113 protein-coding genes, 3 pseudogenes and 1 riboswitch (2 of these 117 running past the window's edge) are annotated in these 114,718 nt (G+C 53.5%); of the genes and pseudogenes, 48 read left to right on the top strand and 68 right to left on the bottom strand.

What is annotated here, in order from left to right; all coding sequences use genetic code 11:
- Positions 1–584, top strand: partial view of an accessory Sec system translocase SecA2 gene (gene secA2 / locus PSTEL_RS12440; protein WP_038695716.1) — the final stretch only. Its footprint begins 1,693 nt before the window's first position; only the last 584 of its 2,277 coding nucleotides appear in the window; the start codon falls outside the window, past its left edge; it ends in the stop codon at positions 582–584.
- A gap of 57 nt (positions 585–641) precedes the next feature.
- On the opposite strand, the gene PSTEL_RS12435 is transcribed toward secA2, so the two are convergent.
- Genes PSTEL_RS12435 through PSTEL_RS12420 form a run of 4 tightly spaced genes read right to left on the bottom strand, consistent with a single transcriptional unit; the run spans position 642 to position 3,395 of the window.
- Positions 642–1,409: an ABC transporter permease gene (locus tag PSTEL_RS12435; RefSeq protein WP_038695714.1), complete on the bottom strand. Its 768-nt coding sequence runs from the start codon at positions 1,407–1,409 to the stop codon at positions 642–644.
- Complete coding sequence (locus PSTEL_RS12430; protein ID WP_038695712.1) at positions 1,410–2,171, bottom strand: ABC transporter ATP-binding protein; 762 nt, start codon at positions 2,169–2,171, stop codon at positions 1,410–1,412.
- Between the two features lie 14 nt (positions 2,172–2,185).
- A complete protein-coding gene (locus tag PSTEL_RS12425; RefSeq protein WP_038695710.1) occupies positions 2,186–3,052 on the bottom strand; it encodes a pentapeptide repeat-containing protein in 867 nt (288 codons plus the stop codon).
- A gap of 13 nt (positions 3,053–3,065) precedes the next feature.
- A complete protein-coding gene (locus tag PSTEL_RS12420; protein ID WP_038695708.1) occupies positions 3,066–3,395 on the bottom strand; it encodes a PadR family transcriptional regulator in 330 nt (109 codons plus the stop codon).
- Positions 3,396–3,587: 192 nt separating this feature from the next.
- On the opposite strand from PSTEL_RS12420, the gene PSTEL_RS12415 reads away from it, so the two are divergent.
- Entirely contained in the window at positions 3,588–4,277 is a 690-nt protein-coding gene (locus PSTEL_RS12415; RefSeq protein WP_038695706.1) for a metal-dependent hydrolase, read from the top strand.
- Positions 4,278–4,494: 217 nt separating this feature from the next.
- Entirely contained in the window at positions 4,495–5,709 is a 1,215-nt protein-coding gene (locus tag PSTEL_RS12410; RefSeq protein ID WP_038695704.1) for a macrolide family glycosyltransferase, read from the top strand.
- Between the two features lie 153 nt (positions 5,710–5,862).
- Here PSTEL_RS12410 and PSTEL_RS12405 read toward each other — a convergent pair whose 3' ends face one another.
- Positions 5,863–6,744 carry a LysR family transcriptional regulator gene (locus tag PSTEL_RS12405; RefSeq protein ID WP_038695702.1) on the bottom strand — a complete coding sequence of 294 codons (882 nt, stop codon included), beginning with the start codon at positions 6,742–6,744 and terminating at the stop codon, positions 5,863–5,865.
- Between the two features lie 195 nt (positions 6,745–6,939).
- Positions 6,940–7,734: pseudogene (locus tag PSTEL_RS12400) on the bottom strand (RNA-guided endonuclease TnpB family protein); the annotation flags it as partial.
- Between the two features lie 22 nt (positions 7,735–7,756).
- Here PSTEL_RS12400 and PSTEL_RS12395 point away from each other — a divergent pair.
- Entirely contained in the window at positions 7,757–8,341 is a 585-nt protein-coding gene (locus PSTEL_RS12395) for an MFS transporter (RefSeq protein WP_052098407.1), read from the top strand.
- A gap of 237 nt (positions 8,342–8,578) precedes the next feature.
- Here the strand turns inward: PSTEL_RS12395 and PSTEL_RS12390 are convergent, their stop codons facing one another.
- Positions 8,579–10,168 (bottom strand): ABC transporter substrate-binding protein, encoded by a 1,590-nt coding sequence (locus PSTEL_RS12390; protein WP_038695700.1) that lies wholly within the window; start codon positions 10,166–10,168, stop codon positions 8,579–8,581.
- A gap of 303 nt (positions 10,169–10,471) precedes the next feature.
- Here PSTEL_RS12390 and PSTEL_RS26265 point away from each other — a divergent pair, with 303 nt between their 5' ends.
- Both PSTEL_RS26265 and PSTEL_RS12375 read left to right on the top strand, forming a co-directional pair.
- On the top strand, positions 10,472–10,834 hold the full coding sequence (locus PSTEL_RS26265) for a hypothetical protein (RefSeq protein ID WP_052098406.1): 363 nt from the start codon (positions 10,472–10,474) through the stop codon (positions 10,832–10,834).
- Positions 10,835–10,997: 163 nt separating this feature from the next.
- The gene (locus PSTEL_RS12375; protein WP_038695698.1) at positions 10,998–11,222 is read left to right on the top strand and encodes a sensor histidine kinase; all 225 of its coding nucleotides are present in this window, start codon (positions 10,998–11,000) and stop codon (positions 11,220–11,222) included.
- Positions 11,223–11,465: 243 nt separating this feature from the next.
- On the opposite strand, the gene PSTEL_RS12370 is transcribed toward PSTEL_RS12375, so the two are convergent.
- From PSTEL_RS12370 to PSTEL_RS12345, 6 genes are all read right to left on the bottom strand, one after another.
- Entirely contained in the window at positions 11,466–14,858 is a 3,393-nt protein-coding gene (locus tag PSTEL_RS12370) for a GH36-type glycosyl hydrolase domain-containing protein (RefSeq protein WP_038695696.1), read from the bottom strand.
- 41 nt (positions 14,859–14,899) lie between these two features.
- Complete coding sequence (gene bglX, locus PSTEL_RS12365; RefSeq protein WP_038695694.1) at positions 14,900–17,089, bottom strand: beta-glucosidase BglX; 2,190 nt, start codon at positions 17,087–17,089, stop codon at positions 14,900–14,902.
- 266 nt (positions 17,090–17,355) lie between these two features.
- Positions 17,356–18,369 (bottom strand): LacI family DNA-binding transcriptional regulator, encoded by a 1,014-nt coding sequence (locus tag PSTEL_RS12360; protein WP_038695691.1) that lies wholly within the window; start codon positions 18,367–18,369, stop codon positions 17,356–17,358.
- A gap of 42 nt (positions 18,370–18,411) precedes the next feature.
- Positions 18,412–19,230: a carbohydrate ABC transporter permease gene (locus tag PSTEL_RS12355; protein ID WP_038695689.1), complete on the bottom strand. Its 819-nt coding sequence runs from the start codon at positions 19,228–19,230 to the stop codon at positions 18,412–18,414.
- Positions 19,231–19,396: 166 nt separating this feature from the next.
- Positions 19,397–20,296 carry a carbohydrate ABC transporter permease gene (locus PSTEL_RS12350; RefSeq protein WP_038695687.1) on the bottom strand — a complete coding sequence of 300 codons (900 nt, stop codon included), beginning with the start codon at positions 20,294–20,296 and terminating at the stop codon, positions 19,397–19,399.
- Positions 20,297–20,408: 112 nt separating this feature from the next.
- Positions 20,409–21,653 (bottom strand): sugar ABC transporter substrate-binding protein, encoded by a 1,245-nt coding sequence (locus tag PSTEL_RS12345; protein ID WP_038695685.1) that lies wholly within the window; start codon positions 21,651–21,653, stop codon positions 20,409–20,411.
- Positions 21,654–22,115: 462 nt separating this feature from the next.
- Between PSTEL_RS12345 and PSTEL_RS12340 the strand changes: the two genes are divergently transcribed.
- The 6 genes from PSTEL_RS12340 (at position 22,116) to PSTEL_RS26260 (ending at position 29,243) form a co-directional block, all read left to right on the top strand.
- A complete protein-coding gene (locus tag PSTEL_RS12340; protein ID WP_038695683.1) occupies positions 22,116–22,646 on the top strand; it encodes a YfiT family bacillithiol transferase in 531 nt (176 codons plus the stop codon).
- Between the two features lie 149 nt (positions 22,647–22,795).
- Complete coding sequence (locus PSTEL_RS12335) at positions 22,796–24,481, top strand: helix-turn-helix domain-containing protein (protein WP_038695681.1); 1,686 nt, start codon at positions 22,796–22,798, stop codon at positions 24,479–24,481.
- Positions 24,482–24,522: 41 nt separating this feature from the next.
- On the top strand, positions 24,523–25,548 hold the full coding sequence (locus PSTEL_RS12330) for an ABC transporter substrate-binding protein (RefSeq protein ID WP_038695679.1): 1,026 nt from the start codon (positions 24,523–24,525) through the stop codon (positions 25,546–25,548).
- A 6-nt stretch (positions 25,549–25,554) separates the two neighbouring features.
- Positions 25,555–26,571: a FecCD family ABC transporter permease gene (locus tag PSTEL_RS12325; protein ID WP_038695677.1), complete on the top strand. Its 1,017-nt coding sequence runs from the start codon at positions 25,555–25,557 to the stop codon at positions 26,569–26,571.
- The gene (locus PSTEL_RS12320; protein WP_038695675.1) at positions 26,564–27,592 is read left to right on the top strand and encodes a FecCD family ABC transporter permease; all 1,029 of its coding nucleotides are present in this window, start codon (positions 26,564–26,566) and stop codon (positions 27,590–27,592) included. Before PSTEL_RS12325 ends, PSTEL_RS12320 begins: the two co-directional genes overlap by 8 nt.
- Before the next feature lie 25 nt (positions 27,593–27,617).
- Positions 27,618–29,243 carry an alpha/beta hydrolase gene (locus PSTEL_RS26260; RefSeq protein ID WP_052098405.1) on the top strand — a complete coding sequence of 542 codons (1,626 nt, stop codon included), beginning with the start codon at positions 27,618–27,620 and terminating at the stop codon, positions 29,241–29,243.
- Between the two features lie 226 nt (positions 29,244–29,469).
- Here the strand turns inward: PSTEL_RS26260 and PSTEL_RS12305 are convergent, their stop codons facing one another.
- The 3 genes from PSTEL_RS12305 to PSTEL_RS12295 are packed head-to-tail and all read right to left on the bottom strand — an operon-like array spanning position 29,470 to position 32,479.
- Entirely contained in the window at positions 29,470–30,477 is a 1,008-nt protein-coding gene (locus PSTEL_RS12305; RefSeq protein WP_038695673.1) for a FecCD family ABC transporter permease, read from the bottom strand.
- Positions 30,474–31,484: a FecCD family ABC transporter permease gene (locus PSTEL_RS12300; RefSeq protein WP_038700771.1), complete on the bottom strand. Its 1,011-nt coding sequence runs from the start codon at positions 31,482–31,484 to the stop codon at positions 30,474–30,476. Before PSTEL_RS12300 ends, PSTEL_RS12305 begins: the two co-directional genes overlap by 4 nt.
- 5 nt (positions 31,485–31,489) lie before the next feature.
- Positions 31,490–32,479: an iron-hydroxamate ABC transporter substrate-binding protein gene (locus tag PSTEL_RS12295; protein WP_038695671.1), complete on the bottom strand. Its 990-nt coding sequence runs from the start codon at positions 32,477–32,479 to the stop codon at positions 31,490–31,492.
- 204 nt (positions 32,480–32,683) lie between these two features.
- Between PSTEL_RS12295 and PSTEL_RS12290 the strand changes: the two genes are divergently transcribed.
- Positions 32,684–33,112, top strand: a complete 429-nt coding sequence (locus PSTEL_RS12290; RefSeq protein WP_084065009.1) for a GNAT family N-acetyltransferase — start codon at positions 32,684–32,686, stop codon at positions 33,110–33,112.
- A gap of 16 nt (positions 33,113–33,128) precedes the next feature.
- Here PSTEL_RS12290 and PSTEL_RS12285 read toward each other — a convergent pair whose 3' ends face one another.
- The 5 genes from PSTEL_RS12285 to PSTEL_RS12265 all read right to left on the bottom strand — a co-directional run bounded on the left by PSTEL_RS12285 (position 33,129) and on the right by PSTEL_RS12265 (position 37,552).
- Complete coding sequence (locus PSTEL_RS12285; RefSeq protein ID WP_038695670.1) at positions 33,129–34,268, bottom strand: glycosyltransferase family 2 protein; 1,140 nt, start codon at positions 34,266–34,268, stop codon at positions 33,129–33,131.
- A gap of 83 nt (positions 34,269–34,351) precedes the next feature.
- Positions 34,352–34,984: a TetR/AcrR family transcriptional regulator gene (locus PSTEL_RS12280; protein ID WP_038695668.1), complete on the bottom strand. Its 633-nt coding sequence runs from the start codon at positions 34,982–34,984 to the stop codon at positions 34,352–34,354.
- Between the two features lie 128 nt (positions 34,985–35,112).
- Positions 35,113–36,312 (bottom strand): ABC transporter substrate-binding protein, encoded by a 1,200-nt coding sequence (locus PSTEL_RS12275; protein WP_169744572.1) that lies wholly within the window; start codon positions 36,310–36,312, stop codon positions 35,113–35,115.
- Positions 36,313–36,410: 98 nt separating this feature from the next.
- Positions 36,411–36,950 carry an HXXEE domain-containing protein gene (locus tag PSTEL_RS12270; RefSeq protein WP_038695666.1) on the bottom strand — a complete coding sequence of 180 codons (540 nt, stop codon included), beginning with the start codon at positions 36,948–36,950 and terminating at the stop codon, positions 36,411–36,413.
- A gap of 32 nt (positions 36,951–36,982) precedes the next feature.
- Positions 36,983–37,552, bottom strand: coding sequence for a TetR/AcrR family transcriptional regulator (locus tag PSTEL_RS12265; protein WP_038695664.1), 570 nt, complete (start codon positions 37,550–37,552; stop codon positions 36,983–36,985).
- 221 nt (positions 37,553–37,773) lie between these two features.
- Between PSTEL_RS12265 and PSTEL_RS28455 the strand changes: the two genes are divergently transcribed.
- Positions 37,774–38,349: a serine hydrolase domain-containing protein gene (locus tag PSTEL_RS28455; protein ID WP_052098402.1), complete on the top strand. Its 576-nt coding sequence runs from the start codon at positions 37,774–37,776 to the stop codon at positions 38,347–38,349.
- Positions 38,298–38,882, top strand: coding sequence for a hypothetical protein (locus tag PSTEL_RS28450; RefSeq protein ID WP_245625150.1), 585 nt, complete (start codon positions 38,298–38,300; stop codon positions 38,880–38,882). The genes PSTEL_RS28455 and PSTEL_RS28450 overlap by 52 nt, the downstream gene beginning before the upstream one ends.
- Positions 38,883–38,945: 63 nt before the next feature.
- Here PSTEL_RS28450 and PSTEL_RS12255 read toward each other — a convergent pair whose 3' ends face one another.
- Positions 38,946–40,178: an aminopeptidase gene (locus tag PSTEL_RS12255; protein ID WP_038695662.1), complete on the bottom strand. Its 1,233-nt coding sequence runs from the start codon at positions 40,176–40,178 to the stop codon at positions 38,946–38,948.
- An 89-nt stretch (positions 40,179–40,267) separates the two neighbouring features.
- Positions 40,268–41,026, bottom strand: coding sequence for an exodeoxyribonuclease III (locus PSTEL_RS12250; protein WP_038695660.1), 759 nt, complete (start codon positions 41,024–41,026; stop codon positions 40,268–40,270).
- A 132-nt stretch (positions 41,027–41,158) separates the two neighbouring features.
- On the opposite strand from PSTEL_RS12250, the gene PSTEL_RS12245 reads away from it, so the two are divergent.
- Complete coding sequence (locus PSTEL_RS12245) at positions 41,159–41,836, top strand: DNA alkylation repair protein (RefSeq protein WP_038695658.1); 678 nt, start codon at positions 41,159–41,161, stop codon at positions 41,834–41,836.
- A 168-nt stretch (positions 41,837–42,004) separates the two neighbouring features.
- Here the strand turns inward: PSTEL_RS12245 and PSTEL_RS27630 are convergent, their stop codons facing one another.
- A complete protein-coding gene (locus PSTEL_RS27630) occupies positions 42,005–42,205 on the bottom strand; it encodes a hypothetical protein (RefSeq protein WP_156995860.1) in 201 nt (66 codons plus the stop codon).
- Here PSTEL_RS27630 and PSTEL_RS28945 point away from each other — a divergent pair.
- Positions 42,198–42,776 (top strand): annotated as a pseudogene (locus PSTEL_RS28945) (transposase); the annotation flags it as partial. The gene PSTEL_RS27630 and the pseudogene PSTEL_RS28945 overlap by 8 nt on opposite strands.
- A 33-nt stretch (positions 42,777–42,809) precedes the next feature.
- Here PSTEL_RS28945 and abnB read toward each other — a convergent pair.
- The 3 genes from abnB to PSTEL_RS12225 form a co-directional block, all read right to left on the bottom strand.
- Positions 42,810–44,270, bottom strand: coding sequence for an arabinan endo-1,5-alpha-L-arabinosidase AbnB (gene abnB / locus PSTEL_RS12235; RefSeq protein WP_038695656.1), 1,461 nt, complete (start codon positions 44,268–44,270; stop codon positions 42,810–42,812).
- A gap of 122 nt (positions 44,271–44,392) precedes the next feature.
- Positions 44,393–44,911: a spermidine/spermine N(1)-acetyltransferase gene (paiA, locus tag PSTEL_RS12230; RefSeq protein WP_038695654.1), complete on the bottom strand. Its 519-nt coding sequence runs from the start codon at positions 44,909–44,911 to the stop codon at positions 44,393–44,395.
- A 25-nt stretch (positions 44,912–44,936) separates the two neighbouring features.
- Positions 44,937–45,389, bottom strand: a complete 453-nt coding sequence (locus tag PSTEL_RS12225; protein ID WP_038695652.1) for a MarR family winged helix-turn-helix transcriptional regulator — start codon at positions 45,387–45,389, stop codon at positions 44,937–44,939.
- Between the two features lie 273 nt (positions 45,390–45,662).
- On the opposite strand from PSTEL_RS12225, the gene PSTEL_RS12220 reads away from it, so the two are divergent.
- Positions 45,663–46,049, top strand: coding sequence for a hypothetical protein (locus PSTEL_RS12220; RefSeq protein WP_245625146.1), 387 nt, complete (start codon positions 45,663–45,665; stop codon positions 46,047–46,049).
- Between the two features lie 139 nt (positions 46,050–46,188).
- Here the strand turns inward: PSTEL_RS12220 and PSTEL_RS12215 are convergent, their stop codons facing one another.
- The 4 genes from PSTEL_RS12215 to PSTEL_RS12200 all read right to left on the bottom strand — a co-directional run bounded on the left by PSTEL_RS12215 (position 46,189) and on the right by PSTEL_RS12200 (position 50,180).
- On the bottom strand, positions 46,189–47,199 hold the full coding sequence (locus PSTEL_RS12215) for a phosphotransferase family protein (protein ID WP_245625145.1): 1,011 nt from the start codon (positions 47,197–47,199) through the stop codon (positions 46,189–46,191).
- Between the two features lie 122 nt (positions 47,200–47,321).
- A complete protein-coding gene (locus tag PSTEL_RS12210; protein WP_038695648.1) occupies positions 47,322–48,290 on the bottom strand; it encodes a sugar phosphate isomerase/epimerase family protein in 969 nt (322 codons plus the stop codon).
- Positions 48,291–48,325: 35 nt separating this feature from the next.
- Positions 48,326–49,420, bottom strand: coding sequence for a Gfo/Idh/MocA family protein (locus PSTEL_RS12205; protein ID WP_038695646.1), 1,095 nt, complete (start codon positions 49,418–49,420; stop codon positions 48,326–48,328).
- Positions 49,413–50,180 (bottom strand): sugar phosphate isomerase/epimerase family protein, encoded by a 768-nt coding sequence (locus PSTEL_RS12200; RefSeq protein ID WP_038695644.1) that lies wholly within the window; start codon positions 50,178–50,180, stop codon positions 49,413–49,415. Before PSTEL_RS12200 ends, PSTEL_RS12205 begins: the two co-directional genes overlap by 8 nt.
- Before the next feature lie 260 nt (positions 50,181–50,440).
- On the opposite strand from PSTEL_RS12200, the gene PSTEL_RS12195 reads away from it, so the two are divergent.
- The gene (locus tag PSTEL_RS12195) at positions 50,441–51,274 is read left to right on the top strand and encodes an AraC family transcriptional regulator (protein WP_038695642.1); all 834 of its coding nucleotides are present in this window, start codon (positions 50,441–50,443) and stop codon (positions 51,272–51,274) included.
- Between the two features lie 54 nt (positions 51,275–51,328).
- Here PSTEL_RS12195 and PSTEL_RS12190 read toward each other — a convergent pair whose 3' ends face one another.
- The gene (locus tag PSTEL_RS12190; protein WP_038695640.1) at positions 51,329–51,733 is read right to left on the bottom strand and encodes a hypothetical protein; all 405 of its coding nucleotides are present in this window, start codon (positions 51,731–51,733) and stop codon (positions 51,329–51,331) included.
- 237 nt (positions 51,734–51,970) lie between these two features.
- Between PSTEL_RS12190 and PSTEL_RS12185 the strand changes: the two genes are divergently transcribed.
- Entirely contained in the window at positions 51,971–52,669 is a 699-nt protein-coding gene (locus PSTEL_RS12185) for a TIGR00266 family protein (protein WP_245625144.1), read from the top strand.
- A 125-nt stretch (positions 52,670–52,794) separates the two neighbouring features.
- On the opposite strand, the gene PSTEL_RS12180 is transcribed toward PSTEL_RS12185, so the two are convergent.
- On the bottom strand, positions 52,795–53,268 hold the full coding sequence (locus tag PSTEL_RS12180; protein WP_038695638.1) for a Fur family transcriptional regulator: 474 nt from the start codon (positions 53,266–53,268) through the stop codon (positions 52,795–52,797).
- A 260-nt stretch (positions 53,269–53,528) separates the two neighbouring features.
- Between PSTEL_RS12180 and PSTEL_RS12175 the strand changes: the two genes are divergently transcribed.
- The 7 genes from PSTEL_RS12175 to thiM all read left to right on the top strand — a co-directional run bounded on the left by PSTEL_RS12175 (position 53,529) and on the right by thiM (position 60,040).
- Positions 53,529–54,398 (top strand): AraC family transcriptional regulator, encoded by an 870-nt coding sequence (locus PSTEL_RS12175; RefSeq protein WP_038695636.1) that lies wholly within the window; start codon positions 53,529–53,531, stop codon positions 54,396–54,398.
- 72 nt (positions 54,399–54,470) lie between these two features.
- Positions 54,471–55,049 carry a hypothetical protein gene (locus tag PSTEL_RS12170; protein ID WP_052098399.1) on the top strand — a complete coding sequence of 193 codons (579 nt, stop codon included), beginning with the start codon at positions 54,471–54,473 and terminating at the stop codon, positions 55,047–55,049.
- A gap of 488 nt (positions 55,050–55,537) precedes the next feature.
- Complete coding sequence (locus PSTEL_RS12165; RefSeq protein ID WP_038695634.1) at positions 55,538–56,200, top strand: S-layer homology domain-containing protein; 663 nt, start codon at positions 55,538–55,540, stop codon at positions 56,198–56,200.
- 186 nt (positions 56,201–56,386) lie between these two features.
- Positions 56,387–56,492: riboswitch (TPP riboswitch) on the top strand.
- A 140-nt stretch (positions 56,493–56,632) separates the two neighbouring features.
- Positions 56,633–57,394, top strand: coding sequence for an ABC transporter ATP-binding protein (locus PSTEL_RS12160; RefSeq protein ID WP_038695632.1), 762 nt, complete (start codon positions 56,633–56,635; stop codon positions 57,392–57,394).
- Positions 57,375–58,151, top strand: a complete 777-nt coding sequence (locus tag PSTEL_RS12155) for an ABC transporter permease (RefSeq protein WP_038695630.1) — start codon at positions 57,375–57,377, stop codon at positions 58,149–58,151. Before PSTEL_RS12160 ends, PSTEL_RS12155 begins: the two co-directional genes overlap by 20 nt.
- Positions 58,148–59,230, top strand: coding sequence for an ABC transporter substrate-binding protein (locus PSTEL_RS28095; protein WP_052098398.1), 1,083 nt, complete (start codon positions 58,148–58,150; stop codon positions 59,228–59,230). Before PSTEL_RS12155 ends, PSTEL_RS28095 begins: the two co-directional genes overlap by 4 nt.
- Positions 59,231–59,248: 18 nt before the next feature.
- Entirely contained in the window at positions 59,249–60,040 is a 792-nt protein-coding gene (gene thiM / locus PSTEL_RS28090; RefSeq protein WP_038695628.1) for a hydroxyethylthiazole kinase, read from the top strand.
- Between the two features lie 49 nt (positions 60,041–60,089).
- Here the strand turns inward: thiM and PSTEL_RS12140 are convergent, their stop codons facing one another.
- Entirely contained in the window at positions 60,090–60,632 is a 543-nt protein-coding gene (locus tag PSTEL_RS12140; RefSeq protein ID WP_156995859.1) for a DUF3888 domain-containing protein, read from the bottom strand.
- A gap of 88 nt (positions 60,633–60,720) precedes the next feature.
- Between PSTEL_RS12140 and thiD the strand changes: the two genes are divergently transcribed.
- The 4 genes from thiD (at position 60,721) to PSTEL_RS12120 (ending at position 64,863) form a co-directional block, all read left to right on the top strand.
- Positions 60,721–61,548: a bifunctional hydroxymethylpyrimidine kinase/phosphomethylpyrimidine kinase gene (thiD, locus tag PSTEL_RS12135; RefSeq protein WP_038695624.1), complete on the top strand. Its 828-nt coding sequence runs from the start codon at positions 60,721–60,723 to the stop codon at positions 61,546–61,548.
- A complete protein-coding gene (gene thiE, locus PSTEL_RS12130) occupies positions 61,541–62,215 on the top strand; it encodes a thiamine phosphate synthase (RefSeq protein ID WP_052098397.1) in 675 nt (224 codons plus the stop codon). The genes thiD and thiE overlap by 8 nt, the downstream gene beginning before the upstream one ends.
- Before the next feature lie 163 nt (positions 62,216–62,378).
- Positions 62,379–63,317, top strand: a complete 939-nt coding sequence (locus PSTEL_RS12125; protein WP_038695622.1) for a copper amine oxidase N-terminal domain-containing protein — start codon at positions 62,379–62,381, stop codon at positions 63,315–63,317.
- Positions 63,318–63,510: 193 nt separating this feature from the next.
- On the top strand, positions 63,511–64,863 hold the full coding sequence (locus tag PSTEL_RS12120) for a DUF2252 domain-containing protein (RefSeq protein ID WP_038695620.1): 1,353 nt from the start codon (positions 63,511–63,513) through the stop codon (positions 64,861–64,863).
- A gap of 31 nt (positions 64,864–64,894) precedes the next feature.
- Here the strand turns inward: PSTEL_RS12120 and psiE are convergent, their stop codons facing one another.
- Entirely contained in the window at positions 64,895–65,302 is a 408-nt protein-coding gene (gene psiE, locus PSTEL_RS12115; protein WP_038695618.1) for a phosphate-starvation-inducible protein PsiE, read from the bottom strand.
- 125 nt (positions 65,303–65,427) lie between these two features.
- Here psiE and PSTEL_RS12110 point away from each other — a divergent pair, with 125 nt between their 5' ends.
- Entirely contained in the window at positions 65,428–65,637 is a 210-nt protein-coding gene (locus tag PSTEL_RS12110) for a hypothetical protein (protein ID WP_038695616.1), read from the top strand.
- 166 nt (positions 65,638–65,803) lie between these two features.
- Here the strand turns inward: PSTEL_RS12110 and PSTEL_RS27940 are convergent, their stop codons facing one another.
- A complete protein-coding gene (locus PSTEL_RS27940) occupies positions 65,804–65,974 on the bottom strand; it encodes a hypothetical protein (protein ID WP_169744571.1) in 171 nt (56 codons plus the stop codon).
- 349 nt (positions 65,975–66,323) lie between these two features.
- Here PSTEL_RS27940 and PSTEL_RS12105 point away from each other — a divergent pair, with 349 nt between their 5' ends.
- Positions 66,324–66,995: a tetratricopeptide repeat protein gene (locus PSTEL_RS12105; protein ID WP_038695614.1), complete on the top strand. Its 672-nt coding sequence runs from the start codon at positions 66,324–66,326 to the stop codon at positions 66,993–66,995.
- A 188-nt stretch (positions 66,996–67,183) separates the two neighbouring features.
- On the opposite strand, the gene PSTEL_RS12100 is transcribed toward PSTEL_RS12105, so the two are convergent.
- The 5 genes from PSTEL_RS12100 to rpiA all read right to left on the bottom strand — a co-directional run bounded on the left by PSTEL_RS12100 (position 67,184) and on the right by rpiA (position 72,665).
- On the bottom strand, positions 67,184–70,345 hold the full coding sequence (locus tag PSTEL_RS12100) for an MMPL family transporter (RefSeq protein ID WP_038695612.1): 3,162 nt from the start codon (positions 70,343–70,345) through the stop codon (positions 67,184–67,186).
- Positions 70,342–70,794, bottom strand: a complete 453-nt coding sequence (locus PSTEL_RS12095; protein WP_038695610.1) for a MarR family winged helix-turn-helix transcriptional regulator — start codon at positions 70,792–70,794, stop codon at positions 70,342–70,344. The genes PSTEL_RS12100 and PSTEL_RS12095 overlap by 4 nt, the downstream gene beginning before the upstream one ends.
- 256 nt (positions 70,795–71,050) lie before the next feature.
- On the bottom strand, positions 71,051–71,476 hold the full coding sequence (locus tag PSTEL_RS12090; RefSeq protein WP_342666572.1) for a GNAT family N-acetyltransferase: 426 nt from the start codon (positions 71,474–71,476) through the stop codon (positions 71,051–71,053).
- A 20-nt stretch (positions 71,477–71,496) separates the two neighbouring features.
- Entirely contained in the window at positions 71,497–71,988 is a 492-nt protein-coding gene (locus PSTEL_RS12085) for a VanZ family protein (protein ID WP_245625143.1), read from the bottom strand.
- On the bottom strand, positions 71,985–72,665 hold the full coding sequence (gene rpiA, locus PSTEL_RS12080) for a ribose-5-phosphate isomerase RpiA (protein WP_038695606.1): 681 nt from the start codon (positions 72,663–72,665) through the stop codon (positions 71,985–71,987). The genes PSTEL_RS12085 and rpiA overlap by 4 nt, the downstream gene beginning before the upstream one ends.
- 77 nt (positions 72,666–72,742) lie before the next feature.
- On the opposite strand from rpiA, the gene PSTEL_RS12075 reads away from it, so the two are divergent.
- From PSTEL_RS12075 to PSTEL_RS12065, 3 genes are all read left to right on the top strand, one after another.
- Positions 72,743–72,940: a hypothetical protein gene (locus PSTEL_RS12075; RefSeq protein ID WP_038695604.1), complete on the top strand. Its 198-nt coding sequence runs from the start codon at positions 72,743–72,745 to the stop codon at positions 72,938–72,940.
- A gap of 235 nt (positions 72,941–73,175) precedes the next feature.
- Positions 73,176–73,835: a fructose-6-phosphate aldolase gene (gene fsa, locus PSTEL_RS12070; protein WP_038695602.1), complete on the top strand. Its 660-nt coding sequence runs from the start codon at positions 73,176–73,178 to the stop codon at positions 73,833–73,835.
- 208 nt (positions 73,836–74,043) lie between these two features.
- Positions 74,044–74,487: a MarR family winged helix-turn-helix transcriptional regulator gene (locus PSTEL_RS12065; RefSeq protein WP_038695600.1), complete on the top strand. Its 444-nt coding sequence runs from the start codon at positions 74,044–74,046 to the stop codon at positions 74,485–74,487.
- Here PSTEL_RS12065 and PSTEL_RS12060 read toward each other — a convergent pair.
- The 5 genes and pseudogenes from PSTEL_RS12060 to PSTEL_RS12040 all read right to left on the bottom strand — a co-directional run bounded on the left by PSTEL_RS12060 (position 74,484) and on the right by PSTEL_RS12040 (position 81,280).
- Positions 74,484–75,323 carry an MFS transporter gene (locus PSTEL_RS12060; protein ID WP_425415278.1) on the bottom strand — a complete coding sequence of 280 codons (840 nt, stop codon included), beginning with the start codon at positions 75,321–75,323 and terminating at the stop codon, positions 74,484–74,486. The two genes, PSTEL_RS12065 and PSTEL_RS12060, sit on opposite strands and share 4 nt — an antisense overlap.
- Positions 75,324–75,452: 129 nt before the next feature.
- Positions 75,453–76,904, bottom strand: a complete 1,452-nt coding sequence (locus PSTEL_RS12055) for an IS1182 family transposase (protein ID WP_038692958.1) — start codon at positions 76,902–76,904, stop codon at positions 75,453–75,455.
- 108 nt (positions 76,905–77,012) lie between these two features.
- Positions 77,013–77,486, bottom strand: a pseudogene (locus PSTEL_RS12050) (MFS transporter); the annotation flags it as partial.
- 186 nt (positions 77,487–77,672) lie between these two features.
- Positions 77,673–80,039 (bottom strand): RNA polymerase recycling motor HelD, encoded by a 2,367-nt coding sequence (gene helD / locus PSTEL_RS12045; protein ID WP_425415267.1) that lies wholly within the window; start codon positions 80,037–80,039, stop codon positions 77,673–77,675.
- Between the two features lie 200 nt (positions 80,040–80,239).
- A complete protein-coding gene (locus tag PSTEL_RS12040) occupies positions 80,240–81,280 on the bottom strand; it encodes an FUSC family protein (protein WP_038695598.1) in 1,041 nt (346 codons plus the stop codon).
- Between the two features lie 134 nt (positions 81,281–81,414).
- Here PSTEL_RS12040 and PSTEL_RS26250 point away from each other — a divergent pair, with 134 nt between their 5' ends.
- Complete coding sequence (locus tag PSTEL_RS26250; protein ID WP_052098394.1) at positions 81,415–81,909, top strand: hypothetical protein; 495 nt, start codon at positions 81,415–81,417, stop codon at positions 81,907–81,909.
- Positions 81,910–82,002: 93 nt separating this feature from the next.
- Here PSTEL_RS26250 and PSTEL_RS12030 read toward each other — a convergent pair whose 3' ends face one another.
- On the bottom strand, positions 82,003–82,623 hold the full coding sequence (locus tag PSTEL_RS12030) for a phosphatase PAP2 family protein (RefSeq protein WP_245625142.1): 621 nt from the start codon (positions 82,621–82,623) through the stop codon (positions 82,003–82,005).
- A gap of 155 nt (positions 82,624–82,778) precedes the next feature.
- Between PSTEL_RS12030 and PSTEL_RS12025 the strand changes: the two genes are divergently transcribed.
- Positions 82,779–83,000 (top strand): RNA chaperone Hfq, encoded by a 222-nt coding sequence (locus PSTEL_RS12025; RefSeq protein ID WP_084065424.1) that lies wholly within the window; start codon positions 82,779–82,781, stop codon positions 82,998–83,000.
- 24 nt (positions 83,001–83,024) lie between these two features.
- Here PSTEL_RS12025 and PSTEL_RS12020 read toward each other — a convergent pair whose 3' ends face one another.
- Entirely contained in the window at positions 83,025–84,128 is a 1,104-nt protein-coding gene (locus PSTEL_RS12020; protein ID WP_038695594.1) for a lactonase family protein, read from the bottom strand.
- Between the two features lie 207 nt (positions 84,129–84,335).
- Here PSTEL_RS12020 and PSTEL_RS12015 point away from each other — a divergent pair, with 207 nt between their 5' ends.
- The 5 genes from PSTEL_RS12015 (at position 84,336) to PSTEL_RS11995 (ending at position 89,900) form a co-directional block, all read left to right on the top strand.
- Entirely contained in the window at positions 84,336–84,674 is a 339-nt protein-coding gene (locus PSTEL_RS12015; protein WP_038695592.1) for a hypothetical protein, read from the top strand.
- Between the two features lie 195 nt (positions 84,675–84,869).
- The gene (locus PSTEL_RS12010; RefSeq protein WP_084064998.1) at positions 84,870–85,964 is read left to right on the top strand and encodes a peptidylprolyl isomerase; all 1,095 of its coding nucleotides are present in this window, start codon (positions 84,870–84,872) and stop codon (positions 85,962–85,964) included.
- Positions 85,965–86,322: 358 nt separating this feature from the next.
- On the top strand, positions 86,323–87,681 hold the full coding sequence (locus tag PSTEL_RS12005; RefSeq protein WP_245625141.1) for a spore germination protein: 1,359 nt from the start codon (positions 86,323–86,325) through the stop codon (positions 87,679–87,681).
- Positions 87,671–88,879 carry a Ger(x)C family spore germination protein gene (locus PSTEL_RS12000; protein WP_245625140.1) on the top strand — a complete coding sequence of 403 codons (1,209 nt, stop codon included), beginning with the start codon at positions 87,671–87,673 and terminating at the stop codon, positions 88,877–88,879. Before PSTEL_RS12005 ends, PSTEL_RS12000 begins: the two co-directional genes overlap by 11 nt.
- Before the next feature lie 28 nt (positions 88,880–88,907).
- Positions 88,908–89,900: a GerAB/ArcD/ProY family transporter gene (locus PSTEL_RS11995; RefSeq protein WP_245625139.1), complete on the top strand. Its 993-nt coding sequence runs from the start codon at positions 88,908–88,910 to the stop codon at positions 89,898–89,900.
- 111 nt (positions 89,901–90,011) lie between these two features.
- Here the strand turns inward: PSTEL_RS11995 and PSTEL_RS11990 are convergent, their stop codons facing one another.
- From PSTEL_RS11990 to PSTEL_RS11950, 9 genes are all read right to left on the bottom strand, one after another.
- Positions 90,012–90,224, bottom strand: a complete 213-nt coding sequence (locus tag PSTEL_RS11990) for a YczF family membrane protein (protein WP_038695590.1) — start codon at positions 90,222–90,224, stop codon at positions 90,012–90,014.
- A gap of 158 nt (positions 90,225–90,382) precedes the next feature.
- Complete coding sequence (locus tag PSTEL_RS11985; RefSeq protein ID WP_038695588.1) at positions 90,383–90,982, bottom strand: nitroreductase family protein; 600 nt, start codon at positions 90,980–90,982, stop codon at positions 90,383–90,385.
- 167 nt (positions 90,983–91,149) lie between these two features.
- Positions 91,150–92,664: a copper amine oxidase N-terminal domain-containing protein gene (locus PSTEL_RS11980; protein ID WP_038695586.1), complete on the bottom strand. Its 1,515-nt coding sequence runs from the start codon at positions 92,662–92,664 to the stop codon at positions 91,150–91,152.
- A 152-nt stretch (positions 92,665–92,816) separates the two neighbouring features.
- On the bottom strand, positions 92,817–93,467 hold the full coding sequence (locus tag PSTEL_RS11975) for a TraX family protein (RefSeq protein ID WP_038695584.1): 651 nt from the start codon (positions 93,465–93,467) through the stop codon (positions 92,817–92,819).
- Between the two features lie 206 nt (positions 93,468–93,673).
- Positions 93,674–94,663, bottom strand: a complete 990-nt coding sequence (locus PSTEL_RS11970; RefSeq protein WP_038695582.1) for an aldose 1-epimerase — start codon at positions 94,661–94,663, stop codon at positions 93,674–93,676.
- 117 nt (positions 94,664–94,780) lie between these two features.
- Positions 94,781–95,503: an MgtC/SapB family protein gene (locus PSTEL_RS11965; RefSeq protein ID WP_038695580.1), complete on the bottom strand. Its 723-nt coding sequence runs from the start codon at positions 95,501–95,503 to the stop codon at positions 94,781–94,783.
- 432 nt (positions 95,504–95,935) lie between these two features.
- Positions 95,936–96,730 (bottom strand): ABC transporter ATP-binding protein, encoded by a 795-nt coding sequence (locus PSTEL_RS11960; RefSeq protein WP_038700740.1) that lies wholly within the window; start codon positions 96,728–96,730, stop codon positions 95,936–95,938.
- Positions 96,714–97,643, bottom strand: a complete 930-nt coding sequence (locus PSTEL_RS11955; protein ID WP_038695578.1) for an ABC transporter permease — start codon at positions 97,641–97,643, stop codon at positions 96,714–96,716. The genes PSTEL_RS11960 and PSTEL_RS11955 overlap by 17 nt, the downstream gene beginning before the upstream one ends.
- Before the next feature lie 66 nt (positions 97,644–97,709).
- Complete coding sequence (locus tag PSTEL_RS11950) at positions 97,710–98,777, bottom strand: ABC transporter substrate-binding protein (RefSeq protein WP_038695576.1); 1,068 nt, start codon at positions 98,775–98,777, stop codon at positions 97,710–97,712.
- A gap of 265 nt (positions 98,778–99,042) precedes the next feature.
- Between PSTEL_RS11950 and PSTEL_RS11945 the strand changes: the two genes are divergently transcribed.
- From PSTEL_RS11945 to PSTEL_RS11930, 4 genes are all read left to right on the top strand, one after another.
- Positions 99,043–100,074 carry a C40 family peptidase gene (locus PSTEL_RS11945; RefSeq protein WP_038695575.1) on the top strand — a complete coding sequence of 344 codons (1,032 nt, stop codon included), beginning with the start codon at positions 99,043–99,045 and terminating at the stop codon, positions 100,072–100,074.
- A gap of 77 nt (positions 100,075–100,151) precedes the next feature.
- Complete coding sequence (locus tag PSTEL_RS11940; protein ID WP_038695573.1) at positions 100,152–100,532, top strand: hypothetical protein; 381 nt, start codon at positions 100,152–100,154, stop codon at positions 100,530–100,532.
- Positions 100,533–100,590: 58 nt separating this feature from the next.
- Positions 100,591–101,085: a cation:proton antiporter regulatory subunit gene (locus PSTEL_RS11935; RefSeq protein WP_038695571.1), complete on the top strand. Its 495-nt coding sequence runs from the start codon at positions 100,591–100,593 to the stop codon at positions 101,083–101,085.
- Positions 101,086–101,088: 3 nt separating this feature from the next.
- A complete protein-coding gene (locus PSTEL_RS11930; RefSeq protein ID WP_038695569.1) occupies positions 101,089–102,333 on the top strand; it encodes a cation:proton antiporter in 1,245 nt (414 codons plus the stop codon).
- 266 nt (positions 102,334–102,599) lie between these two features.
- Here the strand turns inward: PSTEL_RS11930 and PSTEL_RS28150 are convergent, their stop codons facing one another.
- The 6 genes from PSTEL_RS28150 to PSTEL_RS11905 form a co-directional block, all read right to left on the bottom strand.
- A complete protein-coding gene (locus tag PSTEL_RS28150; protein WP_218917583.1) occupies positions 102,600–102,767 on the bottom strand; it encodes a hypothetical protein in 168 nt (55 codons plus the stop codon).
- Between the two features lie 5 nt (positions 102,768–102,772).
- On the bottom strand, positions 102,773–103,951 hold the full coding sequence (gene ltrA / locus PSTEL_RS11925) for a group II intron reverse transcriptase/maturase (protein WP_218917582.1): 1,179 nt from the start codon (positions 103,949–103,951) through the stop codon (positions 102,773–102,775).
- A 507-nt stretch (positions 103,952–104,458) separates the two neighbouring features.
- Positions 104,459–104,746 carry a stage VI sporulation protein F gene (locus PSTEL_RS11920; RefSeq protein ID WP_038695567.1) on the bottom strand — a complete coding sequence of 96 codons (288 nt, stop codon included), beginning with the start codon at positions 104,744–104,746 and terminating at the stop codon, positions 104,459–104,461.
- 63 nt (positions 104,747–104,809) lie between these two features.
- Positions 104,810–106,861, bottom strand: coding sequence for an ATP-dependent DNA helicase RecG (gene recG / locus PSTEL_RS11915; protein ID WP_038695565.1), 2,052 nt, complete (start codon positions 106,859–106,861; stop codon positions 104,810–104,812).
- Positions 106,862–106,882: 21 nt separating this feature from the next.
- Positions 106,883–107,743 (bottom strand): DegV family protein, encoded by an 861-nt coding sequence (locus PSTEL_RS11910; RefSeq protein ID WP_038695562.1) that lies wholly within the window; start codon positions 107,741–107,743, stop codon positions 106,883–106,885.
- A gap of 33 nt (positions 107,744–107,776) precedes the next feature.
- On the bottom strand, positions 107,777–109,558 hold the full coding sequence (locus PSTEL_RS11905) for a DAK2 domain-containing protein (protein WP_038695560.1): 1,782 nt from the start codon (positions 109,556–109,558) through the stop codon (positions 107,777–107,779).
- A gap of 191 nt (positions 109,559–109,749) precedes the next feature.
- Here PSTEL_RS11905 and rpmB point away from each other — a divergent pair, with 191 nt between their 5' ends.
- Positions 109,750–109,938, top strand: a complete 189-nt coding sequence (rpmB, locus tag PSTEL_RS11900) for a 50S ribosomal protein L28 (protein ID WP_038695558.1) — start codon at positions 109,750–109,752, stop codon at positions 109,936–109,938.
- A 195-nt stretch (positions 109,939–110,133) separates the two neighbouring features.
- Here the strand turns inward: rpmB and spoVM are convergent, their stop codons facing one another.
- The 5 genes from spoVM to PSTEL_RS11875 all read right to left on the bottom strand — a co-directional run.
- Entirely contained in the window at positions 110,134–110,214 is an 81-nt protein-coding gene (gene spoVM / locus PSTEL_RS11895; protein ID WP_019424875.1) for a stage V sporulation protein SpoVM, read from the bottom strand.
- Positions 110,215–110,351: 137 nt separating this feature from the next.
- Positions 110,352–111,011: a ribulose-phosphate 3-epimerase gene (rpe, locus tag PSTEL_RS11890; protein ID WP_038695555.1), complete on the bottom strand. Its 660-nt coding sequence runs from the start codon at positions 111,009–111,011 to the stop codon at positions 110,352–110,354.
- A 5-nt stretch (positions 111,012–111,016) separates the two neighbouring features.
- Positions 111,017–111,922, bottom strand: a complete 906-nt coding sequence (gene rsgA, locus PSTEL_RS11885; RefSeq protein WP_038695553.1) for a ribosome small subunit-dependent GTPase A — start codon at positions 111,920–111,922, stop codon at positions 111,017–111,019.
- Positions 111,923–111,976: 54 nt separating this feature from the next.
- Entirely contained in the window at positions 111,977–114,175 is a 2,199-nt protein-coding gene (gene pknB, locus PSTEL_RS11880; RefSeq protein WP_038695551.1) for a Stk1 family PASTA domain-containing Ser/Thr kinase, read from the bottom strand.
- Positions 114,172–114,718 carry the 3' portion of a Stp1/IreP family PP2C-type Ser/Thr phosphatase gene (locus PSTEL_RS11875; RefSeq protein WP_038695549.1) on the bottom strand. The gene runs 230 nt beyond the window's last position, so 547 of the gene's 777 nt are visible here — the last part of the coding sequence; its start codon lies beyond the right edge, outside the window — the gene reads right to left on this strand; its stop codon occupies positions 114,172–114,174. Before PSTEL_RS11875 ends, pknB begins: the two co-directional genes overlap by 4 nt.

Genomic DNA, 114,718 nt, shown 5'->3' with positions numbered 1-114,718 from the left:
GCGCTCCCAGGCAGGATGAAGCCTTGGAAGAGCCGGTGCTCCGCAGCAAAATCGAGCATATTCAGCGCGTTATTATGGGCCAGAACTTCGAGATCACACAGGAACTGAACGGTTATTCGGATATGGTGGAGGATCAGAGGCGAATTCTATACGAGGAGCGGCTCGGAATTTTAAAAGGCGAGCAGCCGATGAGCCCTGCGGAGCAGCGGGTACGGCTTTTTTATATCGACGAGTTCTGGGCTGACCACCTGGCATACGTTTCTTACCTTCGAGAAGGCATCCACTTGGAGAGTCTTGCCAGCCGCAATCCGATCGACGAATTTCATACGCTAATCACCGATGCATATGACCAACTTCCGGATAAAGTAAATAATGAGTCGGTGAATATGCTTGCAAGGCTCGGAGGCTCGAATGATCCGGCAAAGTGGGAAAGCTTCGGTCTGAAGAGCCCTTCTTCCACCCGGACTTATATTATCAGCGATCAATATCTCCAGAATAAGCGCAGCTCATGGACCGGAACGACCGTATTTGCTTATTGGCTTCGCAAGATAGCAAGGCCAATATTCAAGCTGTCAAAATATTGATGCAGCGCATTGGTAATTGGACGATACAGATTCCAGAATTATTTGGTTGAGGATATTTCACACCCGCTTTTTATACACCCTCATTGCAAAGAAATAGGCTACAAGCGTAATCCCAACGCACCATGCAAGTGCGGCCCAAATCTCATTGCCTACCGGCTGGCCTGACAGCAGCGAACGGATGGCTTCTACTATCGAGGTCACCGGCTGGTTATCAGCAAACGCGCGAACGACTGGCGGCATCGACTCGGTTGGCACGAACGCCGAACTGATAAACGGCAGGAAGATAATCGGGTAGGAAAAGGCGCTTGCGCCATCGACCGATTTTGCAGACAGTCCGGCAATCGCCGCGACCCAAGTCAATGCCAGCGTGAACAGGAAGAGTATGCCGGCTACCGCAAGCCAGGGCAGTATCCCCGCCGGTGAACGAAAGCCCATAACGAGCGCTACGAGAATGATAACGGCGACCGACATGGCGTTGGATAGAAGCGAGGTGAGCACATGCCCCCACAGCAAGGTGGAACGTGAAATCGGCATGGTGTGAAACCGCTCGAATATGCCCCGCTGCACATCGGTGAATAGTCGAAAAGCTGTATAGGATATCCCGCTGGCAATCGCAATCAGCAGTATGCCGGGCAACAGGTAATTCACATAATTATCTGTTCCGGTCTGAATGGCGCCGCCGAACACGTAAACGAACAGCAGCATAAACGCGATTGGCATGATGGTAACCGTGATGATGGTGTCCATACTGCGGGTAATATGGCGCATGGAGCGCCCAAGCATAACACCCATATCGCTGAAAAAATGGTTTTTGGCCGCCTCCATTTACATGGCCTCCTTTTTACCGACGATCGCGAGGAAAATCTCCTCTAATGTCGGCTGTTTTTCTACATACTCCACCTTTGCGGAGGGGAACAGCTTCTTCAGCTCGGCGAGCGTACCGCTGGCGATAATCCTGCCCTCGTGCAAAATGGCAATCCGGTCGGCAAGCTGCTCGGCCTCTTCCAAATACTGCGTGGTCAGGAATACCGTCGTGCCGCCGTCGGCAAGCTCCTTGACAATCTTCCAAACCTCGATGCGCGCCTCGGGGTCAAGCCCGGTTGTCGGCTCGTCGAGAAAGACGATCTGCGGTTTTCCTACAAGACTCAAAGCGATGTCGAGCCTACGGCGCATGCCACCCGAATAAGTAGATACCCTGCGGTCGGCGGCATCTGTCAGGCCGAAGCGGGTTAGCAGATCGTCTGCAGCCTGACGCGGATTATTGAGGTATCGCAGCTTGGCGATCATGATCAGATTTTCTCGTCCGGTCAAAATTTCGTCCACGGCGGCAAATTGCCCGGTCAGACTGATCGCCCGCCGCACATTTTCGGGCTTAGATGCAACGTCGAATCCATTTACAGTGACGGTTCCGCTGTCTTTTTTGAGCAGCGTGGTTAGGATCTTGATGACAGTTGTCTTGCCCGCCCCATTGGAGCCGAGCAGCGCGAAAATACTGCCCTTTTCCACCTCGAAATCTACGCCCTTCAGAACTTGCAGCTGCTTGTAGGACTTTTGCAATCCAATCACTTGAATTGAATGATTTGACATAACTCCCCACCTCCTTATCGAACAATAACCTTGGACAAATCGGCCCCCAAGCCTTTAAGCGAAGCATAGGTCAGCTTATCCATGACCGCGCCGTCGAAGCAGATGGTTTTGATGGCACGGTAATATTTCTTGGACAAAGTAAAGCCGGAAATGAACGAGACATTTTGGAGTATCGCGCCTTTAAACGAAACTTCGTTCAGCGCCGACTTGTCAAAATTAACGCCGATGAAGGTCTGCCCGTCAAAACGCTGCCCTCGCAGATCACCATATTTGAAGTACACTCCGTCAAAAATACATCTGTCAAAGATTGTTTTTCTAAGATCAGTCATAGTTAACTTGACGTCTGTTAGCTTGACATCTATGAATTTGGCTCCGTCCAGACCCGATTTGCTGATGTTGGTACGTACAAGGATGGACTTATAGAAGCTCGAATCCGTAAGGTCATTGGTAGATAGGCTGCAGTCAGTCAGATTGGCATGGTCAAAAATGGCTTCCCGCATAACGCTGCTCGTAAACAAGCTGCCCGTCAAGTCAGCACCCGCAAAGTCGGAGCCCCGTAACGCACTCGCTGCAAATTTGGCTTGATGCGCGATAACGCCCGCAAAGTCGCTCTTTGTCAGGTCGCTTGCGCTTAAGTTGGTCACCACCTGCCGTTCCAGCGAGCGGGAGAGATTAGCCACCTCTTGTACCGTTTGCTCAATGTCGCCGATGCTGTCAATGGTCATCTCAAAGGCTGTCTCATCGTCCTTGCCTTCGGCTTTGAGCTCGCGGTACCGCTCCTGCAAGTCGGAGAGCAGGTCAGACTTTAATTCGGTGACGCTCTTTACCCCATCGTACGGTGCGAACACGCCGTTCAAATAGCCCTTCAATCTCTCAGTCATAGCCCAATTCTCCTTATAATAAGTTTTCAAGCACGCGCTTTGCGTACTCCCAGTTGCTTTTGTTGCGGGCGTAAGTTGCTCTGCCCTTCTCGGTAATCCTGAAATATTTTCGCCGTCCACCCTGAGATTCGTCACCCCAATACCACTCGATATCGCCATCCACCTCAAGGCGCCGGACACTGGAGTACATTGTGGCTTCCTTTAATTCATACTCACCGCCAGAGCGCTCGGCTATCAGCTTGACAATCTCATAACCGTAGCAGTCAGCTTCGGATAAGAGCCGCAAAATCATCGTATCGGTATGTCCGCGCAGCAGGTCGGAAGTAATTTTGTTCCCACTCATCTAATCACCCCGCATTTGTATAGTACAACACACTACTATGTCTGTCAAGGTAGTATTACCAATGAAATACTTTGATTGAAAATATGATATGAATGCATAGCGTTATGCGGAATGGCAACGGCAACTCTATAATTAATACCGAAGGGTCCTGCAGGACCAGCTATTACCAACCCAAAGGAGGCGGTTTCGCATATGGAACTGATTTATCACGGCCATTCCACAATCCAAATAATCACCAATGGAAAATCACTGATTATTGATCCTTTTCTTAGCGGAAACAAGCTAGCAACTGTCAAACCCGAAGAAATCAAAACGGATGCCGTTCTGCTGACCCATGCGCATGCCGATCATATTCTGGATGCCGCTCCCATTTCCAAGGCTAACGATGCGCCTGTCATCGCCAACCCCGAATTAGCGACTTATTTGTCCTGGAAAGGTGTTCGAACAGTGGGCATGAATATTGGCGGCACGTATGACCTCGGATTTGCCACCGCCAAGATGGTCCATGCTTCTCACAGCTCCGGCATCATTGTCGAAGAACAGCAGAGCATTCTGTACGGCGGTATGCCTGCCGGGTTCATTATCCAAGCGGAAGGGCTAACTGTTCTGCATGCCGGTGACACCGGCCTGTTCGGCGATATGAAGATGATCGGGGAACGGCATTCGATTGATGTCGCGTTCATTCCAATCGGGGATCACTTCACGATGGGACCGGAGGACGCGCTGCAAGCAGCCGTGTGGTACAACGCCAAGCTCATCGTGCCGATTCATTACGACACCTTTCCTCCGATCAGACAGGATGCCAATCAATTTGTTGCCCAATTGGAAGCAAGCGGCTTAAACGGCAAGGTGCTGCACCCCGGAGAGAGTCTTTCACTCTAACAAGAAGTAGAGTCTTGCGCTTTGCCTCTGAACAGGATAAGGCCGGCAGCCCCTCAATGAAGAGCGGTTGTCGGTCTTTTTCCGATCAATTGAAAATGGATTGTAAATCATCATTTTCTTCATTGTACAAACCATCATCAGGACGTATAATTAATTCCATTGATTCCATTAAAAGTTATTTTGATGCATCAAAATCTCTCAAGAGAGGATGAAAGAGATGTCAAATGTACTTTTTTTGAGTGTGCCTGCTCACGGCCATGTCAACCCGACGCTGGGACTGGTTCATGAATTGACCAAGAGAGGGGAGCGCATAACCTACTTTTGCTCAGAAGATTTCAGGGAGAAGATCGAGCGTTCCGGAGCGGAGTTTATCAGCTACAAAAATTTACCCGATTCCGCGAAGGGAAATGCCCCGGACCCCCAAGGCAACCTGGCCAGCATGCTGTTCGACCGGATTGATGGTATCCTGAAACGAAGCGACAGCATGATCTCTGATGTGCTGGATCAGATCAAGGATCGGACTTTTGACTATGTGATCTACACCTCTATGTATCCGCTTGGCAATATCATCGCCCAAATTCTAAAGCTGCCTTCCATTGCTTCATTCGCCGTGTTCGCTACTCCCAAAGAGCTGATGGAGAAACATCATCATTCCTTCAACCCCGAGGACCTCCGCAATCATCCGGTCCATACGACTCTCAAAGAGACACGCGAGCATATCAAACGCCAATACAACGCCGAACTGCCTGAAGATCTCATGCAGCTCTTCTTTATCAAGGGCGATTTGAATATTGCCTATACCTCCAAGTACTTTGTTTCACACGCGGAGTATTACGACGACAGCTTTATTTTTATCGGACCGCCTATCTATGACCGCAAGGAGAATCTGGAATTTCCGTTTGAACGTCTGAAAGGCAGAAAAGTGATCTACATTTCACTCGGAACTGTATTCAACTCCGATCTGAAGCTGTACGAGATTTTCTTCAAAAGCTTCGGAGATACCGACGCGGTGGTGGTCCTTACAGCCTACAAAGTCGATCTGTCCAGCCTTACGATTCCGGATAATTTTATCGTCCGCAGCTTCGTCCCGCAGTCGGAAATTTTGCGATACACCGATGTTGCCGTCACGCATGCCGGAATGAACAGTACCAGTGACCTGCTGTATGCCCAGATCCCGTTTGTCGCCATTCCGATCAGCGCGGATCAGCCTTATATGGCGGGCAGAGCCGAGGAGCTTGGAGCCGCCATCGCGCTCGACAAAGATACATTGACCCCTGAGTTGTTAAAAGATGCGGTCGACAAGGTGTCCAGTGATCCCGGATATGCGGAGAATCTCAAAAAAATCAGCGATTCGTTCAAAGCGGCGGGCGGTTATCCCAAGGCAGCGGATGCCATTTTCAGACTTGTTGATAAACAACAGCTTCAAAAATGATCTCCTAAGCTCGGTTACCGCTTTACCGCTCATCATGTAAGTGAACCCCTTTGAATACAAAAACCGCAGGGATGGTCGCTTGATTCAAAGCTTCCACTCTGCGGGTCAACATTACGGCATCCTGTCATCAGACTGCCCCATAATGCAATAGCCTCATTCATTCGAATATTCATTCAGCACATATTGCTTGAACCGCTCCGCCGCAGGCGAAAGAAAGCGTCCCTCCATCCAGGCGATCCCGATTTCCCTTCGGCACGGCTGATCTTCGATAGATAGCCAGCTTATCTCCTCCTGATCCAACCCGATATATTGCGGCAGCACTGCCACCCCAAGGCCCGATGCGACCAGTCCGGCAATTGTGTGGACATCCTCTCCCTCAAACACAGTGGGCGGCGATATGCCGGCCTCTTGCAGCAGATGATCGGTGATAACGCGCAGCCCGTAGCCCGCTTTGAACGAGATCATTGGTTCAGCGGCGATTTCTTTCAGAGCCGTCCGTGAACGGTCTCCAAGACGATGACTGGCGGGAACTGCAAGGAACAGTTCTTCCGACCACAAGTGAGCCCAGCCAATATGCAGGCCGGTGTCCTGCGGGGAAGCCAGACACAAATCAACATCTCCGCTATTCAGCAGCTCCAGCAGATGATGTGTGGCGCTCTGATGAAGCTGAAAGCGCGTGTGGGGATACACTCTGCGGAAGCCGCCGATCATTTCCGGGATATGATGAATCCCGAGCGTATGCAAAAACCCTAGCGAGATTTCTCCCTGTCCGGGATTCAGCAGATCGTCAATCTCACGCCTCGCGTTCCGGTACTCCTCCAGAATGACCTGAGCATGACTCAGAAAAATACGGCCATACCGGTTAAGGCGGATCGAACGCCCCTCCCGTTCAAACAGCGGAACTCCCAGTTCCGTCTCAAGCCTGGCGATGGAGCGGCTTAAAGCCGGCTGTGAAACATTCAACGCCTGCGCAGCATGCGTCATATGCTGCAGGCGGGCGGTTGACTCAAAATATTCAAGCTGCTGCCATTCCAATTTACGTTTCCCCCTAAACCAATTCATTACATAGCGTATATGAAAATGATGTAATTAATGCATTTTACATCTTGCTTTTTTCTATTTTATACTTGCAATGGCTCTTTTGAAAGAAAATTAACAGTTGAACGCTCCCCCACTTAGCTAACACTTGAAGTGGGCGATTCTTGGGTAATCCCTTCTACTGAGGGGAATTCATATCGATATTTTCTCACGAAATATCGTATACCAATCGATCCCTGCGGTTCCCGCAGGGCATGTCCATTCTCGCACAGACAATTTCTTTGCTTCGGGGTCGATCGTGCCGCATACATGACACCTTTGGCTCGTTGGAGCGAATGTATCCGCTACCTTCACCGTTCGTCCATACCATTCCGCTTTATACGCAAGCTGACGGGCAAATTCACCCCACGACGCATCGGCGATGGATTTGGCCAGCCGGTGATTTTTGAGCATGTTCGCCACTCTCAGATTTTCGATGCTGATCGTTTGATTTTCACGAATCAGCTTCGTGGTGAGTTGATGCAAAAAATCATGGCGGCTGCCCACAATCTTCTCATGGATTTGGGCAACCTTCTGTTTGGCTTTCTGCCAATTGGAGCCCCCTTGGTTACGGCGAGCCATGCGGCGTTGCCAAAATGCAAGTTTTTGTTCATATTTGCGAAACACTTTAGGATTGGCAACCCGCCTCCCATCCGAGCAGACCGCTAATTCCTTGAGTCCAAGGTCAATGCCGATCTCCTGATCGGTCTGTGGCGGAGGGTTCATTTCCACTTCGCAGAGGATGGATACAAAATACTTGCCTGCCGCATTTCGCCGCAGGGTAGCCGAAAGAATGCGACCTTCACACGCTCTGGAGTTGGCAAAGCGAAGCCAGCCAAGCTTCGGAAGCTTCAGTCGGTTTCCGTTCATCGCAATGTTGTCATTGGTGTATTTGGTGGTGTAGCTTTGAACAGGATGCTTTCGGCTTTTGAAGCGTGGAGCCTGATTTGGTTACCGGTGGGGAACAGGGATGCTTAACAACCTGCACCAAAAGCGGCTGTTTCTTCTTTTTCTTACCGGGTTCCTGTTTATGGGCGTGTACATTATGATTCTGGATTACATCGGTTACCCGCTCACAAGCAGTCCTTACAATTTAAGCCAAACCCTGTTCGGCTTCCTGTTCGTCGTCAATCTGCTGGGGACATGGAGCTCCATGTGGTTCGGCAAGCTGGCAGACCGGCATCCCCGCTCGCATGTCATCGCAGTGGCAATTACGATTTTTGCGATGAGAGCCCTTCTTACGCTCGTTCCTAATCTTGCTGTCAAAATACTGGGTGTCGCTCTCGTCGCATTCGGCTTTTTCGCGGGACATTCCGTTGCAAGCGGATGGGTTGGACTAATTGCGTCTTCCGAGCATAAAGCGAAGGCGTCCTCCCTCTATCTTCTGTTCTATTACGGAGGTTCCAGCCTGATCGGCTGGTCCGGCGGGCTGTTCCTCCGCCACTACGGCTGGAATGGCATAATCGGCTTTGGTGTTCTGCTTCTTGCAGCAGCGGCGCTGTTCACTTCAATTGTAGGCAGCACCGCTCCCCTGCGGCATGCCCAGGCCAAGTAAGGATGGAAAACTCAACTTCTACCGATCTGTCATGTATTGGCTAAGAACCGGAATAACCGATCTTAAGCTCAATGATTCTGTGAAGTCCGGTTATACGCTGCAAAAAACGTCAGCTTCCCTATAGAGCGGGAAGCTGACGTTTTTGTAATAGTGTTCAGCAGATTATGGCCGGTCGAGGTATGCGTCCGCTTCTGCGAGGGTTTCGCAGTAATCGACACTGTCTAAGCCCAAGCAATATTATTTTGCCGATTTGGCCAGGAATTCGTCAATCTGGCGCTGAACCTCAGCGATGATTGCATCAATTCCGGCTGCCTTCACCTGCTTCTGGAGCTCAGCCAGCCCCTTGTCTACATCCTTCATCATGCCGTACTCCAGCGGAATGCCGTAGCGGAGCATCACATTGCCGACATTCGCAACCTCTGTTTTCACCTTGCTGTTATCGAACACAAAGGTTTCCAACTGATAATGGTATACCTCACCCTCCCATTTATCGGTCAGCGCATTGGCCTCATCAGAGAAGGAAGCGTTCTCACGATTCAGCGGCGAATTGAAGCCCCAGTTGGAGAATCCGGTGAAGTTGGCGTTCTTCTCTGCATTCGTGTACTTGTCATCCCCGACCGGATTATAATGCGTTCCGGAGATACCGTTCATGATCAGGTCATGCAGTTCTTTGTCATTCTGGAGCAGATCGATCATCATCAATGCCCGCTCGGGATTCTTGGAGGTTGCATGAATGGCGATCCCGTTCTGGGTGGTGACGGCTACCGACTTCTTCTTGTCCGGCGTAACGTCGGCCAGCGCCAATTCATATGGCGAGTTCTTCTCCCGCATATCGGTCATCAACGAGCCAAGTGTACCCAAGTTGTGCGTGATCGACGCCGTCTTGCCTTCCTTGAGCTCCTGCTGGTGATCCAGCTTGCTGTTCAGCGAGCTCTTCGACCAGGCGTTGTGGTCAGCGAGATCTTTATAGTAGTAGACCAGTTCCTTGAATTCCGGCGTTTCGTATACGTTGAATACTTTGCCTGTAGGATCGTCCAGCTTGAAGGCAACGGGCAGATCAAAGTCGAGCATATTCCATTCATTCTGCTGCTTCAGCAGCACACGGTCCAGATTGTGGAACTTCCAATCGCCAGTCTCCGGCGTGAACGGCATGACGCCCTTCTCCTTCTCGGCGATCGTCTTGAGATAGTTCGCATATGCTTCCGGACTGTTAATCTCCGGCAGGTTGTATTTCTTTCGAAGATCCTCCCGGTACAGAATCAGCTTCTCAACCGTTTCTCCCCGGTTCTGCGGCACCATGTAGAGCTTGCCATTCACCTTCGCCTGATCCCAGTTCACCTGAGGCATCGCCTTCCAAGTCTGGGGCGCATACTTTTGCAGCATGTCATCGGTCAGCTCCAGGAAGCCGCCTTTGAGCGCCTGATCGTTGTAACCTGCCCAGTTCGCAGCGTAGATGAGGTCAAAATCTTCGTTGGCCGCGAGTTTAAGCGGATATTTCTGCGCCCAGTCCGACCAGTCCAGGAACTCGCCTTCCACTGTCGCATTGATCTTCTCTTTCAGCTTCTTGTTGATCTCCCCAAATACTGTATCGTAGTCGACCGGCTTCGGCCCCACGAAGATCATTTTCAGCGTAACCGCCTGTGATGTATCCACCTTGCCGGAATCTCCCGCTGCCTGCGTACCGCTGCCTGCCGTCTGTGTCGCAGCTGCCGAGCTTTGCGGTTCTGCCGCGTTCGATCCGGCATTGCCGTTATTGTTGCCGCCGCATGCACTGAGCATCGACAGCATCAGAATACCGGATAGCAGTGTCAACCCTCTTTTATTCATCTGAACTCCCCCATCGGTTAGATGTAATCGCTTACAAGGCTAGTATATAGAAAAAAGATGGCTCTCCGGGATAGAGGCGGGCAACGATTATGCATACTTTTACAACGACTTTTATAACAAGCATCCTCTGTATAGGTCAGCCAGCTGAAAAATACCCTGACTCATTTCGTTCCAATTCAAAGCTTGATCCTATCACCCGAAGTCACCTTGCAAGAAACATATACTCTTCACATACTTGTCCCACAGAATTGCCGGATTTGGTTGTTAAGCTAAGATCAAATCCAATCAAGAGGTGATATTGAAATGAACAAATGGACAAAACAAGCGGCAGCCCTGCTGACCGCCATCAGTGTACTGGGAGCAGGTACAAGCGCTTTTGCCGCGGCTCCGGTTAAGACTGCTGCTCCGGTAGTCAAAGCGGCAGCCCCGCTCAAGACGGTAGTACAGGTCGCTGCGCCGGCTGTTAAGAAGGAAGCCAAGGCTTCGGTGAAAAAAGTTGCCGTGAAGAAAGCTGCGGTCAAGAAGACGGCAATCAAAAAAACCGCAGCCTCCGCAGTCAAGAAGACAGCTAAGCCAGCACTCAAACCGGCCGCCAAGTCTCCAGCCAAAGGAAAGACAGTCCTTAAAGCATCTCCTAAAAAGCCGGTAGTAGTAATTAAAAAGTAGAGCTGGCCACACTTAACCGAATCTGCATTGCCTGACGGGAGATCCAATGGACTCCCGTCTCTTCTTCTCATATAGTTAGTTAAGAAGGTTGAGCGGCTGGAATATATTCACAGGAAGGTGTTCGCAGGCAGCCGCTCGCAGATTGTTTTAGGAGAGAAGCCGAATGAGCAAGATCGTAGTCGTGGACGACGACGGGCCGGGTATTGCCGAAGATAAACGAACCGAGGTGTTCGGGCGCTTTGTCACCGGAGCCAACGGGGTCACAGGTCTGGGCCTTGCCATCAGCAGGCAGATCGCGATTCGCCTCGGAGCAGAACTCTCCTATTCGGATTCACCGCTCGGAGGAGCAAGATTCAGCCTGACCTGTCGAAACAGCAAAACCTTGTAAGCTTGGCATCACCATTGAAAAAGAAGCTTGTCCAAGCGCTCTCACCCGCTCTATCCCCTATCACAACAAACCGGACTTGAATTCAAGAGCCGTATTAATTACGGTTCCCGTTCTCCAAGTCCGGTTCCTGTTGGTGCTGAGTGCACGTACTATTCAGCGAGACCACGGTATTTTTTCAAAACATATCCCGGCAGTTGTTCTCGCTTCAACGCTCCACCGGCAATATAGACAATACCTTAAGTGTTACATCTCAATGATCACTTCAAAACTGCTCTCGTTCCCGCTCCGGCATGACTCCAGCTCATCACGTTTGATTTTCAGCCCTCCGGTACGGTACGGATTAGCGATCCGCTCACCGGTCAGCATCCGTCCGTTCACCGTCAACGACCGGATGCTGCCGGTAGAGATGCGGTAGGTGAATGAAGCCGGCAAGCCCCCGATTGTAAAATGCAAGGTCATCCCGTCAAGCTCGTCCGGAAGGACTGGGTCGATGACGAGATTCCCTCCCTCCTCGCGAATGCCGAGCACATTGCAGATCAGCTGATGCATATAGATTCCGGGGCCGCTGGAGTAGATGCGCCAGCCGCCTTTCACCGGAACCGAACCGGTGCGCAGCTCGCCGAACCGTCTCTGCGCCTCGTAGCGATCGGAGAACTTCCCGTCAGAGCTGCTGAAATACGCATTGCTCTGCCGGAGCTCCGCGTTCGGCACCACTTCGCGGATGCCGACCGGATTGATCGCGGCGAGTCCACTCCATACCTGGTCACGTTTGCCGATCTTCGCCATTGATTCAACGAACCGGATATGGGCGTGCACATACTGCAGTCCGATCTCACGGCCGAAGTTTGCGGCCTGCTCGGCCCGTTTAAAATGCGTACTGACACCGCCCTCGTAGGAAGCCGGTCGATTCATAAGCCGCACGCCGTCCGGACACAGGAACTGCTCCGTGATCAGCTTGTATTGGGCCTCCATCCGCTCCGGCGGCAGCAGCTCGCCGATCATGCTCCGGGTCATCGGCAGCAGCCGGTACTGAATGCCGGTCTCCCGGTCTTCCGGGTGCAGCATAAGCTTCGGCGCCCCCGGATCTTCGAAGTACAGAAATCCCGGAATGACATCCGTTCCAAGCATGTACCGGTTGAAGTCCCGCTTAATCCCCTCCGCCATCTCCAGCAATTCGGCGGACCAGTCCGTTTCAACAGTCTTCAGCACACGGGAGAGGCCCAGCACCGTCTGATAGGTCAGTGCAACGGTCCAGCTGCTGACCATGTACTGCTTCAGCTGCGCATTGGCCGGCTGGAGCGTATCATCCCAGTCTCCGTCACCGTATGAGGACAGATACGTATCATGCAGAAAATGCGAGACGATATAATGAAGCTCTTTTTTGGCGTGATCGCGGATCGTGGCGGCAGATTCCGTGAAGGAGAAGCCTTCTTTTACCGTGTAAGGCACTTGTTCGTCCAGTACCGAGTAGTCCGATGTCGCGCGCAGGTAGTCTCCCAGCACTTTGAGCGGCCAGACTATGATGTCTCCGTGGCTGTCCTCCTGCTGGATTGCGCTGTACTTGTCGAACATGAACCACTGGGGCCAGCTGCCGTCATCCTCATACTGGTGTGCGAAGACCGTCCGTATAATCTCCCGCACCTGCTCGTATTTTTGCATGGACAGGAAATATTCGACCGGCCCCTGGCACACATCTCTCGTCCCCCAAGCGGCCCCGCCATACTGCTCCAGACCGTGAGGCACCGAATAGTGCACCAGCATATTATGCGTATACCACCACGCCAGGGCGTTCACCTTGAACAATCTCTCTTCTTCTCCACCGGGGGAGGTCAGCTTGAACCCGTTCATTAATCCTGCGAAAAAGCGCCGGTAGTTCTCCGTCTCCCTGGAAGCCGTTGTCTGTACCGGAGTGCGCGTTCCGCCTTCAAGCAATCCCTGCAGAGTCAGCGTCCATTCGGTGGAAGCCGCCAGTTCCAGCACGACAAGGGAAGATTCGTCCACACCCGGACCTTGTGCCAGACATGAACCGTCATGCACCGAATAATCCGCACCGTCAACCGATATCGTATAAGCCAGCTTCGGATAGATTTGGCTGCTCGTGCTTCCTTCGGAAGCGTTGAAGGTCAGGATGCGACCCTTATCATCCCGTTCCATACGGAACGGAACCTCGTACTCCGCAACATGCATCGTAATCTGGCTGCTGATGAGGAACCGGTATGATCGTCCGCTGGCTGCGGACAGATGCAGCTTGAGTTCCGGCGAATCGGCTACTGAATAATTCGTAATGACAAAGGTCTCATCATGCGTCTTGTAGTGCCAGCGCGCATAATTGAAGCCCATCTCAAAGAGCGAAGGCATGGTCAGCAGCCGGAATTTTCCGTTAAGCTCTACATAGATACGCTGCCCGGATGTCTTCTGGACATTGAGCGCATTTCGCATATTGGACATCATTTTGTTGAAATTGGTATTCCCCACCACCACCTGCGAGTTAAAGACCCCGTACATGTACGAGGTTGTGGTCAAAACCTCGGGATTTAGAGTGGCATTGCTGCCACTCATCAGGATCGTTCCGTGAGGCCGTTCCACCTGGAGCTCCTTGCTCTTCAGAACGACATGCTCATACGTTTCCGTGAAAAAAGACAGCAGTTCCTCGTCCCGCAGCTCTTCCTGAGCCCGATTCGGGTAGAGCGTGTCGAGTTCCTCCCGGGTCAGCGGAAGCGTCTGCACCGGCTCCCCGATGGTTTCAGCCGGAGTGACAGGTTCCAGCCATTTCCCCTGCTCCGCTTGCTCTGCCGAAATCCGGACTACGCCCAGCGCCTGGTTTAGCCGGTCTTCGAATTCAAGCCGGGTAACCGCTTCAGGATGATCTCCTTCAAACAAGCCATAGAAGGTAAAGCTGGCGGGCTCTTGAGCGAGCCGGACCGTCTCCGACTGCAGCGCTGTATAGGCGAACTCATATTGATAGACCTCGCTCGGCAGCGTTTTGCGGGCAAGCGCCTCCGGCCGGTCGGTTTCTTTATAGGACAGCCCGTAGAACTGAAAGCCGTCGGTGGAGTATCCCGAAGCTCCGTCCAACAAACCCTGCTGTAGATATGGAAAAGCGCCATTCTGCGGCTGGTTCTGCCGGGAACATACGACATACCCTTTCTCCGCATCGTTAAAAACCCGGTGATCGATATATTGCGACAAGTAGGCTTCGTTGCTGCGGACGGCGCCCGGCCCGGCGATCCCCACATCCTGGGCATAGATCACATCGGCGGTCTCTCCCGCCCCCGTAACCTTCACCTCCCAGAACCAGACGCCTTGTTCCGTCATAGTGAAGACGACCTGATATTTAACAGAGTCTTCTTTAATCTCTGAATGAGACACCGGCAGGGCTCCTTCCCATACGAGCGACTCGCCATCCTGCCGGAAACGGCTGGACGACTTCACGCCAAGCAGCGGATAAGCTACAATCTCCTCCTCCCCATGAATTCGAAGATACAGATTGCCAGCCATACCGTCCACGGCGTTCGTCAGCAGCTGATTGATCATAATGCCGCCGCCAAGCGCCTGATACAGATCACCGCTCTTTAGAAAGGTAAAGGCGAGTCCGCCTTTTTGCAGCGTTATATGGTTGTCTGCTCCAGTTGCCATTTCTCTCACATCCCCTTATTATCTATAAGTTCGCTTCCTTCTCACACTTGCGCTAACAGGTGAAATGCCGCTTCCAGCGTGTTTCGGCTGTCAGGGCCGACATAGATGCGAAATTCTCCCGGATCGCTTCCGATTGAAAGATCGCTGTGATGATACCGGAGCTGGCTTTCGGACAGTGTGAAGCTGATTTCCCGGCTCTCGCCTGCTTGAAGCTCGATCCGGATGAAGTCTTTAAGCTCCTTCACGGGCCGGACAACTTCGCCAGACACGTCGCGAACATACAGCTGAACCGTCTCGGTTCCGGCCACAGCGCCCTTATTCGTAACGGTGGCGCGGATTTCAAGCGGGCTATCCGGAGACATCGTATCTGCCATAAGCTTTAGTCCATCGTAAGCAAATTCCGTATAGGAGAGTCCGAAGCCGAAAGGCAGCAGCGGCTCATTGGGAATGTCAAGATACTGCGATATATACCGGTTGTCCGTCGGCTCCGCCGGTTTCGGACGGCCGGTATTGAAGTGATTGTAATAGACCGGAATTTGTCCCGTTGTATAAGGGAAAGACATGCTAAGCTTACCGGAAGGGTTCACATTCCCGTATAGCAGATTGGCGAGAGCCGCTCCGCCCTGGCTTCCCGGGAACCACGCCTCCAGCACCGCGTCGGCGATATCGTACACGCCATGAAGATCCAGCGGACGTCCGTTGAACAGCACGGCTGCCATCGGCTTGCCCAGCTCCTTCAGCCGACCGATCAGCTTAAGCTGTGCCTCGGGCAGCCGAATGTCGCTGCGGCTTCCTGCCTCGCCGCTCATTTCCGATTCCTCGCCGAGCGCCAGCACGAGCACATCCGCATCCTCCGCGATTCGTACCGCGTCTGCGAGCTGTTCCTCCGAGATATTGTGGATTCCGCAGCCCTGCGCAGCGGTAACCAGTTCCGGCGATTCGCTTGTCGCTTGCATCGCGGCTGCGAGCTTGACTGCCGTTTCCTTGGAGCCCTGCCACGACCAGAAGCCCAGAATATCCCCGCTGTCGCCAAAAGGTCCGATCAGCGCTACCTTCTGTTTCTTGCCAAGCGGCAGAACACCGTTGTTCTTCAGAAGTACACAGGATTCCTCGGCCAGGCGCCGCGACACTTCCATATGCTCTTCGCAGCAGATGATGGCCTCCTCTTTCGCGGGATCAGCACCCCGGTAAGGGTTCTCGAACAGTCCGAGCTTGTCCTTCAGACAGAGGATGCGCAGCACCGCTTCATCAATCAGCGCCTCATCCACAAGTCCCTCTCTGACCAGCCCCGGAAGATGATGCACATAGCATGGAGTCATCATTTCGATGTCCACTCCGCTCTGGATTGCCTTGAACGCCGCATCCCGGTCGTCCTCGGCCGCGCCGTGGGCGATCATCTCGCGAATCGCAGCCCAGTCGGAGATCAGAACCCCGTCAAAGCCCCATTCCTCGCGCAGTATGCCGCGCATCAGCTTGCGGCTGCCGCTGGCCGGAATGCCGTCAACCGTGTTGAAGGAGGTCATCACCATTTCGCAGCCGGCGTCAATCGCCGCTTTGTAGGAGGGAAGGTAATACTCGCGAAGCTGCCGCTCCGACAGATCGACCGTGTTATAGTCCCGTCCACCCTCGGCAAGTCCGTATGCGGCGAAATGCTTAACGCATGAAGCGACCCGCTCCATGTCGTTCTTCAAATCCCCGCCCTGAAAGCCATCAACAAAAGCGCGGGCGAATACGGAATTCAGATAAGGGTCTTCGCCCGTGCTTTCCATGACGCGCCCCCATCTCGGGTCCCGGACGAGATCGACCATCGGCGCGAACGTGACATGCACGCCCGATACGGCGGCTTCGCGCGCGGCGGCCTGTGCGCTCCGCTTGGCCAGCTCCGGATTCCAGGAGCATCCGATGGCCAGCGGAATCGGGTAGATCGTCTTGAATCCATGGACGATATCCGCCATGAACAGAAGCGGGATGCCGTGCTTATCCTGTGCAAGATGAGCTTGCTGCACCGCGATAACCTTCTCCGCGCCGGACAGGCCCAGTGCTGAACCGGCCAGGCGGGCCGTCTCTGGACCGATGCCGAGCTCCTCCATCGGCCCTGTGATCTCTCCGTCATCCGCTCCCTCGAAGAAGGGAGCCGCCAGCTGCAACAGCTGGCCAATCTTGTCTTCCAGCGTCATATTTTTCACATATTTCTCATACAGCTCATGCTTCCTTTGCAGGTCATGGGTCATCCGGAATCCCTCCATCCTTCGAATCGTTTCAAGTCTATAAATCCTTATTTTTCAAGTATTATTTCAAATTATATATGCCATTTAGTGAATCGTTTTTATTCATATATACAGATAAGCAGCATCCTGAATCCCCGCCTTGTCATGTTCACCATCTTGCTTAGGCCCGGGCAGAACAACTAACCATCTCCCGAGCCGCGCGGACCCGAATTTCTTTCTCAGATGCGCCTGTTCTTACGAAGACTGTGAAATCCGGATACCCGCAATCTCTACGCTTCCCCTGTCACGCCATTCCTGACCTTTAATACGGATTGCCGTTCCACCAGTCCGATTCTCAGTGAATAAGAAGCCTCCACCTGATCGCCGTTCAGCATCTGGAACAGCAGATGCCCGGCCAGTGAACCGGATTCGTTCATCGGCTGGCGGATCGTCGTCAGCGGCGGCTGGATATATTCAGCCAGTTGAATATCGTCGAACCCGATCAGGGACACTTCACCCGGCACTGAAACGCCCGCTTCCTCGAACGCTTTCAGTCCTCCGACCGCCATTTCATCATTGGCGTAAAAGACGGCGGAAGGCAGCTCGCCCTGCATAATCATCATCTTGGTCGCTTTATATCCGCCTTCGCGGATGAAGCTTCCGCTCAGCTTCCATTTCGCTTTCTCCTCAAGTCCTTCCTCGCGCATCGCCCGAAGAAAGCCTTCGTAACGGAGCGCATTGTCATAGGAGTTGGCAGGACCGCTGATATAGGCGATAGAGCGGTGTCCCTGGTCGATCAAATAGCGGGTCGCGCGGTATCCGCCCTCCTCACCGTCGACCAGAACATTAACAAGGCCATCTCCGGTTATAGGGCGGTCCATCACCACAATGGGGAACCGTTCCCCGGCGGCGGCGCGAAGAATATCATCCGTTATGTTATGGGCCAGTACGATCGCGCCGTCCACTCTTTTTTCCAGCAGAAACCGTACAGCCGTCGAATCCTCGCCTCCCATGGAGCTGCAGGCGATCAGATCATAGCCGTTGGACAGCGCCACATCCTGAATGCTTCGAATCAGCTCCGAATAGAAAGGGCCCGAGAGATCGGTGAGGATCAGCGCTATCGTATTGGTCCGGCTCTTTTTCAAATCCATGGCAAATCCGTTCTTCCGGTAGTTCAGCTGCCGGGCCGCCTCCAGTACCTTCTCTCTTGTCTTCGTGCTGACCTTGCTGTCGCCGCTTAGCGCGTACGAAGCGGTTGAAAGCGCCACCCCCGCAAGCTTCGCCACATCCTTGATCGTAGCCATACCTCTTCAATCCTTCCCCAGTCTACTTCTAGCTCTCTATTGTTATTTTATCCCTGAGATCGTATATCCTTCTATAATATGCTTCTGGAAGAAAATAAAAATGATGATGATCGGTACAACCATGAACGCCGCGCCCGCCATTTGCAGCCCGAACTCGGTGCCGTACTGCCCTTTAAGCAGCGACAGGCCGACGGATAGCGTGTACAGCCGCTCATCGTTGGCGATAATCAGCGGCCACAGGAAGCTGTTCCAGGCGCCGATAAAGGTCAGGATACCCTGAACCGCGAACACCGGCTTCACCACGGGCACAATCAGCTGGAAGAAGATTCGCAGCTCGCCTGCGCCGTCCAGTCTAGCCGCCTCCAGCAGATCAATGGGGATCGTGGACATGAACTGGCGAAACAGGAAGATACCGAAGGCCCCGACCAGACCGGGCAGCACAATGCCGGCCATCGTGTTGACGAGATTCAGCTTGTTGATAATGAGATAGGTCGGAATCATGGTGACCTGTCCCGGAATCATCATCGTCGCCAGGATTAGATAATAGAATTTGTTCTTGCCTGGAAAATCAAATTTGGCAAAGGCGTAACCCGCCATCGCATTCAGGAACATCCCTGCAAAAGAGAACAGCACGATAACGAGCGTATTCTCCAGATAGGTCAGAAACTCCAGCTTGATGAACAGATTGCGGTAATTATCGAAGGTCGGATGATGAGGTATGATTGTAGGCGGAATAATCGTAAATTCATTTTCCGGCTTGAATGACGAACCGATCATCCAGATGAACGGCACCATCATCAGCACTCCGCCAATGACGAGCAGCAGCACCATAAAGCTTTTTTCCAAACGTTTGACAGCCATCTTTCATCCCTCCTAAGCAGCCAGGCGCGGCTCTCGCCAAGGTCTGGTACGCCTGCAACACTAAATCAGCAAAATTTACTCGGCACTCTTCGCGCCGTAAAGTTATTGAATCCGGTGCTTGAATCCAGTGCTTGAATCTGATGCGATACTTCTGGCCCGAAGTCTCCTAATACTCGACCTCTTGCTTCTGGATTTTGAACTGGGCCAGTGTGGCCAGAATAATAATGATGAACAGCACGAACGAGCCTGCAGCGGCATAGCCGAAATTGCTGAGCTGGAAGCCGTTGTTGTAAATAAAGAGCGCCATCGACATCGTCGCATTCAGCGGTCCGCCCTTCGTCATTACGAGCGGCTCCTCGAAGAACTGAATCCAGCCGATCAGCGTTGTGATGACGACAAAGAAGGTAGCGAAACCGAGCAGAGGAATCGTGATGTAGCGCAGCTTCCGCCAGCCGGTGGCCCCGTCGATTTCAGCGGCTTCATAGTAAGAACGGGGAATCCCCTGAAGCGCCGCCAGGAAAATAATCATATTCAGCCCGATCGCCTTCCAGAAAGCCAGGAGGATGAGCGACAATTTGGCAAGCGTCGGGTCCTGGAGCCACTGCTGGGCCGGCAGCCCGAACCAGGAGAGAATGTAGTTGAACAGCCCGTAGGTGCCGTTATAGAGATAACCCCATACCACCGCAACAGCGACAATATTGGTGATAGATGGCATATAGTAGACGACCCGAAAACTTTTGAACAGCCAGCTCGTCCCGTAATTCAGCAGCAGTGCAATGCCCAAAGCGGCGGCGACAACAAGCGGCACGCCGATAAAGACATAGAATGCGGTATTATAAATCGACTTCAGGAATACGGGGTCCTTGAACAAATTGATATAGTTGGATAATCCGACCCCTTTGATATTGGAGTAATCGGCCAATCCCATCAGGTCCATATTCGTGAAGCTGATGACAAGGGCAATTACAATCGGAATAATCGAAAATACAGTCAGAAGCACAACCGCCGGCGCGATAAACAGATACGGGTATTTGTGCTTATTCCATTGACTCGCCAAATGCTTCACAGTCCTTCACTCCTTTGCCTGTCTTTCATCACCTAGCATCCAATGAGTAATAGTGCCGCCGGACTCCCTTCTTGCCGAAGAGGGCCCGGCGGCTTCGCCATGGACGGAAGACTTATTTATTGCCCAGCAGATCATTCGCTTTAGCGTTCAGCTTGTCGAGCTCTGTCTGGGTATCCGCTCCCCCGACCGTAATCTGTTCGAAGGCAGCGAGGAACGCCTGGGAGATGGCATCCCACTCCTTGACCGTCGGAGCCGGCTTCGTGTTCTCCAGCTGCTTGCCGAAAGCCGCGATCATCGGGTCCTTGAGCGCCTCGTTGCTGTAGGCCGCTTTGAGAGCCGGCATGGAGTTCGAGGTCTCAAAGAACTTCAACTGTGCCTCTTGCGTGGACATGAAGGAGATGAACTTGGCCGCCTCGTCCGGATTTTTGCTGTAGCTGAAGATCGAAAGGTCCGAGCCGCCGATCGAAGATGTATTGGTCTTCTTGGCAGGCAGCGTCGTGACGGTCCACTTGCCGTCGATTTCCGGCGCCTTCTCCTTCACGGTACTGATCATCCAAGGTCCGCTGATGAACATCGGAATCGTGCCGTCCTTAAAGCCGGCCACCGTGTCCATATCCGTTCCCTTGGGCGACAGCCCTTCATCGTAGAAGCTCTTCAAATAATTGATGGCTTCTACATAAGCCGGCTGGTTGAACTGGGCCTGCCGGTTGCTGTCGATAACATCGCTGCCGTTCTGCCAGGCGAAGATTGCCGCATAGATCGGGTCCTTGGCTTCAATCGGCATCGCATAATGGCCCGGGCCGCCCTTGGCAACAAGCTTCTTGGCTGCATCCTTCAGTTCATCCCATGTCTTCGGTCCTTCCGGATAACCGACCTCGCTAAGCAAATCTGAACGATAGAACAAAGCGCGTGTCTCTACATACCATGGGATGCCGACGGTTTTGCCCTCGTATTGGGTCGTCTTATTGGCGCCGTCAAAAAAGTTCTCGGGCTTCAGGTTGGCGTCCTTCTCCACATACGGCGTCAGATCCTTCAGCGCTCCGGCGGCCGCAAATTCCGGAATCCAGGTAGTGCCCATCTGAATGACATCCGGGCCACTCTTGGAGGCTACAGCGGTCAGCAGCTTGTCATGGGCGCTGTCCCACGGAATGGCCTGTACCTCCACCTTCACTCCCGGATTCTTCTCCTCGTACATTTTCGCAATCGGCTCAACCGTAGCGGATTCCCCCATGAACCATACCTTTAACGTTTTGTTTCCGCTGTCCGAAGCCGCATTATTTCCGCTCCCGCAGCCCGCCATAATCGCTGAAAATGCCGTCATAGCAGCCACTGTGAGCAATCCTGTTCTCTTCTTCATCCGATTCACCCCATTTGTAGTATGAGCCAAACTGTTTCCCCCTAAAATAAAGCACTTACATCGAAACGTTTCGATTTATTTCGAAAAAAAATCTACGCCTTACTGCCTTGCATTTGCCTTTCCCTTCCTTGCGTTTGCCTTTTCGGCATACTGTTTCAGCCGAAAGCGACAAACCCCAAAGGGTTTTTAGGTATTGCTAGCGGTTTCACACTTCATTTTCTCAGAATAGATGAATGACACAAGAAATCTCTAAGTATTGGTAATCGAATCGTTTCGATGTCCTTATTATAAAACCTCTTGATAGCGATTTCAAGTCTTGGCTCCAAAAAAAATCATGCATCTCTTTCAGGCCCATGCCATATGGCTGGCCTTCAACAAAACGGATGGAGGAACCGGTACTTAGAAGGTAGAATGAATTAGAGAAGATGGATTAGCGAAGATGAATAAAGAGGTGAATTGTTAATGGATACTTTGTCATTCCCCCTTGGTCCTTTCACGCCTGAGGATTGCCCGACCCCGGACACCCGTGCGGCATGTATAGCGGATATTGCAAGCCTTCCCGCCGATCTGCGGGCTTCGCTGACTAGCTTGACTGATGAGCAGCTGCTGGTTCCATATCGTCCAGGCGGCTGGACGGTCAAGCAGGTTGTCCATCATATGGCCGATAATGATATGAACGCTTATATCCGGTTCAAACGAGGGCTGACCGAGGAAGCCCCGATCGCCGGTTCATACAGGCAGGATGTATGGGCAGAGCTTGCCGACTACCGCGACACCAGGATCGACACTTCGCTGCTGCTGATGGAAGCGCTGCATGAACGTTTTGTGATCCTGCTCCGCTCCCTGGCTCCGGCCGATTTTGCCCGGCCGGTTACCAGCCCTACTCACGGCGATATGACGCTGGAGATCACCATGCAGCGTTATGCCTGGCATAACCGCCACCATCTCGCCCAGATCCAATCCTTGAAAGACCGGATGGGCTGGATAATCTGACCGTTTATCGAGCAGCACCGGATTTTGCTTAATTGCAAGGCCGGTCCTGCTCATTTTTTTTGAAAAATTGAAATAATTAAATCGGCGCTGCATCAGTTTTCCCGGTATAATGATAATGATTATCATTTGCATAGAGAGGATGCTGAATTATGACCCCGATGCCTCCCCTTCTCCCGCCGGATGCGGGACGATGGACACTACATCTGCACAGCGCCGAGCTTCAGCGGGTTAAGCCGTCAACCGGTATGACTCAGCTTATGTCTCTCCATACAACACTTATCGTTCTGCTCGAAGGACACTGCCTTCTTACCAGAGGTACGACCATTTCTCGCATGACCGAAGATACTGTCTATGTCTGTGCTCCCGGCAGCACGTATGAATTCAAGACAAGAGGCGGCTCCCCCCTGGTGGCGCTTATCCGGCTGTCCCAGTATGAGCCGAATGGGTACGAGGGCAGTCTGAAAGCCTCTGACTCATCACTTCTGCTTCCGCTGCTGGGTGAATCGGCCGTGCTTCCGCCCGGTGCAGCCGGAGACCGCTGCCGTTCGATATGCGCTCATTATCAATCACCTGATCCGATCCTTGCGCTGCGCGCGCAGGCCGACGCTCTGGAGCTGGTGCTGGAAGCAGCCTCCTCACCCTGCAAGAGCGAGTCGGACGGGCTTGAGCAGGCGAGAAGGCAACTCGAAGAGTATCCCGAACAACCGCTGTCAACCGAGAAGCTGGCTAGAGCGGCCGGTTTAAGTTCCCGCCATTTTGCCGAGTTATTCAAGCAGTCTTATGGCAAGAGCCCCCTTGAGTACATCACCAATGTCCGGCTGGAAAAAGCGAAGAAGCTGATGCTCTCCTCCGGACGCAGGCTGAAGGATATAGCGCACGAAATCGGCTACGAGGATGAATTCTATTTCAGCCGGGTATTCAAGAAAGAGTACGGCTTCTCCCCTTCGCATTACATAAGCCGTCGCAAGCGGATCATCGCGGCGTACGGATCAGCTGATACGCTGGGCTACCTGCTGCCCTTTGACCTGCTGCCCCATATCGCTCCGATGCACCCTAAATGGACCGGGTATTATTTGACCCGTTACGGCGCAGACATCCCTTACCATCTGGAGTACGGCCTGGCGGAGCATAATCGGGAGCTCCGGCTGTCCCAGCTGGCTGAGACGAAGCCTGAGCTGATTGTGTGCCCGCCAAGCATCAACGGTGAGGAATTTGAGCAGGTGTCCGCCGTTGCCTCCGCCTTCACGCTTCCGCCCGAATCGCCCGGCTCATGGAGAACAGGCCTTCGTCAGCTTGCTATGCGGATGGGCATGGAGAAGGAAGCGGAAGCCTGGATGACAAGGTTTGACCGGGAGACCGGAACTGCCCGCCGCAAGCTGGCCGGCTTCGGCAAAGCGCCATCCATTCTGTTTGTCCGCATGGCAGGATGCGCTCTGTACGGGCTCGGCTCGCCAGGCATTCTCGATTTCGTGTATCACGAGCTCGGAATCGCCAGACCGGACGGAGCCCCGCCGGATGCCCATCCGAATTACCCCGTAAGGCTGCAAGCCTTCGATGCGGACGATGTGGATTATGTCTGCCTGCTCATCCGGCAGGATTCCGCAACACTGGAATATTGGCGGAAGCTGACCCGCTCCTCGCGATGGCATTCACTCTCTGCAGTGAAGGAAGGCCGTGTACATTTTCTGTCGTCCAGTCCATGGAGAGAGTATTCGCCGATTGGACTTGAACGAATACGGGAGGAGCTGGCAGCGGAGTTCGCGGAAAATAATCCATGCCAAATCCGCGCTTTATCTATGGAGAAAGATTGGAACCGGACCTATCCTAGTTATTGAGAATTGTTCTCATTAAATAAATAGGGAGGTCATTCAAGATTATGAGAAAATTATTTACCGGACTGCTACTAGCCACCGTGGTTGCTGTATTAGCGGCCTGCGGCAACAACGCAACGGACAACTCGGCATCGGGCAAGGTAAGCCCCTCCGCTTCGGTTCAATCCGCCGCACCTGCTGCATCTTCTACCACAACTCCGAGCGCGGCTCCGAGCAATGCTGTGGCAGCAACAAAGACCATCAAATATTTGGATGCTGAATATACGGTGCCTGCAACTGCCGAGCGCATCGTCATTACGGGCGCTATGGAAGCAATGGAAGATTCCGTCCTTCTCGACATTCATCCGGTAGGAGCCATCGCCGTTTCGGGCAAATTCCCCGAGATGTTCTCCGCCATAACAGACAAGGCTGAATCGATCGGTGAGAAGACAGAGCCGAACTTCGAGAAAATCCTGTCGCTGAAGCCGGATGTCATTCTGGGGTCGACTAAATTCGATCCAGCGGTCCTGGAGAAGCTTCAACAGATCGCTACGACAATTCCATACTCCCATGTCGCTACGAATTGGGATGCCAACTTGACCCTGCTCGGCGAGCTGACCGGCAAACAGGAGCAGGCTGCGAAGCTGATCGAGCAATACAAAACAGATCTGGCAGCTGTCAAAGAGTCGGCGGTCGCCGGACTGAAAGATAAAAAGGTATTGCTGGTTCGCATCCGCGAAGGCGCAATGTTCATTTACGGCAAGGACCTGTATTTCAATCCTTCGCTGTACACCGATCTCGGTCTTGCACTTCCGGATGCCATCGCCGCCGCCAAGAAGCAGGAGCAGCTCTCGATCGAACAGTTCGCCCAGATCAATCCCGATGTCGTGTTTATCCAGTTCTCTGAGGACGAGAACTCCAAGGCGACTGGCGCGCTGGACGAGCTACAGAAGAATCCGATCTTCCAGAGTGTCTCGGCCGCCAAGAACGGCAAGGTCTTTGTGAATATCGTCGATCCGCTGGCACAGGGAGGAACGGCCTACAGCAAGATCCAGTTCCTGAGAGCCTTCCTGACCGCCGTGGAATCCTAATCCGCCATGGAACTTGGCATTCGCTCCAACAGGCTGCCGGCTGCTATCTTCGCGATAGCGCCGGCAGCCGCCGTATTGACGGTTGTCCTCTCCATAATTTACGGCGCGGCGGATATTAGCGCCGCCGAGGTCTGGCAGGCAGTGTTTGCCTTTGATCAAGGCAATATCAACCATCAGATCATTATTCATTCTCGGCTCCCGAGGGCCTGCGGCGCGCTGCTGATCGGCGCCTGCCTCGCCGTCTCGGGAGCCGTCATGCAGGGCATTACCCGAAATGACCTTGCCTCCCCTTCCCTGTTGGGTGTATCGGACGGCTCGGTCTTCGCTGTAACCTTCTGCATGATTTATTTCCCTCAAATTTCCGGCGGCAGTCTCGTGCTGGTCTCCATGATCGGCTCCCTGCTTGGAGCACTGCTGGTCTTCGGCCTAGCCCGGCTTATACCCGGAGCGGAATCGCCTGTCACGCTGGCCATACTGGGTACGCTTATCGGCATGTTCCTGAATGGTGTATCGGATGCCGCCGCGATGTACTATCATATTCCGCAGCGTATCAGCTTCTGGTACAACGCCCGTCTGAACCAGATCGACCCGACTCTTCTTCTGCTCTGCCTGCCCTTCGCGCTTGCCGGGCTGGTCCTTGTTCTCATGCAGGCCAAATCCGTATCGGCACTCTCGCTAGGCGAAGAAATCTCATCGGGGCTTGGTCAACGGGTACGGCTTGTCAAAGGACTTGCGATGATATCCGTCGCGCTGCTGACCGGGATTTCGGTAGCGCTCGCCGGCAAAATCGCATTCATCGGCCTCATCATACCGCATATTGCGAAGAAGCTGGGCGGGGCCGATTACAGGATGGCCATTCCGCTATCCGGTGTGCTTGGCGGATTGTTTCTGGCAGTCTGCGATTTGATTTCGAGACTGATCAATCACCCTTTTGAAACGCCTGTCGGTGTTGTGACCGCGATGTTCGGCGTCCCGTTCTTCCTCTACTTGATCCGGCGAAAAGGGGGCGGTCGCCGTGGGTAGCTCATCATTGCCGCGCTATTCGATAGTTATATTCGGGTGCAGCCTGTTCATAGTTCTGTTTATCATCCTCGGCCTTACCATGGGCGAAATGGGCTTGTCCCTGCGCGAGGTGCTGAACTCGCTGCTGCGGCTCTCGGCGCATCGGGAGAATGATCTGGTGATCTTTCAATTCCGGCTTCCGCGGATTGCGCTTGGCGCCCTTCTCGGCTTCGGACTCGGACTGACGGGATCAGCCGTTCAGAGCCTTACCCGCAACGGGCTTGCCGATCCCGGTATTCTCGGCATTAATGCGGGAGCCGGCATGTTCGTCGTTATCTTCATGCTGTTGCTGAAGGACCTGCTCCCTCCTTCGGGAACGGCCCAAGTGATGCTGATGCCGCTGTTCGGCATGACCGGAGGACTGCTTGCCTCCGCATTGATCTTCCTCCTGTCCCGTGACCGGGATGGGATTAATCCGCAGAAATTGCTGCTTGTCGGAATCGCCGTCTCCTCAGGGTTCTCCGCCGTAACGCTGTATGCCTCGCTTAAAATGAACCCGAATGATTTCGAACGGGCCGCAGCCTGGCTGTCCGGCAATCTGAATTCGGCCAACTGGCTCTTCGTGGCATCCGTGCTTCCATGGACCCTGCTGCTGACGCCGCTGCTTCTGTCCAAGACCCGAACACTGGACCTGTTCCGGATGGGAGACAGCAGCGTTGTCAGCCTCGGCGTACCGGTCCGCCGGGAACGTGGCCTGCTCCTGCTCGCAAGCGTAGGCCTCGTCTCCTCCGGGGTGGCGGTCGCCGGCAGCATCGGCTTCGTAGGCTTAATCGCGCCGCATATGGCGGTCCGGCTGACCGGACTAACGCACCGAAGATCGCTTCTGGTCAGCGGTTTGCTGGGCGCAGCGCTCGTTCTCGCCGGAGATTTTATCGGCAGGACAATCTTCTCCCCGGCCCAACTGCCGGTCGGCATCGTGCTGTCTGTAATCGGCGCTCCCTACTTTGTCTGGCTGCTGGCATCAAGACGCCGGCGGACATAACTCAGCTCAAGAAAGGACGATTATTGTGTTGGCGGAACTTACCCATTCCATCGAAATCGGCGGCAGACGGCTTACGATATGGCTGCCGCCCTCCTATCCCCGTTCCAACAAGCGCTATCCTGCCGTATACATTCACGATGGCGGCCAGCTCATGCTAAGCAGCTGCAATTTCGTACAGATGCTGTTCAGGGAAGGCAGGCTGGAGGAACTGATTTTGGTCGGGATATCAACGGCCTGCCGGACCGATGACTACTCGCCCTGGCCCGCCGAAGCGCTGAAGGAAGGCCGTCCCTCCTTTGGCGGTCATGGCCCGGCATACGTCGATGAAATCGCCGACCGGATCAAGCCCTATGTGGACGCCCATTACCGGACTGCCCCCGAACCGGAGCACACGGGAATGATCGGCGGATCGCTTGGCGGACTTGTTACTGCGCTGGCCGCCTACCGGCGTCCCGACACCTTCCGGAGATTCGGAATGCTCTCCCCTTCCTTCTGGTTCGAAGGCTTCCGGACATTTGCGGAGCAGTCGCCGCTTCCCTCGCAGGATATCCGGTTGTATATCTCGGCAGGCAGCCTTGAAGGCATCTATAAAGAAGGCATACAGAAGCATGCCTTGAGCAGTATTCGGGACACGGCTGACCGATGGCGCCGCCAGGCGCTCCATTCCGGCCAGCTAAAGCTTCATATAGAAGATGAGGCGACGCATGATCTGGTGTTCATGGCCCGGCAGTTTCCGGAGGCGCTCCGCGAGCTGTATCCTGCTGCCGCCCTACTGGAAGAACCGTTACAGGTACGCAGCAGCGAATTTCAGGATCAGAATGCCGATTCATCCAGGCACCATCAGCGGTATGCCGTGCCGAGGACCGAGGTCTTTGATTTCAGCTCGGCAATCACTGGCCGCAAATACCGTATCTCCGTCTATCCGCCTTCCATGCCGCCTCCTGAAGAAGGCTTTCCCGTTCTTTATACGGTTGACATGAATGCCTATTTCGGATCAATAGCCGAAGCCATGACGCTTCAGACAAGGCATCCCAAGGGACTGAAGCCCGCCATGATCGTCGGCATCGGCTATCCATCGGATGAACCGTTCGTAATGGACCGGCGTTTTCTCGACTTAACCATACCCGCCAATCCGGAAGATCTAAGGCCGGATGGCACTCCCTGGCCTGCCAATGGGGAAGCGGAAACATTCCTGGATTTTTTCGAGAATGAAATAATGCCTATGATCTCCCGGAGGTATCCGGCCGGCAGCGGCAAGCGTTCCCTGTTCGGTCACTCGCTCGGAGGCTTCTTCTGTCTATACACGCTGATGACAAGACCTTATCTGTTTCAAACCTATATTGCGGGAAGCCCGTCAATCTGGTGGAAAGACCATGTTCTGTTTAGTATGCTGGAGGATTGGAAATGCGCCGAGAATCGCCCGTCGGCATATCCGGCTCCGTCGGTCCTTATCGCTATCGGCTCACTGGAGAAGGGCATGATGCTGCAGGATGCACAGCAGATATATGAACAAATAAAATTGCTGGAGGGCCGGGAGCTGGACCGGGTGTCCTATCACCTTTTTGCGGAAGAAGGACATGTTTCGGTGCTCCACCCGCTGATCAGCCGGATGCTGCTGTTCATATCGGGGAACGCCCAAAGGATAACGTGAATGGGCGTACCTGAATAAGTAAGTACACTGAACAACTATGTACACTGAATAACAGTCCGTAGCTGCACATATTCGAAAACATTCAAGCACTCGCCAATCCCTATGTTCTACTAACTCTGTCCACTCAAAAAGGAGGTTGTCCCGGTCCGTCATGTTATGACTTCCGGTGACAACCTCCATTATTTTTGCAGCGAATTGAAGCCTAATTGTATTTCCAATGTACGGATTATTTCTTCAGCAGCAGATAAGCGAAATAAGGTGCACCGATCAGCGCGGCTATGACCCCGGCCGGGATACCGTCGGGTCCCGCGATGTTGTGGCCGATCAGGTCGGCGACAATCAGCAGCCAGCTTCCTAGCAGGAGTGAGATCGGAACATACAGCTGATGCCTTGGGCCTACGAGCGACTTCGCAATATGCGGAGCCATCAGGCCGATAAAGGCGATGCCCCCTGTTACCGAAACGGCCGACGAGGCAAGCGCTACTGCAGCGATCATCAGCAGCAGCCGTTCGCGCTGCATCCGGACGCCGATCCCCACCGTTACATGCTCGCTGAGCGACAGCAGATTAAGCACATTGGACTTGTACAGAACGAACGGAACCAGCAGGATCAGCCAAGGCAGCAGTGCATAGATGTAAGGCCAGTCGGTGCCCCAAATATTGCCCGCCAGCCATTTGGCGATAAAGTCGAATTTCTGGCGGTCGGTCGACGAGATCACAATGATCATAAGGCCGGATAGCGCCATGGAAAAGCCCGTCCCGGTCAGTACCAGCTTGAGCGGCTGCAGCCCCTCGGTCTTACTGTACGCGAATAAGTAGATGAGCACCGCGGCGAGAAATCCGCCGGCAAATCCGACCAGCGGCAGCATATAGGCAAAGGAAACCGCGTCTACCGGAACATACAGAAAGAATACAGCGACCGCCACTCCCGCTCCGGAGTTGATCCCCACAATGCCAGGATCGGCGAGATCGTTGCGTGTTACGGCCTGAAGAATGGAGCCGGAAAGAGCAAGAGCCATTCCCGAGAGCATCGTCACGATCATGCGGGGCAGCCGGACGGAGAAGAGCACGAATTCGTCCTTAAACGAACCGTGTCCCAGAAGAGTCGGAATAATCCGGTCGTAAGACACGGAGGAACTGCCGATGCCCATTCCGACAATCAGCGTTCCGATCAGCAGGAAGATCAGCGAAGCGACGATCGTTCTCTGTCTGGCCAATAGTTCGTTTCGGATCATGACAGTGATTTCCCTCCTTTTCTGACGATAATCAGAAAGAACGGAAGGCCCAGCAGAGCGATAATGGCTGCAACCGGCGTTTCATACGGAGCGTTGATCATGCGGCCGACTGTGTCGGCAAGCAGCATGAAAGCAGCGCCGCATACCGCCGACAGCGGCAAAATGTTCCGGTAATCCGTTCCCGCGAACATTCGCACAATATGCGGAATCATCAGGCCCATAAAGGCCATATTTCCTACCAGAGCGACGGACGATCCCGAGAGGATCACGACCATCACGAAGAGTATAACTTTGACCTGTCCGGTTCGAAGACCGAGACCGACGGCTGTCGAATCATTAAGGCTGAGAATGGTCAAAGGCCTGGCGAAGCCGATCGCGATAATAATGCCGATCACGACGAATGGCAGAATGCTGCGGACCTGATCCCATGACGTACCGACCAGTCCGGCGGCCGTCCACATGGAGACATCCTTGGACAGCTTGAAATACAGCGCCACACCTTCAGCCACCGCTGTCAGCAGTGCGGAGACCGCCGCCCCCGCCAACACGAGCTGTATGGAGGACAATCCGCTTTTGGATGCCGCGCCGAGTCCGAATACCATCAGCGCACCAACCGCAGCTCCGACAAAGCAGGCCAGCATAATGCCGGAATAAGTCAGCGAAGGAATAAAAGCCAGGGCGCAAGCAAGCGCTGCATTGCCCCCGGAGGTGATGCCCAGCAGTCCGGGATCAGCCAGCGGATTGCGCGTCAGCCCCTGCATGATCGCCCCTGATACGGCCAGTGCCGCGCCTACGAGAAGGCCTGCCGCTATACGCGGCAGGCGAATTTCCCGTATCAGACCGATATTATCTCCGGATGCGTTAGTGAACAGCGCCTGCCATGCCTCATGCAGCGTCGTCGACTTGGCCCCAACCACAAGCGATACCGCAAAGGCCAGGATGAGTACGAGAAGCGCGGCTGCAAGCTTTCCCCAGGAGAATCCTGTTTGTATGGACACTTTTTTCATCGGAATCACTTGCCCAGGAACATCTTGATGAAGAAATCCAGCTGGTAATCAAGCGTCAGCGGATCATTGAAGTAGAAGCTCTTGGCATCGACCTCATATACCTGGTTGTTCTTGACGGCCGGGATGTTCTTGTACGTTTCGGTCTGCTGGAAGGCGTTATCCATATCAGAGCTCTTGCTGAAAATAACATAATCGCCCATATATTCAGGAAGCACTTCAAGAGACACAGCGTACCAACCGTCCTTGGCAACTGCATCCTTCACTTTTACCGGCATGTTCAGCTTCATGCCCTGATACAGTATTTCCGTGCCACGGCCCCAGTGATCGCCGAAGAGATAAAATTGCTTGGCGTCATTCTCCATAACGGAGATGGTCTTGTCGCCGATCTTCGCCCGGATTTCCTCTCCCGCTGTCGCCATCCGCGCTTTGAAGTCATCGACCCAAACTTGAGCCTCTTTCTCCTTGTTCAGCAGCTTGCCGATTTCGATATGCTGGGTCAAGTAATCGACTTTAGCGTACGTATAGACAACTGTCGGGGCGATCTGCTTGAGCTTGTCCAGATTCTTCACGCTGTCGTAAGCGATAATGAGATCCGGCTTCAGCTCGATGATCTTCTCCAGATCCTCTTCGGATACGGCCTCGACGTCCTTCAGCTTATCCGCAAAATTCGGGTTGTTCTTGCTCCAGGAATCAACGCCGACCAGGTTGACGCCAAGCGCCAGCACATTGCCCGTGAAGCCGGACAGTACCACGACGCGCTGCGGATTCACCGGAACTTCTACCGGACCTGCATCCGATTGGTATGTAAATGTCCCTGTGCTTCCTTCTGGGGCAATTGTGCTTTCGGCCGAAGCTGCCGGCGCTGATGCAGTCGGGCTGGCTGGACTTGGGCTTGTGCTTGCCGAAGAGCCTCCGGCATTATTTGTGCCATTATTTCCACAAGCAGTAACCACCGCCATCATCAGAATGAATACCGGAATCCACAACTTCTTCATTTCCTTATCCCCCTATCAAGCTCTTGTATGTATTAGTGATAATGATTATCACTTTCAATGATTAAAACTTTAAATTGTCCTGTGCAATCTGTCAATGCCATAAAGGAAATTTTTTGTACAGCGGGCGAAATGTCCATCTCCGCACTGTATGAATTCGGGAATTCAGGATATGATTGAGGTCGGAAAACCAGTTATTAGGGGGTTATGATGAACAATTTAACGATCAGAGAAGCCGACGGGAGCGACCTTGATCTGCTCGCAGAAATGAACAGACAACTTATTGCGGACGAACAGCATGACAATTCCATGAATATCGGACAACTGAAGGAGCGTATGCAGCGGTTCATCGAAACCGACTACACCGCCTATTTATTTCTCTTCGAGGGGGAAATAACAGGATATTCGCTGATCAGGCATCACTCCAATCCGCTGTACATCAGACATTACTTCATCCGCCGGGAATACCGCCGCCAAGGACTTGGAAGAGAAGCCTTCCTCGTCCTGACGGGTCATCTGCAGACGGATAAACTTGATGTTGAAGCGATGTTCTGGAACGAGCGTGCCTTGAGTTTCTGGAGATCGCTCGGCTTTAAGGAGAGAAGCGTATATTTTCGTTCCAGTCCGAATCCGTAATCCGATATCCCAACGGTCAGGACTTCAAATTGTTCAAATTATAGGTCGTGCCGCGCCAGGTCATGCCGCCGTTCACTTTCGCCCGGTAAGCGCCTCTTACTCCACCGGCAATCAGGCAGAGGCCGATTAACGGATGCGCCAGACCGTACCATGCGCCGCCCCCGGCATGCCGAGAATACCGGAAATACAGCCAGAATACCGACAAAAGGCTGAGGCCGCACACCACTCTTGCGCCTATCGGACCCAAGAAGAGACCGGCCCAGGGATACAGCATGGTCAGCATGCAGGCCACAGTGGTCATCACAGCTTTACCCGGCGTGAACAAGGACTTCTCCACGCTTCCGATCAACTGGCGGAGACTTTCATACCAATTCCAGACCGCGATCATGCCGCTGCCGTACATAACGTTCTGGCGCAGCCCGAACTTCTTGACTCTTTTGGCAAGCTCGTTGTCGTCTGTAGTCACGTACGCGAAAGCGGCGTGTGTTCCAATCGCCTCATAAGCGCTTCGGCGCAGCAGGTTGAATGCCCCTACTCCGAGCGTCTGAGGCGCTTTCGGGTCCTTAGCCTTCCACAGCATCCCGAACGATGAAGCGCTGGAGAAGATGTACGCTCCGTACCACTTGGAGAAAAGATGGCTGCCCTTGAAATCGGGAATCAGCGACAGATGGTCAACTTCTTCCTTTCGGCAGGATGTCTCGGCCTTGGCGAGGCATTCCGGATGAAACAGGATGTCCCCGTCCGTGAACAGCAGCCATTCCCCTTTTGCCAATTTGACTCCTTCATGGAGCGCATGGCTTTTGCCCATCCAGCCTTCCGGCAGTTCCGTGATCTGGAAGCCCGTCACCTGCGGAAATTCTGCCTCCATCCGCTTTATAATTTCGCCCGTCCCATCGGAGGATCGGTCATCGACGACGATAATCTCAAACCGTTCATAGCTCTGGGCCGCCAGAGAACGGATGCAGCGTTCCAGTGCTTTTTGCTCATTCCGGGCCGCGATTACAACCGAGATCAAGGGCCGGATATCTTTCGGCTCCGGTTCCGGCTTCGTTTCGGCCAAACGGCCGATTTTACTGCCTTTTAAGCCGTAAATCGCTGCAGCCCAGCCCCACATCAGCAAGTTGATCCCGCCGAGAATCCAATACAGCACATTCATTTGTCAACATCTCCCGAATAATTTGTACGATCGTTCTAATCTTGGCAAAAAGAAAACGGCTATCAAACAGCCGATTTCTCCTGTTAAACTTGGGGTCCCGCTTCCGGCGCACGATCGTCATCATGCCCCGGTGCGGCCACCGCCTGGATGAACATTTTCGCTGTCTCCCTGTACAAGCTCCGCAGCAACTTATGGTCCAGTGTATTCACGAATACATTAAGACCGCCAAGCCAGGCGCCGAGCAGCATGCTCAGACGATCCGGATCGTCCTTGCTGAACAGGCCCGCGTCCATTCCCTCCGCGATAATACTCCGATACGCTGCGACCGGCGTGGCCGCAAGTCCGTACAGCGCCTGTAACGTTAAGGGCTGGACATCTGGATGCGCGGCAAGCTCCTGCCCCGCCTTCAGCAGATCCTGCTGGTAGTTGTCCATGACAAAGTCGGCAATGGCGTACACCTTGTCGACCGCCGTTCTGCACGCCCCGGCCCGTTCCGCCCAGCGTTCTCCCCAGCTTCGTATCGTCTGCTGCGCGAGCGCGACGAACAGCTCCTCCTTGCTCTTGAAGTGATAATAAATATGTCCCTTGCTGTGACCCGCCGCCTTGGAAATATCACTGATGGAAGTCGCATTGTACCCCTTCCGGGAGAACAGCGCTTCGGCTTCGCGGAGCACGTCCCGGCGTACCTGTTCACTGTCGTAAGATCTTTTGTTCATAACCCTTCACTGTTTCCTTCACAGAATAGAACGCTCGTACTAAACCGATCTTACAAGAATTTTTCTTCGTTGACAAGCGCAATTTCAGGTTCCAAGCGCATTTCAGGTTCATATCGGATAGATGCGTTTTATTGGATCACCGACTCCGGCTTGCTCTTCCAATTGTGCCGGAATACCGAATGCACATGCTCTTTCAGCTTCTGGAGATCGACCGACCGCAAATATTCCCAGCCAAGCCATTTCATCCGCGCGCCCGATGGCAAACCGTTGTCCACCTCCGCATTCAGTGAAGCGAACGAACAGGCCGCTACCTCCCGGCCAAGCCGGGGACCTGTTATATAATTCGCAATAGGAGCAAGATCGTCATAACGATCCCGGCGGACCAGCATGAACAGCGGGTTGGACAGCGCGCCGTCTTCCGGCCAGATAACGGATACGCGATCCGGACGAGGACATACCTTTGCGAACGCCCAAGGCAGCACATAAATCGCCGCGCCCTCGCCGGATGGGCTGCCGGCCGCTTTTGCCATTTTCGAGCCGTGCCAGCCGTCTTTGATCGTTACACCCAGCCGCTCTACACCCTTATCACCATGCTCCTTGTAGATATGCATCAGCAGCATCTCTGAAATTTTCTCCGAGGACCCGACTACAATGACATTATTCTCATATACCGGGTTCATCAGATCAGCCCATTCTCTGGGCCGAGGCAGCGAGCCGATCCGGGTCTCGTCAACCATCATCACATACGGATAGACGCCGTAGAGCGTATACGCCCCATAAGGGTCGATAAGTTCGGAAGGAAGTCCGGCATTCAGCGGCATGTCCACCGATCGAAACAGCCCGCGGCTCAGCAGATTGTCTCTGAATTCCGCCCGGAAATAGTCAGCAATCCCGCATCCCGTTACGATGCCCGGAAACTTGGAAATATCGCTCGTCTGCCATGCGTTCCGGTAGGGGTTCCCGCCTCCGCAGTTTCTCGGCAAATAACAGTTGAACATTTCCCCGGTCTCTTCCCGGTAATCCGTCATCCAGTCGTCGAAGCAGGCTTGAAACCGCTGGCGCATCAAACAAATTGACATTCCGAGAAGATCAAGCTCGCCAGGCTGCGGCAGGAGCCCCTCGTCCTCCCCCTCGTTCAACAGCGACAGCAGCGTGTCCGCCGGCTTGCTCTCGCTCTTCAGCATCCGGTTCAGATACGCGTCCCCGCCATAGCGGTCTATCAATTGCTCCGTTCCTGCCGCACCGAAATAATCGGACAGAACTTCCGCCTTGTGCGGGTAATCCCGCAGCACCTCGCCAAGCTTCAAGTACGTTCGTATCGATCCCAACTTGATTCCTCCCTCTGCCTCATTGTCCTCCTTCTGCGGTGACTGTTCTTGTTTCATCCGATTTTCTTAAATTTTTTCGAAAAAGGGAGTGATGAATATCACTGGAAGTAGGCTTTAGCCCTTCCTTTGAGCAGCAGGACAAGCAGCGGCGGCCCGGCTAGCAGGAGCAGCAGCACACCTCCTCCAATATCACCCCAATCTGCTGTCCCAGAGGAGATCAGACGGTAGAACGCATAGAGCGAATAAGGCAGCACAATCAGAATCGACGTCCAGACGCCGGGCGTGTACATTTTGAGATAGAGAGCTTGAAAAATATGCGTGAACGCATGCAGAAAGAACAGAGACAGCGCTGCGAGAAAAGGAAGATAGAACGAGAAGAACGCCGCCATTCCCGTGAACACCACGATAAACCCGTACACATACAGCACATCGAGGGCAAACCGCCGTGTGCCGCAGAACATGGAAGCATGCAGAGCCTTCCGGGCAAAAGGCGGCAGCGCGCCCAGCACCTTCTCACGGTTGCGCCCAGCCCAATCTTCCACAGTCAGAATTTCTTCGAAATCATGAAACATGAACAGCACGGGGAACAGCCACAGCAGACTGGGCCACTCCACCACTGAATCAAGTCCATGCAGCATAACGCCACCTCCAGCAAAATAATAGGCACAGCCTATTTCAAAATCCCGCGCAAAAACAGCCTTGCCGCCTGATTACCCAGTTCTTCGACGCTTCTCTCTCCATTCATCAGATAACGGTACGCCAAATATTCCACGGCGGCGACGAGCGATTCCGCAGCCAGCCCTGGCTCGATCTCCGGACTTACGACACCCCGGGACTGGTTCAGCCGGAGATTGTCCGCAACTCCCCGGGCAAGCTCCAGCCGTATCCGTTCGCCGGCAGCTCCTTGAAGCGCGATTCTGGTCAGATTCAGATTCTCTCCCAGCAGCTTGAACATGGCAATCAGCGAATGTGTTGCAAAAGCCTCCAGCTTGCCGTCCGGCTGTCTCCCGGCTTCTTCCCCCGCGTTGCCGAGCTCCCTGATCCGATCCTCGAAGCGCCGCAGCAGCTCATTCATCAGCTCTTCCTTGCTCGGAAAATATAGATAAAACGAAGCCTGTGTCAATCCGGCGCCCGCGACGATCTGACTGACTGTCGTTCCGTGATAACCTTGTGCCGCAAACCGTTCTTCCGCTGACGCCAGAAGCCGAGCACGAGTAGTTTCTCCTTTGACTCCCGCCATTCTTCCTAACCTCCCTAAGATCGAAAAATATAACTGATTAGTTAGTTATTTTCTAATTATAACTATTTTGCTGACAAATTGAAGCCTTTATTCTGTGTGTTAAGGAAAAAAAAGCATAGGAAGTTCTGGCGGTAGCGTTTACAATATTATGGAAAGATATGCCTACACTCTCATCAACAGGGCTAACAAGTCATATCAACGGGGACGAGCGCCTGTCATCCATGACTATCCGTCATCTGCTTGCGATGTCCAGTGGACATGCCAGTGAAACTTTGGTCTCGGTCAATCGCGACAATCGGAGAAGCTGGTCGGAGATTTTCTTCTCCGAGCCGCTAGTGTACGAGCCGGGTAGCCAATTTGTCTACAACAGCGGTGCAACCTACATGCTGTCGGCCATTCTTCAGAAGGTTACAGGCATAACGCTGCTGGATTATTTGCGGCCTCGCCTCTTTGATCCGCTCGGGATCGTGAACCCGGTCTGGGAGACATGTCCCGACGGGATTAGCGCAGGCGGCTGGGGATTGTATTTGCGGACGGAGGATATTGCGAAATTCGGGCAGCTGCTGCTACAGGAAGGCGTCTGGAAAGGGACAAGACTTCTGGATTCCAGCTGGGTGCAAGAAGCCACATCCAAGCAGATCTCAAACGGTGATGCAGAAGACAGTGAATGGTCGCAAGGCTATGGCTACCAGTTCTGGCGCTGCAAACATGGTGCGTACCGCGCTGATGGCGCGTTCGGGCAGCTGTGCGTGGTGATGCGGGAACAGGTGCGATATTCGCCGCAACGGCAGGTGTAGATGATATTCAGGCTGTGCTGAACACGTTGTGGAAGCATACCCTCCCGGCCTTCTCCGCATCCCCTTTGCCTGCCGATCCGGCAAGCGAAGACTTCCTGAAGAGAAGACTCGGTGAGCTGTCCATCCAGCCGCCCGGTTCTCTGCCCGCCTCCGGCCGGGAGAGTGAAATATCCGGCAGAAGGCTGGTCCTTAAGCCTAACAATGCCGGACTGGAGTCGCTAGCCCTTCAGTTCCGGGATGATGCTGTGGAGATGTCTGTGAGCTATGCGGGCCAGCCTGTGTCTGCGCTTCTCGGAAGACAGCGCTGGCAGGATGGCGAGACCGTGTTCGAAGGAAACTCAAATGTCCGTGTATCATCCGCCTTCGGCTGGGACGGACGGGATCGTCTTGAACTTGCTGTTCGCGTCATCGAGTCGCCGACCTGCATCACGATTGCCCTTGTCCTTGACAAGGACTTATGCACACTGCACTACAGAGAACACCCGACCTTTGAGAATACCGGGACTACCGTGATCGAAGGAAACTGGGAATAAGCTTCCGGCTATTGCGATAAGACAAGAGGCAAGCGACTCAGCATTCGATGCCGCAGCGCTTGACTAAGCCCAATTCCCCTTGCGGAATACCGGTTCCAGCGTGCCGTCCGGAAGCTCGCCGTCAATATCCAGCTCGGCCGAGCCAATCATGAAATCGACGTGGGTTAAGCTGACGTTCGCACCTGCCTGGAGCAGTTCCTCACGGCTTAGCTTCGTTCCGCCTTCAATGTTGACGGGATAGGCACTGCCAAGCGCGAAATGGCAGGATGCATTCTCGTCGATACCTGTGTTGTAGAAGATGCGGTTCAGCCGGGAAATCGGCGAATCATGCGGCACAAGCGCCATCTCGCCAAGGTAGGATGCGCCTTCGTCCGTCTCCAGCAGCGTCGCCAGATGCTCGCGTCCTTCTGCGGCGTCGAACGCTGTGACCTTGCCGTTCGTGAAGGTCAGCTTGATGCCGTCAACCAGCCGTCCGTTCAGATTGAGCGGCATCGTGCTGCTGACCGTCCCGTTCACGCGGGCCCGGTGAGGCATCGTGTACACTTCCTCCGTCGGCATATTGGCGACGAAGTACACGCCCTGCCCGTTCTCGCCGCCGGCAGCACGCCACAGATGCCCTTCGGGCAGCCCGACCTTAAGGTCCGTTCCGGGCGCCCGGTAATGCAGGCTGCGATAGCGCTTCGCGTTCAGCCGGTCCTGGCTCTTCTTAAGCTCGGCGATATGCTCCCGCCAAGCCTCCACCGGGTCGCGCTTCTCATCGACCCGGTTCATGAGGAAGATCGCCTCCCACATGGCGGTGATCCGCTGCTCTTCGGGCAGGTCGGCGAATACTTTGGCCGCCCACGCCCGGGTGGGCGCCTTGATCAGCGACCAGCTGATCTTGTTATTCCGCGTATAGGCGGAATACTTCTGGTTCGCGACCGCCGCAGCCTTGACTGCGGTCGCGACAGCGCCGGCGTCGACACCGCTCAGGAGCTCGGGGTCCGGCACCTTGATGCGCAGGATGGCTCCGCCTTCCTCCGCGAATTTCTCCATCATATCCGAGTGCCACTGCGGATAGTAGCTGAACGAATCCGCAGGCGCGTGCTCATAGCGGATACGGGTTACCGCTTCATCGTCCCAATCCACCATGACGTATTTGGCGCCCGCGTCATACGCCTTGGCGACGATGAGCCGTGTAAGCTCGGCCGTCTCAAGCGGCGCGTTCACGATCAGCACCTGGCCGGGCTGAACATTCACTCCGACCTTGATGACAAGCTGGGCGTATTTGTCCAGAAGTTGTTCGAAAGATTTCATATGTGCAAGCCTCCGATGAAAGTTAAAAATGTACAGCGCATTATTCCATTTTATCACAAAAATCCATTACAAAACCGCAATACACAATCTTACACCCCATCAAGCTCCATCACAACCGGACAGTGGTCGCTGCCCATAACGGCGCATTCGATGCCCGCTTCCTTTACGGAGCTTGCCAGCCTGGAGGACACGAGAAAATAGTCGATCCGCCAGCCCACATTCCGTTCCCTGACCTTCGGCATATAGGACCACCAGGAATATATATCGGTCTTGTCCGGGTACAGGTAGCGGAATGTATCGACGAAACCGGCTTCCAGCAGCTCGGTCATTTTGCCCCGCTCCTCATTCGTGAAGCCCGAATTGCCCATATTTGCCTTGGCGTTCTTCAGATCGATTTCACGATGCGCCACATTGAGATCCCCGCATACAACTACGGGCTTGTCCCGGTCGAGCTTCTTGAGATATTCCCGGAACCGGTCCTCCCACTCCATCCGGTAAGCCAGCCGCGAAAGATCGCGGCGCGCGTTCGGAGTATACACATTGATTAGATAAAAGTTCTCATATTCGAGCGTCAGCACTCTGCCTTCCGTGTCATCCTCACCATCAAGTCCGCGTGTGACGGACAATGGTTCGGTTTTGGTGAAGACAGCGGTCCCCGAATATCCTTTCTTCTCGGCGTAATTCCAGTATTGAAGGTATTTGCCGTCATGGTCCAAGGCGATCTGGCCCTCCTGCAGCTTGGTCTCCTGCACGCAGAATATATCAGCGTCCGCCTCGCCAAAATAATCGTTAAATCCTTTATTCACACATGCTCTCAGTCCATTGACGTTCCAGGATATCAGCTTCATTCTTTCATCTCCTCTTCCGTTTGCCTATGTATTATCAATTTGGCTATGCTTCAGTCTGTGATTTTTATGGAACGGCAGTTCGCCTTTTTCATGATACAATAAATTTATCCTGCTGTGAAAGAAAGGAATACAATGATGAACGGACCTTTAGACCTGCTGATTAATCAGCTGGAACAAATGCGGCAGCCCGGGGAGGCCGCTGCCATGAGCGCTTACCAGCGCAATCAATTTCCATTCCTAGGCGTCCGGACGCCCGAGCGAAGGCTTGTCCTGAAGCAGTTTCTTACTGGGCATCCGGCGGACAAGTCGTGGGTTCCCCTGTTGTGGGAGCTCCCGGAGCGCGAGTATCACTATTGCGGCGTGGACATTTTGCTTGCCTTAAAAAAGAAGCTCACCCCTGCGGACGTTCCCCTCATCGAAAGCTGCATTACCCGGCACTCCTGGTGGGATACCGTCGACCTCCTCGCCTCGGGCGCTGCCGCTGCGCTGCTGCGTAATTATCCGGAACTGCAGGATGAATGCGGCAACAAATGGATTGCGTCCGAGAATATGTGGCTCAACCGGACCGCCATTCTGTTTCAGCTGCACTATAAGGATGCGACGGATGAATACCGGCTGTACCGGTACATCCGGATGCATGCCGGTTCGAAGGAGTTCTTCATCCAGAAGGCGATCGGCTGGGCGCTCCGGGAATACTCCAAGTTCAATCCGGCTTCTGTGGAGGCGTTCATTGATAAGGAGGAGCTGATGCCGCTGAGCCGGCGGGAAGGGCTGAAATGGCTGCAGCGGCAATCTGGAGAATCTTCGTAGATTTTAAGCATTTGCATCCATTCATGGAGCGATCTTGAATTAAAAAGGGGCTGTCCCATAAGCCATGAATTGGCTGCTTGGGACGCCCCTTGGTTTTGGAGTAAGATCTACTTGGGCACTTAGCGAGGACGCTCCACGAACGGACCGTTGTTCCAATCGCTGTTGTGTTCAGATTTTTTTCATTCCCCTTAGCGGTGAAAATCCGGACACAAAGGCGACCGCTTTCGCTTTTCCGCGGGTCGTTCCGTCCTCTCCGCTGTTTAAGCGGGTAAAGTTATTAAATTCCTCTCTTAAATCACGAAGAAACCACCCTTTTGGTAAAATGGAAGTACCACCAACCATCCCTAAAGGAGCGATTTCTTTGTACATTCAATATACACTGGACCAACTTTACCTGCCAATGGATTTAGAAGAAGATATCCCAGAACACCACCTCATTCGTGTCGTGAACTCAGCCGTAAATCGGCTGGACGACACCATCTTTGACGCTGCCTATCCCGGCGGTGGCCGTGATAGCTATCACCCTAAAATGCTGACCAAGGTCATCATCTACGCTTACACACAGCGCATCTATTCTTCCAGGCAAATCGCGAAAGCCATTCGGGAGAACATCCCCTTCAGGTAGCTGGCCGGTCGACAGCGACCGGGCTTTCGGACCCTTAACCGCTTCCGCTCCCAGCGAATGAGGGATGTCCTCGAAACCGTATTTACCGCTGTCCTTCAATTTTTAGCGGACGAAAAATAGGTGTCTCTGGAGCACAACTTCGTAGATGGTACCAAGATCGAGGCCAACGCCAATCGGTATACCTTTGTTTGGGGCAAGGCCGTGAGTAAGCACAAGACGAAGCTGCAAGAGAAGGTACATGCCCTGTTTGCCACCATTGAGGCCGCAGAGCACCAAGAAGAACAGGAGTGTCAGAGCAAGGACCTTGCCGAACTCGTCTGATTTGGGGTTCCATTTCGGATGGACTCCCTACTTCACATGGCTGCCCCAAATGGACACTCCTTCTTCCGACTGGACGGTGAACGTCATCACATGGCTCTGTGTCCCTTCGTCCCACTGGCGGAGAAATACGCCGTCGTATTTGGTTCCATCAATGGTGATGACAGCATTATGACCATCCTTAAGGCTCCATGTACCACTGACGGCGCCGGTTACGGTGCCATCTTTCTTCAGCTCGATGATTTCGGATTCTACCGTCTCTGCCGAGATGACCTTGCCGTGATTGATCATTGTGTAGGACCCTGCCGCATCCTCTTCCGTATAATCGCCGATCGTCTCGCCTGCATACCGGTGAGGTGCGACGACGGGCCAGCCCTTGTCGTTCATGAACATTTGATGGACGCGCACCTCATGCTCTTCTCCTCTGCCCGGAAAACGGGTATGGAAGATCAAATAGTATTTGCCGGTATCTTCATCATAATAAGCGGAATTGTGTCCGGGCGAGACATAGCCTTCGCTTGACATCCCCGTCTCACCATCTGCTGGCTGGAACTCAAAATTGCCCATCAGCTTCACACCGTACGGCGCATAGGCCGGATCATCAAACAGCACGCCAGGGGTCCCCTGCGCGTTGATCATATCCTGTCCTTGGGCATCGGTAAACGGACCGTCCGGCGATTTCGAGCGGGCAACACGGATATTGTAACCCCCGTCCGCCGTCAATCCTCCAAAAGACAGAAACAGGTAGTAATAGTCCGTCTCCGGGCTGTACAGCATGTACGAGCCTTCAATGCGGGCATGGTAGCCTCCGAGCACTTTTTTACCATAACCTTGGCTCTTCAGCGGTTTTCCCGTCTCGGGATCAAGCTTCAGCACAAAGATTCCGCCGGAATACGAGCCATAGACCATCCACAGCTCTCCGTTCTTATCGAACAAAACATCCGGGTCCACCACATTCGGCTGCTCATTCGCGTTATACACCGTTCCGTCATCGGAAACCCCGTCCATACCCGATTTGAGAATAATGCCTTTGTTCTTGTAAGGGCCTTCAATGTTGTCCGCAACGGCTATGCCCATAGCCGACAGCGGGGAGTCTCCCCGGCAGGCGTTATAGTACATATAGAATTTGCCGTCCGCCAGCTGAATAACATCCGGCGCCCACAGCGTGTCCGACTGCGCCCAACCCAACGTCTCGGACAGTTCTGTCGTCACATTCGGAATAAGCGGGTTGCCGTCCGCCACACCATCCGAAATTTGCGTCCAGGACATCAGATCCTTCGACTTGGCCGATGCAAGATGGGAGCCGAATACGTAATACGTATCCTTGACCTTGATGACGGACGGATCATGTACGGAAACATCGGCGAAGACCGGAGCCGCCCCTGACCCTTCGCCCCCTCCTTTATCGGCCTGCTCCGCAGGTGAGCTGCAAGCGCTCAGCAAGCCCGCCGTCACTACTAACGAAAAGCCCAGTTTCTTCAATGTTATCATCCCCCTATGTATACCCTTTCATTTTGAATCGGGGAAGGATTTGTGTCAATGATTATTTTATATTTATTTGTTTCTTTTCATAAACTATTGAAGTTAAAGGAAAAGATCATTTCAGCGAATTGCTATCTCAGTGTTTTAGTCATTATGTAGTCGAATTGCTCCTCATCCCCCATATAGAACGAGTGAACTCCCGTCTGCACAAAACCCAGTTTTGTATAAAACTCAATTGCATTCGCGTTTTTCTCCCAAACTCCTAGCCAGACCAGCTGTTTGTTCTGACTAATGGCTACTTCCATTGCTGTGTTAAATAAGTATTTTCCAAGCCCTTTTCTTTGATATTGGGATCGCACATAAATTCTCTCAATCTCGAGCAATTCAGTGCCCATTTGTTCAGATTGAGCATCATTCATATTCACCTTTAAATACCCAGCAATTTCCTCATTAAAAAAGATGAAGTAAAACTCCGAATAAGCATTGGACAATTCCTTCTCCAACTGCTTGAAGTTAAATGTTTTTTCCAAATAGGCATTCATATTTTCTGGTGAATTCTGATCTTTAAAAGTATCGCTGAATGTTTCAATACTGATCTCCTGGAGTATCCGTAAATCCTCAAGGCTGCACTTCTTTTGTTTTACAGTCATTTTGATTAAGCTCCTTTATTTACAATTAATAATTTCTCTTGTTCCCCTTTTTCACAAATTCCCAGTCAATTTCTATATTTTTTCTAACTCTTTGAAGAAGTTGAAAAAGGGTTTCTGCCTCGTTCTCAGATAACCCCGCTAAAGCGACTTTATCCGAATGATCATGTTCTCTTTTTATAAATGAAAACGCAATTCCCCCTTTTTCTGTCGGGAATAGTTTTTTTATTTTTTTGTTTTGCTCATCATTCTTCTTTTCAATAAAATCATTCGCTTCAAGCTTTTGAACTGCACGAGCTGCGGTTGTTCGGTCTACTTTAATCATTTCAGCTAGCTTTTCTTGAATAATCCCAGGATTTTCAACGATTCGCACGAGATACAAATACTGTCCTTTTGTAAGGTCAAACTCCTTGAATTCAATATTGCTTATCGAATCTAATGCCCTTGCAATCATACCGATTTCTCTCAGAATTTCCTTCATATCTGCAACTCCGCTAATTATGTTTTTAAAAGTGGCAAAAAAATCGTATACCATTTTTGTTGTATTTGCAACATTAATTCGTGCACTTCTCAGAGCACCCTGTCCATTAGCCCCTTTGAAACTACTACTTATGAACCATTTTCCTATAATTATGATATTTATGTGAGTCTATAGAACTATCGATTGACAAGTGCTATAATTTGGTAGAAATTTGAGAATAAGAGGGGACGAGAAATGAAAGGTAAAATTTCAAAAACCGTACTTCTGCTTGTGATGGCATTAGTCTTGCTTACGCAGCCTGTTGCGGCGGCGGGCAAGACGGTCAAAGTCAAAGTAACTTTTGTCAGCGCAACCCTTGTAGAGAACAACCATGTGGGCAACGAATGGTGGTGGGGCGGATATGTGAACGGGAAGGAGCTTGAAGAGGGTTCATCTGTCACTTTGGACGTAAGCTCAGCCGGTACGATCAAGCTCCAGGCCGAAGCTCAGGAACTGGATAAAATACCGGAAGAAGGCTCGAAGTCCGCAACTGTCAAAGTCTCCTCCATCACCTCCGCCGTAACCAAATCGCTCAATGTGACGGTAGTGGAGAACCGTGGAAGATACTCGGGAAATACAGCAACCTGGAAGTTTGAGTTCAAGGTCGAGAAAGTGAAATAACCGAAACGTGAAATAATCGGGCAAAATGAAACAACCAGCTCCTTGCGGGCTGGTTGTTCTCATGACAATTATAAGGCTTCTGAATTCATGCACCGTTCCTATGCTATCCGGCGGTGGAGATCCATATCTCCCGCTGACATCAGCGTCCGGAGAAGCGTTGCCAGCCCTCCCTAATCTGATTATGCGCCCACTTCAGATGCTCCTCGCTGGTGTACTTTCGGGAGAAGCACTCCACGAAATAGATGAGATCCAGGTACAGATCGTACAGCTTCTTGCGCTGCAGCTCGTTCGGACTGTCGCAAAAGCTGCCATATCCCTCATAGAATGCATCGTTGCCTTCAACCCGGCGCAGCTGCTCCTCCGCAATATAGCGGAAATGGAACTCCATCAGCGGATCGCCCCAGAGCGCACGCTCCCAGTCGATCAGTGCGGTTATCTTCCCGTCTTCGACGAACACATTGCCCTCCCAGAGATCCCAATGGACGAGCCTTGGTTCCTTCACCTCATCGAGGGCCGGCAGCACCTCTTCGATTCCTCTCTCCACCTCACTGCGCCCGATCGGCATAGGCGCCTTAAGCCGGACGGCATCGTCCAGCACATCGCCGATCATGCCGGCAAAGGCTTCTCGCCACGTTCCGGGGTTTCGACCGAGGGGATCGTTGTACAGACCGAACCGGCTGCCCACAACATCATTGATTTGCCGGTTGTAACGGCCCAGCTGTCGTTCGACGGCTGCCCGTTCTTCCGGAGACATCCCCTCGCGGATCTCGTTGAAGGGAATCCCGCGCACCTTATCCATGAAGAAATAATTGTTGGCTACAATCCTGCGGCCAGCGTTGTAAGCATAAACCTCAGGCACAGGCGCAAGCCCTTTCTCCCTGGCAAGCTTAAGCGCTTCCACTTCCGTCCGCATAATGTCCCGTTCATACGTCATTGTCTCTGCATCGTCAGAAGGCGATATTTTTAGGATAGTCTCTCGACCGTCTGTAAGCACAACCTTGTATGCAGCGTTAAAATAACCGCCGGTAAGCTCCTCGATTTCAGCCGCTCCACTGCCCGCCCCAAATGCGTCTGCCGCCAGCTCCCGGATCTGTTCCTCGCTAAGCTTCGATTTCGTCATGCTCTCCATCGTTCCACCTGCCATTTTCATTGTTCTGCGAGTACATATCCCCGCTGAGTATACTGCCAATAGTTACGTATCTCTTGAAAAAAGGCAAGCCCCATTTTACCGGGACCTGCCTTGTGCTCGATCTGAAGGGATTCACGCCAAATTTACAGCCACCACATTTGTCCAAGACTCTCTTGAATCAACACCTGATTCAGGTTGTCGACCGCCTTGGTGAAGCCTTCGTTGATCGACATCAGGCCATCTTCATGCTCGATGCTGACGACATAGTCATAGCCGACCAGCCGCAAGGCGCTGATAATGTCCGACCAGGTCTTCATATCATGACCGTAGCCTACGGTCCGGAACTGCCAGGCGCGGTCCAGCATGTTATCATAGGTCTGCATATCCGTCAGGCCGTAGCGGTTCACGTTAACCGGATCAATCACCGTATCCTTCGCGTGGAAATGGTGGATCGCATTCTCCCGGCCCAGAATTTGGACCGCCTGCACCGGATCGATGCCCTGCCACCACATATGGCTCGGATCGAGGTTGGCGCCGATGACTTCGCCGGCGGCTTCACGCAGCCGCAGCAGCGTTGCCGGGGTGTGCACCGAGAATCCGCCGTGAAGCTCAAGGCCGATCTTGATGCCATGCTCCTTCGCGAAGGCTCCCGTTTCGGTCCAATAAGGGATAATTTTATTCTCCCACTGCCATTTCAACACTTCCTGGTAGTCATTCGGCCAGGGTGCGACAGGCCAGTTCGGATACTTGGCGTCTTCATGATCGCCGGGGCATCCCGAGAAGGTGTTAACAACAGGAACCTCCAGCTTCTCCGCGAGCTTGACCGTGTTGACGAAATCCTCGTGGTCTTTGCGGGCCAGCTCCTTTTGCGGATGAAGCGGGTTGCCGTGACAGCTGAGCGCGCTGATGATCAGGCCTCTTGATTCAACGGTATGTTTAAATGCCTTCAGGGCACTTTCGTCTTCCAGAAGCTGCTGCGGATCGCAGTGGCTCTTGCCGGGATTGCCGCCGGTTCCGATTTCGACCGCTTTGACTCCTTTTTCCGCTACATAGTCGAGCGCTTCCTCCAGCTTGCGACCGCCGAACAGCACTAAAAATACGCCGAGTTTCATAGATTCTTCTTCTCCTCTCCGATTAACGCATGATTTCAGTTATTTGAGCCGTCAAAATAAACCGTCCGGCCTGTACGCGCCGATTCATATATGGCTTCCAGAATTTCAGTGACCACAAGTGCCTGCTCTGGCTTCACCAGCGGCTCCTTATCTTCCAGGACAGCCTCCAGCCACAAGCGGGCTTCGCGGTCAGCATCGGTTTCCGCCTCTCCCGAATAGAAGGCGACTCCGCCGGCAGCAAGATCAATATTCGTCTCATACAGACGGCTGTAGCGCTCGCCGTTAATGCGGAGACCGTCCTTCATATCGGCTCCCGCTTCGGTTCCGCACAGAAGCGTCTTCGCTTCGCCGAACTCGGCGACGTTAAGCGCCCAGCTGGACTCCAGCGAAATCGTCGCGCCGTTCTCCATCGTGATGAAGCCGAAGGCGGAATCCTCCACCTTGAACTGCTCGGTGTCCCACGGTCCCCACGCGTTGGCCGCGTTCTCTCTCTTGCCGAGCTTGTGGAACACGGAGCCCGTTACACTGCGCGGTTTGTAATTGTCCATCAGCCATAGCGTCAAATCGAGGGCATGGGTGCCGATATCGATGAGAGGGCCGCCGCCCTGCTTCTCTTCGTCCAGGAACACGCCCCAGGTCGGAACAGCGCGGCGTCGGAGCGCGATCGCACGGGCGTAATAAATGTCGCCCAGATCGCCGTTCTGACACATTTGCTTCAAATATTGGCTGTCGTCGCGGAACCGGTTCTGATAGGCAATGGACAGCTTCTTGCCTGTGCGCTTGGCTGCTTCCAGCATTTCGCGGGCTTGCGCCGCCGTCTTCGCCATCGGCTTCTCGCACAGGACATGGCAATCCGCTTCCAGCGCGGCGACTGTAATTACCGAGTGGCTGTCGTTCGGCGTGCATACATGCACAACGTCGATGCCGCCGTCGGCAAGCAGCTTTTTGTAATCACTGTAGACCTTGGCGCCTTCGACTCCGTACTTTTCAGCCGCTTCTTGCGCGCGTTCTTCGATAATGTCGCAGAAAGCAACGAGTTCAGCTGCTTTTTGCTTGGACAGACTCGGCAGATGCTTGTTGTTGGCGATACCGCCGCAGCCGATAATTGCGATTTTGAGTGTCTTAGCCATGAATAGTGCCTCCTTGGATATAATGTTGTTTCAACCATTTCATACTGTCTGCAATGCTCTCAAGCGGGTCTCTCGCGCATTCATCCTGCTCGACGATCGCCCACTCCGTTCCGGCTTGTTCCGATGCGGTGATAATACTCTTCAGATCCACTACGCCTTCGCCAAGCACGACAGTCTCCGCAGAGCCATCCTCCCGGGTCTTCATATCTTTGAGATGAATCAGCGGCGTCCGGCCGGCATAACGCCCGAGATATTCTACAGGATCATAGCCTCCGTAATACACCCAGCAAGTATCCATCTCCACCTGAAGAAGCTCCGCAGGAACGGTTCCGTACATGAAGTCGAATGCAGGCTGGCCATCTTTCTTCTCGGTCAGTTCAAAATCGTGGTTGTGATACAGAAGTACGGCTCCCTTATCCGCGCATTGCTTGCCCAGCTTCTTCAGATTGTCTGTCACCGCATCCCAGTCCGCACGTTGCTCTTCGGACAGATAAGGAACGATCACATTCCGGCTGCCGATACTGAGCAGGTAATCGATCTCGGCTTCGCCGTTCTCTAGCAACTCCGTGTAGGGACGGTGCGCGCCGATGGCAACAAGCCCGGTTTCATCTAGCAGCGCCTTGACCTGCTCGGCCGTACGGTCAAAGTAATGAAAGAATTCGACACCCTCGTATCCGAGCTCCGCGACCTTGCGGATGGTGCCTTCGAAGTCTTTGGCCAGTTCTTCTCTAACGGTATAGAGCTGCAGTCCGATCTTCATCTTGTCTCCTCCTGAATAATAAATGGATAACCTGAACAAAAGGAATGATCCTCAAGCCTTCCCCGCTCCGGTATCTTGACGGTTCAAATTAACGAAAAGCTATTTTTCGCTGATTCTTGACGGTTTTCTCTTGTTTTCTTCCTTTTAACTCCCTCAAGAACTACTATTATGTTAAGCTGAAAGCGTATATAATAAAATGAATAATATGATTTAAACATGAACAATCTGCTTGTTATTTCTACGTGATATGGAGGAAGAACATGCCCAAGAATACGCCTTGCACCGTCCTGAGCGCCGGATTTACGCATCACCGCAAGCCTTTCCAAATGCCAAGAGCCGAGGGCTTTCCCCATTACCTCCTGCGCCTGCAGACAGAGGGCAAGTGCAGTGCGCTGGTGGACGGAGCCATCGCTCCCATGGAGCCCGGTTCGCTGCTGCTGATCGCACCGGGCGTTCCCTATCATCTGATTATCGACAAGGAGAGCTTCCCTCATGGAGAACCCCGTGTGGAGAGTGTGGATTATCATATTTTCTGCGAAGGCGTCTGGCTTGATGAATGGTGGAACAGCCGTCCCCGGTCCACCCTTATGAATATACCGCACAGCGAAGGGTTTCTCGGCCTGTTCCGCCAGCTGATTCTGGAGCAGCGCCGTCTGTCCGATTACTCACCGGATATCTCCAGCTGTTACTTGCAGATCTTGTGCATGGAAATTGACCGGATGACCGTCGATCGGCCCAACGCCTCTCCGAGACGATATTTGGCCTTCCGGATGAAGCAGTTCGTCGAAGAGCATGCCGCGCTGCCCTTTCGACTTCAAGAGGTTGCCGCGCATGCTGAAATCTCCGTCTCCCGGGCTGTTCATCTGTTCAAGGAGAGCTTCGGCATGTCGATTGTCCAATATGTCAATGAGGTCCGGCTCGATATGGCCCGGGAGCGGATTATCTACAGCCCGATGCCGCTAGAGCATATTGCCGAGACTTGTGGTTTTGCAAATTATACCTACTTCCACCGGCAGTTCCGCAAAAGGTTCGGCATGTCCCCGAAGCAATTCCGCGCGCACAGCCGGGAGAAAGATGCGCCGGCGCTCGTCTAGCATGGCAAAAGCGGATACCCTACCTACAGGGCATCCGCTTCTTGAATATGCTCATTATTTCGCAGCTTCTTTTATCGACAGCAGCTTGCGAACACGCACGACGTCGTCTCCTTTTACCCGCTGCTCCGTATAGATGAACATGACCCTGGACCCTTCCTCAAGGCTGTCCAGACGAGGCTCCAACGCCTCAGTGAACTGAAGATCAACCGGCTCGCCATAGACGGAAATTTCGACCGTATGGCCGTCAGCAAGCCCTTCGTAAATTCCGTAACTCTGCTTCTTCACAGCTGGAGTCAGTCCGCCTGCGGCAGACTTCTCATACCCGGGCACATGAATGGGGCTCGGCTCTGCAAAGACCGAAAGTCCTCCGATAGACAGCATTAGCGCCGTCACAACGGCGATTGCCGCGGTAAAGATGACAGCCGGGAGCTTGCCACGGCCGTGCTGATGAATGTTCATGGTGTCGCACCTCACTTCTTGGAATTGTTATAACCTGATAGCGATAGTGAAGGCTTCTCCTATGTACTCTTTTTATAACCGGATATTCCTTCAAATAAACGCTTGAGGTGTGACCCGGAAATCCGAACCCCAGCCGTTCGCTATCAGCCGGTTTGGGTTTTGCCGCCTTCCATACTATACTTATTTCCAAGTCTATTAATTATTCTCTTTCTTTCAACAAGAATACGAGAAGGTCTTATGGAGGGATTGCTGTTGAGATACGATATTTTGTACGAGGGTGCTTTTGCCATGCTGAAGGTGCATTTGGAGTCGGGAGAAAGCGTCAAAGCCGAAATGGGCGCGATGGTTGCGATGTCTCCAAATGTCGAGCTGCGGGGTACGGTAGACGGGGGCATTATGAGAGGGCTTGGCCGGATGCTGAGCGGCGAGAAGTTCTTCTTTCAGGAGCTGACCGCTGTAAGGGGACAAAGCGAGGTGCTGCTCTCGCCGGGGTCGATGGGAGACATTCAGGCGATTGAGCTGGACGGCTCTTACCGGCTGTATGTCCAGAAGGACGGGTTTCTGGCGGGCACTCAAGGTATTCAGGTCAATACCAAGATGCAGAATCTGGCGCGCGGCCTGTTCTCGGGCGAAGGCTTCTTCATTGTGGAGATCAGCGGCAGAGGGACTGTCTTCCTCTCCTCGTTCGGCGCGATTCATGCCGTCAATCTCGGCCCCGGCGAAGAGATGATCATCGACAACGGTCACCTGGTCGCTTGGCCGGATTACATGAATTACAAGATTGAAAAAGCGGCCTCCGGCTGGCTGTCCAGCTTGACAAGCGGCGAGGCGCTCGTCTGCCGCTTCCGGGGCGAAGGCGTCGTGCTCATTCAGAGCCGGAATCCGGGCAGCTTCGGAAGCTGGATACGGTCTTTTGTGCCGAACAGCCGGGGTTAGGGAATTTAGGAATCTTGAATTTTGATATCTTGAACTTTGATATACTTGGCAAGTCAAAAAAGGAGCGTTAACCGGCTAACCGGAGCGCTCCTTTCCTGTATGCGTTATGTTAGGCTGCCTGACGGTTATACCGCCGCCATGGTGCTCTTCTCCTTCTTGCAGCCTGTGCCCGAGCAGACCCGGTACGTGCCCTTGAAGTCCAGCCGGTGATCGGTAACGGTGAACCCGTATTCCTTCATCAGCTTGCTCTCAAGCTCCGCGAGCCAGTCATCCTTGATTTCAGCCACCTTGCCGCAAGACTGGCAGATCAGGTGATGATGCATATGATCATGCCCTTCTGTGCGCAGATCGTATCTGGAGACGCCGTCTCCAAAATTCATTTTTTCCACAATATGAAGCTCGCAGAGCAGTTCCAGCGTCCGGTATACCGTCGCCAGCCCGAGCTGCGGATATTTGCCTTTAACGAGCATATAAACTTCTTCCACGCTCAGATGATCCCGTTCATTCTCAAGCAGCACCTTGGCGATTGCTTCGCGCTGTGAAGTCAGTTTATAGTTGTGAGCGGCAAATTGCTGGGCGATTTTGTCCATTGCGTCCATGAGAATCTCTCCCTTCCCGGTTGTTTAAGACATGCTGATCCTGTCTTGGATTGCCTGTCCTGACCGATAGAGTATGCCGACTGTCGATTTATAGATTAGCTAAATTAGAATTATTATAATAAGCATATCAAAAGAGCCACAAAAAGGAAAGAGAAACCGGCGAACCGAGACAATTGCGCATCAGAAATCAAAACATGAAAAGATCGCTCGATTATACTTGACTCATCTCAGGCGGAGCTGTCCGCAGAAAGGAAGATCCCATGAACGCATACCGACAAATCCAGAACGCCGTTGACCTCATCGAACATCATCTTCAGCAAGAACTAGGAATTCGTGAAATCGCGGCAGCCGCCGGATATTCATCGTTTCATTTTCAGCGTATGTTCCAGGCAATATCGGGCTTCAGTGTGCAGGAATACATACGCAAACGCAGATTAACCGAAGCGGGCAGGCTGCTGCTCGACTCGGAGGAGGGCATTCTGCCGATTGCGCTGAACGCCGGATATCAATCCCAGGAAGCCTTCACCCGTGCTTTTGAAAGCTATACCGGAACAACACCCGGGAAGTTCCGCCAGAACTCCGCCGCCTTCAGCGGGCTTGAGCCGATCTCATTCATCGGTCTGGAGCATAGAACTCCAAGCGATGCCGGTGTAAGCCGTCCGGATATTGTCCGGCTGGAACGCCGGTTTGTAATCGGTTATGAATATCCCACGCATCTGAACGACGGGCAGCATTACCGGGAGATTCCCGGCTTTTATGATGATTTTGGCCGGAACGGGCGTTTTAGTCTGATTCCGGGCCGTCTCGCGCCTGACATGGCTTACGGTGTAGCTTGCGGATTCAAGGATGACGGCGGCTTCTCCTTTGTCGTGGGCGAGCTATGTGACGAATCGGCTGTTCCTCCGGGGGATGGCTACGTGAAGATTGAACTGCCAGCCGGGACTTATGCGGAATTCAAAGCCTTTGGTCACGCCGATCTCGTTGAACGGACCCGAAACTTCATCTATAGCTGCTGGCTGCCGGGCTCCAATTATACTCGCGGGGACGGACCTGATTTTGAAATTACGGATGTTATGCATTCCGTATATCCGGACCGGATGAGAATCCGCATATTCATCCCCCTTCTGTGAGCGTATGCCCACACGGCCGCCGGGCTAATTCATATACTTATAGAAAGGCAGTGTAATAAGGAGGAATACCGGATGCAACGGCAACGGGCAACCAAGGAGTTCAAGGCGCTGGTAACGGCGGAGATGCTGTCTCGCGTCGCAACTGGCATGGCGCCGCTGTACCAGGCCATCGCCGCCAGCCGCAGCTTTGCCGAGAGCTGGACCCGCTCCATCGTCACTGCGGATCTGGATCTTATGGGAGAGCTGCTAAGGCTGTCCGCTCCTCTGGCGGCCCGGCAGGGATATGGAACGAACGGCATCGGCTATTTTGTGGACTTCGACTTCCCGCGCTCCAAGAGCGTCTATTCGAACGGCACGACCATCCCGCCCGGCTTGGTCCAGTTCACCTTCAGCACTGCGATTAGCCGGCGGATCGCGAGAGCCGTCCTTCCGTTCTATCACGAGCTGTCGGTCAACCGGAATTTTGCTGCTGCCGTTGCTCTCGGCATCCGCCGTGGCGACCGGCGAGCAGTCGATCACATGGTCAGAAGCCTTGTCCGCACTTCCGCGCTTAGAGCTGTAACAATTGAGGAATCGGGCATTGCCATGAAGTTCAAATATCCCGGCTCGCCTTACCCCTATCGGAATTTGTTGTTCCGAGGGATTAATTAGTTACTGTGACCGAATCTCCGGGGTCCGATTGGATCGAGGGTTGCAAGGATTAGGGATCGCGGCTGAGACAATCCAATTTGCCCAATGCATGCTTCGGATCGCCAGATCCGGAGCATTTTAGCGTGAAATGCCGAAATGGAATGATGCGAATGTGGAGTCTTAACGATCATTAACAGCGCTTTTTTTTCCACTGAATATTAAATCTTCACCTCCCTGATATTTGCCCTACATAACTATAGCCTCCTCAATAAGATGTTGGGAACTCACATCATTATGGGGAGGTTTCAGCGAATGAAGAAGAAGCGTCAGACAGTTAAGAAGAAATCGGTTAGCTAAACCGCGGCACAAAGACATGTACATGAATTCGAAGGCAGTACTGCACCGTCAAATCCGCCGCGTGGACGAACCAGCAACATTTTCCACTGCACTTCCGTTTAGATAGTGATGGCGGCCCGCAAGGCCGTACTCTACTGGAGGTGCAGACAATAATGATATCGACCAAACATGTACTCGCGGCACTCGCGATCAGCTCACTGATTACCGCTTCAACCGGAGCTTCGGGCTTCGCTGCCGGAAGTCAATTCACCGATCTGGGATCAATGAAGGACAAGGATAAAATTGAGAGCCTGCATGAAAGAGGCTTCGTTCAAGGCCTGACGGCTTCAGAGTTCAAACCGGAGCAGGCGTTGACGGCTGCCGAAGGCGTCCAGCTGATTTCGGGCGGCTTCCAGCTCAGTCTGGCAGCCATTGATTTCGTGAAGGCGCCGGAGGCCAGCGACCATTTCGCCAAGGTGCCGGACAACGCCTGGTATGCCCAGGCTTTTATCAACGCCTTCTATAATCATGTCGACCTGCCGTCCGATCTCGATCCCAAGGCGCCTTTGACCAAGGAGCAGTTCACCTTCTACCTGATCCAGGGCATGGAGCAAGCCGGCGGACTTCCGATGATCAATATCAAACCTGCGGCTATTTCCGATGAGGACCAGCTCACTCCTTCCTACCAGGGCGCAGTCCAGCGCTCGCTGACCTACAAAGTCAACACGCTGAATGCAGACGAAGCTTTCCATCCCAAGGACAAGATCACCCGTGCGGAAGCGGCTGTTATGCTGTACAACGCGCTGGAGTATTTGCAAGAGCATAAGGCGAAGTAATGCCGATGGTATCAATAAGACTATGCACCTAACTAAGGATAAAATGTGATTTTGCTCCATATTTTGAGAAGCCGATTCTCCGTGCGAATGCACGGGGGGCGGCTGTTTGGTTATATTGAAATCCTTCATTGAGACCCAGGCATGAGGTATGTTATAGTTAAACACAATCACAACCGAATAATGACCGCATTTCACTAGGGGAGTCAATTGGACTGAGACGAAAGCCCGCGCTTTTAGACCCTTGGAACCTGATCTGGATTATACCAGCGGAGGGAAGTGAACGTCAGGACCTTACATTTCAAGCCATGCAGACACCTGCAATCATCGGCATAAACTTGTTAAAGACCCGTTCATTTCCTTCCGGAAATGGACGGGTCTTTGTTTCTTTAAGAGTAACAGGTTGGCATAAACCGGAAAGGAGCGAAACGCATTATGGACGAACTTCTGGCGCTGAACCGGTTGAGCTTCGCCTTTCCCGGGCAGCCGCCGCTCTTCTCGGAGCTGTCGCTGACCGTCCGGCGCGGCGAATTCGTCAGCATTGTCGGAGCCAGCGGCTGCGGCAAAAGCACGCTGTTCAAAATCATCGCCGGTCTTGTCCAGCAGACCGGGGGCAGCATCCGGCTGCAGGGCTTGGCTCCCGAGACAGGCCGTCTCGGCAAGACCGCTTACATGCCCCAGCAGGATCTGCTGCTGCCCTGGCGCACGGTGCAGGACAACTGCCTGCTGCCGCTGGAAATCAAGGGCAAGGCGGATGCTGCCGCCACAGCGCATGTGCGGGACATGCTGCAGCGCTTCGGCCTTGCCGAAAGCGAGAAGGCATATCCGCATGAGCTGTCCGGCGGCATGCGCCAGCGCGCGGCCTTCCTTCGCACCCTCCTGTGCGAAGGGGAACTGCTCCTGCTCGACGAGCCATTCGGCGCGCTCGACGCCATTACCAAGCGGGACATGCACCGCTGGCTGCTGGAGCTGTGGGACGGACTCGGACGGTCCGCCCTCTTCATTACACATGATCTGGAGGAAGCTCTGCTCCTCAGCGACCGGGTGCTGCTGATGCCGAAGGGTAGCAGCGGCCCGCTTCAAGAGCTTGTGGTCGGGCTGCCAAGGCCGCGCAGCTTGCAGTCGAATTATGAGCCCGGCTTCGTTGCCATGAGAGCCGAACTGGAACGGAGGCTGTATGAATCCCGCCTCGCTTAGCAAAATCTTGTCCCGCTACGGCCTGTTCCTGCTTCTGCTTCTCCTGATTGCGGCTCTCTGGGAAGGAGCCGTACGCACCGGCCATGTACCGCCGTTCATCCTGCCCGCGCCAAGCTCCATCATGGCCGCACTTCTGGACAACGCCGGACTGCTGCTCCGCACGCATCTTCCCGCGACGCTGGCGGAGACACTGACCGGCTGCCTGCTGTCCATCCTGGTCGGCATCCTGCTCGGAACAGCCATGCATCTCTCCGGCACGGTGGAAAAAGCGCTGTATCCGTTCATCGTCATCAGCCAGACGATTCCGCTGATCGCGCTGTCGCCGCTCTTCATCATGTGGTTCGGCTACTCGATGTGGAGCAAGGTCGCGGTCGTCTTCCTGACAGCCTTCTTCCCTATCGTCGTTGGCGTATACGATGGGCTGCGGCGCAGCGACGGGGGCTATCGCGACCTGCTGCTCACGATGGGCGCGAGCCGCCGCCAACTGCTGCTGAAGGTTGGCATTCCGCTGGCGCTGCCCTCCTTCTTCTCCGGACTTCGTCTGTGCGTTGTCTACTGTGTCATCGGCGCAACCATCGGCGAATGGCTCGGAGGCACCGTGGGGCTCGGCTACTACAGCCGCCGAATGGCAGGCAGCCTGCACAGCGCCGAAATGTTCGCCGCCATCTTCCTGCTGTCGGCGATGGGCCTTCTACTCTTTCTTGCCGTCCGTCTGCTCGAATTTCTAATCTTAAAGAAAAGAGGATCACAGCAATGAACCCTGTAACCCGATCTCTTCCATCCAAAACCTTGTCGCATATTAGGCGCATGGCGCTTCTTCCGGCGCTGTCCCTACTTCTGCTGACAGCCGCCTGCGGCCAATCGGCTTCGAACTCATCTACCGAATCTTCTTCCCCTGCTGCGTCTTCGCAGCCGGCGGCAGAATCTTCGAGCGCGCCTGCATCCAAGCTCACGCTGATGCTCGACTGGTATCCGAACGCCGTGCATTCGTTCCTGTATGCTGCCCAGGACCAAGGCTATTTCGCTGCACAGGGGCTTGATGTCGACATCCAGATGCCCGCAGATACGAATGATGCGCTGAAGCTTGCGGCAGCAGGCAAAATCGATCTCGCACTGAGCTACCAGCCTCAGGTGCTGATGGCGCGCGGCGAGCAGATTCCGGTCAAATCCATTGCTTCGATCGTCCGGCATCCGCTGGCACATCTGATGGCGCCGGAAGGCGGCTCCATCAAGACCCCGAAGGATCTGGAAGGCAAATCGGTTGGTTATTCCTCCATTCCATTGTATGAAGAAGCCGTCAAGACGATGGTCAAAGCGGACGGCGGCGATCCGGCCAAAGTGCAGTTCGTCGATGTCGGCTACGACCTGATTCCGGCAGTCTCAACCGGACAGACGGACGCCATAATGGGCGGCTTCATCAATCATGAACAGCTTCTGCTTCAAAAAGAAGGCCATCCGGTCGTCTCCATCAATCCGGCGGATTACGGTGTGCCGGACTACTCGGAGCTGGTGCTGGTCGCAAGCGATGAGGGCATCGAGAAGCACAAAGAAGATTTCACCAAGTTCCTCACGGCGATGCGCGAGGGCCAAAAGTTCGTTCAGGAGCACCCGGACGAGGCGCTCTCCATTCTGATGAAGCATGAGGACAAGACGGCGCCGCTTGACGCCGATATCGAGAAGCAGAGTCTGAATATTCTGCTTCCGCTGATGGATGCCGGAAGCGAGCCTTTCGGAACCCAGGACCCGGCAAGCTGGGACAAGGTGCGCCAGTGGCTGATCGATAGCAGTCTGCTTACGGAAGATATCAAAGCGGAAGACGCTTTTGTCAATTTATAATCCAGGGAGGAATTTAAGATGTCTTTTATTCAAAAACTGCGGGATGCGAATCCCCTTATTCACAACATTACGAATATTGTCGTGACCAATTTCACCGCCAACGGCTTGCTGGCGCTCGGCGCTTCTCCGTTCATGGCGGACGCCCATGAGGAAGTGGCCGATGTCGCGGCCATGTCCGGCGCGGTCCTCATTAATATCGGCACCTTGAACGAACATGCGATCAAGTCGATGCTGCTGGCCGGGAAGTCTGCCAACGCACACGGCGTGCCGCTTGTGCTTGATCCCGTCGGAGCGGGTGCAACATCGTACCGCACCGAGGTTACGCACCGCCTCACCTCCGAAATAAAGCTTACGGCACTTCGCGGCAATGTCGCCGAGGTGGCCAATGTCATCGGCGAGAAATGGTCCAGCAAAGGCGTTGACGCTGGATCGGGCGAGGGCGATGTCGTCGCCATCGCAAGGAAAGCCGCCGCTCAGCTGGACTGCATCGTCATCGTTACCGGGGCTGAGGATGTCATCACCGACAGCAAGACGACCTACATCGCCGCCAACGGCCATCCGATTCTGACCAAGGTAACGGGAACGGGCTGCCTGCTCAGCTCTGTCGTCGCGGCTTTCCTTGCGGTCGCAGGTGACCAGAAGCTTGAGGCGGCGGCTGAAGCAATCTCCTTCTACGGTGTCGCCGCAGAAATCGCAGCCGGGAAGACCGCCGGGCAGGGACCGGGCAGCTTCCAGATCGAATTCCTGAACCAGCTCTCGGTTCTGACGACTGAGCGTTACGCTGAGCTGTCCAAAATCAAGGAAGCCTAATCGGTCGGAACGCCTGATCAACGTCCGGCAGCCAATCCACTTTCTGCAATCAGTGTCCAGCAATCACCGTTCTTCCATCACACACAGCAGGTGATTCAGGAATCAATCCATTCGCCAGAACCCGGTCATTACCCGGAGTAACGGCATAATTCCAAGGTAGTGGATAGTCGCGCAGATGCCTGCAACCCAATGCGGTGACTTGGCCGATATTATCGATCCGAAAATCAAGCTCATCCTCCCCCACTGTCAGATGGGGACCCACATAGGGATGCACGAGTAGTGTCAGGTTGATGCCTGAGGATTCGTATTCCATCTTCACGATGGACGAAGCACCCGACAGAAACGGGGCGAACTGAACTTCCGGATGTTTCGTGTCCTTATAGCACCGCTTCAGTTCGGCTTGAATGTGCGGATACAGCAAAGTCAACAGCAGTCTTGTGCCATGATCCGCAGGCATCTTGCCGCTGGCTGGCTCCGGGGCCGGGACAGTCCCTTCTGGCCGCAAAGCGGCTGCTGCGGCAGCGGGATCACCAAGCAGCAGACCGGCGGCAAGAGGTACGGCGATCAATTGACGAATACGCAGTTCGCTCACTCCCTTATTGTTGTAATGGACCTGCAATTCTTAGCTATGCCCTACAATCAGGGAATTTCAATCATGACCCTGGAAAGGAGCTTTCATCATGAAGGTATACAAAGCACTCACCATTGCGGGATCGGACAGCGGCGGCGGGGCCGGCATCCAGGCCGACCTGAAGACGTTTCAGGAGCTTGGCGTCTATGGCATGTCCGCTTTGACGGCTGTCACGGCGCAGAACACGCTTGGAGTTCAGGGCGTCTATCCGCTGGAACCTGCAGCAGTGGCCCGCCAGCTTGACTCCATCGGCGAGGATCTGACGCCCGACGCTGTGAAGACCGGCATGCTGTTCAGCAGCGAAATTATCCGTAAGGTATCGGACGGAATCCGCCGGTACGGCTGGAAGAACCTTGTGGTCGATCCCGTCATGGTGGCGAAAGGCGGCTCTCCCCTGCTGCAGCAGGAAGCGGTCCGGGCTCTGGCCCAGTATCTGCTTCCGCTCGCTTTGGTGACAACGCCGAACATTCCGGAGGCGGAGATCATCGCCGGGATGACTATAGCGGGAATTGACGACTGCAAGGAGGCGGCCCGCCGGATCGCGGAAATGGGCTCGCGTTACGTCGTTGTCAAAGGCGGCCACGGCGCTGAGCCGGGAGCCGTTACAGATGTGCTGTACGATGGCACGGAATTCACCTATATCGAGAGCCCGCGAATCGACACCCCGCATACCCATGGCACCGGCTGCACCTATTCGGCTGCGCTCGCGGCAGAGCTGGCCAAAGGACGGACAACCGATGAAGCAGTGAAGACCGCCAAAGCTTTTATCCGTGCCGCGATTGAAGACGGACTCGGAATCGGTTCGGGACATGGTCCGACGAACCATTTTGCTTATATGCGGAGACTTCGCGGTGAAGGAGTGGGCGATAATGACTAATCATCCGGCGGAGCGTTTGGAGCCCGGGGCAATCCGCAAGCTGCTTGGAGTGTACCTGATTCTGGGCAGCGTCAACTGCAAGCGCCCGCCTGCCGAGATTTTGACCGAAGCGATTGCGGGCGGCGTAACGATTTTTCAATTCCGTGAAAAAGGGGCAGGCTCGCTGGAAGGCAGCGCCAAAACCACGCTCGCCCGTGAGCTTCAGGGCATCTGCCGGGCGCATGGCGTCCCCTTCCTGGTCAACGATGACATCGACCTGGCAATCGAGCTGGATGCCGACGGCGTGCATGTCGGCCAGGACGACGAGCCGGCCCGCCTGCTGCGGGATCGGCTCGGCAGCGGCAAAATCATCGGCGTCTCCGCACATACGCCGGATGAGGTGTCGCAGGCCATCGCCGACGGGGCCGACTATCTCGGGATCGGCCCCGTCTACCCGACCTCGTCCAAGGATGACGCCCGCCCTGTGCAGGGCACGATTCTGATTTCGGACCTCCGCAGAGCGGGCATCGATATTCCGCTTGTCGGCATCGGCGGAATTACGGCGGATAACGCCGCGCCTGTACTTGAAGCCGGTGCAGACGGCGTATCGGTCATTTCGGCCATTACAGGCGCGGTTAGCCCCAAAGAGGCGGCTCAAGCTTTTTCGAAACTGGTCCATACGGTTTAACCGAACAATGAGCCGGGCAGCGGGATCATTCTTGATCATGATCACGCTACCGTCTGGTCATCCCGCTAGGCCGTCCGGCTCATTTTACGGAAACCCCTTCAAAGAGAACCCCTTACAGCCGATATCTCTCGGTGTACCAACACATCAAGGAGGTAAAGCATCAATGAAGAAAAGCTGGATGATTCTCTTAACCTGCCTGCTGGCAGCCAACCTGATGGCCGGCACCGTCCTGGCCAAATCGGACCATTCGAACGGCAACAGCCAGTCCCAGAAAACGGCTGCGCCCGGTAACAGCCAATCCGGCAATGCCAAAGGCCAGAACAAATCAGACAAAGACAGCAAGCCGGAACAGAACGGAAAAGCCGACAAAAACGGCAAAGAAGACAAGGATAGCAAAAAAGCCACGGTGACGGATGATACGTACCGCGACTCCGCAACAACGAGTACATATAAAGGCCCGAACGGTTACAAAGGGCTGCTCAAAGCCATCGAGAATGTCGAAGACAAGCCGGCTGGGGCGATTCTGGCTGATCTGCTGCTTACGAAGTACGCCGCCAATCTTACGCCCGAGATGAAAGCCAGACTGGAAGCCATCAAAGACAAGGATGCAGCTCTGACCGCGGTCGCCGAAATTCTGGAGCAGCAGGGCAGCGTGACCGACGCCGTCTATGTGGAGCAGGACGCGATTAAAGCGAACGTCAAGAACATCAATTCCTACAAGAAGCTCGGCAAGCTATACGACAAGCTAGGCAAAAAAGGGATCAAGCTCTACGTGAACGGCGAAGAGCCTGAAGCCGCGGCTTCCATCGTCCAGAACGGCACGACGCTCGTTCCATTCCGCGTTATTGCTGAACAACTGGGCGCCGAGGTATCCTGGAATCAAGCCGAACAGTCCGTCACGATTACGAAGGACGGAACTTCCGTCAAGCTCGTTATCGGCAGCAAGACCGCCTATGTCAATGGTGTGAAGGTAACACTCCAAACCGCACCGGCCGTGAAGAATGGTACGACGCTTGTCCCGGTCCGTTTTGTGAGCCAAGCTCTAAAGGCAACTGTCAAGTATGACGGCGAGACGAAGTCGGTTATCATTTACGAAGAGTAGAATCACGGAACACGACGCCAAGCCGCGCACCGCTGCTGATTGCAGCGGGCACGGCTTTTTTTCACATGGATCGATTGCTGGTCGAAGCCGCTTGAATGACGGACACAGATACTATCAAATCGCAGCTTTGCGATTCAAGTCTGATCAGGTTACGATAGATGAACAGTTGGATCACATGAAGGGAGGGCATGTCATGATCGACAGACAAATCACCGAGAACATCATTCGAACCCGGACGAAGCTGCGAAAGAACACATTGATTTCTATTTTTGAGGAGTTTGACCGTGATCTTATGAAGCTGGACGACGCCAAACGGGCTGAAAAATACGCCAAAATGAGTCTCAGCCCCTTCTCTTTTTTCCGGGGGAGCGCCTATCTCTTTTACTTTGACTGCCAGCGCCAGTATTTCCCCTTTCATTCATCTCCCGAGTGCCCGACCTGGATTCAGGGCGACCTCCACTTCGAGAACTTCGGAGCCTTCCGGAATGAGGACGGTGAGCTTGTCTATGACGTCAATGACTTTGACGAGGGCTGCCTTGGCTCCTATCTGTATGATCTGCTCCGCATGTCGGTAAGCATTGTGCTGGTGTGCCGGGAACTGGGTTATTCGCAGGAGGAGCAATGGAGCTGCGTTGAGGGCTTTATTGCCGAATACTATGAGCAGATAACCGATTTTTGCAGGGGCAAAGAGGACCCTGGTAAATTTGTCGTGAACGAGGACGAGGCCAAGGGACCGGTCAAAAAGCTGCTGCGCAAGCTGGAGAAGCGCCAAGGCGGACATTTTCTGGAGAAGGTGACCTCCTTCATGCAGGATGGCCGGATCTTTCTGGAGAACGACGAGCTGCGAGAGCCTGAAGCCGGAGAACGTGCCGCGTTTGAGCAGGCCTGGCCTTCTTATCTGGAGACCCTCAATTCGCGGAGTTCATCCCCGGAACACTACGTGATCAAGGATGTGGCGGTCAAAGAAGGCTCTGGCACAGCTTCAATCGGACTGAAACGCTATTATATTCTGATAGAGGGCGAAGGTCACAGAGGAGCGGAAGATACGGTTCTGGAGGCCAAAGAGGTCCGCGTCCCGATCCCGGCCTATTTCCTGCCCTATTCGGAGTCTTTCTGGAACTATTTCGGGCATCAGGGCAAGCGGGTGACAGCGACGCAGCAGGCTATGCACCACAAGGCCGACCCTTACCTCGGATTTCTGACTATCGGAGAGCAGCACTTCTACGTCCGGGAACGTTCTCCTTATAAAAAAAGACTCCGCCTTTCCGATCTGGAATCGCCGGAAGATACGGAGAAGACCTTGACGCTCATGGCCCGTCTGACGGCCAAAATGCATGCCAGAGCCGATTCCGATGTGACGGACGGGCTTCTCCCCTACCACAGCGAGCGCGAAATCGCCAAGGCGATGGGCGAGGACCGTCAGGGGATCTCCTTCTTCATCTCACGCTGGGCAGCAGCCTATGGAGACCAGGTGGAGAAGGATTATGCCATGTTCAAAAAATGGGCCGCCTTGTCAGGAGCATCGGCTCCTGAAGACAGCCCATGAAGGTTATGAGGTGGTTGTCAGCCGGTCTGCTCTAGCTCTCCCGCTTAAGCAGCTTGCTGTTGGCGATGTAGAGCGTAATGACCAGTACCAGAATGGCTCCGGAATAGAGCAGCGTAGCCATAGGGGTCTCATGATCGACAATAATCAGCCGGATGATGGCTGTAATGCCGATATAGACAAAATAACGCAGCGGAAAATGATAGTGAGCCTCGAAGTATTTAATGATCAACGCGATAAACTCAAAGTACAGGAAGTAGATCAGCAGCGCTTCCAGCAGTTCCAGCTTGTTCAGATGGCCACCGTCGTTGATGAAGCCGAAGATCAGATAGGTCTCCTTGCCAAGCAGCACAACCAGTATGGCCGCCAGTACGACAAGCGATGCATTCAGTGTCCATTGCAAAATCAGGGGAATTAACGCAACCTTACTCTTCAGTTTCACCTGCTATCGCCTCCCGCCTCAAGAAGTAAAATCAGTATAAAAGTGATTTCGTTTTCAAGGCAAGCGGGGTATACTTCTGATATTAAGCCAGAGCACAATCATTACGGTAAAAAGGAGAATGTACCATGCCGATTAACCGGCCGCTCATCACCGACCGGGATTTCCAGGAAGCAATGGACAAGAAGCTTCCCGTCCGGGTATTCCAGGACGATCATCTCGTTAATTCAGGAGCGACCGTCGTCCGGTTCACCGACAGTGACATTATTATTCAATCAAGAGTCAGTGACCTTACCTACTATTCGCGCCGGGACTGCGAATTCTTCGAGGTCCGCTGACCCGGACGACTTCGGGCGCGCGGCAGAGTGCGGGCCGAAAACACTGTCCGAACTTTGGCCCAGGCCGGTTCAGTCAGTGAGCGCTGCAAGAAGTTATCCCCTAAACAGGCAAAGGCCGGATACCCGAGTTCACCCGGGTTCCGGCCTTTTCACATTATTGTGCCGATTATTTGCTGTTCTTAAGTTCCGGTCTGCCTGTGCTCATCTTCTCATTCAGGATCTCCTGAAAGCTGAGACCGGCCTCGCCTGCCGTGCCCCGCTTAGCCTCCATTACGGCCGGATGAGGCCGGAAATTCTGTTGATTGAACGCCATAAGATTATGTACATACAAATTCATGTGTTTCGGCCTCCTCAATCCTGGAATTAGGCCCTTCATGGACCCGATAACTTAAGAACGTTTACCCCCTTCTTTCCAATCCTAAACAGTTTTTGTGCATTCCCGGTAAAAATTGAGTCCATCGTCATAAATCACACTTGACTGCTAGGAAATAAGGGGCCGTTTATGGGGTGTTTATGGGACCGGGGAGAACCGGGAATAGCGTGGATTGTACGCCCTCCGTCCCAAGACAGTCGTCCCCCTTTTTCATTATGAAATCTTCCATTTTCTGCCGAACCGAAACAATGCTATAATTCTTGTGATTGTTCGGCCGCCGTCGGCCGGCAACAGTATATGTTGGAGGGGTATCATGGGTAAAATCTTCATTTTCGTGCTATTGTGGAATCTGGTCGGCAATCCGTTTCTCGCGCTGATCATTCTGCTGGCGATCCTGTATGTGCTGGACCGCCGTTATGTGGGGATCTTCCCCAGTGTTACAAGACCCTTCCGCAGAGCCAGGCAAATCTCCAGGCTCCGGACTCAGATTTCATTGAATCCCAATGATGTCACATCCAAATTCGAACTCGCCAGGCTGCTTGCCGAACGCAAGAAATATCGGGAAGCGCAGGAGCTGCTGCTGCAGATTGAAGACCGCTATGAGCACTCCGCTGAATACTGGACCGATTTAGGATATGCCAACATTCGGCTGGACCGGCTGGAGGAAGGCGAGCAGCAGATGCTTCGCGGACTTGAGATCAATCCAAGGGTGCAGTACGGCAGACCCTACTTAAGGCTGGCAGAGGCTTTCCGCCATTCGGACCGCGATAAAGCGCTGCGCTATCTTCGGGAATTTCAGGATATCCAGTCCTCCTCCAGCGAGGCTTATTATCTTCTCGGGAATACATACCGCGCGCTCGGCCAAAGTGCGGAAGCCAAGCAGGCGTTCTCGGAATCGGTCACTGTCTACCGTTCTCTTCCGAAATACAAGAAGCGTCAGGAACGGGGCTGGGCGCTGCGCAGCTTCCTGGCTGGCCTAAGATAAGAGTCAACAAGTATCCGCTCACCGGGACCGAATCTCTTGGAATACCCGGGTGAAATAACGCGTACCACAAGAAAGAGAGCCGCCCATTCCAGGCGGCTCTCTGTGTGTTGGATTCGGATCGAATCCTATCCGATTATGATGCTTATTCGCATTGATGGCTTATTCGAAGTTATCGTGCTTATCCGAACTTACAAGTTCAATCCATGCCGACCGGACTCTTCATTCTCCTTCGGCTTGAACGGCCACCAGTTGGCTCGGCCGAACATCCGTACCATAACCGGTACGAAGAACGGCAGGAACAGCAGCGCATACAGCGCAAGTCCGGAGAGAACGACGCTGGCGATCTGCATCATCGAGAGAACGCCGGACGGGATCATCGAGGCGAAGGTGCCGCCCAGAATGATGACCGCCGACAGGATGACGGTTCCCATATTTCGCATCGCATGCAGAATCGCGTCTTTAACATCCCAGCTCTGGTTCTCATTGAACCGGGACATGAGGAAGATGCTGTAATCGATCCCCAGCGCGATCAGCATGACGAAGCTGAAGAACGGCGTCGTCCACGTAATGCCGGAATAGCCCAGCAGATGGACAAAGATCGCTTCCGTAACGCCCATCGCTGTGTAGTAAGTCAAAAGCAGAGACAATATGAGATAAATCGGCATCACGATGGAGCGGAGCAAGAAGATCAGAATCAGGAAGATGCCGCCCAGCATGAGCATAACCGTTCGTTTATAGTCTTGATTGGAGATCGTCTGCAGGTCATGATAGGTGCTCGTTACCCCGCTGATCGCCACTTCCGCATTTTCCAGCTTCGTGCCTTTGACCGCACGTTCCACCGCCGCCTGGATATCATCCACCTTGTCGATGGCGGCCGTGCTGTATGGATTGTCGCGGAAGACGACATCCAGTGTCATCACTTTCTTGTCATCGGACAGATACGTATCGAAGATCTTCTGGATATCTTTCGATTCGAGCGCCTCTGCCGGAATGAAGAAGCCGCTCAGCTCATCGTTGCCAGCTGCCTGTACCTGGTCCAGATAATCCTGGGCCGATCCGAGGCCGGTAGAAATCTGCTTCAAGCCCGCTGCGCTCTGACTCAGTCCATCCGTCAGCTGCCCGATCTGGCCGGTCAGCTGGCCGACTCCCTCCGCGAGCTGCTTCTGTCCGCCCTGCAGCTCGTTAAGGCCGTTCGTGATGGAAGGAATCTTGCTGATAATCTGTCCTTGGCCGCTCGCGGCCTGATTCAGGCCGGTCTGGAGCTGGCCGATACCAGCAGCAAGCTTCTGAAGTCCTTGAGCCAGCGCATCCTGGCCGGCGACAGCCTGCTTATAGCCGGCGTTGGCCTGCTCGATGCCCTTGGCCGCGCCGCCAAGCTGCTGCGAAATCTGGCCGAGGCCGGAGGTCAGTTGCCCCACTCCCTCGCCGGTCTTCGTGACCGTTCCCTTGATTGTCAGGTAGTTCGCATCCTGCAGGAGCTCAGGATGGCCCTCTTCCAATCCGGTGAAATTGGCCCCGAGTCCGCTCAGCGCCGTTGATACGCCGGTCAGCTGTTCCTGAATCTGGCCGATTCCGCCGGTAAGGGCGCTCAGGCCGGAACCGACCTGTTGGTAACCGGCAAGCAGCTTCTTGTGCGCCGCGCTCAGCTGCTCTGCGCTTGCAGCGGCCTGCTGCAAGCCGCTCTTGATTTCGCCGGCTCCGGCGGAGCCGCTCTGGATGCCCTTCTGAATCTTCGTCAGTCCGTCACCAAGCGCGGCGATGCCTGATTTCAGCTCATCCGTACCTTCTGTCAGCTGCTTCGCGCCAGATACGGCTTGATTCAGCTTAGGCTCGTTTGCCTTAAGCTGCGAGCTTGCCTCGGACAATCCGCTCTGGATTTTGTCGAGACCCTCGGTGCTCTTGCCGATCCCTTCGGACAAGGTTCCGACCTGTGACGGGATCAGGAAATCGCTGATCAGCTCGCCGGTCGGTCGGGTCATGCTGCGCACAGTCTTGACGCCGTCAACACCTTGAACCTCACGGCTGATCTTTTCCGCAAGACCCATATACTCCGCATTGTCCATCTTGTCGTCGTTCTTGATCACAATCTTGCCAGGCATCGATTCGCCGGGGCCGAAGCTGTCGGATATAATGTTGAAGCCCTTGACCGAATCGTAGCGGTCGCCGATTTCCTCCAGGCTGTTGAACGACAGCTTGCCGGAATAAGTCAGCAGGAACGGTACAACAATTACGGCTACGATAAGCAGCGCCGCCCACGGTCTCTTCAGCGAGAAGGAGCCTGCGGCGCCCCAGATCCGGCTCTCGCTGTGCTCCAGCTTGCCTTTGGAAGGCCAGAACAGCTTCTTGCCCAGCACAGCCATAAAGAACGGGACGACCGTAACCAGAGCCAGCAGCATCACTGCAATCCCTACAGCAACGGCAACGCCTGAACGGTACAGCATGAACTTGGACAGGCCGATTGCCAGGAAGCCGACAAACACGGCAAGCCCGGAATAGAATACAGTCCCCCCTGCTTTGCGGTAGGTTTCCAGGATAGCTGTCTTCGTATCATCCGTATGCGCCAGCTCTTCCTTGAACCGGCTGATCAGCAGAATGCAATAATCTGTCCCGATCCCGAACATGACCGCCACCATGAAGATTTGCGTAAAGGTCGACAGCGGGAACTCGAAGCGGTCCACAAGGAACGCCACGACGGACTGAGATACGATATAGCTGATACCGACCGTCAGAAGCGGCACGAAAGGCGCCACGAACGAGCGGAACACGACGAACAGAATGAGCAGAATGAAGATAACCGTAATATACTCGGATTTCTTCAGACCGGCTTCCGAGCTGAGAATGGTGTCCTCGTTGATCAATCCTTCGCTTGTCAAATAGTGGTCGGCGTCAACGTCTTTCAGAAGCGGTTCAACTTTATCCGGTAAATTCTTGACGTTGTCCTCCCCGCCCTTGACCGACAGCGCAACCATTATCGTCTTGCCGTCTTTGGCGATCAGCGTGTCCTTAAGCGTCTCTTGGGAAAAAGGATCGGTGATGCTGTCCAGGTTCAGCTCATCCTTGTTCGCGCTTAGCTTCTCGACGCCCTGCTTGACGCTCTCCTTCTCCTTCTCGCCTATGCCTTTCGGGTTGTTAAAGACGAGCGCAACCTGCTTGAGGCTATCGCCGCCCTTTGCCCCTTCAACCTCCTTCAGGATCTCCGAGGCTCTGGAAGAGGAATATCCGTCCGGAACGGAAATTTGCCCTTTCTCCCGAACCAGATCCGAGAAGGATGGGGCCGTCATGACCAATACAACTGCCGCCGCCAGCCATATGGCGATAATGGCCCATCTTGCTTTCAAAATCGTCTTCATTCTTCTTGACCTCCTGATTCCTTCATCAGATCCGCCAGCTTCTCGAACATGGAAATAAACTGCTCGATCTGATCTTCATCAAAATGCAGCAAGTATGGAGTGAGGATCTCCGATACGTTCTGATTCGCCTCATCGAACACTTGGCTGCCCAGACTGCTGATGGTCAAATAGACCTGTCTGCGGTCGCTCTCGTCCCGTGTGCGATCAATGAGCCCTGCCTCCACAAGCCGGTTGACGATCGCGGTGATGGAGCTTTTGCCCACACAGCAAGCTTCTGCGAGAAAGGTGGACGTACATTTCTCCTGTCCGTGAATCAGCCGGAGAATCGTAAATTGGTCGCTTGTAAGCCCCTCCGCGATGCCCTCCCTGATCCGCGCGCCGATTCTCCGCGTAACAATCTGATAGGCATCCAAGTAACGATTAATCAGCTGTGCAGTCTCGTTGTTCATTTGATGCGATCTCCTTCTCATTTAGTTCACCAATAGAACTATTTCACTGTAAAACTATATGTCATCCACCCGGTGTTGTCAAGAAACGAGATGAAAAACATCTCGGGTTTGCAGAAAACCTGAGTTCCAACCATCATTAAATCAAGGATCAACGAAGCCTCATTCCGTATATAAAAAAGAGCGTCCAAATCCGTCAAACGGTTCAGACACTCTGTGTATACTCATTCAATTGAGTTCCTGTAAGGACGCCGCCAGCTTAATCCTCTTCCGGCTCCTCTACCTCATAGACGCAGCGGAGCACTTCGGCTCCGTTCGGACCGTCGCCGAGCGAATAGACCATGAAGCCCAGCGCGCGATAGAAATCAGCTGTCGATTCATCGGTAGTCTCCGCTACGACATAACGGGGATTCCGCTGTGTCATTAGCTCCAGAATCATGCCGCGCGCATAGCCTTTCCCGCGGTTCTCCGGAAGAACGGCAATATGCCGCAGTTCCAGCGAGCCGTCTTCCGTCTCCTCGAAGCCGACCAGTCCGACGACCAGCCCGTCATCCTCCCAGCCGAAGAGTTCCAGCCCGGAATTATGCTGGTATTCCAGCGCCGCATGCTCAAGTGCCGATGGATCTCCCGCGACCGCATAGGACATCAGCTCCGCGATTTCGGCTGTATCAAATCTAGATTTCAAATCGGTTAGCATTGTTTCATTCACCCGCTCTTTCGAAAGAACCGGGAGCACAGCCTCAGCAATCCGTAGCCTATCCATACCCCAAGCCCGTTTAAAATGATGTCATCCACATCAAAGCTTCCTGCCCGCAGCAGCATCTGCAGGATCTCCACGAGAAAGATCCCGGGAATGAACCACAGCAGCAGTTCAAGCAGCGACCTCATCCTGCATGATGGCGGAAGCAGCATGCCTAAGGGCACGAATACCGCAACGTTCCCCAGAAGGTTAACCGCCACAATCTGCGGAGGAAGCCACGCTGCCGCTCTAAGATACAGCCGGATTGTGTTGAACGGAACCAGGTTGTAGCTCAGCGGTTCATCCATGGCCAGATGCACGCTTCTTCCGAATCCGAAGAACATCCAGTAGATCAGGCAGGCGGCATACAGCACTAGGCACACGGCAGCGGCGACCGAGCGTTCCGGTCTGTCCCGGCGTTCCTGTGTCAGCCGGGACCGATGCTTGTTCGTTATCAAGCCTTCTCCTTGGCTGTAATGATGTCAATTGTACCGTCGCTTTTGCCCACAATGGCCATATTGGCAATCCCGATGAACAAGCCATGCTCCACGACTCCAGGAAGAGCCTGCAACGCTGCCGCTACCGCAGCCGGATCTTCAATGGCGCCAAAGCGGCAGTCAGCAATGTAATTGCCATTGTCCGTCTTGTACAGCTCGCTGCCTTCGCGCCGAAGCTCCGCCTCACAGCCCAGCTTGAGAATATCCTTAAGCGTCCACTCCCAGGCGAACGGCACAATTTCGACCGGCAGCGGGAACTTGCCCAGTGTCCGGACCGCCTTGCTCTCATCCGCCACTACGATCATCCGATCGCTGCCCATGGCGACGATCTTCTCGCGCAGCAGGGCGCCGCCGCCGCCCTTGATCAGCCGCAGACTGCCGTCCAGCTCATCGGCTCCGTCGATGGTCAGATCCAGGCGGTCGACTTGCGCAAACGGGACGAGCGGGATGCCCAGCTCGCGGGCCTGCTCTTCGGAAGCGACCGAGGTCGCAACCGCCGTAATTTGGAGTCCTTCCTTGACCCGTTCACCCAGCTTGTTGATCGCAAAGTACGCTGTAGAACCCGTGCCTAAACCCACTTTCATGCCATCTTTTACATAATCAACCGCCGCTTCGGCAGCAAGCTGTTTCATATTCATTTGGTTGCACCCCTATTAGCCGTTATAATGAGAACATCATGACCTTAAACCCATTGCTTCCGGGAGGAAAAGACGAAATGAGAACCGAAAATCAAATTAAATCGAAAATCAACGAGTTAACTCTTCAGCGGCGGTCTCTGGATTCGCGGATCGAGCCGCTTGCCGGCCAGGACCCGCTGCGCAGCAGCCTGCTCTCGCAAAAGGAGCGGATTGAGGATATGATCCTCATGCTGGAATGGGTGCTCAATGAGCCGCAGGGCAAATATCACGCCTGAAACGGCCTTCATCCCGGATTAAGCAAGCCGCCTATATCTTAACATGACAGGCCCCGCTTATGGAATGCACCTTCGGGATTTTTTCGCCGGAGGCCATGTTAATCGGCCTTCTGACGCGAATTATAAAAGTTATTTTGAAATAATCAAATTAACAGTTGAATCTTCGATACCATTGTTTCATAATGGAATTGTCCAACTGCTAGAACATTTGTGAAAACCAGAGGAGGATACAGGAATGAAGTTTTTCTTGGATACTGGCAACATTGAAGAAATCAAACGCATCACGCGTCTCGGACTGGTTGACGGCGTAACGACGAACCCGTCACTTATCGCAAAGGAAGGCAGACTCTTCAAGGATGTCATCAAGGAAATCGTTGAAATCGTCCCCGGTCCTGTCAGTGCCGAGGTTATCGGCCTGAAAGCGGCCGAAATGCTCGAAGAAGCGCTGGAAATCGCTGAATGGGGCTCCAACGTCGTAATCAAGCTGCCTATGACAGAAGATGGCCTGGAAGCCTGCTATGAGCTGACCAAGAAAGGCATCAAGACCAACGTAACCCTGATCTTCTCCGCTGCTCAAGGCCTGATGGCTGCCAAGGCGGGCGCTACTTACATCAGCCCGTTCGTCGGACGTCTTGACGATATCGGTGTAGACGGCATGAAGCTGATCAAGGATCTGAAGACGATCCTGACCAATTATGGATTGAAATCCGAAATTATCGCCGCCAGCATCCGAAATATTGCCCATGTAGAGCAAGCCGCCCTTGCAGGCGCCCACATCGCTACTATCCCGGGCTCCCTGCTGCCGACTCTGTGGAAGCATCCGCTAACCGACAACGGTATCGAACGCTTCCTGAAGGACTGGGAGAAGGTTCCGCAGGTTACCAAGCAGGCTTAATCAGCGCCAGCCGGCACATGCACCGACTTCACGCAGAAGAGGAAAATGCCGGACGCGGCACAGCTCTTGTTCCTTTTATTGGGAACAAGAGCTTTTTATTATGGATATGAAGAGAAGCTGCCTTGCCCCGCTTGAAATGTCTTCAGGTTTCCCCTACCATGTTACATACAGCTTCATACAGGCAACCACAAGCAAAGGAGCAACTGAAATGACAACACCCACTCTGGACCAGTCCCTTGGATTTCTGATCGGCTCCGCCTACCGGCGTCTGTCCACCCATTACGCCCGTGAGCTCAAGCCCTACGGCATAACCCCCGAGCAGTGGACCGTCCTCTACACCATTGTCAGCTATCCCGATATCAATCAGAAGGCGATCGCCTCGCATGTCGACAAGGACCAGCCCACCACCGCACGGATTGTCGAGCTGCTGGAGAAGAAAGGCCTGATTACAAAGACCGTGTCGGCAACCGACCGCAGAGCGTATCTGCTGAACGCAACCGCCGAAGGCCAGGCTCTTCTGGCCGCAACAAGACCCGTTGAGCAGCAGCATCTCATTTCCGCCTTCGCCGGCCTTTCAGAGAGCCAGCTTCGTGAACTTCGGTTCATGCTGGACACCATCCGGAGAAACACCGGCGAGCCGTATGAAGATTAACCCGGCGCCCGCCCTTTGCGGCGAAGGCCGCCCCCAGGTGCAGCGGTCCCCGCTTGAAATTCCGGCTTCTTCCGTGCTTCCCCGTTACCGTTGTTCTCGTCCTTACTTCCCTTGCTCGGTTTGATGGCGAACAGCGTCAGCAGCAGACCGGCCGCGCCAGCGCCCGGCATTGTGCCGAACAGCGCCCAGCGCCCGGCATTCATCAGCAGCGATACGACCGGCGGGCCGAGCGAGACGCCGATAAACCGCATGCTGCTGTACAGCGAGGTGATGGTTCCCCGGTTCTCCTTGTCAATCCCTTCCGTAATCAGAGCATCCAGGCAGGGCAGCGCGATTCCGATTCCGATCCCTCCCGCTCCGAGAAGTCCGACAATCACGGCGATCCCCTTGAAGAAACCGGCTGCAGCCATCGCCGCTGTCAGCAGCGACATGCCGCCAAATCCGAGCCATTTCATTCTTTTTTTGTTGTTGCCGATAAGCTTGCCTGCACCATAGGATGCAAGACACAAAAGCGCCAACGGAATAGCGAGCACCAGTCCCTTCAGTGAACCCCGCAAGCCGTATTTGAGCTCCAAAATCTCGGACAGATAGAACAGCACGCCGAATGTGACGAACATGCAGATGCAGCCGGCTGCGAAGATCGCGTATAGCCAGCGCCCTTTTTGCCGGAGAATATCCCGAATTCCCGAGAGGAACTCATGAACCGTCGAGCTGCTCTTGGACATGCTCCGGGGGCTTTTTACCAGAAACAGAACAAGCAGGAATGAAATCAGGCACAGGACCGGTATGGTGATAAAAGGAAGATACCACAGGAGCGCGCCCAAAAAAGCGCCCAGGATCGGACGAGGCCGCTGAAGAACTTACAGTTTTTCAATCTTGGTGAGAAGTGAATACGTAAAAAAGACATCCATTCCCAGTATATGGGGGAGGGTGTCTTCTTTTTAGGGGCGTATTGCTCCTTATCCTTACTCTGCTATCTTTAATATTCGTTTTAGGTTTACAGCAAATATGGCCATCGCACCTTGTAACTGCATGCCAAGCAGACCCGAGGATATCGCTACATCATACCCGTGTCCATGTTTAAGCTCACTGTTCTTCGCTTCAATTTTGTAACGTTCCTTCGCTTTTGTCTTAAAATACTCCGTTTCCTGGAACGCCATCTGCTCCGTGTGCTCTTCAGATTTAATCGTTACGGAGTAGGTCTTGCTCTTGGCTCCTTCTTTGTAGCAGCCTTCCCTAAGCGGGCAACGCTTGCATTGATCCACATCAAAATAATAGGTAGTCTGCTGGTTTTGGCCCTCGCCCTTCTTGCCTTGCCGAGCCTTCCGAATGGCCATGTGTCCAGCTGGACATACGTACATGCCTGCATCTTTGTTGAACAAAAATTCGTCTTCTTTCTTTCGCGCGCCCTGCGTAATGAGCGGATTTAGTTTGGAAACCAGTTCAATTTCATTTGTTTTCGTGTAAGCAATATTTCCTTTTTCTGAATAGGCTGTATCCCCAATCACCGTTTTGACCTGCATGCCAGCCGCTACGCTCTTTTCGATGAGCGTCTGCAATTGCTTGCCGTCATTCTGTTCGCCTGTTGTAATTACAGCCGCTGTAATGATCCGTTCTTCGGTCATCGCAAGATGAGTTTTGTATCCAAAAAACGCGGAATCTGCACTCTTATGTCCCACGCGCGCATCCGGATCTGCCGCCAAACGAAGCTGCTCAACATCATCCGCAACCGTTTCTTTTAGCAGGTTGAGCGGCTCCAGAATTTTGGGCACCTGTGCAATGCCGCTCTCGTTTTCGATGAAGTGGACGAGTTTTTGGCAGTATGTAAGTTCATCCTCGAGTTCGCTCGTCGTATTCTTTGCCGGCATCTTGGCCTTGGCCGATTCATCCATGGTATACACGGCTTTTCGTAATTTACGTGCACGGTCTTGCAAAATTTCTTGGGGCGTTTTTTGGTTGTAGCGTGCTTTCGTATGCGTTGCGTCGACGATGATGGAGTTGCTCTTCAGGATATTCTGCTCGATGGCAAGTTCTACGGTCTTACCAATGAGCATGTCCAAGAGATTCATGTCTTTCAACCGCAGTTTACGGAATTTCGTCAGAGAACTGGGGTCGATTACCGAGTCTTCTGGTGCCATGCCAAGAAAAAATTTGAACGAGAGGTCGTACTTTGAACGCTCAACAATATCTACGTCAGACAATTCAAAGATTGCCTTCAGAAGCAAGTATTTAAACATGCGAATAGGGTCAATGGCGTTGCGTCCATTGTCCAAGCAGTATTTCTTTTCGAGTTCCTCGTATATGAAAGTGAAGTCCACCAAATCGTTAATTTGACGAAGCATATTGTCCTTTGGTACAACGATGTCATACAATGCCGCGTAAGGACTCAGGATTAAAGTTTGTTGTTGCCGTATCATCCGCACTCACCCGCTTTTCGTTATGACTCCATTATACAGAAAAAGGTACAGCCTCTTCAATTTAATTGAAAGACTGTACCTTTTTCTATGAGATGGACTTTTTCAGTGGCCTCGGATCGGACTCAGCACTTTGCCGAAGGTGTTGGAGGTTTCAATCAGTCCCAGACTTCGGCTGACCTCCTCTTCATCCTCGAACAGATCTCCAACGAACGGAATCACAATGGGAAAAGCGCCCGCCGCACCGATTCCTTGCAGCAGCCGCCCTCCCAGAATCGTCCAGTAGGCGGATGTTCCGCTCATCAGCCACGCCGCGGCCGCCGAGACGGCTCCGCCGAGCGCGGCGATGATTAACGCGGGCAGGATAACCGCCTTTCGGCCGAAACGGTCCGATAAGTAACCTGCGACCGGAATCATGATAATGGCTACGACTCCATAAATAGTGATGATCATACTGACCTGAAATGAGCTGATGGACAGCTCACGGGCTATTTGCGGCAGCACCGGAAGCAGCATGGAATTGCCAAGCGTCATGATCAGTGGAATTGAGGCAAGCGCCAGCATGTCCCATTTTTTGGTATTCATGAACGGCCCACCTTTAACAAGAAGTACACGGCACCTCTATAATGTGGTCCTGGCGGGTCGATTATGCATGGCATAGCACTAGAAAAGCCTTCCCCGCAGATCGGAGAAGGCTATTATCGATTCTGGCCGCAGCGCATTGAGTTTGGTTCTCTGCAGTGAGTTTGGTTCTCTATTGTGCACCGGCCGCTATTGCAGCGATTTGACGTGTACTCCCTCATCAGGAGCTGTAACGGGAATGAACCGGCTTGGCGTTCCCGGTGAAAAAATATGCAGAACGTGCATGGCGCGCGTGCAGGCTGTATAGAACAGCTTGCGCTCGCTCTCCCGGGTGTAGCGCTCCTCCGAACCGTCGTAGATAATGACGGCATCGAATTCGACCCCTTTGGCCAGATAGGCCGGCAGGACAAGCGTCCCTTTCTGGAAGTTCGGCGTATCCTTGGTTACGAGCTGAACGTCAAGCCGTTCCTTGAGCAGGGCATGCACCCTTGCGCTTTCCTCTGCCGTTTTGCAGATGACTGCAGCATAGTGATAGCCCTGGGCATGCAAATTCCGGATATCGGCTTCCACCTCGGCCAGAAGCTCATCGCCTCCGCCAACCTGACGGACAAGCGGCGCCTCGCCTTGCCGGTTGAACGGTACAATCCGTTCGCCCCCCGGAATCATCGACCGGGTAAATTGCACGATCTCGTAGGTGGAGCGGTAGCTGCGGGTCAGGGAGACCACTTCCGTATTCTCTTCTCCGTAAATGCTGACGAGACCGCCGAGTTCCCCAAGCGCTTCGCCCTGGGCATAGATGGCCTGGTTAAGATCGCCGAGCACCGTCATCTTGGCCCTCGGGAACAGACGGCGCAGAAACTCAAGCTGGAACGGCGAATAGTCCTGTACTTCGTCCACGAATACATAACGGATCGCTGTATTGGTATGGAAGCCCTGGCTGAGCTCCTTCAGGTACAGAAATGGAGTGGCGTCTTCATACGCCATAGAGCCTTCGGAGAGAGCGTCCAGCGTCTGCCGGCAGACGGAGCTCCAGCTGTCCGGAAGCGATATTCCCTTATTCAACTTCTCCAGCAGATCACGGTCCTGGAAGAGGCGGGAATACAGCCCCTTGGCATCCACGAACCGGTTGCGCTTGATCCAGCCCCGAAGCGGCTTCAGCCGCTGGCTGACGATATACCGGGCCAGCATTTCCTTTTCGGTGTCGAAATCGTCGAAGGTCTCTTTCTTGCCCCGCTGCTTGCGCCGCATCATTTGATAGGCGCGGTGGTACTCGTCCGTATCCATTACTTCCATCTGATCCTCGACCCAGGCGGCGCTCCGCTCGCTGTGGCTGAATTCGGCGACCTTTTTCAGCAGCCAGCCTTTCATAAGCTCAATCCGGTTCGCGAGCCGGATCGCAGGATCATAGCTGTAGAACTGCCTCTCCATCTCCTCCTTGCCCACGATCGCACGCCCCTGAAAGGTCAACGGCTTGAACAGCATCCCCTCTGCCTCAAGCCGGGTCGCGTACCGGCGAATGGCGTCGAGGAAGCCTACAGAGGACTTATAGGCAATCCCGTCTCGCCGCGCATCAATCTCGGGGCCTTCCGGACTGTTCAGCAGCGTCTCTGTCTGGCTGAATACGTCCTCCAGCTGAAATTCCTGGCCCAGCCGGTGCTCCAGATACATCTGGAACGTGGTCTGCTGCATGTTGTCTTCTCCGAGCTCTGGCAGTACGGTAGACACGTAACTGTTGAACAGCGGGTTCGGCGAGAACAGCAGCACCTGGTCGGCCTGCAGATTGTCTCTGTATTTATAGAGCAGATAGGCAACGCGCTGCAGGGCAGCCGATGTCTTCCCGCTTCCGGCCGCTCCCTGTACGACGAGCATCCGGCTCCGGTCGTTCCGGATAATGGCGTTCTGCTCTTTCTGGATTGTCGCGACAATGGATTTCATCCGGTCGTCCGCACTGTGGCTGAGCACCTGCTGCAGCAGTTCGTCGCCAATCGTCACCCCGGTGTCGAACATAACCTCGATCACTCCGTCATCGATGACGAACTGCCGCTTCAGGCTCATCTCGCCGTTGACCGTTCCAGCCGGTGTTTCGAAGGAGGAGGTTCCCGGAGCTCCGTCATAATACAGACTGGAGATCGGCGCCCGCCAGTCGTAGACCAGGAAATTCCCGTCATCCTCCATCAGCGAGCCAATGCCAAGATAGATCTGCTCGGTCTCTCCGTCCGGCGCTTCAGCGAAATCAATGCGCCCGAAGTATGGCGAAACCACCAGCTTCCTGTATTTCTTCAGCGCCTTGCTGGACTGCAGGTGATGGCGTTCGCGCTCGTTGAGCACCTGGGCCTGCTGCCGCAGGCTGGTCGATGTCTCGCCGAGATCGTCCGGGCTGCTGAAGTTGACGGTGACCTCTTCCCAGAAATCCTTCCGCAGCTCGACAACGTCGCTCCGGTGCAGCCCAAGCTCCTCCGACAGCGCCCTTATGTGCTTTTTCAGAAGCCCGGTTACCCCGTCTACTCTTTTCTGTTCTGCCTTCCATTCGGCCTCTTGATTAGACACGAAATTCATCCCCTTTTATAGGTTGACACTATAATTCATTCATGATAAAATATATTAGAGTTACTATGTTTTTTTGAGTTTTATTAATGTGGCATTTTTCAATTTTATCAATTATCGCCTGTCAGATCAAGTATTGACACTGAACTCCTTATGAAATATAACAATCCGGTTCCTTCGCGGAACCGGATTTTTTGTTGGCTTTTCCTGCCCTATTTTTTATCGTCCTTTTTATCGTCCGCGGCCCGGTTGATCTGCTCCGCGACCCGGTCCAGTCTTTCCAGCTGATAGCCGTAATCATACACCGCCCCCGCAATAACCGCCAGCCTCAACCGGCTCGTGTTGCCCGGCTGGTAGCCCATGACAACCGATTCCAGAAACCGGTCATTGTCTTCGCCGAGCGGATCGGTATCGTTCAGTCCCGGCTTGATCTTGTTCTGAAACTTCAGCAGGATATGCTCATGATACCGGATCAGCAGCTCCAAATGACGGTCAAACTCTTCGTCGGTGTCATCGCCCCGCTCAGCCTGGAAATAATGCCGGTCCACCGCATCCAGCACCTCAAAGCCCTTCTGCAGCGATGCCAGCATGTTCTTGTAGACAACCAGTTCCCTTGTCTGGCTGTACTTGGGGCGCAGCAGCTTCTTCTGTTCTTCTTCGAACAAGGCGTATTTATCCGCCAATGAGCGAATCGAGCCTTCAAGCGCATTCTTCTCGTCCCTGAACACGCTCTCCTTCATTTCATGTGATACGGCTGTCCTCATGAGCAGGGATAAGCTGCTGAACACATTTTCAATCTGATTGATGTACTGCTTGCGCGGCTTGGGCGGGAAGACCAGTATATTAATGACAAAAGCCGAGACTATGCCCGTCATCAGAACGAGGAACCGGTTCAGCGCGAACTGCCACTGGCCCGAGGCTTCCATCACGGATATGACGGTGACGAGCGTCAGTCCGATCGTATCCGAGCGTTTCATCTTCATGCTCAGCATAATCACCAGAATACATACGATGCCGATGGCGATGGGCTGGCTGGACAGCAGCATCCCGCCGCCAAGAGCAATGATGGCACCGATCGTGCTGGTCTGGACCTGATCCAGAAAATGGCGCCAGGAACGGTATATGGAGGGCTGCATCGCAAAGATTGCCGCAATTCCCGCCCCCGTGGACGAAGGGAATTTCAGCAGCGCGGCCACATATAGGGCAAGCGTGACAGCAAGTCCCGTTTTTAGTACGCGTGCGCCAAAATTCAAGGCTCATCCTCTCCTTATCATATTATGCCGGAACATATCGCATCTGGTTCTATATTATTACCCGCGTTTCTTTCCGATTATCTGGAAATACTGTAGGATGCAGTCCAATTCCTGACGGAAAAGAGGTGACATCCATGAAGCCACTAATAGTGAAAGCGGCCGTTCTTTCGGCTGCCCTCTGCATCGCGCTGTCGGCGGAGGCGTCTGCCTCAGCTTGTCCGGAGTCTCAGGCCGGACAGACATCTAATGCGGCGTTCGCCCCTGCGGATTCGCGGGATGACTCCAAGCAGCCGGAGAAGCATCGGGGCAAAGGGCATTTCATCTTCCGTGAAAGCGCCGGGCTGTTCGGAATGGAAGGCCAGGAGCTGCACCAGGCTCTTAAATCAGGCAAAAGCCTCGCCGAAATCGCCAAAGAGAAAAAAGGCTGGAGCGAGGAACAGTATGTACAGAAGCTGACCGAGAAAGCAGGTGCCCGGATCGACGAGGCTGTAGCCGTAGGACGGCTCACCCGTGAAGAAGGCGCCAAAATCAAGGCAGGCCTGCCCGCTATGCTCAAGGCCAAGATCAACCTGAAATGCGCCGAGTTCGGACATGACCGGCTCCAAAGCCCGGGCACGCATCAGAATTAGCACATGGCCAGCTTAGTTTCAGCCGGACATCGCCCTTAAGGCGCGTCCGGCTGTTTGCGCTGCCCAGGCTCACCGGGAGGAAGTTATCCTCCTTCAGGCGGCCTTCTTGTTCGATTGGCGCTTGTTCAGAGCGCTCCTCCAGGTCTCGAACAGAACGATGGACAGCATCAGCCAAGCGCAGCTTGCAGCGTAGCCTCCGATAACGTCGCTGGGATAATGGACGCCGAGATATATCCGGCTCCATCCGATCGCTGCCGTCAACAGGAAGCAGACGAATACCAGCAGAACGCGGCCGGTTCTGGAGGGGATGTGCCGCCACAGCAAAAATGTGAGCGTCCCGTATACGGTAAATGCCGCCATAGAGTGTCCGCTTGGAAAGCTGAATCCGGCCTCTTCGATGATCCGATGGATATTGGGGCGCTCGCGGTGTAACAGACTTTTCAGAACACTGTTCAGCATGTGGGAAGTTGCGCCTGTCCAGAGAAACAGCACCAATTCAAACCGGTGTCTGAACAGCAGAAACAGTGCGACTATAATAGCTAACGAAAGCGGAACCACAATTTTCGACGAGCCGACCAGTGACAAAACCTTGGCCAGAGACGTCAAACCAGGCGATTCGGCGGATTGAACGGCGGAAATGATCCACGCATCCCACGACTTTGTCAGATTGTAGGCTACCATCAAAGCGATAACCCCGAAAATGCCTGTAAACAAAAGAAACAGCTTGAAACCTCTAGACCTGCGGCCCCAAATCATTCTTACTATCCTCCTATGTAATGCAAGGAAGAGGGAGACCGTTTCCGGTATGTCCCTGTTCCATGCTATACTTGATGCAGTTACTCATCCCAAAAAACTGGAGTGCTGCCAAAGTGGAAAATCAAAAGCTTCAGGAGCGCATGCTGAGCCAATTCGTTCAAAACAAAGTACCGTTAACCATCTTCACCACCAACGGGGTCAAAATTCAGGGAATCATGACCTCCTATGATGCTTACACCCTTACACTTCAAGGGCAGCATGACGGCAGACAAAATGTTCTGTTCAAATCGGCCGTCTCAACCATCGTTCCGTTCAAACCGGTGTCGCTTCGTTAAGCGACAGACGATTCCGCGATTAATTTACGCCCGGATCTCGACCGGTTTGACGCAGACCGGTTTGGATACCTCGGCTTCAACACCGGTGAAAGCCAGTCTGCCGCTAGCGGCATTTCTACTAAAGACGACAAGGTTGTTGCCGTCCCGGTTGGCGCAGATCAGGTAGGCTCCGTCCGGAGTCAGCGCAAAGTGCCGGGGATGGCCTCCGTGGGTCGAGACATGCTCCACATATTCGAGCTTAGCCGGACCATTCACTTCATACACGACGATGCTGTCGTGACCGCGGTTGGAGCCGTACAGAAACCGGCCGTCGGGAGATAGCGTGATTTCGCCGCAGGTGTTCTCGTCTTTAAAGTCTGATGGAAGAGCCGGATAAGTCTCCGCCAACGTCAACTGACCTTTCTGGGCGTCGTATGTAAAAGCGGTGATTGTCGAATCGACTTCGTTGATGACATAAGCGGAATGCCCGTCTGGATGAAACGTGAAATGCCGAGGTCCCGCGCCCGGATGAAGCTTCGTGTCGCCATGCAGCTCAAGCTTGAGCGTATCCCGGTCCACCCGGTAGCCTCGAATCAGATCGAGACCAAGATCGCATACGAACAAGTAGCGTTCGTCTGGACTGAATATGGCGCAGTGCGGATGAGGCCGGTCCTGGCGTACAGGGTCGGCTCCGTGGCCTGCATGAAGGGCTGTGTCGGTCAGCTTGACCGTACGACCTTCATTGTCAAGCTCGACAATGCCAATCTTGCCTCCATGATAGCTCACAACGGTTAGAAACCGGCTTGATGAATCCCGGTTGATGTGACAAGTCGTCGTCTGGACTCCGTTCTCAGCCTTCATCGTACCCGTACGGCTCAATTCCCCGAGGGTTCCGGACTTAACATCAATCGAATAGGCAGCAACTTCTCCTTCTTTAACTCCATCGGAATTTACACATTCCCCTATGGCGTAAAGGCGCTTGGTTCCAGCGTCGACATTCAGAAACGTCGGATTCGCAATGCCGTCCGTTCCGCTAAGCCGTTCAAGCTTCCCCCCGCCCTCTGCTTCAAAACGGTATACATGAATTCCATCCTTGTCGGATGGGGAGTAGGACCCCACTAGCAACAGCAGCTCTGCAGTATTGTTCATTTCTCTCTCCTCCTCGGTATCTTGCCGGAACTGCAGTATGGCATATGTTCCGTGATTCTTATTTAATGTACAGTTTTTCACCGTCAATGACAAATCCGACATTCGAAAAGTCAAAAATAGTTTAAAAATAAGTCTTTTCAACTCCTGACTGCCGTGTTATAATGAAAGCGCTAACATACATTAAAATATTTATAAGGGGGAACAGGAATGAGCAGCATTCTACTGGAAGCCAGAAATGTATATGAGGACTTCGAGGTGGAAACGGACGTTCTGTTCTTTAAGGTCGGAGATCACGACCTGGTCATTTTTCACGGCAGAAACTACAACATTAAAAAGAGAATGTCTGCCGAACAGCTGAACCGGTTGCTGCAATCTTCGAGCTACTATCATGTACAAGGCGGCGTGTACATTAATTTGAACAAAGTCACTTCCGTCGAAGATGACTGCGTGTATTTTGGAGACAAGAGCTGGTACGCCAAACGGGTCCGCATTCCGAGAAGAAAGCAGGATCATATCCGCCAACTGCTCAACACCCGTATTTCCTAAAGCGGTTACAGACTTCGAAACGGCAAAAGGCCGGAAGACATGGAAATCCGTGTTTTCCGGCCTTTTGCCGTGTTTTGAAGCCTTTCTTTACAAAGAAAGCGCATTTTTTATGCTCTCTTAAGGTTTAGTGGCATTTTTTCTGGTAAAGTGGTTGAAGACAGGCATCACCTATAATTGAAGGGAGTCATAGTAGCAATGGACGAAAAGAAGTTTGAAGAGAACGAACAAAGGAACAACACGACGGACGCGGAGGTCGCCGAAGTCGATAACACAAAAGAGGTAATCCCCGTGATGGACAGAGCCGGTGAACAGCCCGCAGGCGTTCCGGCACGTCCCCGCAGCGTCAATGCATGGATGATCGCCTCTGTCGTTCTGGTGGTTGCGCTGATTATTGTATTGATCAAGCCACCATTCCAGAAAGCTGACGGCGATACTCCGGTCGCAACGGTCAACGGTAAGGATATTACGAAGAATGAACTTTATGACAAGCTGGTCAAAGCAGGCGGCGAATCCACGCTGCAATCGATGATTACGCAGGAACTGGTTGACCAGGAAGCCGATCGGAACAAAGTTACGGTTAGCGACGCCGACATTCAGGCCGAAATCAAAGATCTTCAGGAACAGTTCGGCGGCGAGTCCGGCCTCGAAAGCGCTCTGTCCCAAAGCGGCATGACGATGGACGACTTGAAGGAGCAAATGCCTCTGCAGGTCAAAATCCGCAAGCTGCTCGAGCCAAAAGTAACCGTCACCGACGACGATATCAAGAAATACTATGACGAGAACAAAGCTTCGCTCGGCAGCGAAGAAGAAGTTCGCGCTTCCCACATCCTGGTAGCAACCAAAGAAGAAGCCGACGCCATCGAGAAGCAGCTGAAAGAAGGTGCAGACTTCGCCACTCTGGCGAAGGAGAAATCCTCCGATACAGGCTCCAAGGATAAAGGCGGGGACCTCGACTACTTCAAGAAAGGCGACATGGTGGCTGAATTTTCGGATACCGCGTTCAAGATGAAGGTCGGAGAAATCAGCGAACCGGTCAAGACGGAATACGGTTATCACATTATTAAGGTAACCGACCATAAGGATGCCGTTACACCGACACTTGAGAACTCCAAGGACAAGATTCGCGAGAAACTGATCACCCAGAAAATCTCCGAAATGTCCTCCACTTGGATGCAGGATCTGACCAAGGGAGCCAAGATCACCAATACGCTGACAGACGCCAAGAAAGCGGAAGCTTCTGCAGCTCCTGCTTCCTCCTCCGCTCCTGCAGCCAGCGCAGCGGCAAAATAATAATTAACCGTTCTGCCAAGACCGGACAAGTCCTTTCGAACCCTAGCGTTCGAAAGGATTTTTTTATGCTTATCAACGTGTAGTTGTATGCACTCCTCCACTCATCTGTATAAAAAAGGAATTGCGCGCAAAGAGTATTAGACAGGAGGTGTGCGCAATGCCTACCCGGCGACAATCTCAAAATCAATCAGCTGCGTCCGCAAGCACCGGGACACAGAACTCCCCTCTCTCCTCCTCTCTTGAGGAAAATATGAACCGGATCCGGCAAGATTTGGGCGGCAGTTCCGACTTGACCATCCGCACGATTAAGCTTGCCGGAGCAGACCTGCAAATAGGTGCCGTCTAAATCGATGGGATTGTGGACAAGGCGCTGGCAGACAGCTTCGTCAGTCATTTGACGTCGTTCAACAGCAGCGCAGAGTTCGGCGACGGAATGCCGATAGCAGGGCTTTTTTTGTCTTTTGCCCAGGAGAAGGCAATCAGTATGACCAAGCAGATAGAAATTAAAGATTGGGACAGTCTGTATACCACACTTCTGTCGGGCTGTACAGTCGTTGTTATCGACGGGCTGGACCGGGGGATTGGAGCTGAGATGAGCGGAGGCGAGACCCGTCCCATATCGGAAGCTGCCACCCAGGTGTCCATCCGGGGCTCTAAGGAGTCGTTCTCCGAAACGATCGGGACGAATATCGCTTTGGTACGGAGAAGAATTAAGAGCCGTGATCTGTGGACAGAGAGCTTTCAGATCGGCCGCGTGACGCAGACGACCGTCACCATGATGTATGTGCACAGCCTTGCAGACGAGAACAAAATTAATGAGCTTCGAAAGAGGCTTCAGGAGATACGGATTGACTCCATACTGGAGTCTGGTTATATCGAACAGTTAATTGAGCAGAAGAAGTATACCCCCTTCCCCACCTTGTACAATACAGAGCGTCCGGACAGTGTAGCTGGTAATTTGCTTGATGGACGGATTGCGGTGTTCGTGGACGGCACACCTTTTGTGCTGATCGCACCTTCCAGCTTTTTTATGTTTCTTCATACGGTCGAGGACTATTACCAGCGGTTTGATTTCTCGACGCTGATCCGGATACTGCGATTGATCTGCCTGATTATTTCCATGTTTGGCCCCGCCTTGTTCGTGGCCGCCCTGAATTTTCATCAGGAGATGATTCCCACTCCTCTGCTGATCAATCTGGCGTCACAGCGCGAGGGCGTGCCTTTTCCAACCTTTATCGAAGCTCTTCTGATGGAAGTCACATTCGAGATCATCCGGGAAGCCGGGATTCGCCTGCCTTCCACCATCGGTCAGACCGTTTCGATTATCGGCGGGCTTGTGCTGGGTCAGGCAGCGGTGGAAGCCGGGATCGTCTCTCCCGCTATGGTCATTGTCGTATCGCTCACGGGGATTTCCAGCTTCGCGATGCCGGCTTTTAACATGGCGCTATCCATCCGGATGCTCCGTTTCGTGATTATCTTCATGGCCGCATTCATGGGACTTTACGGCATTACGATCATGGCGCTGATCCTGACCGCTCATTTGTGCAGCCTTAACTCACTCGGCTCACCGTTTATGTCACCGTTCGCTCCATTTATCGCCAAGGACCAGAAGGATACGATTTTCCGCGCGCCTCTGTATTTCATGCGGAATTCGCGCCGTACGAAATCCATCAACAATCCGGAGCGAAGCGGAGGGAATTCTTCTAGTGAGAATTAAGCGCCTTATTCTATGTATCGTTCTTGCGGCAGTGACATCCTCCACCCTGTCCGGATGCTGGAACAGCCGTGAATTGAACAAGCTGGCCATCGTCAGCGGGATCGGAATCGACCTGGCTTCGAACGGCAAAGATTATAAGGTCACCTTCCAGATTGTGATTCCATCGGCGACTTCGACCAGCAAAGGCGCAACCACACAGCAGCCGGGGGTGTATTTGGCTACAGTTAGCGACCCTACCCTGTTCGGCGCTCTTCGCAAGGCGTCCAGAAAGACAAGCCGGCAGCTGTTCTTCGCACACACACAGCTGCTTGTGATCGGCGAGTCAATGGCCCGCAAGGGAATCGTTAGAATATTCGATATTTTTGAACGCTCACATGAACTGCGCCTCAATACGCCGGTCCTGCTGGCCAGAGAGTCGGATGCCGGGTCCATTCTGAAGGTTCTGGTTCCAATAGAGAACATCTCCTCAATAGGCTTGGTCCGGAAGAGTGATAACTCGGCCAGGGTATGGGGAGAAACACAGCATATCCGGGTGGTCGACCTCGTAAAGGGAATTACCGGCGAAGGAGAAATCGCTCTAAGCGGTATCATTACAGGCGGCAATCGTAATCAGGGAGGCAGCAAATCAAATCTGGAGCAGACCGAGCCTTCCGAGACGCTCATAATGAAAGGAATGGGTCTGTTCAAGGATGAGAAGCTGGCTGAATGGATCGATGGATCTGAAGCAAGAGGCATCCAATGGGTAACGAATAAGATTAGCGAGACGGTGCTTAATGTCAAAACAGATGAAGACGAGGAAGAGATTGCGGTTAATATTTTTTCGGCCATTACCCATATCCATACCGAGCTTCGAGACGGAACCCCTGTCTTTCATATATCAATCCGTGAAGAAGGCACAATACTCGAAAGTCACAGTTCGGTACCTTTCGCGAACGGGCAGACCATAAAGATACTTCAAGAAAAAGTAAAGAAGCAGACCATTAAGGAAGTTGAAGATGGCATACGGGCGGCCCAGCGGTTTCAAGCCGATGTGTTCAATTTCGGAAATGAACTGAAGCGCAGCAATCCCTCGCAGTGGGATCGCGTCAAGGACAATTGGCCCGAAGTCTTCGCCAAGGGTGAGCTTGATGTTAAGGTCGAGGTGTATATCCGCAACACCGGGATGAGGCTCAATCCGTATAAGTCTCACATGAAATAATGTGCAAGGAACCGAGGGGAAAATGCCGATGAATAAAGAACGTCTCACGTCCAATCAACTATTTGCAATGATGGTATTGTTCGAGCTGGGAACGGCGCTGGTTGTGCCCATCGGACTGGAAAGCAAGCGGACGATATGGTTGTCTATTTTAATGGCTGTTCCGGGGGGTGTTCTGTTCTACCTCATCTATGTCTATTTGTCCCGCCAGTTCCCTGGCAAAATACTCAGCGGGATTACGGTGAACATTTTGGGCAAGTGGATCGCCTGGCCCGTCAATCTGCTGTACATCGCGCAGTTTCTTTATAATGGATCTCGCAATTTGCGCGAAGCAGCCAGTCTGCTGACAGCTGCTTCTTATGACCGAACCCCGATCATTTTCACAAGCGCCTTTATGATCATCGCCGTCATATATATACTGAACCAGGGAACGACGGTACTTGGGCGTACCGCGGAGATTTACTTCGTTATCATGATTCTAATGGGGGTCAGCTGCAACTTTGTTGTCATCGTCTCCGGCCTTCCCGATATGTCGAATCTGTTCCCTCTGCACCTCAGGGATTGGAAGACCGCAGTAATATCCGCTTATCCGAATGTTTGGGTCTTTCCTTTTCTTGAAACAGTCGTCTTTACAACGATCATTCCCCACTTGAACAAAAGCGGTCGTGCAGGCAAGACCGGTATGATAGCAATGATATTGAGCGGTATCCTGCTAACGATCACACATGCTATAGAAATCTCCGTTCTAGGCGAAGATATTTATTCCAGAGCAACTTTCCCTTTGTTTACAACCATTGCGCTTGTGAATCTGGCAGATTTCATACAGCGACTGGACGCCTTTGTCTTCCTGACTTTGATAATCGGGGTGTTCTTCAAGCTGACTATCTACTGCTATGCTGTGTCAGCCATTGCCACCGATCTGTTCAAGATACAGGACTCCCGCAAGGCGGTTTTGCCTGTCGGGATTGTCGCTTCTGTTCCTGTCTGTCATGAGCGCCGAGAATTATCCGGAGCATCTCATTGAAGGACGAGTCTCTATTATGATTGTCCTGATCTTGGCTGCATTTATACCGCTTCTCTTGTTTCTCGTTCACCTGATACGCCGTCGGTTTGCTCTTTACCGGCAGTAGCCGGGTTATTTGCTCACAAGAGAGAAGAATGGAACCGCAATTGGCGCGCAGGCCAACACAATCACTGCAATCGTCTCTTCAATGCTGGACGAGGTTAAGTACGAACGAAAGGCAACTATCGTATCGCCGATGCTCTGACCCATCGCCCTGTCGATAAGAAACAGAATAGACAGACCTAACATCCAGAGAAACGGGTACAGCATCAGTTGTTTCATCATATGGACATCTTCCTTTCTGAGTGCAGTTGCAGCCGGACAAAGCGTTCTGACACATGGCTATATAGCTAGTATGGCTTCAAGATAAAAAGCCATCCCAAAGGGAACGGCTTCATCTTGCCGGATCTCATCCAGCCGGTGTTCCATGATATTTGAAGATGTTATTTGAATACTTTGACCCGCTTCTCAACAGGTTCGAATTCTTTCTCTCCCGGAGCAGTTACAATGCCGCCGAATGGCAACTGCGCAATCAGCTTCCACTCTGCAGGAAGTCCCCAGGTCGATTTCACTTCATCGTCAATCAGCGGGTTGTAGTGCTGCAGAGAAGCGCCAACACCAGCTTCAGACAGTCCAGTCCATACCACATGCTGCAGGATTGCGGATGCCTGGTTGGCCCATACCGGGAAGTTGTCAGCATACAGCGCGAAATTCTCCTGAAGTCTCTTCACGACCGCTTCATCTTCGAAGAAGAGCACCGTGCCTGCGCCAGCCTTGAAGGAGGCCATCTTCTGTGCAGTTCCTTCGAACTGCTCTGCCGGTACGATTTTGCGCAGCGTGTCGCTTGTCAGATCCCACAGCTTGTCATGGGCGTCCCCGAAGAGAACAACAGCTCTGGAGCTTTGGGAGTTAAACGAGCTAGGACTGTGCAGAACAGCCTGCTCCACGATTTCCTGAACCTGCTCCTGGGATACCGGAAGCTCTTTGCTGATTGCGTAAACAGAACGTCTTTTTTTCACTGCATCAAAGTAACCGTTCGACATATGATAATTACCTCCAATTTGTTTAGGTACTAACTTTTTTATATCTTAATACATTTGCTCCGATAATTCAACTCCTTCGTTTCTTTTTTTCCGGCTGAAAAAAAGCCCTGCCTCCCCAGCTGCTAATGCTGAGAGTGGCAGAGCTTCTACCTGAACATCATTGAATTCTAGTCACGCGAAATGGTGATGGTTCCATCTTCATTGACCGTTACTTTGGCATGAAGCGCCTCCGCCACGGCTCTCAGCGGCACCATTCCACGGCCGTATTCGTCAATATAGACCGCCTGCGGCAGCTTAATGACCTTTCCATCCACGATGGCCTGATTGGACCCGATCTTCAGCGTGACAGCAGTCCCATATACATCGTCCGTAATGGTAATCTTCCGCGAGCTATCATCCCATTCCAGGTTGGCGTCAAAGTAGTTGGCAAGAAAGCGCGCCGATACCATCGCCGTATTCCCCTTATTCTCCACCAAGTAGCTATCGTACTCAGGGTCGATATCGAATGATCTGCGGGTAATTCCCAGATCCTCTTTCAGCAGATGGTACAATGCGGAATCAGGGTTGAGATTCTTGAGAATCGTACCTGCTGACAAGGACAGTTCGGAAGCATTCAATCCTCCCGTAGTATCAATTACATCGGCCTTCACCGGTCCGTTGATATTCCAGACCTGCGCCTCCGACTGGAAGGAGATGGAGGTGATCGGAATCGAATCGTCCTGAGGGAGGGCGACATTCAGGCTCATCTGTTCCTTGCGAACATGAAGCGAGCTGTCCACGAACAAATCGACCTTGAGATTGGTATCCTTGCCCAGAACGGTCTTGATCTCCGGCGCGTTATCGTACAGCTCCTGCAGCTTAGTGTCATACATCAGCAGAGCGGTATCGATCGCCAGCTTCGCCGCATCATGCGCTACAGTAACGACCTGCTCCTTGTCGTCAAGCGGAACGTCGCCAAATCCATATGCATCCAGAAGATCTGCTGTGTCTTCCGACTTCAGGACCGGAAGCAGATAATCATACAGACCTCCTAGGAATTGCTTGAAGCCTTCGGAATCCTGCGATACGGATTTCAGGAAAGACTTCAGAAGTCCGGGAAGCTCCTCGCCTGTAACTTCGGCATGCAGCTTCATCAGATTAAGCTGTTCTCCATACACGGTGTCGGTAACTGCGGAAGCGCTGATGGCCGACGGGTTAGGCAGGTTATTGACCACAAAAGCAGTCAGCAGCTTGTTCAGGCTCTCCGCTTTCTCAAGATCCACTCCGGACTCGGACAGAACGCTGTTATAGTCCTCCAGCGGATAATAGAAAGGCTTCTTCGCTCCCTCTACATTAAGGGCAAGCAGACTTTTGTTTATGTACAGACTGAATGGAATGGTCTTCCCTTTCAGAGCCAATGCTCCGCTTGCGGACAGGTCGCCATTCTCTTGCAGTTTCAGACTGTTCACCTGAACCGAAAAGGAATTGATAAGATCGACAATCTTGCGGTCTTCGTCGCTGATTCCTGCTGCGGGTACCGCCTTCATGGAGAACGTTACGCTCTCCTCCGCAGACTTCACATCGAGATTACCGAGCAGAGCCTTGTTCACATCCAGCCCGCCGACAGTTTGACAGCCGGCCAGCACCAGCAGCAGCGCGAGGACGGGGAGCAGCCATTTGATTCTCTTGTTCCTCAATTTCATTGAATCCCTCTTCTCTCCTGATTTTGGCATTCCAATTTATTATCTCAGGAAAGGGATAATCTGTAAACGAATTCACTCATTTTCATTAAAGTAATGTTAACGTTCATGAGCAGCATCTTAGGCATATCCCCAAGCTAGAGCGCCAGCAGACCTCACCAGTCCAGCAGCGGCACATATCCGTAATATATATATCGGATCAGCGCCAGGACAGCCAGATGCGCAGGATAGAACGACCACCAGATCGGGCGGGGTATTTTCCGCTTCTCCAGGTACTTCCACACATTCGGCCCGAACGCGATCATCAGGGTTGGCACAACGCTGAGCATTTGCACTGTCCAGCCATAGTAGAACAAGTAGATCACATTGAGAAGCGCATGAAGCAGCACCAGCCAATAGGACTTGGCGTAGCGGAAGATCAGGACAAGCAGCAGTCCGTATGCATTGTAATCGAGAGGCAGCCGGTCCATGATCCACAGCGCGGGCAGCACGGCGATGACGCCAATCCAGGGCGTCCGCAGACGGTCCAGCATGATCAGAACAAGCTCGGAGAGCAGCAGCGTAAAGACGACATTCAGTCCTCCCGCATGCAGCGCAAGATTGAAGGGCAGCTGCGCCAGAAGGGCGATGACGAGCAGGCGGAGGCAGTAACGGCGGTGTGACGAGGTGTGAAGATGACCTTGAACCAGAGTATAACAGTAAATGGGAAAAGCGATCCGTCCAATATATCTCCACCCCATGTCCTGGGGGAAAAAGATATAGCCGATGTGGTCGATCAGCATGGTGAGCATGGCGATCAGCTGCATGCTTGTCCTCCCTTATCTTGATGTGAACGGAAGACGCCCAGGCAGGCGACCTCCGGTTTGTATCATTATCTCCACTTCATCCGGTCAAAGCAAGTCAGCATGAAATTAATGCGCGCAATCAAGCTTTCCAAAAAGCATAAACAAAATGCCCGTCTCCTCAAAAGGATACGGGCGTATGCAATACATGAGCTATAGCTTAGGGTTGCTTATTTTACATACAGACGGGCACGCTCTTCCCAATATTCGCCCGGCTGAAGGCCGAACAGGCCGATTTCGTCAGCCGGCAGATTGACGTTCGGAGCATTAACAAGATTCAACTGGGGCTCAGGGCAGAAGAACTTGCCGGACGCTTTGTGGTTCCAAATCATCCACTGCTTGTACGAGGTGCCAACGTCGTACACAAGCGTAACGCCCAGCTTCGTGTCGGTCAGCTCCATCAGGTTCCGTCCATTCTGTGGAACAGCCGTATAATGATTATCGAGCGGCTCGAAGTAAGGGTTGACGCCTTCTCCCTTCAACTGCTCTTCCTGCCCGGACAGAGGCTGAAAGCTTCCGGTAGGAAGCATGCGTTCGCCCAGCTCCCAGCGGCTGCCGATCGTTGCCTTCACCTTGTAATCCTCAGGTGAGCTTCCTTCGGCAAAAGGCGCATTGATCGCCGTGTGGAACGCGAGCAGACACGGCATTTCCGTACTGCCGTCATTGCGGATCAGAATTTGCTGGGCAAGTCCGTCCTCCGACAGGTTGTACCGCAGCTTCACCGTATATTGATGCGGCAAATACTGATAGGACGGATGATTCTCGTCGATCTTGACGGAGACCACCACGTAGCTGTCATTCTTGCCGGTTCCGTAATCCTCAACTTCCCAGGGAATGGTATGCAGGAACCCGTGCAGACGATTGCCGGTTTTTACCTCGTTCACCGGCAGCTGATAGACTTGTCCCTTCCACGGGAACTTCCCGTCTTCGTAACGGTTCGGCGGAAAAAGCACCGGAATACCGAATACGCCGGGACTCTGCTTGAAGACTTCGATTCCGTCCGCGCCCGGTTCCCGAAGAAAGCGATAGCCGTTCTCGGTATCGCGGAAAGCGACCAGATTCCCTCCGACTCCGGGAATAATTGCCGCTTCATAACGGCCGGCCTTCAGCCAGACCGCGGACTCCCCTTCATATTCTCCTGCATAAGCCTTAACTTCCATGCAGATGATCTCTCCTCTCTATTATTGTAACTGTTTTCACCAGAATTAGATTACCATACAATCATGGTCTGATGTAACTTGTTTTTACAACTTTATGAGATTGAGATGATCTTGTTATTACAACTGCTCGACTTCGACGTTGGAAATGTAGTCTATGCCTTTAAGATCATAGTAGATTTTGGTTGCCAGATCCCTGTCCGCTGCCGATAGCACCATGTCGATCATCTGCCGCCCGTCGTCCAGATCCTTGATCTTCATCCGCCGGATAATCCGCTCGGTTGATTTCTCCTTGGATCTGTCCTTGGATCGCCCTTTCCGGTTCTCGATTTTTTGGATAACTTCAGTTATGGCGCCGTTGGGCACCATAATAATCTTGACCGAGACGTCGTGCTTGTTCAGCTTCTGCGGACCGATGGCGCGAATCAGGTAGGGAACGGCGTTAACTGCGAACATCAGCAGAACGACCGCCATTCCCGCTTCCACGTAGAATCCCGCCCCAACGGCGATACCGATTCCGGATGCCGTCCAGATCAGCGCCGCGGAAGTGAGTCCCGAGATCGCGTCGCCCCCTCTGCGCAAAATGACACCGGCTCCCAGAAAGCCGATGCCGCTGACGATCTGCGCCGCGAGTCGCATCGGGTCCATATTGGGGTGATCAGGACCGGAGAATTTGTCAAAGGCCCGGATGGATACGATGGTGACAAGACAGCTGGCGATACTGATAACCATACTGGTCCGAATTCCCAGCGGCTTCTGCTTCAACTGCCGGTCAATTCCGATGAACAGTCCGAACAGCAGGGCTATCAGCAATTTAATCATGGATTCGATATGCATACCCATCGCCGATTCTCCTTTCTGTTAAAATGTAGAACTATTATAGCATGTTAAGTCCAAGGAGATGTTAAGTCCCAGGAGACCCGGACATATTTCAAGGCGTCGAAGTACGCTGAACCTCGGAAGGCAGCACCTTATCAATATTTGGGCCGTTCTCAATATTTTCTCTAGAATTTAAGAAAGCTCCACACAGTGGGGCAAGGATGATGTCTGCTTTCATTTTATCGCGATTCAGTTCATCTTAGAACCGGCCGAAACCGGCCTGAAGCATAAATATGCGACCAACAGCACAGAAGAGGAGATTTCAGCCCGGCCCACTCCCTAACGCCTTATGCTTATGGAAAGTGTACCTCTGCACAAAAAAACGGAGCATCGCCTACAGCAGGCGGTGCTCCGGTTCTTCTGTTCTTCCGTATGGTCCAGTGAGGTCCGGATCAGCTAGCCGAGAACAACCCGGTCGTCGGCCATCTTGTGGCCGCTGATCGTCTCGAACTCGCCAAGCAGGCGCTCGACAGTGAGATCCTTCTTGCGCTGCTCGTCAATATCGAGAATGATCCGTCCCTTGTCCATCATAATAAGACGGTTGCCAAGCCGAATCGCTTGCTCCATGTTGTGGGTGACCATTAGCGTTGTCAGCTTCATCTCCCGGACGATGGACTCGGTCAGCTTCGTAATCAGCTCTGCACGAGCCGGGTCAAGGGCAGCCGTATGCTCGTCGAGTAGGAGAATTTGCGGCTTCGTGAAGGTGGCCATCAACAGGCTGAGCGCCTGGCGTTCACCGCCGGACAGCAAGCCCACCTTCGCGCGCAGCCGGTTCTCCAGCCCGATTCCGAGGCGGGCCAGCTCCTCGCGGAACTGCTTCCGCTTGGCGGCGTTCACGCCGAGCGACAATCCTCTCCCCTTGCCGCGCTTGTATGCCATCGCAAGGTTCTCTTCAATCGTCATGTGCGGCGAGGTTCCGGCCATAGGGTCCTGGAAGACCCGGCCGATCCAGCGGCTCCGCTCATGCTCGGCCAGTCCGCTGATCGGGCTTCCCTCGATCTGCACTTCGCCGAGATCCGGCTTCATGACGCCGGAGATAATATTCATCAGCGTCGATTTACCGGCGCCGTTGCTGCCGATAATCGTCACGAAATCGCCGGCGTTCAGTTGGAGATCGATGCCGAGCAGAGCGATCTTCTCGTCCGGGGTGCCTGGATTGAACAGCTTGGATACTTTATCGAGCTTTAGCATCCGCAGCACCTCCTTTCTGACTCTTCATCACCTGCTGAGCCAGAGCGGCGGTCCGCTTGCGGGCGCTGTTTCTCTGCTTGTAATGCCGCCGGATCGAAGGAAATACGAGGGCGACGATAACGATAAGCGCCGTAATCAGCTTCAGATCGGAAGCGTCCAGCCAATCGACGCGCAGCGCAAGCGCTACGACAATCCGGTACACAATGGAGCCGAGCACGGCAGCCAGCGTCGCCCGGAAGACGCTGCCGGAGCCGAAGATCGCTTCGCCGATAATGACAGAAGCGAGACCGATGACGATCATCCCGATGCCCATTGAAGCGTCGGCGAAGGATGAATACTGGGCGATCAGCGCACCGGACAGAGCGACAAGCCCGTTCGACAAGCTGATGCCGAGAATAGTGGTGTTATCGGTGTTGACGCCGAAGCTGCGGATCATCCGGGAATTGTCGCCGGTCGCCCGAAGCGCAAGCCCAAGGTCCGTCCGCAGGAACAGGTCCATCAGAACCTTCACAATAATTACAATTACAGGCATGACATAGAGCGGTCTGACCAAGGAGGTCAACGTATCCTCGCCCATTACAGATACATTCGGCTTGCCCAATATCCGCAGGTTAATGGAATACAGCGCGATCATCATCAGAATCCCGGACAACAGCCCGTTAATCTTGCCTTTGGTATGCAGCAGGCCCGTACACAATCCTGCGATCATGCCGCCTGCCAGCGCGGCCAGCGTCGCCAGCCACGGAGAATATCCGTGAACAATCATCACAGCGGCGATGGCGCCGCCTGTCGTGAAGCTTCCGTCCACGGTCAAATCCGGAAAGTCCAGAATCCGGAATGTAATATAGACGCCCAGCGCCATGAACGCGTAGAGCAGCCCCAGTTCGACCGCTCCAAGCAATGAATCAACCATGTCTAACTTCCTCCCTCAAACGGCAAGGGGCGCCTCTCACAGGATCGCCCCTCTTCACAGCTTCTGTTATTGAATAATGTCGTTGGCCTGATCAGTTACCGCGGCCTTCATGGCGTCCGTTACTTCGACGCCCTGCGCGGCTGCGGCTTTCAGATTCAGGATGACGTCGAGCTTCTGCTGAACCGTAACCGGCAGATCGCCGATCTTCTTGCCGTTCTTCAGCACATCGACAGCCATCTGGCCGACCTGGTAGCCGTGGTCATAATATTTGAAGCCCACTGTAGCGACAGCTCCCTTCTCAACCGTGTCGCGATCGCTTGAGAAGAACGGCAGCTTGTTCTCGTTCGCTACCTGAATAATGGAATCGACGCCGCTCACTACCGAGTTGTCGAGCGTGATGTACAGCGCATCGGCGCGTCCGACCAGCGACTGCGCGGCCTGCTTCACTTCGGAGGTATTCGTAATCGGCGCCTTGACCAGCTCGATTCCGTGCTTGTCCAGTGCTGCCTTTGCCTTGTCCGCCATAACAACGGCGTTCGGCTCGCCTTCATTGATGATAAGTCCCAGCTTCTTCACATTCGGGAATTGTGTCGCGATAAAATCCATCAAGCGCGTGATGGCTTCCGGATTTGTATCGGAGGCGCCGGATACATTGCCGCCCGGATGTTCAAGATTTGTCACAACCTTGGCATCCAGCGGATCGGTTACCGCCGCGAAGAGAATCGGCGTATCGTTCTTGATTGCCTGAACCAGCGCCTGCGCCGGAGGGGTTGCAATACCGATGACCAGATCATTCTTCTCGGACGCGATCTTCTGGGCGATGGACAGGTTATTCGCCTGATCCGCCTGTGCGTTCTCAAAATCGATCTTCAGGTTCTTGCCTTCTTCGATACCGGCATCTTTAAGTGCAGCTATGATTCCGTCATAGGTGGCATCCAGAGACGGATGCTCCACATACTGCGAGACCGCAATCTTGTAAGTTTTGGTATCCGGGGCAGCGGTGCCCGCCGCTCCGACGGTACCGGCTGGTGCGGAGGAAGCTCCCGCTCCCGAATTGTTATTATTACTGCCGCAGCCAGCGGCCACAAGCATTAGACACAGACTGATCCCCAGCCAAATTCTCTTTTTCTTCATCAGTTACCCTCTTCTCGTCATAGTATCAGCGCGGACGCCGGAAGATGCGCCGCAGCTTTGTCGCTTTTATAGACAAAAGCAATAAAGCGGGTGTGCAGAATTGCTCTCCTACTTGCGATCTATGAAACTATATTAAATGTTCGTTAACTCTTACGTCAATCCGAAATCGTGACGAAATGTCATCCATTTCCTAACCATTGTTCACATAAAAGGAGGCGCCGCCTCGCATACTGAAGCTATATTTTTCAGAAATGGAGCGTGTGTCATGATTCCCATCCATTCCCGCAGACTGATGCTGGGCGCTTTATCCGCGATTCTGTTGACCGCATCGGGCTGCAGTGACGGAAAGAACGTCCAAACCCGCGCCGTGGCGCCGAAGTCCACACTCAAGACCAAGACCTATATCGAGAGTCTTCCCGTCTACGACTCATCCGGAAAAACCTGGCTTCCTCTGGAGCCCGCGGCCAACTCTCTCGGCTACCGCGTTGTGGAAGAACCGGGCGGAGGCGGCTATGTCAAAATCGGCTACAGTGATGTGCTCTATAAAGTGCGGTCAGGTTCGCCACACGCCTACTCCTGGGGTGAACCCTGTGTGCTGCCGGATGCTCCCGATTTGAAGAACGGCAAAATCTACATGACAGCCGCTGCGTTGTCCAAGCTGTTTCACTCCCGCGTCAGCGTGACGCCGAGTACAGGAGAAGTCTTTATCTCCACGCCGAAAGATCAGGAGAACACCAATCGTTCCGTACCGGAGAGCGGCACCGGTTCAGGACAAGCCGGAACATCGGGCGGAACAGGGCTCATCGAGTCAAATGGTGCAGATAGAGATGCCGGTGCGGCAAGGGACAATCGGAGCGTCCAGCTCAAATCCGACGGCAGCATGATGCGCATCCAAAACCTGTCTCTATCAGATGCCGCAAGCCTCGTCTCCTATGCCAAACAATTTCTCGGCGTTCCCTATGAGTTCGGTGCGGCTCCATATGAGGAATCCAAAACCTTTGACTGCTCGTCCTTCACGCGCCATGTATTTAAGAAATTCGGCAAAGATCTTCCGCGTCTTGCCAAGGACCAGGACAATCTCGGAACGAAGGTAACCCGCCAGCAGCTTCAACCCGGCGACCTTATTTTCTTCACCGTTCCCGGACGCTTTGAAAAAGATACGATTCCCGGACATGTCGGCATTTATATCGGAGACGGAAAATTCATTCATACCTGGGGAAATCCCGGTGTGCAAATCAGTGAGCTGGATTCCGGATACTGGAACGGCGTCATACTTGGTATGCGGAGAATATTTTAATAATGATGTGAACAATTTGGCTTACCCTTGCCTCTGTGTTATGATTTTAATACTACATCAGGGAAGGGGGAGCCGTTATGAATCCATATCTTGTTATCGGCAGGCGAGGAAGGCCGTTTCTGCTGCTCATTGCTCTTTTTATTGCGTTGGCATTTCCCGCCGGTCCCCTGATGAACGCTCATCCCCCTGGAGTCCCCGATACCGGCAAAAAAGGAATCGAAAGCCTGGATCGCCATCTGATCGCGCCTTCGCTTAGAGCCAATCCCTTGCAGCAGCACCCTTCGTTTCTTCCGCGAGTCTTCGCCGCTTCCTTCGATTATGCGCGGGAGGAGTCCTTCGGACTCCCCCTTATATTCGCGCGTCATGCCCGAGAGTTCCATATTCGGCTTAAACGACTGCTGCTTACTCCGCTCAAATTCAACTCCAGATTTGTGGCTTTCTTACCGTCTGTCCGCTAAATGCGTTAAAGGATGCAAGAAAATATAACCACAACAAGTTACTGGAGGCTTGAACTAGATGAACTATAAAGAATCGGATCTTCCCGGCATCGGGAAAAAATTTGTGCTGCAGACCCGCAGCGGCGACAAGGTTGTCGTCATCGTGCACGATGACGGACGCCGGGAGCTGTATCACTTTGAGTATGAGGACCCGGATCACAGCATTTCCATGGTCACGCTGGATGATGATGAGGCCCGCTTTCTGTCAGCGATCGTTGGAGGCGTCACCTACAAGCCAAGAGCGCTGGAATCCATTGAAGTGGCTTTGGACGATCTAGTGATCGAATGGTACCGTCTGGAGCCGGGCCACCGCTGTGTCGGCCGTACGATCGGAGAATTGGATATCCGCGCCCGGTCAGGCGCTACGGTCATTGCCGTAATTGACAAGAACCATAACAAGCATATCAATCCTGGACCCGAGCTCATCCTGCAGGCGGATTCCATGGTCGTCGCAGCCGGAGAACGGGAACAGCACAGGCAGTTCAAAGAAATTTTGCGGAACGGATGTGGTTAATGGATGAATCACATCGTATTTGAAGTTGGATTGGCTGTCGCATTGATCGCTCTGTCCGGACTTATTGCCGCCAAACTCCGTTTTTCCGTCATCCCTTTCTATATTTTGATCGGCATGGCCGTTGGACCGCATGCATTCAAGCTCTGGCATCTGGACTTTCGCTTTATTGAAAGCGCCGAACTCATTGAGTTCATGGGCCGGATCGGCGTGCTGTTCCTGCTCTTCTACCTCGGTCTGGAATTCTCGGTCGGCCGCCTGCTCAAAGCAGGCAAATCGATCGCGGTCGGGGGAACCATCTACATTCTGATCAATTTCTCGCTGGGGCTGCTCCTCGGCCTTTGTTTGGGTTTTCCGGTCAAGGAAATGCTGGTGATCGCCGGAATAACCACGATTTCATCCAGCGCTATTGTGGCTAAAGTACTCGTCGACCTCAAACGGACCGCCAACCCCGAGACGGAAATGATTCTAGGGATCATCATGTTCGAGGACGTCTTCCTCGCCGTCTATATCTCGATTCTATCCGGTCTCGTGCTAAGCGATTCCTCTTCGATAGGCGGCGTTCTGATGTCGGCGGGAATCGCGCTCGTCTATATGTTAGGCCTGTTGATTGTAGGCCGTAAATTAGTTCCGTTACTGAACCGGGTACTGAATATCCGTTCAGGCGAACTGTTCACCATTGTCATCTTTGCCGCGCTCTTCCTGGTAGCCGGATTCTCCGAGACGATCCATGTCGCCGAAGCCATCGGCGCTCTGCTGATCGGACTCGTGCTGGCCGAGACGGAGCATGCCAAGCGCATTGAGAAGCTGATCATTCCATTCCGGGATTTCTTCGGAGCTATCTTCTTCTTCAGCTTCGGTCTGTCCATCGACCCGCTGACGCTCGGCGGAGAGGCGATGTGGTACGCGCTTGCAGCCGTCATTGTTACATTGATCGGCAACTTTATCGCCGGCATGCTGGCTGGGCGTACGGCAGATCTGAATCCCCGTGCATCCTCTAACATCGGGCTCACCATCGTCTCCCGGGGAGAATTCTCCATTATCATGGCCAATCTGGGCAAAGCGGGCGGTCTGCTCGCCATTCTCCAGCCTTTCGCCGCCATGTATGTGCTGATTCTCGCGATTCTCGGACCGCTGCTGACGAAGGAATCGAAGGTGATTTATCTCGCGCTTAACCGGTTGTTCAAATTCGAAAGCCGGCATAAGAAACGGCTGCAACGGAAAAGGACCACCGTCACAGAGGAATCCTGAGCACTGCATCGTTGCGTTCGGGTTTCGCTAAATCACACGGAAGTTCGTACACTTGATTAACAATCCCCGGTGCGCTGACAGCCTGGACACAGCTTATGAATAGGCTAACAAGCGAGGTCTATATATACTCCGGCATATTCAATCGGATAGGAGGCTACCCATTAATTGAGTAGCCGACCTTCCACACCACCGTACGTACCGTTCGGTATACGGCGGTTCAACCGTTTGAGTGCAATTGACGCAAGCGCTCGTACTGGGCAGGGAAGTCATAATACCCTGCCTGTACGAGCCTTTCGTTTGTTACAGAGCGATTCAATACTGCGCTTCTGGCTATTCGCCAGTAGCCCCGCCTTGTATTTCCCCATTGGTAAGCCTGCCACTCCGGTATCCCCAGCTTTCGCAGATTTTGTACCTTCGTTCTTGGCTTCTTCCATTGCTTCTAGATGTACATGCGCATCCGCCTTCGCAGCCATTCATTCCAGTTTTGCAGGATTCGCTTCATGTCGGCTACGTAGAAGTGACCCAGCCAGCCGCGAATGTAGACTTTTACGTTCTCCATTACCTCTCTTGCACTCCTGCCTTGTCTTCGATTCGTGAGCTCTTTCAGTTTCCTCTTTGCTTTAGCGAGAGATTGCGGATGGGTGCGAATGTACACACCGTTCCCGTTCTTTCCCAGCGCATAGCCGAGGAATTTAAAGTGTTTCTGCGCCACGACGCTGACGACCTTACTCTTCTGCGGGTTCATTTGAAGTTTTAGCTTCTGCTCCAAGTACGTCCGGCTGGATTCCAGCAGTCGCATGGCTGCTCGTTTGCTCTTCGCCAGCACGACAATGTCGTCCGCATAGCGGATGACCCTCACGCCTCGGCTCTCCATCTCCTGATCGAATTCGTTCAGATAGACATTTGACAAAAGCGGAGACAGCGGCCCGCCTTGCGGCGATCCTTCCTCCGTTGCGCGTCGTACCCCGTTTTCCATGACTCCGCTTTTCAGGTACTTTTTGATCAGGTCGATGACGCGTTTATCCTCGATCTGTTTGCGCAGCAAGTTCAAAAGAAGCTCATGGTTCAACGTGTCAAAGTATTTCGACAGATCGATTTCAACCGCTTGTCCATAGCCCTGCTCGGCGTACGTTTTGACTTTCCGAATGGCCTGTTGCGCACTTCGACCCCGGCGGTAGCCATAGCTTCCATCCGAGAAAAGTGGCTCGAATAACGGTTGCAGTTGCTGGGAGATCGCTTGCTGGATCACCCGATCTACGACGGTCGGGATGCCGAGCTTTCTCACTCCGCTTCCATCTGGTTTGGGGATTTCCTTGCGCCGCACCGGGCTTGGTTTGTATTTCCCTTCCCGGATGCTTTGCAGCAGTTCATCTCTGTTTTCCCGCAGCCACGGAAGCGCCGCCTCTACGGTCATCCCATCGATCCCGGGCGCTCCGTGATTACTTTTGACCTGTTTGTACGCCCGGTTCAGATTATCTCTGTCCAGGATGCGTTCCATCAGATCGTTTGCACCGTCTCTTTCTTTACCTTCCCGAGCTCCGGCACTCCGCACTCCCGCATACTCTTCGTGTTCCACACTATCCCTTTGAGGGCAGCCCTTTCGGTATTCTGCTTTCATCGCACCGGTTCTCCTTCCAGTCTGTACTCGAGACTTACGATTGTTCAGCCCTTCCGCTTGCCGCTGACGCAACAGGCGTACTATGGCGTCTGCTGACCTCTCACAACAAGCTTTACTCCGTGTTTCGGATTTTTTTTCTCCTACTCCCCGTCTGTGAGATCTCCCCGGGTAAGAGCGATAACTTTCCCCTCATCTATCTGCCACATTTACATCATGGGATTCGGGCAGTATTGGACTTTGCTTTGTGTGGCAAGCTCGTCCGTCCCATCATGCCTTATATGTGATTTCTGTTCGTCAGACCGAGGGTTTGCCTCCAGCTTCCTTCAGATTCCGCCTCGCGGCGGACACCCTTGCCTTCAGCTAACAGTTCCTACTGCCAAGCCCGTAGCGGACTTTCACCGCCGAGTTATCGCCCATGCCGGGCGCACCACAAGATAAAAGCGTTCCGGCAAATGCCGGAACGCTTTTATCGTTCATGAGAAGTACTTGGCGATCCTTCCCCACCGGTTAACGGAACATTCCCCATAGGCGAAGCAGGTGAAACGTATTGTTCGGATCGATCCGCTGATCGATGACGAACCGGACAATGGCATCCTCCTGACCCGGAGTCAGCCGTTCTCCCAAAATGCCACAGGCGTTTCGGACCAGTCTGCGAACGGTGCCGGGGTCCTGAAGATGCTGCTTGTTCACCCCGTTGATCAAGTTTTTAACCCGCTCCTTGGTTGACGGATTTTTCATTTTCGTCTTGATCCGATCCACCAGCTGCGGGCTGATTCCATACTGAACATATCCCAAACGGTAGCACCTCCCCTCATATCCATCTTTCCCAGTATATGAGGGCCGGGCCGCCGTTTGACTTCAATCGATCAGATCGCCCTGAAAAATTTGCTCTTTCTGCAAATACCCGCGCAGCGGCGCATATTCGGCCGAGGTCCAGAAGGAGCCGTCCCTGAGAAGCGCTGCCGCATCGTCGCGCGCCTGCTCCAGAACGGCAAAATCCGCCGTCAGATCGGCCAGCCTGAACTCCGGCAGACCGCTCTGCTTCGTGCCGAAGAAATCGCCCGGCCCCCGAAGCTCCAGGTCCCGCCGGGACACCTCGAATCCGTCGTTGGTCTCGGTCATGGCGGTCATCCGCTCACGTCCCTGCTCCGACTTCGGATCTGCCACCAGCACACAGTAGGAGGCATGCTCACCGCGGCCCACCCGGCCCCGGAGCTGATGAAGCTGGGACAGGCCGAACCGGTCGGCGTCCACGATGATCATCAGGGTGGCGTTGGGCACATCGACACCGACTTCGACGACGGTGGTGGACACAAGTACCTGCACCTCATTGCTGTAAAAAGCCCGCATTACCTCGTCCTTCTCGGCCGGCGTCATTCGGCCGTGCAGAAGACCTACACGGTAGCCTGGAAAGGCTCCGCTAAGCTGAATATGGAGATCAATCGCGTTCTGGACGTCGAGCTTGTCCGACTCTTCGATCAACGGACATATGACATAGGCTTGTCTCCCCTGATCGACTTCGCGGCTGATGAAATTGAACACGCGCTCCATCTTGTCCGGCTTGACCCAATAAGTTGAAATGGGAATCCGCCCCTTAGGCCGCTCGGACAAGGTCGAGACATCCATATCCCCGAAGACGGTAATCGCCAGCGTCCGGGGAATCGGCGTTGCGGTCATCGTCAGCACATCGGGATTGTAACCCTTCCGGCGGAGGATGCTTCGCTGGTTCACGCCGAAGCGATGCTGCTCGTCGGTCACAACCATGCCCAGTTCCCGAAAGAACACATCCTCCTGGATCAGCGCATGTGTTCCGACGATGACGTCCACAAGTCCCATCTGAAGTGAAGCCAGCAGATCCTTCCGTTTGCGGCCGGTAATGCTGCCCGTCAGAAGAGCGACGGAAATGCCGAACGGCTCGAACATGGCTTGCAGCGAACGGCTGTGCTGCTCGGCCAGAATCTCTGTCGGCACCATCAACGCACCCTGGAAACCGGAACGAACCGAAGCGAACAGCGCAATTGCCGCGAGCGCCGTTTTACCCGAACCGACATCGCCTTGAAGCAACCGGTTCATGCAATAGGATGAGCGCATATCATGCAGAATTTCCAGCTCCGCCTGTTTCTGCGCATTCGTCAGTTCAAAAGGAAGGCTGCGCACGAACTGCCGGACTGTCGCGTTATCCACCGTATGCACTACACCGTCCATCCGTCCACGGTTCAAAGTCCGGAAGGCTTGCACCTTCAGCTGGAACAGGAACAGCTCCTCGTAGACCATCCGGCGCCGCCCCTGCTGCCCTTCGCGCGAGTCCTCCGGCTGATGAATCGTGGCGATCGCTCGTTTGCGCGGCATCAGCTCATGCTTCTGAATGATGAACTGGGGTAAAATTTCCGGTACAAGATCACCATACTGCAGCAGCGCCTGGGCAATCGTCTTGCGAAGCCAGCCCTGCGTGATCTTCCCGCCAACGGAGTATACCGGCTGCAGCGTTCCCGTCTTGCCCTCGCCCCGGTCCGGGAACTCGTAATCGGTAACCGTGATCTGCGAACGCTTCTGATCCCATTTGCCGCTGATGACCACATGCCGCCCGGGCGTCAGCTGTTCCCGCACATAATGCCGGTTGAACCAGGTCGCAGTGAACATCCACGGCTCCGCCATCATTTTGCAGCTGACCCGTGACTTCCCTCCGAACCGCTGCAGAACCGGAACCCCCATCACTTTGGCCTCAACGGTAACTTTGTCCCCATGCTTCACTTCACTGAGCGATTTTGGACGATAGTCCTCATAACGGAACGGAAAGTACTCCAGCAGATCCTGTACGGTATAGATATTAAAGGCGTGAAGCTCAAGTTTCTTTTGAGCGCTCACGCCGCCGATTTGATTAACCTCTATGCGATCCAGTGAAATAGTCATATGATTCATCATCCCTTAATCTCAAGCCGGCCATATAAAAACGGCAAGCGTGCCGTTTCCGACATGACTCCCCACAACAGGCCCTACATTGGTCAACACTCGTTCCCTCAGCGTAAAATGCTGCGAGAGCTCCTGCAGGAACTCTTCAGCGGAAGAAGGCTCGGCTGTATGCCCGACAGCGACATTGATGACACTGACGCCGGGAAGGTCGGCTTTGAACAGCTCGATCATCCGTGCCACCGCCTTCTTGCGGCCGCGGACTTTCTCTACGGCATAAATAATCCCTTCCTGATCAATGGACAGGATTGGTTTAATGTTAAGCAAGGTGCCGAGAATTGCCGAGGCTTTGCCGATCCGCCCGCCTTTTTGCAAATATTCCAGCGTGTCCACTAGAAAATAGAGCTTCCGCGACTGCCGCAGCGCTTCAACCGACTCCAGAATTTCTTCGGGAGATTTACCTTCAGCGGATAGACGCGCAGCATGAACGACCAGCAGACCGAAGCCGTAAGAAGCGGAGAGCGAGTCATACACGGTAATCCGCTCTCCCTCTTCTTCAAGCATCGATTTGGCCAGAAGGGCGGATTGATACGTGCCGCTCAGGCCAGAGGAAATATGAAAGGACAGAATCTTGCTGTCCGGGTACTGTTCCATAATCCGGCGGTACGCATTCATGTATTCGACCGGCGAAGGCTGCGACGTGGTCGGCAGCTGGGAAGAACGGGGAAGGCGCTCATAGAACTGCTCCGGTGTCATGTCAATACCGTCACGGAAAGATTCTCCTCCGAACATGAGCGTAAGCGGCACTACCTCAATGCCAAGCTCGCTGGCCATCGAAGGCGGAATGTCAGAAGTGCTGTCGGTAACGATAACGGTTCGATTCATGGTTAACCTCCCCTGCGGAATACGTGTCTCCGTTTAGGCTTCTACGGAGAACAGATAGTAATAGATCGGCTGGCCGCCTTCATGAACCTCGACCTCAGCTTCCGGATAGTTGTCCGAAAGCCAGCCCGTCAGCGCCTCCGTAGAGGCAAAGTCTGCGTCCTGACCGGTCAGGATCGTTACGATCTCGTCGCCATTCTCCAGCATATTAGACAGCAGCGCCTGGCTGGCGCCCAGCATATCCTCTGCTGCAGCCACAATCTTGGAATTGGAAATACCGATATATTGACCGGATTTAATGTCCATCTCTTCAAACTTCGTATCCCTCACCGCATAGGTAACCTGTCCGGATTTCACATGGGACAAGGCTTCCAGCATACCTGAGGTATTGCTGTCCACTGTCTCATCCTCCTGGAAGGAGAACGCCGCGGCAATGCCCTGAGGAATGCTCTTGCTTGGAATAACGGTGATTTCGCGTTCGCCTTCCAGCAGTTCCTTAGCCTGCTGGGCGGCAAGCACGATATTCGAATTGTTCGGCAGAATGTATACATGCTTCGCCGATATCGAAGAGATCGCGTTCACGAAATCCTCCGTGCTGGGGTTCATCGTCTGGCCGCCGGCCAACACGACATCGACCCCAAGGCTCTTGAAGATTTCCGAGATGCCATCTCCCGAGGATACCGCAATGAAGCCATACGGAGCAAGGTCATCCGCAGGCGGAACGGCGGGTGCCGGCGCCGGGCTCTTCTCTTCCGGAATGTCTGCGAACACCTCCGGGCTCGGCGCAATGTCCATGCCAGCTGTCAGCAGATCCCGATGCTGCTCCCGCATGTTCAGGATATGAATTTGGGTAATTTCGCCGTACAAGAGCGCCAGATTCAGCACTTCTCCAGGTGTCTTGGAATGAACGTGAACCTTGATGGTCTCGTCATCGGAGATAACGATAATGGAATCGCCGTTCACCGACAACGCTTTCCGAAATTCGTCTTCGTCGAAACGTGAAGTTGGTCCGGCACCGAGCAGACGGTTAATGAAGAATTCCATGTCATAGAGAAATTCAATGTCTTCCGTCGATAACTGGGACTGCGCTGAGGCCTGCACATGCAGATGATTCGCTTCCGGCTTAACCAGTACGACAGCCGGTGCAGGCGCCGCTGTATCGGCAGCTGCTGCTTGTCCTACAGCCGGTGCAGCAGCTATTCCGCTTGTCAAATATTCAAAAAAGCCTTCATATATATAGACCAGACCCTGTCCGCCCGAATCCACAACGCCGACCTGTTTAAGCACCGGCAGCAGATCCGGAGTCGATGCCAGAGCTTCTTTCGCCTTGGCAAGCGTCTCAGTCATGACTTCCGTAACATCCGTAGTTCTTCTTGCCAAATACACGGCATGCCGGGCAGCTTCCTTGGCCACGGTCAGGATGGTTCCCTCCACTGGCTTGACTACCGCTTTGTAGGCTGTGTCGACTCCTGTCTGCAGCGCGGCTGCAAACTGCTGAGAGTTCAGTTCCTCATATTGGGCGGCATAGCGGCCGAACCCCCGAAACAGCTGGGACAGAATAACTCCCGAATTACCGCGGGCGCCCATCAAAAGCCCCTTGGACAGAACGCCGGCACACTGGCCGATCGACGCAGAGTTGTTGCTGCGAAGCTCTCTCGCTCCCGCCGTCATGGTCAGATTCATATTGGTACCCGTATCCCCGTCCGGAACCGGAAAAACATTCAGGGAATTGACGTGCTCCGCATGCTGCTGCAGTTTGTCCGCGCCGGCCAGCACCATCGCGGTAAAATCCATTCCGTTAATCGAACGCTTGGTCAATGAGAATTCCCCTTCCTAACCTTCTTGCCTTGCATCATTAACCCAAATAGGACATAATGCACTAATCTATATTGTACTATAACGGCTGAGAGAAATAAATGTTTTTGGGTCTGTTGACGAAGCATTTTTCATTGTGATATTATAGTCAGGTATTGTTTTATTGCAGGTGAAAGCAATAAGGAGGTGTAATGATGTCCCGTAAATGTGCTGTAACTGGCAAGAAACCGAGCAGCGGTAACCACGTATCCCATGCCAACAACCGCAACCGTCGCTCCTGGGGAGTTAACGTTCAGAAGGTTCGCGTTCTGGTGAATGGCAAACCGAAGCGTGTATACGTAAGCACCCGTGCCCTGAAATCCGGTAAAGTTGAGCGCGTATAATTCGCTGCTTACCGCTTCCATTATGAATTTCAACTAGCAGAAACGCCTGTCGGCGTCTTATTAGACGCCCGAGCGTTTCTCGTCAAATATAAGATTCTTTATAAGCTAGCGCCTATAGTCTCTTATATTTCAAAAAGCACCCTTTACATTTCGTAAGGTGCTTTTTTTCATGTTCCCCTATTGTATTGCCTTCCGTCAGTTTTTCTGAAAAGTATTCAAGATCGCCTTCACAAATCCACCCAAAAATTTTGGCAGCTTGAATGTATAAAATTTCATATTTCACCCTCCGATCAGTGCTGCAGCCTTTTCTCTCCACGCAAAAAAGGCTACATGAGATTCCTGCTCATGTAACCATATCTATGCGGCTGCAACTTGGCCTATACCTTATGAGAGGCGCCCAAAATTTGCCGCGGTCAGCGGTTCTCCGCCGCCGCGCGTATCGCAGATATCGCCGCTGCCCGGTCCTTGCGGCCGAATACGGCATTGCCGGCAACCAGCACGTCGGCGCCTGCCTCTGCAACGAGCGGGGCCGTAGACTCGGAGATTCCCCCGTCAACCTCAATGCGAAGATCATGGCCGATTGCATTCGCCCAATTACGGATCTCCCGGATTTTATTCATCGTCCCCGGAATAAAGGCTTGTCCGCCAAAGCCCGGATTGACCGTCATCACAAGCACCAGATCAACATCACCCAAAATTTCCTTAATCGCAGAAGCAGGGGTTGCCGGATTGATTGCCACACCTGCCAATATCCCATGTTCCTTGATCTGATGAATCACCCGGTGCAGATGCACGCACGCTTCGGCGTGAACCGTGATGACCCCCGCGCCGGCTGCGACAAAATCGGAGATGTAGAGCTCCGGCTTCTCGATCATGAGATGAACGTCAAGCGGAAGGGTCGTATGAGCCTTGACCGCCTTGACGATCGGCGGTCCGAGCGTAATGTTGGGCACAAAATGGCCATCCATTACATCGACATGAATCCAGTCCGCACCGGAGGCCTGTGCTTCGGCCACTTCAGCGCCCAGAGCGGCAAAATCCGCCGACAACAGAGATGGAGCAATCTTGATCATCTTAGTTAGTACCTCCGCTTCTTGTCTTTCATTTCATTGAAGAACAGCTTGTAATGCTGGTAGCGGCTGTCTGCGATCTCCCCGTTCTCCACGGCTTCGACAACCCGGCAGCCGGGTTCATGGGTATGAGTGCAGCCGCGGAATTTGCATTCCTCGGAGTAAGAGATGAATTCCCGGAAGCAGGAGGAAAGCTCCTCCACGCCCAGCTCCAGGAAATCCAGCTGGCTGAAGCCCGGCGTATCGGCTACATATCCCCCGCCGCCGATATCCATAAGCTCTACATGGCGCGTCGTATGCCGCCCGCGGCCAAGCCGCAGGCTGATTTCGCTCGTCTCCAGCGTAAGCCCCGGAACAATCCGGTTAAGCATCGAGGATTTGCCGACGCCCGACTGGCCGGCGAACACGCTGACCCTGCCTTCAAGCTTCCTCCGCAGCTCCTCGCTGCCATCACCTGTACGCGAGCTGGTCACAAGCACTTCGTAACCGATCTCTTCGTACAGTCGCTTCACAAGTGCCGTTCCTTCCTCTTCGTCTTCTGCAAGATCCCGTTTGGTCAGCACGATCAAGGTCTCCAGACCGGCATGCTCGATGTGGACCAGAAATTTATCGAGCAGCTGGAGATTCAGATCCGGCTCGCGGATTGAGAACAGCAGTACGGCTAGCTGAACATTTGCCACCGGAGGACGGATCAGCTCCGATTCTCTTGGGCCGATCTCGTCAACCGTCCCTTCGCCGTTCTCGGTCAGCGAATACACAACCCGATCTCCAACAAGCGGTGATTGGCCCCTTTTCTTGAATATCCCGCGGGCCCGGCATTGAACAGGCTCATCTACGGAGGCAATTTCTCCCTCTCGGAGCGGACTCACGTAGTAATAACCGCTTAAAGCTTTGACGATTATGCCTTCAGGCATGGTTTAAGCCTTCCTCTCCTCGATTTGGCGGGAACCAACCGAATAGCATTGAAGCTACTGCTTCTTATCATTGCCCTTGCCTTTATCATGTCCCTTTCCGGAGTTGCCCACTGTAGCGCTCGCTGTCTCCGCACCGGCCCCACCTGCATCATCGCCAGCCGGCTGTTCGCTTGCAGGAGCAGTCATAGCCGGATCGGCGGACGGTTCAACGCTGACAGGCGTTTCGGTCGGTGTCTGAGTCGGTGAAGGAGAAGGTGAAGGGTTGACCGGTGAAGGTTCCGGAACCACTACCGTTCCATTCTTGGCGTCATTGTACGGGATGGTATAAGTATCGTAATATTCACCGTTTCTGTATACAGTAACCGCACCATCCTTGTTCGGAGCGAGCACTAAATTCACCGATAGCACCTGTGTCCGGCTGATCGTGCGCGTGCCCCAGTCCTGGTTCTCACCATTATTGCGGGCATCCGCATACTGGATCGTGATCTTCGTCTTCTTACCTTCCTCACCCGGAGATACCGGAAGATTGAACGTATATTCAAGCGCTTCAGGCGGATATCCATTGCTCAGGTAAATGGTGATCTTCTCACCGGGCGGCGCGCTGGTGCCTTTTTCATATGGCCACTGCTTCGTTACCTTGCCCTTCTCAACCGTGAAGCTGGATTCTGTCTTAACCTCACCTAGTTCAAGTCCCGCTTCTTCCAGCTTGATTTTGGCTTCATCCTGAGTCAAGCCGCTCAAGTCCGGCGTTGTCACACTCTCCTGCCCCTTGCTGACAACAATCGAGATGTTAGCGGTATCCGGGTCGTACTGGCTGTTCGACACCGGATTCTGACGGATGACCTGCCCTGCCGGCGTATCCGAGCTGAATTCGCTGTCCTGGGTAATCCGGCTCGGGTCGACCCCCTGATCCGTCAAGATCTTGACGGCCTCATCGAAAGTGTGTCCCTTCAAATCCGGCATAGAGGATAAAGGTTTCGCGATGCTTACCTTGAGCGCAATGCTGCTGCCCTTCTTGACCGTCATATCCGGTTCCTTGCTCTGCTCGAACACAACACCTTCGGCAAAGTTCGGATTGTACTCGCTGGTAACCGGCTCCTCAAGCGTCAGCCCGACCTCGGTCAGCTTGGCTTTGGCATCAGCAAGTTGCAGGTTGACCAGCTTGGGCACCTTCACATCGGGAACAACGAGCTTGGCATTCACATACCATACAACTCCGGTCATCGCCAGCAGCAGAATAAGCGTCAGTCCGATCCACAGTGCCGGCCTACCCCATACTTTTTTACTCCTGACCTGCATATTTGCTTCTTTGACCATCCGGTCTTCATCGCGGCCCTTCGAACCGCCGCTCCGCTGAACCGGCTTGATTGCCGGCATCACCCGTGTACGGTCCTCGTCATCATCCACAAAAGCCAGCTTGGGCTCGCTCCGCCGCTCCGGGAGCAGGCAGGTCTCCAGGTCATCGAGCATTTCCTTGGCTGACTGGTACCGCTCCTCGGGATTTTTCCGCATCGATTTCAAAATGATGTTCTCCACACTTTGTGGAATCATCGGGTTCAGCTTGCGAGGCTCCTCGAACTCCTCCTGGAGATGCTTCAGCGCCACGCTGATGGGACTCTCGCCGAGAAAAGGCAGGCTCCCGGTCAGCATCTGATAAATGACGATGCCAAGCGAATAGAGATCCGACTTCTCTCCGGTAGCCACGCCCTTGGCATGCTCGGGAGAAAAGTAATGAACCGATCCAACGACCGATCCCGTCTGGGTAATCGTCGTCGAGGTCACGGCACGGGCAATCCCGAAATCCGTCACCTTAACCCGGCCGTTGCGGCCGATCAAAATATTATGCGGCTTAATATCCCGGTGGATAATCTGGTTCTGATGGGCGTGGTCCAGCGCATCGCAGATCTGGGTCGCAATCCGCACGGCTTCGTCGACCTGCAGCGGAGCTCTATCCTTGATAATTTCATTCAGATTCTTGCCTTCCACATACTCCATAACAATATAATGAATTTCATCTTCCTGCCCTACATCATAAATACTGACCACATTGGGATGTGAGAGGGAAGCGGCGGATTGGGCCTCGCGCCGAAACCGGCGAATAAATTCTTCATCATGTACAAATTGATTGCGTAGTACTTTAATTGCGACATTCCGGTTTAGCAGAATATCATGCGCTCTGTAGACCAGAGCCATCCCGCCTCCACCGATTCGCTCGATGACTTGGTAACGGCCTCCCAACTCGTGACCGATCATCTATCCCACTCCTTTGATTCGGGCACAGCGGCCTCCTCTTGATGTTCCAACATGGCGACGCTGATATTATCGCCGCCGCCGGCAAGCAGTGCCAGCTGTAGTAATCGGTCCGCCCGTTCTTCTAGCGAAATCTCCTGCAGCCCGGCAACCTTCCCCAGATGCTCGGCGCTGACAAAATTGCTCAAGCCGTCACTGCACAAGAGCAGCACTTCTCCCGGTCCCAGCTCAATGGGAAGCAGATCGACCTGGATCTCCCGGTCCGTGCCAAGCGCGCGGATCAGCACATTGCGGCGCGGGTGGGTGCCCAGCTCCTCCTGGCTGATCTGGCCGTTCTTGAACAGTTCATTGACCAGCGTATGATCCTCGGTAAGCTGCGCCGCCTTGCCATCCTTGATTATGTAGGCCCTGCTGTCGCCGATATGGCCGATACATCCCGACTGTTCACCCATCAGAACGGATACGACAGTCGTTCCCATGTTATGATAGCGTTCGTCGCTGCCCGCTTGTTCAAAGACTGTATCATTCGCCTTGATAACCGCATTC

Source organism: Paenibacillus stellifer (assembly GCF_000758685.1).
GTDB lineage: Bacteria > Bacillota > Bacilli > Paenibacillales > Paenibacillaceae > Paenibacillus_AQ > Paenibacillus_AQ stellifer.
Note: the sequence above shows the minus strand (reverse complement) of the source record. Positions and strands in the feature narration are given on the sequence as shown.

Coding starts and splice junctions, on each gene's coding strand:
- PSTEL_RS12435 (WP_038695714.1), bottom strand. CDS start 1,409: ATGGAGGCGGCCAAAAACCATTTTTTCAGCGATATGGGTGTTATGCTT.
- PSTEL_RS12430 (WP_038695712.1), bottom strand. CDS start 2,171: ATGTCAAATCATTCAATTCAAGTGATTGGATTGCAAAAGTCCTACAAG.
- PSTEL_RS12425 (WP_038695710.1), bottom strand. CDS start 3,052: ATGACTGAGAGATTGAAGGGCTATTTGAACGGCGTGTTCGCACCGTAC.
- PSTEL_RS12420 (WP_038695708.1), bottom strand. CDS start 3,395: ATGAGTGGGAACAAAATTACTTCCGACCTGCTGCGCGGACATACCGAT.
- PSTEL_RS12415 (WP_038695706.1), top strand. CDS start 3,588: ATGGAACTGATTTATCACGGCCATTCCACAATCCAAATAATCACCAAT.
- PSTEL_RS12410 (WP_038695704.1), top strand. CDS start 4,495: ATGTCAAATGTACTTTTTTTGAGTGTGCCTGCTCACGGCCATGTCAAC.
- PSTEL_RS12395 (WP_052098407.1), top strand. CDS start 7,757: ATGCTTAACAACCTGCACCAAAAGCGGCTGTTTCTTCTTTTTCTTACC.
- PSTEL_RS12390 (WP_038695700.1), bottom strand. CDS start 10,168: ATGAATAAAAGAGGGTTGACACTGCTATCCGGTATTCTGATGCTGTCG.
- PSTEL_RS26265 (WP_052098406.1), top strand. CDS start 10,472: ATGAACAAATGGACAAAACAAGCGGCAGCCCTGCTGACCGCCATCAGT.
- PSTEL_RS12375 (WP_038695698.1), top strand. CDS start 10,998: ATGAGCAAGATCGTAGTCGTGGACGACGACGGGCCGGGTATTGCCGAA.
- PSTEL_RS12370 (WP_038695696.1), bottom strand. CDS start 14,858: ATGGCAACTGGAGCAGACAACCATATAACGCTGCAAAAAGGCGGACTC.
- bglX (WP_038695694.1), bottom strand. CDS start 17,089: ATGACCCATGACCTGCAAAGGAAGCATGAGCTGTATGAGAAATATGTG.
- PSTEL_RS12360 (WP_038695691.1), bottom strand. CDS start 18,369: ATGGCTACGATCAAGGATGTGGCGAAGCTTGCGGGGGTGGCGCTTTCA.
- PSTEL_RS12355 (WP_038695689.1), bottom strand. CDS start 19,230: ATGGCTGTCAAACGTTTGGAAAAAAGCTTTATGGTGCTGCTGCTCGTC.
- PSTEL_RS12345 (WP_038695685.1), bottom strand. CDS start 21,653: ATGAAGAAGAGAACAGGATTGCTCACAGTGGCTGCTATGACGGCATTT.
- PSTEL_RS12340 (WP_038695683.1), top strand. CDS start 22,116: ATGGATACTTTGTCATTCCCCCTTGGTCCTTTCACGCCTGAGGATTGC.
- PSTEL_RS12335 (WP_038695681.1), top strand. CDS start 22,796: ATGACCCCGATGCCTCCCCTTCTCCCGCCGGATGCGGGACGATGGACA.
- PSTEL_RS12330 (WP_038695679.1), top strand. CDS start 24,523: ATGAGAAAATTATTTACCGGACTGCTACTAGCCACCGTGGTTGCTGTA.
- PSTEL_RS12325 (WP_038695677.1), top strand. CDS start 25,555: ATGGAACTTGGCATTCGCTCCAACAGGCTGCCGGCTGCTATCTTCGCG.
- PSTEL_RS12305 (WP_038695673.1), bottom strand. CDS start 30,477: ATGATCCGAAACGAACTATTGGCCAGACAGAGAACGATCGTCGCTTCG.
- PSTEL_RS12300 (WP_038700771.1), bottom strand. CDS start 31,484: ATGAAAAAAGTGTCCATACAAACAGGATTCTCCTGGGGAAAGCTTGCA.
- PSTEL_RS12295 (WP_038695671.1), bottom strand. CDS start 32,479: ATGAAGAAGTTGTGGATTCCGGTATTCATTCTGATGATGGCGGTGGTT.
- PSTEL_RS12290 (WP_084065009.1), top strand. CDS start 32,684: ATGATGAACAATTTAACGATCAGAGAAGCCGACGGGAGCGACCTTGAT.
- PSTEL_RS12285 (WP_038695670.1), bottom strand. CDS start 34,268: ATGAATGTGCTGTATTGGATTCTCGGCGGGATCAACTTGCTGATGTGG.
- PSTEL_RS12280 (WP_038695668.1), bottom strand. CDS start 34,984: ATGAACAAAAGATCTTACGACAGTGAACAGGTACGCCGGGACGTGCTC.
- PSTEL_RS12270 (WP_038695666.1), bottom strand. CDS start 36,950: ATGCTGCATGGACTTGATTCAGTGGTGGAGTGGCCCAGTCTGCTGTGG.
- PSTEL_RS12265 (WP_038695664.1), bottom strand. CDS start 37,552: ATGGCGGGAGTCAAAGGAGAAACTACTCGTGCTCGGCTTCTGGCGTCA.
- PSTEL_RS28455 (WP_052098402.1), top strand. CDS start 37,774: ATGACTATCCGTCATCTGCTTGCGATGTCCAGTGGACATGCCAGTGAA.
- PSTEL_RS12255 (WP_038695662.1), bottom strand. CDS start 40,178: ATGAAATCTTTCGAACAACTTCTGGACAAATACGCCCAGCTTGTCATC.
- PSTEL_RS12250 (WP_038695660.1), bottom strand. CDS start 41,026: ATGAAGCTGATATCCTGGAACGTCAATGGACTGAGAGCATGTGTGAAT.
- PSTEL_RS12245 (WP_038695658.1), top strand. CDS start 41,159: ATGATGAACGGACCTTTAGACCTGCTGATTAATCAGCTGGAACAAATG.
- PSTEL_RS27630 (WP_156995860.1), bottom strand. CDS start 42,205: ATGTACAAAGAAATCGCTCCTTTAGGGATGGTTGGTGGTACTTCCATT.
- abnB (WP_038695656.1), bottom strand. CDS start 44,270: ATGATAACATTGAAGAAACTGGGCTTTTCGTTAGTAGTGACGGCGGGC.
- paiA (WP_038695654.1), bottom strand. CDS start 44,911: ATGACTGTAAAACAAAAGAAGTGCAGCCTTGAGGATTTACGGATACTC.
- PSTEL_RS12225 (WP_038695652.1), bottom strand. CDS start 45,389: ATGAAGGAAATTCTGAGAGAAATCGGTATGATTGCAAGGGCATTAGAT.
- PSTEL_RS12220 (WP_245625146.1), top strand. CDS start 45,663: ATGGCATTAGTCTTGCTTACGCAGCCTGTTGCGGCGGCGGGCAAGACG.
- PSTEL_RS12215 (WP_245625145.1), bottom strand. CDS start 47,199: ATGAAAATGGCAGGTGGAACGATGGAGAGCATGACGAAATCGAAGCTT.
- PSTEL_RS12210 (WP_038695648.1), bottom strand. CDS start 48,290: ATGAAACTCGGCGTATTTTTAGTGCTGTTCGGCGGTCGCAAGCTGGAG.
- PSTEL_RS12205 (WP_038695646.1), bottom strand. CDS start 49,420: ATGGCTAAGACACTCAAAATCGCAATTATCGGCTGCGGCGGTATCGCC.
- PSTEL_RS12200 (WP_038695644.1), bottom strand. CDS start 50,180: ATGAAGATCGGACTGCAGCTCTATACCGTTAGAGAAGAACTGGCCAAA.
- PSTEL_RS12195 (WP_038695642.1), top strand. CDS start 50,441: ATGCCCAAGAATACGCCTTGCACCGTCCTGAGCGCCGGATTTACGCAT.
- PSTEL_RS12190 (WP_038695640.1), bottom strand. CDS start 51,733: ATGAACATTCATCAGCACGGCCGTGGCAAGCTCCCGGCTGTCATCTTT.
- PSTEL_RS12185 (WP_245625144.1), top strand. CDS start 51,971: ATGGAGGGATTGCTGTTGAGATACGATATTTTGTACGAGGGTGCTTTT.
- PSTEL_RS12180 (WP_038695638.1), bottom strand. CDS start 53,268: ATGGACGCAATGGACAAAATCGCCCAGCAATTTGCCGCTCACAACTAT.
- PSTEL_RS12175 (WP_038695636.1), top strand. CDS start 53,529: ATGAACGCATACCGACAAATCCAGAACGCCGTTGACCTCATCGAACAT.
- PSTEL_RS12170 (WP_052098399.1), top strand. CDS start 54,471: ATGCAACGGCAACGGGCAACCAAGGAGTTCAAGGCGCTGGTAACGGCG.
- PSTEL_RS12165 (WP_038695634.1), top strand. CDS start 55,538: ATGATATCGACCAAACATGTACTCGCGGCACTCGCGATCAGCTCACTG.
- PSTEL_RS12160 (WP_038695632.1), top strand. CDS start 56,633: ATGGACGAACTTCTGGCGCTGAACCGGTTGAGCTTCGCCTTTCCCGGG.
- PSTEL_RS12155 (WP_038695630.1), top strand. CDS start 57,375: ATGAATCCCGCCTCGCTTAGCAAAATCTTGTCCCGCTACGGCCTGTTC.
- PSTEL_RS28095 (WP_052098398.1), top strand. CDS start 58,148: ATGAACCCTGTAACCCGATCTCTTCCATCCAAAACCTTGTCGCATATT.
- thiM (WP_038695628.1), top strand. CDS start 59,249: ATGTCTTTTATTCAAAAACTGCGGGATGCGAATCCCCTTATTCACAAC.
- thiD (WP_038695624.1), top strand. CDS start 60,721: ATGAAGGTATACAAAGCACTCACCATTGCGGGATCGGACAGCGGCGGC.
- thiE (WP_052098397.1), top strand. CDS start 61,541: ATGACTAATCATCCGGCGGAGCGTTTGGAGCCCGGGGCAATCCGCAAG.
- PSTEL_RS12125 (WP_038695622.1), top strand. CDS start 62,379: ATGAAGAAAAGCTGGATGATTCTCTTAACCTGCCTGCTGGCAGCCAAC.
- PSTEL_RS12120 (WP_038695620.1), top strand. CDS start 63,511: ATGATCGACAGACAAATCACCGAGAACATCATTCGAACCCGGACGAAG.
- PSTEL_RS12110 (WP_038695616.1), top strand. CDS start 65,428: ATGCCGATTAACCGGCCGCTCATCACCGACCGGGATTTCCAGGAAGCA.
- PSTEL_RS27940 (WP_169744571.1), bottom strand. CDS start 65,974: ATGAATTTGTATGTACATAATCTTATGGCGTTCAATCAACAGAATTTC.
- PSTEL_RS12105 (WP_038695614.1), top strand. CDS start 66,324: ATGGGTAAAATCTTCATTTTCGTGCTATTGTGGAATCTGGTCGGCAAT.
- PSTEL_RS12100 (WP_038695612.1), bottom strand. CDS start 70,345: ATGAAGACGATTTTGAAAGCAAGATGGGCCATTATCGCCATATGGCTG.
- PSTEL_RS12095 (WP_038695610.1), bottom strand. CDS start 70,794: ATGAACAACGAGACTGCACAGCTGATTAATCGTTACTTGGATGCCTAT.
- rpiA (WP_038695606.1), bottom strand. CDS start 72,665: ATGAATATGAAACAGCTTGCTGCCGAAGCGGCGGTTGATTATGTAAAA.
- PSTEL_RS12075 (WP_038695604.1), top strand. CDS start 72,743: ATGAGAACCGAAAATCAAATTAAATCGAAAATCAACGAGTTAACTCTT.
- fsa (WP_038695602.1), top strand. CDS start 73,176: ATGAAGTTTTTCTTGGATACTGGCAACATTGAAGAAATCAAACGCATC.
- PSTEL_RS12065 (WP_038695600.1), top strand. CDS start 74,044: ATGACAACACCCACTCTGGACCAGTCCCTTGGATTTCTGATCGGCTCC.
- PSTEL_RS12055 (WP_038692958.1), bottom strand. CDS start 76,904: ATGATACGGCAACAACAAACTTTAATCCTGAGTCCTTACGCGGCATTG.
- helD (WP_425415267.1), bottom strand. CDS start 80,039: ATGAATTTCGTGTCTAATCAAGAGGCCGAATGGAAGGCAGAACAGAAA.
- PSTEL_RS26250 (WP_052098394.1), top strand. CDS start 81,415: ATGAAGCCACTAATAGTGAAAGCGGCCGTTCTTTCGGCTGCCCTCTGC.
- PSTEL_RS12020 (WP_038695594.1), bottom strand. CDS start 84,128: ATGAACAATACTGCAGAGCTGCTGTTGCTAGTGGGGTCCTACTCCCCA.
- PSTEL_RS12015 (WP_038695592.1), top strand. CDS start 84,336: ATGAGCAGCATTCTACTGGAAGCCAGAAATGTATATGAGGACTTCGAG.
- PSTEL_RS12010 (WP_084064998.1), top strand. CDS start 84,870: ATGGACGAAAAGAAGTTTGAAGAGAACGAACAAAGGAACAACACGACG.
- PSTEL_RS11995 (WP_245625139.1), top strand. CDS start 88,908: ATGAATAAAGAACGTCTCACGTCCAATCAACTATTTGCAATGATGGTA.
- PSTEL_RS11990 (WP_038695590.1), bottom strand. CDS start 90,224: ATGATGAAACAACTGATGCTGTACCCGTTTCTCTGGATGTTAGGTCTG.
- PSTEL_RS11985 (WP_038695588.1), bottom strand. CDS start 90,982: ATGTCGAACGGTTACTTTGATGCAGTGAAAAAAAGACGTTCTGTTTAC.
- PSTEL_RS11980 (WP_038695586.1), bottom strand. CDS start 92,664: ATGAAATTGAGGAACAAGAGAATCAAATGGCTGCTCCCCGTCCTCGCG.
- PSTEL_RS11975 (WP_038695584.1), bottom strand. CDS start 93,467: ATGCAGCTGATCGCCATGCTCACCATGCTGATCGACCACATCGGCTAT.
- PSTEL_RS11970 (WP_038695582.1), bottom strand. CDS start 94,663: ATGGAAGTTAAGGCTTATGCAGGAGAATATGAAGGGGAGTCCGCGGTC.
- PSTEL_RS11965 (WP_038695580.1), bottom strand. CDS start 95,503: ATGGGTATGCATATCGAATCCATGATTAAATTGCTGATAGCCCTGCTG.
- PSTEL_RS11960 (WP_038700740.1), bottom strand. CDS start 96,730: ATGCTAAAGCTCGATAAAGTATCCAAGCTGTTCAATCCAGGCACCCCG.
- PSTEL_RS11955 (WP_038695578.1), bottom strand. CDS start 97,643: ATGGTTGATTCATTGCTTGGAGCGGTCGAACTGGGGCTGCTCTACGCG.
- PSTEL_RS11950 (WP_038695576.1), bottom strand. CDS start 98,777: ATGAAGAAAAAGAGAATTTGGCTGGGGATCAGTCTGTGTCTAATGCTT.
- PSTEL_RS11945 (WP_038695575.1), top strand. CDS start 99,043: ATGATTCCCATCCATTCCCGCAGACTGATGCTGGGCGCTTTATCCGCG.
- PSTEL_RS11940 (WP_038695573.1), top strand. CDS start 100,152: ATGAATCCATATCTTGTTATCGGCAGGCGAGGAAGGCCGTTTCTGCTG.
- PSTEL_RS11935 (WP_038695571.1), top strand. CDS start 100,591: ATGAACTATAAAGAATCGGATCTTCCCGGCATCGGGAAAAAATTTGTG.
- PSTEL_RS11930 (WP_038695569.1), top strand. CDS start 101,089: ATGAATCACATCGTATTTGAAGTTGGATTGGCTGTCGCATTGATCGCT.
- PSTEL_RS28150 (WP_218917583.1), bottom strand. CDS start 102,767: ATGGAAGAAGCCAAGAACGAAGGTACAAAATCTGCGAAAGCTGGGGAT.
- ltrA (WP_218917582.1), bottom strand. CDS start 103,951: ATGAAAGCAGAATACCGAAAGGGCTGCCCTCAAAGGGATAGTGTGGAA.
- recG (WP_038695565.1), bottom strand. CDS start 106,861: ATGACTATTTCACTGGATCGCATAGAGGTTAATCAAATCGGCGGCGTG.
- PSTEL_RS11910 (WP_038695562.1), bottom strand. CDS start 107,743: ATGAATCGAACCGTTATCGTTACCGACAGCACTTCTGACATTCCGCCT.
- rpmB (WP_038695558.1), top strand. CDS start 109,750: ATGTCCCGTAAATGTGCTGTAACTGGCAAGAAACCGAGCAGCGGTAAC.
- spoVM (WP_019424875.1), bottom strand. CDS start 110,214: ATGAAATTTTATACATTCAAGCTGCCAAAATTTTTGGGTGGATTTGTG.
- rpe (WP_038695555.1), bottom strand. CDS start 111,011: ATGATCAAGATTGCTCCATCTCTGTTGTCGGCGGATTTTGCCGCTCTG.
- rsgA (WP_038695553.1), bottom strand. CDS start 111,922: ATGCCTGAAGGCATAATCGTCAAAGCTTTAAGCGGTTATTACTACGTG.
- pknB (WP_038695551.1), bottom strand. CDS start 114,175: ATGATCGGTCACGAGTTGGGAGGCCGTTACCAAGTCATCGAGCGAATC.